Below are 115,343 nucleotides of genomic sequence, written 5' to 3'. Positions count from 1 at the left end.
CTTCCCCTCCATCTCCATCAGCACGGAGCGGTTGGTGCTGCGCCCCCTCGACGAGGACGACGTTCCGTCCCTGGCCGCGATGATGAACGACGAGCAGATAGTGGCCTGGACCGACGTCCCCCAGCCCTTCACCGAGACCGCGGCCCGCACCTGGATCACCCGGTACGCCCCCGCCGAGCGCACCGCCGGCCGCGGCCTCGACCTCGCCGTCACCGAGTTCCTGACCCAGCGGCTCGTCGGCATCATCCAGCTCACCAAGACCAACTGGCACGTGCGCGCCACCGAACTGTCGTACATCGTCGCCCCCTGGGCCCGCGGCGAGGGCTACGCCTCCGAGGCGTCGCTGGCCACCGCCCAATGGCTGTTCACCGACCAGCGGTTCGAGCGCATCGAGCTGCGCACGGCCGCCGACAATACCGCCTCCCAGCAGGTCGCGCAGAAGATCGGCTGTATCAGCGAGGGCGTCCTGCGCAACGCCTGCATAGCCCGGGCCCGCACCGAGGAGGGCTCCTGGACCGAGATGCGCACCGACTTCATCGTGTGGAGCCTGCTGCCGGAGGACCTCGAAGGCTCGGGGGAGCAGTTCGCGGAGAGCGGCGGCTTCACCTCGTACGCAGACTGGAACTGATCCCGGCTCCCGGCCGGAACCGGTCCTGCGTCGTTGGCCGGAACCGATCCACCCTGATCACGGGCCCGCCGCCACCCCGCCCGGCCCCGCGCGACCAGGTACCCTCACGGGACCGCTGCCTGCGCAAACCCCGGGAGACTGAGGACGATGGCCGACCGCGTCACGGTGATCGGCTGGGACGGTTCGCCGCTGACCGCCGCGGCCCGCTCCGCCCTGAGCGCCGCCACGCTGGTGGCGGGCGCCGCGCACCATCTGGCGCTGCCGGAAGTGCCTCCCGCCGCCGAGCGCCTGCGCCTCGGCAGCGTCGCCCTCGCCGCCCGCCGCATCGCCGGCCACCGCGGCACCGCCGTCGTCATCGCCGACGGCGACCCCGGCTTCTTCGGCGTCGTCCGCACCCTGCGCGCACCCGAGTTCGGCCTGGAGGTCGAGGTCGTCCCCGCCGTCTCCTCCGTCGCCGCCGCCTTCGCCCGCGCCGGCATGCCCTGGGACGACGCCCAAGTGGTCGTCGCCCACCGGCGCACGCTGCGACGCGCGGTGAATGTATGCCGCGCCCACACCAAAGTCGCCGTACTCACCTCACCCGGCGCCGGCCCCGCCGAACTCGGCCTGCTGATGGAGGGCGTCCACCGCACCTTCGTCGTGTGCGAGGAACTCGGCACCGACCGCGAGCACATCAGCGTCGTCACCTCCGACAAGGCCGCCGACCACACCTGGCGCGACCCCAACGTCGTCATCGTCATCGGGGGAACGGCGGCCGCGGCGCCCCAGGCCGACAGCGGCTGGATCACCGGCCGCGCCCCCGACTCGGGCCCACGCGGCTGGGCGCTGCCCGCCGAGGCGTACGGCGGCGAACTCGGCGAAGGGGAGACTGAACTCCTGCGCACCGCCCAACTGTCCCGGCTCGGCCCGCGCGTGGGCGACCTCGTCTGGGACATCGGCTGCGGCAGCGGCGCCTTCGCCACCGAGGCCGCGCGGGCCGGCGCCGCCGTGATCGCCGTGGACCGGGCGCTCGAGGCATGCGCCCGCACCGACGCCGCCGCCCGCCGCTTCGGCGTACAGCTCCAGATCGTCCGCGGCGCCGCCCCGCACGTCCTGGAGAATCTGCCCGAGCCGGACGTCGTCCGCGTCGGCGGCGGGGGAGCGGCCGTCGTCTCCGCGGTCGCCGACCGCCGCCCGCAGCGCATCGTCACCCACGCCATGACCCGCGACGCCGCCGAACTCATCGGCCGGGACCTCACCGAACACGGCTACCGCGTGGAGTGCGCCCTCCTCCAGTCCGTCGAACTCGACACGCGGGCCTGGACGGAGAGGGAACGGAGCGTCGCGTTCCTGCTCAGCGGCGTGTGGCCCGAGCGTTCCGCGTAGACCGTTTTGCCCTCCCGGTGATCCGGTTGTCGTACCGCGCGCGGTAGGCTGGCCGATCGTCGTACCGCATCCGGCCGCCCGGCCTTTCGTCGGTCAATGTCCGGAAAACCCATCCGTTTTGGGGCGGGCGTGGTACGTCGAAACCTGTGGGCGCGCAACGTGGCGCAGTCCACAGCGGAGCGTCTCGGATCAAGCTGTCGCGAGGCGACGACGACCGCGACAATGCCACTGAATGGCTTTGTCGTCTTTTTCGGGCGGGTCGTTCGTGCCGCTGGGCGTGGACGCTCGTTCTTCACTGCGGGGCGGTCGGTGCGCCGTTCCGGGTGAGCTGGTCGTAGGAGCACTAACCGATGGGCGAGGGGTACGCATGACCGACACCGGCCAGGTCCCGGGCGAGGGACTGCCGGAGAGCGCAGACACGGCGGAGCAGCCGGGCGTCTCCACGTCCGGCGCGTACGCCTACCTCTCCGAGACCACCGCCGAGGACGAAGACCTGTTGCTGCTGCCGGGCGCCCAGAGCGCATGGGGCAACGAGGTGGCGCCGCCCGCGCCCGAGCCGGTGGTCGAGACCGTGCACGAGCCCGGCCCGCACGAGATGTCCGGCCGCGACACCGGCTCGGTCGACCTCGGTGCCGTCCGCCTCCCGGGCCCGACGCCCGCCCCGGCCGCGCCGCGCCGTCCCCTGCACCTCGGCCCGCCCATCCCTGACGCCTTCGCCGGCCCGGTCCGCTCGCTGGCCGACCGCGGCCCCGCCGGCGCACCCGTACGCCAGCCGGCCACGCCCGTGCCCGGCCCCGAGTACCTCGACGCCGCTCCCCAGTACGCGACGCCCCCGCAGGGCGCGGCGCCCTGGGGCGCGCAGGTCGCGGCGCAGGCCGTCGCCCAGGCGCCGGCCGCTTCCGGGGCGGCCCCCGCCGAGGCGGCCGCGTCTCCCGCGCAGCCCGAACCGGCGGGCGTGGCCCAGGCGGTCGTGGCCCGGGTGGCCACGGAGGCGATCGCGGCGACCGGCGCTCCGCAGGAGGCGGAGGCCGGGCAGACCGCCGAGCAGACCGTGCCCGCGGGTGCTCCGCAGGAGGCCGATCCGGTGCATGCCGGTGTCGCCGCGACCGGTGCCACGGAGGACGTGCAGGTCCCGGCCGGCGCGGAGCAGTTCGGCGGCGCGGAGGCCACCACGGCCGTCCCGGTCCCGGTTCCCGCGCCGGCTCCCGTCGAGGTGCCGGCGTCGGAGGCCGCTCCGGAGGCGGTGTCGGAGCCCGTGGCCGAGACCGAGCCCGAGTCCGTGCCCGTTGCCCAGCCCGCGCCGGAGATCGAGCTCGCGGCGGCGGTGCCGGCGGTGGACGTGGTCGACGCGGCGGCCGCGCAGGCTGTCGAGGCCTCCGAGAGCGCGCCCGTGGAGGAGCCCGTCGCCGAGGCGGAGGTGGCGCAGGAGGTCGAGCCGGTGGCGGCCGCATCTGTGGAGGCCGCTGAGGCCCCGGAGGCGGACGTAGCGGTCGCTCCCGAGGCTCCGGAAGCCGTCGAGGTTCCGGCGGTCCCGGTCCCCCCGGTGGCCGAGGAGCCCGAGGCGGTCGTCGACACGCCTGCGACGGACGCCGTCGAGGAGGCTCCCGCGGCCGCCGCCGAAAGCGCCCCCGAGCCTGTCGTCGCCGCACCGGAGGCAGGTCGGACGCCTGCCGTGCCGGCGCCCGGCGTGCCCCAGGCGTCCGACGCCCCGGCGGTTCCCGTCGAGCCCGCGCCGCAGACCTCGGAGCCCGCGCGCGAGCCGGCCCAGGTTCCCGAGGTCGTCCAGGAAGCCCAAGAAGCCGAGCCGGTCGCCGTTTCCGAGGCGGTCGAGCCCGTTGCCGAACCTGTCGTACCTGAGCGGGAAGCGGTGGTCCCCGTACCCGAAGCGGTCCCTCCCGCATCCGAAGCAGTCGTCGAGGCGCAGACCGAGGCCCCCGTCGCAGCGCCTTCGGCGCTCGACACGCTCTACCCGAAGCCCGTCGCGGCAGCGGAGCCGACGCATCCCGAGGTCCAGGACGACGCGGAGCACCCGGAGCCGACGCCTGCCCCCGCCGACCAGATCGCGGACCATGCGTCTCGCGTCGTGGACGCTGTGGAGCCCCAACCGGTCCGGCCCCAGGACGACTTCACGTCCGCCGAGGGCGAAGCCGAGGCCGACACCCCCCATGTACCGGAGCCGCTGGTGGAGCAGACGCCCCACCCCGTCGCCGAGCCCCCCGCAGTGATGGTCCCCGCCCCCCGCGCGGCCGAGGCCGCCCCCGCCCCGGTCACTCCGGAGGCGGAGCCGCAGATGGACCAAGAGCAGCCCGACCCGAACGTCGCACAGAACCCGGACGACCTGGACACCATGGCCGCCGACCACGACGAGCCGACCGAGCCGCAGGAGCTGTACGCACTCCACGCGCCGGCCGGACCGAACGCGCCGGCCGGACCGAACGAGCAGGCCGAGCCGAGCGCGCAGGCCGAGCCGAGCGAGCGGGAGCACGAGGGTGCTCAGGCGGAGGCCGTCGAAGCTCCCCGTCGGCCCGTCGGCCCCCCCGCGCCCGCGTACGGCGACGCCGAGCGCGAGGCCGTGCTGAAGGTCATCCGCGAACGCCGTGACATCCGCAACGGCTTCCGCAGCGACCCCATCCCGCACGAGGTGCTGCTACGCGTCCTGGAGGCCGCGCACACCGCGCCGTCCGTCGGGCACTCGCAGCCCTGGGACTTCGTCGTCATCCGCTCCGCCGAAACGCGCAGGGCCATGCACGAACTGGCCCAGCGGCAGCGTGAGGCGTACGCGAAGTCGCTGCCCAAGGGCCGGGCGAAGCAGTTCAAGGAACTGAAGATCGAGGCCATCCTCGACACCCCGGTGAACATCGTCGTCACCGCCGACCCGACCCGCGGCGGCCGGCACACCCTGGGCCGCCACACCCAGCCGCAGATGGCCCCGTACTCCTCCGCGCTCGCGGTGGAGAACCTCTGGCTCGCCGCCCGCGCCGAGGGCCTCGGCGTCGGCTGGGTCAGCTTCTTCGACGAGCGCGAGATGGTCCGCGCGCTGGACCTGCCCGAACACCTGGAAGTCGTCGCGTACCTGTGCGTGGGATACGTCGACGAGTTCCCGGAGGAGCCCGAGCTGATGCAGGCCGGCTGGGCCAAGCGCCGCCCGCTGTCGTGGGTCGTCCACGAGGAGACGTACGGCCGTCGCGCGCTGCCCGGCGCGGACCCGCACGACCTGCTCGCGGAGACCGTCGCCAGCGTCCGCCCGCTGGACGCCAAGGCGCTCGGCGAGGCGTGGGAGCGGCAGAAGCGGATGACCAAGCCGGCCGGCGCGCTCGGCATGCTGGAGATCATCTCCGCCCAGCTGTCCGGTCTGTCCCGCCAGTGCCCGCCGCCCATCCCCGAGCCCGCGGCCGTCGCGATCTTCGCCGGCGACCACGGTGTGCACGCGCAGGGCGTCACCCCCTGGCCGCAGGAGGTGACGGCCCAGATGGTCGCCAACTTCCTGGGCGGCGGCGCGGTCTGCAACGCCTTCGCGACCCAGGTGGGCGCCGAGGTGTGCGTCGTGGACGTCGGCGTGGCGACCGACCTGCCCGCCACGCCCGGTCTGCTGCCCCGCAAGATCCGTGCGGGCACCTCCGACATGACCACAGGCCCCGCGATGACCCGCGAGGAGGCCAAGCAGGCCATCGAGGTGGGCATCGAGACGGCCCGCGACCTGGTCGCGGCCGGCAACAAGGCGCTGCTCACCGGTGAGATGGGCATCGCCAACACCACCGCGTCCGCCGCGCTCATCTCCGTCTTCACCGGTGCCGACCCGGCCGAGGTCACCGGTCGCGGCACCGGCATCAACGACGAGACCCTCGCCCGCAAGACCGAGGTCGTCCGCCGCGCCCTGGAACTCCACCAGCCGGACCCCGCCGACCCCGTCGGCGTCCTCGCGGCGATCGGCGGCTTCGAGCACGCGGCGATGGTCGGCCTCCTGCTGGGCGGCGCCTCCCTGCGCACGCCGGTGATCCTGGACGGCGTCAGCGCCGGCGCCGCCGCGCTGGTCGCCCGGGCCATCGCCCCCGAGGTCCTCGCGGCCTGCATCGCCGGCCATCGCAGCGCCGAACCGGGGCATGTCGCCGCTCTCAACAAGCTCGGCCTACGGCCCCTGGTCGACCTCGACCTCCGCCTCGGCGAGGGCACCGGCGCCCTCCTCGCACTCCCGCTGGTCCAGAGCACGGCCAGGGCGATGCACGAGGTGGCGACGTTCGACTCGGCAGGGGTGACCGAGAAGTAGTCCACCCACCGGGGCCCGGGGGCAGAGCCCGGGCCGCGGTCAGGGGCGGGACAGGGGGAGAAACACCCCACCCGCCCCTGCCCACCCTCCGGACGTGCGCTTAAAATCCGCACGTCAGGGCCGCTCCGAAGCTGCAGTGCGCCCACTGAACAACCGCCTGTTCGAGGAGCCGCACCTCATGGCCCAAAGCCCCGCCTACCCCGTAGGCCTCCGCCTCGCCGGCCGCAGGGTCGTCGTCCTCGGCGGCGGCCAGGTGGCCCAGCGCCGCCTCCCCGCCCTCATCGCGGCCGGCGCGGACATCCACCTCGTCTCACCGTCCGCCACCCCCTCCGTCGAAGCCATGGCGGACGCGGGCGAGCTCACCTGGCACCGCCGGCGCTACGCCGAAGGCGACCTCACCGACGCCTGGTACGCCCTGATCGCCACCAGCGACCCGCAGGCCAACACCCAGGCCTCCGCCGAAGGGGAGGCGCACCGCGTGTGGTGCGTGCGCTCCGACGACGCCGACGCGGCGACCGCATGGACCCCCGCCACCGGCCACAGCGCGGGCGTCACCGTCGCCGTCCTCACCACGGACGCACGCGACCGCGACCCGCGCCGCACCGCGGCCATCCGCGACGCGATCGTCGAGGGCCTGCACGACGGCACCCTGGTCGCCCCCCACCACCGCACCCGCACCGCCGGCGTCTCCCTCGTCGGCGGCGGCCCCGGAGACCCGGACCTGATCACCGTCCGCGGCCGCCGCCTCCTCGCCGAGGCGGACGTCGTCATCGCCGACCGACTGGGCCCGCGCGACCTCCTCGCCGAACTCCCCTCCCACGTCGAGGTGATCGACGCGGCGAAGATCCCCTACGGCCGTTTCATGGCCCAGGAGGCGATCAACAACGCGCTGATCGAGCACGCCAAGCAGGGCAAGACGGTCGTACGGCTCAAGGGCGGCGACCCCTATGTCTTCGGCCGTGGCATGGAGGAACTCCAGGCGCTCGCCGAGGCGGGCATCCCCTGCACGGTCGTCCCCGGCATCTCCAGCTCCATCTCGGTGCCCGGCGCGGCCGGCATCCCAGTCACCCACCGCGGCGTCGCCCACGAGTTCACCGTCGTCAGCGGCCATGTCGCCCCCGACGACGAGCGCTCCCTCGTCGACTGGGCCTCCCTCGCCAAGCTGACCGGCACGCTCGTGATCCTCATGGGCGTCGACAAGATCGGGAAGATCGCCGAGGCGCTCGTCGCCCACGGCAAGCCGGCCGACACCCCCGTCGCCCTCGTCCAGGAGGGCACCACGGCGGCCCAGCGCCGCGTCGACGCGACCCTTGCGACGGTCGCCGAACGGGTCCGCGCCGAGGACGTGAAGCCGCCGGCCGTCATCGTGATCGGCCCGGTCGTCACCGTCGGCCCGCAGCCGGACGCCACCAGGGCGTAACACGGGAGCCGGACGCCACCCGGGCGTAACCCCGGGTAACAGAACCTGTGCCGAGCCGTTGGCACCACACCCAGGACAAGGCAGTATCACCCCTGTGGCCGATCTCATCACCGTCGAGGACCCCGCCGACCCGCGCCTGCGCGACTACACCGGCCTGACCGACGTCGAACTGCGCCGCAGGCGCGAGCCGGCCGAGGGCCTGTTCATCGCCGAGGGCGAGAAGGTCATCAGACGGGCCAAGGAAGCCGGCTACGAGATGCGCTCGATGCTGCTCTCCGCCAAGTGGGTCGACGTCATGCGCGACGTCATCGACGAACTGCCCGCCCCCGTGTACGCCGTCAGCCCCGAACTCGCCGAGCGCGTCACCGGCTACCACGTCCACCGCGGCGCGCTCGCCTCCATGCAGCGCAAGCCACTGCCCACGGCGGCCGAACTGCTGCGGACCGCCCGCCGGGTCGTGATCATGGAATCGGTGAACGACCACACCAACATCGGCGCCATCTTCCGCTCGGCGGCGGCCCTCGGCATGGACGCGGTGCTGCTCTCCCCGGACTGCGCCGACCCGCTCTACCGCCGCAGCGTCAAGGTGTCCATGGGCGCGGTGTTCTCCGTGCCGTACGCCCGTCTCGACACCTGGCCCAAGGGCCTGGACTCGGTCCGCGAGGCCGGCTTCACCCTGCTCGCCCTCACCCCGGACGAGAAGGCCCGCAGCCTCGACGAGGCGGCGCCGCACACCATGGACCGCGTCGCCCTCATGCTCGGCGCGGAGGGCGACGGCCTGTCCACCCAGGCCCTGGTCGCCGCCGACGAATGGGTCCGCATCCCCATGTCCCACGGAGTCGACTCCCTCAACGTGGGCGCGGCGGCGGCGGTCGCCTTCTACGCTGTGGCCACGGGCCGTCCGCTCGGGTAGAGCTCCGGTCTTCGTCTTCGCGCCCTCTCGCGAGCCGGTCTACGAGCCGTCCTCGACGCGCTCGCCGGCCTCGGTGCCCGTCGGCGGCTGGCGCGTGTGCGTCTGCGTCTGCGTGGTCTGGGAGCCGGCGCCGCCGAGTCCTCGGGCCGATCCCTGGCAGCCCTGGACGAGGGCGATGCCGAGGGCCACCAGCAGCGTCACGACGACGAACACGAACAACCGCTGCCGCAGCAACCGGGGGTTGGCCGGCCGCCGCCCGGTCCCCGTGGTTCTCGCCCCGGGCCGGCCGTTGCGCGGCGCGGGCCGACTGCCGGTACCGGGCCTGCTGTTGCGCTTCGCCGGCGTGTTCCGGGGAGCCGGGGTGGGGCGGGCGCCCGGCCGCGAGTGCGAGACGCCGCCGCGCGAACCGTTCCCGCCTCGCGAGGACGTCCCCCCACGCGACGGCGTCCCCCCGCGTGACGGCACCGGGCCGCGCAAGGACGGGGCCCCGCCCCGCGGCGCGGCGGTGCCCGGCTGCCGTCCCGTACGGTCCGGATAGCTGCTGTCCGTCAGCCGCCCCGTCGGACGGTCGGCCTCGGCGGCGCGGGGCGCCGGGGGCCGTGCGTCGGCCATGCCCTGCGCCTCCCGCGCCGCGATCTCCTTCAGCCGCAGGGAGAGGTCCAGCGTGCTCGGCCGCTCCTCGGGGTCCTTGGCGAGACAGGCGCGGATCAGCGGGGCCAGGGCGTCGGGAACGCCGTTCAGATGGGGCTCCTCGTGCACCACCCGGTACAGCATCACCTCGGAACTGCCGTGCCCGAAAGGGGAGTCGGCGGTCGAGGCGTACGCGAGCGTGGCGCCCAGCGAGAACACGTCGGTCGCCGGCGTGACCATCGCGCCCCGCACCTGCTCGGGCGCGAGGAAGCCGGGGGAGCCGACCGCGGTGCCCACGTGCGTCAGCGTCGAGGCGCCCGTCGCCCAGGCGATGCCGAAGTCGATGATCCGCGGACCCTTGGGGGAGAGCAGGATGTTCGAGGGCTTCAGGTCCCGGTGCACGACCCCGGCCTCGTGGACCGCGACGAGGCCCTCCGACAGCGAGGCCCCGATCGCCGCGAGTTCGGCGGCCCCGAGCGGCCCGTCGTCGTTGACCTTGTCATGGAGGGAGGGGCCGGGCACGTACTGCGTGGCGAACCACGGCCGGTCGGCGTCCAGATCCGCCGCGACCAGCCGGGCCGTGCAGCCGCCCCGGATCCGCCGCGCCGCCGACACCTCGCGCGCGAAGCGCGACCGGAACTCCTGGTCCTCCGCGAGGTCCGGCCGGATGACCTTCAGCGCGACCCGCTGCCCCTTCTTGTCGGAGCCCAGGTAGACGACGCCCATCCCGCCCGCGCCGAGTCGTCGGTGAAGCTTGAACGAGCCGACGACGCGCGGGTCCTCGCGCCTCAGGCGCATCATCGCCATGTTCATCCCCGCTGCCCGGTCCGTGTGACGTGGCACAGCTTACGTTTCCACGGCCGTCCGCGCGCAGAGGCCGCGCCCTCTCGCTCCGATCGATTGTCAGTGCCGGATGGGACACTTGAGAGGTGCTCAGGGGGCCTGCGAACAAGGGCGCGTTGTCGCCCCTCTGGCCCCAACCACCTGTCACAGAAGGGGGATTGAACCCGTGAAGGGTGATCGAGTGGAGATAGTCGTCGACGCCGGCGACACGACACGGACGTATGAGGTGGTGGCGAGCAGAGCGGGCCGCCGGGTGGAGACGGCGGTGCGCCGAGGGGTGGTGGAAGTGAGCGAAGTCACCCGAAACGGCGCTGTCGTCCGTACCGCCCGCTTCATGGCGAACCGGGTCCTCGCCCTGGTCGAACAGCCCGTTCCCCGCGAGGACGGCTCGGAAATACCGGCGCGAAGTGGGCAGCCCCTCCGGGAAGACCCCGAGTCGTAGGCCCGCGTCTCCACCCAGGGGAGTACGCCGCAGGTCATGGGTCATCCTCCGGGAGGCCCGTCAATCGGTACGAGGGCATGACGTGCGATGCCCTCCGCGCGCCTAGATTTGAGGTCAAGCGGCGGGTGCAGCACTCGTCCCCCGAGGTCAGACGCCCGCCGCTGCCAACCACAACGGAGAACGGTTCAGGAGAGGGACCATGGCCCACACGGCACCGCGGACGCATCTGCGCACCCGACCCCGCCGTACGGGCCGCCGCCACCCACTGGTGGCGACGCTCATGGCCCTCCCCTTGGCCGCACTGCTCCTGGTCGTCTTCGACGGCTGGGAGACGGTGGCCGCACAGGCGTCGTCCGTGGGCGTGATGCTGGGGCGCTGAGCGGCGACCCCAGGCCCGGAAGAGCGGTCCGGGCGGGGACATCCACCCATGAAACCCCGTGGGGACGGGGGTATGGCGGACGGCAAATGATGCCGGCGCAGCTGGGGAGCTGCGCCGGCATTGCTTTTGCCTCTGCCTCCGGCGGTTGGGCGGTTGTCGGGTGCGGGTTCGGTGGGGGCTGGGGTTTTGCGCAGTTCCCCGCGCCCCTGAGTGCCTGCGGCGGCCCGTTTCGGTTCGGTGGGGGCGGGTGTAGCGCGTTCGGTTCGGTGGGTGGGTCGGGGACGGGGTGGGGGTGTCCGTCCTCGGTCCGGCGGTAGCTTCTTTTTCATCGGCGCCCGGCGACTGACGCCGGCCGCTGCGGGCGGACACCCCCACCCCGCCCCCTCAGCGCCGCGCGCGTCCGCACGAGCGTTCATCCGGCGACCGGCCCAGGGGCGTCCCTTGTGGGTCGTGTGCGGCTGCGTGAGCGTTCGTCCGGCTGCCCGGCCCAGGGGTGCCCCCGGCGGCTTGTGTGCGGCTGCGTGAGCGTTCGTCCGGCTGCCCAGGGCGTGCTCTGTGCGCCGGGCGCGGTTTTACTGGCGTTCATCCGGCCTGCTCAGGGGCGCGGGGAACTGCGCGATCAGCCATAGCGGACCCGCAGTCGCCTGTGGCCGGGCCCGGCAGATACTGGGGCGTTGGACCTCCGTCGTTCAGGGAGCCCCGTGGCCGTCACCCCGTTGCGCAGTGCGCTCACTCGACTCGCCGCCGTCGAAGCACACTCCCGCAGCTCAAGTCGTTGCCCTTGCGGCGCAGACATCCTCGCGGAGCGGGCCGATGCCACTGTGGTGCGCCACGCCGGCGTCGTCGCCAAAGCTCATGCCCCCGGCGTCTCCGTCGCCGACCTCGCCCCCCGTCTGGCCGCCGCGGCCTGCCTTCCGCATCTTCTTCTTCCGCCGCTCACCCCCGCTCCCGCTTCCCTGCATGACCGCCTGGTTACGTTCTGGTCCTACGGCGCTCCCGTGGATCCGGACATTCCGGACGCTGCCCCGTGGGAGGAGGCCGGCACACTTCTCGCCCAGCTTCACCGCACGCCCGCGCCGCACTCCCTTCCGCCGATGCGTGGCCCGGTGAAGGCCGCCCGGGCCGTTCTCCGACTTCGCGAGGTGAGAGGGGAGCATCCTGCCGTCGCTCCCGTCCTGCGGGCCTGGGCCGGCCTCCCTGGTTGGGCCCGTGGGGTGGCGCCCATGCCTGACACCACGACTCTGTGCCACGGCGACCTCCACTTGGGGCAGCTCGTCCGGCATCCGGTGCCCGACGGCCCCTGGCGGCTCATCGACGTCGACGACCTCGGCACCGGCGTTCCCGCCTGGGACCTCGCCCGGCCTGCCGCCTGGTACGCCTGCGGTCTGCTCCCGCCGGAGGAGTGGGCCCGCTTCCTGGCGGCCTATCGCACGGCCCGCGGGCCCGCGGTTCCCGCCGACGGCGATCCCTGGCCCGCGCTCGACGTGCCGGCTCGCGCCCTCACCGTCCAGACCGCCGCCCGAGCGGTGACCAAGGCCATCGCACGCGACAGCCCCCTCGACGAGGTCGAGGAGTCCCTTGTCGACGCCTGCGCCCGGATGGTTTCCGTGCCGCACCGGTCGGTCGACCTGCCTGGCGGATCCGGTTCCGTACCTGAGCAGTTGCCGTCAAGTTCGGCGAAGTAGGGTGCAATCGACCGCAGCCGGACAGAGTCTGTCCTGGCGATAGGCGAAGCAGGACCGACCGGCGAGGAGTTGAGCCGACCATGCAGTGTCCGAAGTGTCACGCCCCGATGCACACGTACAACCGCAACGGCGTCCAGATCGAGCAGTGCGCGAACTGCCGCGGGATCTTCCTGGACTACGGCGAGCTGGAGGCGCTCACCCGGCTGGAGTCCCAGTGGTCCCAGCCGGCGCCGCCGCCCCCGGCCGCTCCCCAGGCCTACCCGGCGCAGGCCCCGCACGCCCCCGCCTGGGGTGCCCCGCACGGCGGTCACGGCGGTCACTACGGCCACCAGCGCCACAAGAGCTTCGGCCGCATGCTCTTCTCCAGCTGAGCGACCCGCACACGAGGAAACCCCCGGCCGAGGAGACGGCCGGGGGTTTCCGGGGGTGTGGACGATACTGGGATTGAACCAGTGACCTCTTCCGTGTCAGGGAAGCGCTCTCCCGCTGAGCTAATCGTCCTCGGGAACACGACCCGAGGGGCCGTGACACTGCGTGCGCGATACTGGGATTGAACCAGTGACCTCTTCCGTGTCAGGGAAGCGCTCTCCCGCTGAGCTAATCGCGCGGGGATCCGAAGATCCAGTGGACGATACTGGGATTGAACCAGTGACCTCTTCCGTGTCAGGGAAGCGCTCTCCCGCTGAGCTAATCGTCCTTGGAGGTGGAGACGGGATTTGAACCCGTGTAGACGGCTTTGCAGGCCGTTGCCTCGCCTCTCGGCCACTCCACCAGGAGTGTAGGGGACCGGGAAGATCCCTACTGTCCTTCGAGCGGACGACGAGGTTCGAACTCGCGACCTCAACCTTGGCAAGGTTGCGCTCTACCAACTGAGCTACGTCCGCCTGTCGTTTCGGTGCGCTCTCGCGTCCCGGCGACGTGTTGAACTCTAGCGGATTCCCGGGCCAGCACAAAAACGCGTTTGTGCAGCGTGCTGCGCTGTGTCCCACCGAACACCTGCTCAGGCCCCGTCGGCGCGTCCCGGAGCGCGCGCCCCCGCCGCCGACGACGACCTGCCGGACACCCGCCCTAGACTCGACACCGTGCCCGAACTGCCACCCCTCGCCCGATTCGGCGACCGCGTCGCCACCGGCCTCCTCGACGTCACCGACGACCCGGCGGCCCTGGACTCCGCCGGTTTCTGGGCCGTCTGCGCCGACTTCGAAGGCCGTCTGACCTGCGCCCGCTTCGCGGACGTGCGGGTGGCACCGGTGCCGACGCCGACACCGGGGGAGTGGCGCGGCCCCGCCGCCGGGGACTGGACCTCGTCCCTCGACCGCGCCGCGTACACCGCCGGAGTGCGCCGGATACGCGAGCACATCGCAGCCGGGGACGTATACCAGGCCAACCTCTGCCGCGTCCTGTCCGCCCCCGTCCCGCCCGGCGCCGACGTGGACGCGCTGACCGCGTTGCTCGCCCGCGGCAACCCCGCGCCGTACGCGGGGACGATCCGCCTCCCCGGGCACGGCGTGGAGATCGCCACCGCATCGCCCGAGCTCTTCCTGCGCCGCGAGGGGCGGACCGTGGAGTCCGGGCCGATCAAGGGCACCGGGCGCACCGAGGCCGACCTCCTCGACAAGGACCACGCCGAGAACGTGATGATCGTGGACCTCGTCCGCAACGACATCGGCCGTGTCTGCGCCACCGGCAGCGTCACCGTCCCCGATCTGTGCGCCGTGGAGAAGCACCCCGGCCTCGTCCACCTCGTCTCGACGGTCCGCGGCGAACTGTGCGAAGGGGCAGGCTGGAGCGAACTGCTCGGCGCGGCCTTCCCGCCCGGCTCCGTCACCGGCGCCCCCAAGTCCAGCGCCCTGCGCATCATCGACGCGCTGGAGACCGCGCCCCGCGGCCCCTACTGCGGCGGCATCGGCTGGGTCGACGCCGACCGGGGCACGGGCGAACTGGCCGTGGGAATCCGCACCTTCTGGATCGACCGCGCCGAGGGGACGCTCCGCTTCGGCACCGGCGCCGGCATCACCTGGGGCTCCGACCCCGAGAGGGAGTGGGCGGAGACCGAACTGAAGGGGTCCCGGCTGCTCGCGATAGCGTCGGGGACGTACACGGCGGACGCGGGGGTTCCGGCGTGCGACGCCCCCGGTACGAACATGGTGAGGTAGAGCAGTGAAGCTTTGGCTGGACGGCGGTCTGCAGGAGTTCGAGTCCGCCCGTGTCTCCGTTCTCGACCACGGACTGACCGTGGGCGACGGCGTCTTCGAGACGGTGAAGGCGAGCAACGGCACCACGTTCGCGTTGACCAGGCACCTCGACCGGCTGACCCGCTCCGCGCGCGGCCTCGGCCTGCCCGATCCCGACCTCGACGAGGTCCGCCGCGCCTGCGCCGCCGTCCTCGAAGCCAACCCGATGCCGCTCGGCCGCCTGCGCATCACCTACACCGGCGGGCAGGGCCCCCTCGGCTCCGACCGCGGCGACCACGGCCCGACCCTCGTCGTCGCCCTCGGTGAGACCACCCGCCGCCCCGACTCCACGGCCGTGATCACCGTCCCGTGGACCCGCAACGAGCGCGGCGCGCTCACCGGCCTGAAGACCACCTCGTACGCCGAGAACGTCGTCGCCCTGGCCCACGCGCACCGGGACGGCGCCTCCGAGGCCCTGTTCGGCAACACCGCCGGCCGGCTCTGCGAGGGCACCGGGTCGAACGTGTTCGTCGTCCTGGACGGCGAGATCCACACCCCGCCGCTCGCCTCGGGCTGCCTCGCCGGCATCACCCGCGCGCTGGCCGTCGAGTGGACCGGCGCGCGGGAGACCGACCTGCCGCTGGACGTCCTGGAGCGCGCCGACGAGGTCTTCCTGACCTCCACCCTGCGCGACGTCCAGGCCGTGCACCGCGTCGACGGCCGTGAACTGCCGGGCGCGCCGGGGCCGGTGACCGCCAAGGCCATGCGCGTCTTCGACGAACGAGCGGCCGACGACCTCGACCCGTGAGGCCCCCCTCAAGGGCTGCCCCCAGGGGCCGGAAAGCCGTAAGAGCTGGGAAAAACAGGCTGACTTCGGCCCGTACGGCGGGTAGAAACCCCCTGATGACCACGACCCTGCGGCCGACCGAGCCGCTCCAGCGCGCCGCCGACGGGGCGTTGTCCCGCCACTACCAGGTGTGCGTGAACGGCCGCCCGGTCGGCGCGGTCCACCTGTCCACCCACCCCGACTTCGGGCCGGCCGTCGCCCGCGTCGACGACCTGCACGTCGACGAGGCCGATCGCGGGCGCGGCCGGGGCACGGTCGCCGCGCTCGCCGCCGAGGAGGTCGCGCGCGGCTGGGGCTGTCGGGGGATCGAGATCCGGGTGCCGGCCGGGGCCGAGGCCGCCTTGCGCCTGGCCACCGCCCTCGGATACGTCCACCGCAACCGCGGACTGGCCAAGCCACTCGACGCCGTGGCCCCCCGACTGCCCCCGGGCAGCGAGGTCAGGCCGCTGACCGAGGCCGAGTTCGGGCCGTGGCGCGCGCACGGCGTCGACGGGTACGCCGCGGACTGGATCAACCGCGGCGTCCCGCCGGACGAGGCCCGCGCCAGGTCGGAGCGCGACACCGATCGTCTCCTGCCGGACGGCCGGGACACCGAGAACATGCGGATCAGCGTCCTGGAACACGACGGCGTCCGCGTCGGTGTGCTCTGGCTCGGCCTCCACGAGGACCGCGCCTACGTGTACGACGTCGAGACCGACGAGGCCTTCCGCGGCCGGGGCCACGGCCGCTCGCTGATGCTGCTGGCCGAGGCGCAGGCGATCAACGCCGGCAAGCGGGTCATCGGCCTCAACGTCTTCGCGGGCAACACGCCCGCCGAAGGGCTCTACGAGTCACTGGGATACGTCCCGGTCGGCTACTCGATGTTCAAGAGCCTGCTCTGAGGGGGGATGGGGCGCGGGGGCCGGGGAGCGAGCCTTACTCCTGCTCGGCGAGCAGCCGGTCCGCGATCTCCTCGACCCGCTCGCGCAGCCCCTCCTGGCTCTTGCCGCCGTCGAGGCGCTCTCCGCCGATGACGTACGTGGGGGTGCCCGTGACGCCGATCGCCTTGCCCTCGGCCTGGTCGGCGTCGACGATCAGGATGTGCCGGCCGTCGATGAGCGCGGTGTCGAACTCCTCTGCATCCAGGCCCAGTTGGCGGGCGGTGTCGATCAGGAAGGGCTCGCCCTCACGGTCCAGCTTCTCGACCCGGCCGAGGACCGCCTCGACGTACTCCCACCCCTTGCCCTGCTCCACGGCCTCCTCGGCGGCCTGCGCGGCGGCGAAGGAGTGCTTGTGCTTCTCCAGCGGGAAGTGCCGCAGCCGCAGCTCCAGCCGGTCGCCGTAGCGCTCGCGCAGGCGGCGGAGGTCGTCGAGGGCGCTGCGGCAGTCCGGGCACTGCAACTCGCACCACACGTCGAGAACGACGGCGGGACGGGCGGAGGGGGACGTCGACGCGTCGGCGGACGCCGACGCGGCGGGGGAGGAGTCGCTCATGGCCCCAGTCTCCCAGCCTGCTCCGCGCCACCCCAATCCGGACCACCCCGTACCTGCCCCCTTACCCGGGTCGCAGACACCCCGTAGTACCTGAGGGTCACCCGCCCCGGACCGGCACCTGTGGAGGAGGTGACCCGGAGATGTCCCTGATGTCCGGCCGAGGCATGGCCCGGCGCCCTCACGCAGGTGCAGGATGGAAGGACGAAGCGCCGCGCTGCCCGCGACGCCCAGCCGATTCGACCTTGCCCCCTTGTGCCGTGTCTGGAGGACCGGATGATCGCCGAAACCGTCTGTTCCGCCGTCGCCGCGGCCGGTCTGGGCATCGCCGCGGTCACGGCGTACCGGAAGCGTTACCTGACGGCCGCCCGCATGGCGGCCTACGCCCTCGTGCCGCTGGGTCTCGTGCTGACCGGAGTCGTCGAGTGGGTGGCCGACACCGCCTTCAGCCCCACCGCCTGGCTGGGATTCGGTCTGCTCGGCGGGGCATGGGCCCTGTTGCTGACGACGCGGGCCGTCGAGCGGCGGCGGGGAGGCACCCGCAAGGAGCGCAGGGCGGCGGCGCGCGCCGCGCGGGGCGAGGCCGTGGCCCCGGCCGCCTCGGCGGCCTCCCTGGGCCAGGCCCGTCCGACCGCCCGGCCCTCCGCCGCACCCCGCGCGACCGCCACGGACGACTTCAGCGACATCGAGGCCATCCTCAAGAAGCACGGCATATGAAGCGGTCGCCGGCGGCGGGTCACCGAAGCGGCGGCCCGACGCGACGGCGGCCGAAGAGACACAGTCGGACCGCACACGCGCGTAAGTGATCACGCCCGGAAGCGGAGATCACGGAATCCGGCGCACACCCGCTCAGTTCGGGCGTGTTGATCGCGCCCGCGGCAGGGCCTGCGTCATCATCGCCCGCGAGATGCTGGACACGACACAGAGCGACGCCGCGCCACGTCAGGACGAGCCGCGCGGATGCCTCTTCGCCCTTTCCCAGCCACCGCTGATGATCTTCCTTGCGGTGATCGGGTGTCTGCTGCTCATGGCTTCGCTGCACGACCTGCTGCTGCTGTGAGCCGTACCCGCGGTCCCCGGCGCCACCCGCCGGGGCCGCGTCGGCATCGACGGCGGACAAGCGCGCCCTGAGCCCCTGGGGGTCAGCCGGCCGCTTCTTTGCGGCGCGCGCGGTAGGCGGCGACGTGGAGACGGTTGCCGCAGGTGCGGCTGTCGCAGTACCGCCGGGAGCGGTTGCGGGAGAGGTCCACGAAGGCGCGCCGGCAGTCGGGGGCTTCGCAGCGGCGCAGGCGTTCCTGCTCGCCGGCCACCACGAAGAACGCCAGCGCCATCCCGCAGTCGGCGGCCAGGTGGTCGGCGATCGAGGCGCCCGGCGCGAAGTAGTGCACGTGCCAGTCGTAGCCGTCGTGGTCGGTGAGGCGCGGGGTGGTGCCCGCGGCGGCGACGAGTTCGTTGATCAGTCCTGCGGCGGCGCGGGCGTCCGGGGCCGCGAACACCTTCGCGAACCGCCCCCGGACCTTGCGCACCGCGGAGAGGTCGAACTCGGACAGCACGCCCACGTCGCTGATCTCGTGCTTTCGCACGAAGTCCGTGAGGGCGGCCAGGTTCGGCAGCCCGTCCGGGACGGCGTCGTCCTCCGGCGCGGTGTTCACCAGATCCACCACGGCGTCGAGGGCGCACCGGGTGTCGTGGGTGATCAGCACGTTTCGCTCCCTGGCCTGGGGGACGGGCGGGCGCCCGCCGATGCTGGCCGATGGTAGCCGCTCGGCCCGGCGGGGTGGCCTCTGTCGCCCGGCGGGGTGGCGCCGCGCACGTCGGCGCCGCACCACGGGAAACCCGAGGCGCGGCGTCGGCGCTTGTCCTGTGCGGTTGTCCTGACCCGAGCCGTCTCCCCGAGTGGACGGCGTCGGGCAGCTCTGAGGGAGCCCCGTCCTAGCTTTCCGCCAGGATGTGCGAGAGCTCCTGGTCGAGGTCGAAGTGACGGTGCTCCGTGCCGGGAGGCACGGCCGCGTCGGTTCGCTTCAGGAAGGATTCCAGGGCCCGCGCCGGGGCCTCGAGCAGGGCCTCCCCCTCAGGGGAGCTCAGGGCGATGCAGACGACGCCCTGACCGTGGCTGCGCGACGGCCAGACGCGGACGTCGCCGGTGCCCGTGGGCCGGTGCAGGCCCTCCGCGAGGAGGTCGCGGGCGAACACCCACTCGACGGTTTCCTCGGCTCCGGTGTGGAAGGTGGCGTGCACGGCGTAGGGGTCGGCCGTGTCGTACCGCAGGCCTGCGGGGACAGGCAGGGAGGACTCGCTCGACACAACGAGGCGCAGGTGCAGCTCGCAGCTGACCGTGGTGTTCATAAGCGCCAGGGCCTTTCGCTCAGTGTGCGCTCGGGGATTCGCACGTCGGCGAAATCGACATGCCACCTACGGTGCCGTTGTAAACCCCTCTGAGTGTTTTGCGTGTGTTTACGTAACTCTTCCGGCCGAGGGAACGTTCGCGAAGTACCACCATTACGGTGACCGGAATCTCTCGGGTAGGGTTTGGTCGTATGAATACGGGGAGTGGCGGGCCGAGTGAGGTCGCCATGACGGCGGACGACGCGAGGACGGGCGAGGAGCGGACCGAGGCCGAGCAGGGCCTGGGGTCCCGGGCGCCCGAGTTCGTCAAGGCCCGCCGTGTGCTGCACCTCAGCTGGCAGGTAGGGATCTTCATCGTCGGCCTGGCGGTCGTGATCGCCGGCATCATCATGCTCCCGCTGCCCGGACCGGGCTGGGTCGTGATCTTCGGCGGCATGGCGATCTGGGCGACCGAGTTCGTCTGGGCCCAGCTGGTCCTGCGCTGGACCAAGCGCAAGGTCACCGAGGCGGCCCAGCGTGCCCTGGATCCCAAGGTCCGCAAGCGCAACATCATCCTGACCTCGATCGGCCTCGTGGTCATCGGCGCCATCCTGGGCTTCTACGTGTGGAAGTTCGGTTTCGAGATGCCCTGGAAGATCAAGGACCAGTGACCCGCCGACCGCTCCGCCCGAGCGGCGAGCGGTCACGGCCACCCTCTGACTTGGGGTAATGTTCTCCATGCGCCCGGGCGATTAGCTCAGTGGGAGAGCGCTTCGTTCACACCGAAGAGGTCACTGGTTCGAACCCAGTATCGCCCACCCGGCACGACGGCCCGTCTGCGACGACACATCGCGGACGGGCCGTCGTCGTGTCCGGGGGCGGGTGGGTGGCAGGAGCTGTTGGCGCGCGACGGCGGGTTCCGGATGGGCGGCCGGTGGCGGTGGCGGTGGCGGTGGCGACGCGGTGTCCGGCCCGCAGGCCCGCGATGCCGGGCGGTCCTGCCGTGGCGACGCGGTGTCCGTCCTGGCAGGTTCCCGATGCCGGGCGCGCCCCGGAAGGCAGCGGACCCCAGAGGCCGGCCCCCGGCGGGCACCCGGGGGCGGGACTGCAGGCAGGGCAGGTCGAGCATCCGACCCCGACCCGCCCCACCGGTCGGCCGGACGGCCGCCGCCCCGGCTGCCGGGAACACGAAGGGCTCGACGCCTCGGGCACGCAGCCGCCGCCGGCATGGACCAGAGCGACGAACGGCCGCCCGCCCGCGATCACTCCGAGGGGGTGCCCGCCGGGGGCCGACGTGACCACGAGCCGCCGTCGCGCTCCCGCCGTTCGCCCTGCCACCGACACCCGTCCCCCACGCACGCTTCACCCGGCCTCCCACGCCCGCGGCTCCGGCCGCCCGCCCACGCCGACGGCCCCGGGCTGCCGTCCCTGTGGGCGGCTGTGTCGCCAGCTCCCGGCCGCACTCGCACCCGGGCGGCCTCCCCGACGTTCGGCTGTGCGGACGGCTCCTGGCCAGGCTCGTTCTCGGCGGCCGTCCGTGTGTGCGGCTGTGTCGGCGGCACACGGTCACGCTTGCCTTCCCGGCCGGCGTCCCTGCGTTCGGCTGCGTGCCGCGGGCCCCGGCCGCATCTCTCGGCCGCCTCTCTGCCGTTCGGCTGTACCGGCAGCCCCCGGCACGCTCGCTCCCGGCGCCGTCCTTGCGTTCGGCTGCCCAGCGGCCCCTGGCCGCACATCTCGGCGGCCGTCCCGACATTCGGCCGCGCCGACGGCCCCGGTCACGCTCGCCCCCCGGCCACCGCCGCCGTGCTCGGTTGCGCCGGCGGCTTCCGGTCACGCTTGCTCCGGCGGCTGTCCCTGCGCTGGCTGTGCTGACGGCTCCCGGTCGCGCTTGCTTCGTGCGGCCGTCCCGGGGTTCGGCTGCGCCAACGGCCTCCCGGCGCCGCCCCTCGAGGTTTCGGCTGTACCGGCGGCCCGGGGCCGCACTCGCTTCCCGCGGCCGTCCCGGCGCTCGGCTGTGCCGACGGCTCCCGGTCACGTTTGCTTCCGGTGGCCGTCCCTGTGTTCGGCTGCGTCAACGGCCCCGGTCGCGCTCGCTCCCGCCCGCCTGCTGACAGGCGCATTCCGGTACGGCCGCTACGCGTGGCTCCTGCGCGCCTCCCTCCGCGCGCCCCCATGCGGCTTTTCCGCGGCAGCCCGCCGTGCGGCCTGCGGGGATCGCACGTGCCAGCCGGGCGGGGGCGCGCCCCCGCGCCGTCTACGCCAGCCCCCCGCGCCGTCTACGCCAGCCCCCCGCGCCGTCTACGCCAGCCCGCCGCGCGGCCTACGCCAGCCCGCCGCGCGGCCTGGGGCGGCCCCGCCGCGCGGCAGACCGCAGCTGACACGTGCGCCCCCGCCCCTCGCCGCCCACCCCGCCCGCCCCACCCACCCCCCGCCCGTGAGGAAATTCTGTCCGAATCATTGACGCTCTCTCAGCTCCCTCGTACCTTGTGCCAGCAAGCGCTTTCTTGAAACGATTCATGGATGGCGACGACGCCGCGGGGAGGTCCCGACTGTGGGAACCGGCACGGATGTTGGCAGACGAACGATCCTCAAGGCCGCAGGGGCGACGGCGGCCACACTGGGCCTGGCGGCGACCACGGGGTGCGGCGGTGACGGCGGGACCTCCGCGGATGGGACGGTGACGATCCGTTATGCGTGGTGGGGCTCGGAGGACCGGGCTCAGCGCATCAACAAGACCATCGCGCTCTTCGAGAAGAAGTATCCGAAGATCAAGGTGAAAACGGACTTCCAGCCGTACACCGACTTCTGGAAGAAGTTCAACACCCAGGCCTCCGGCGGGAATCCGCCCGACGTTTTCCAGAACGCCATTGGTTTCCTGCGGAAATACGACGCCAAGAACGTACTGCTCGATCTCAGCGAGCAGGTCAAGGCCGGCAATCTCGCCATGGACGGCTTCCGGGCCGGCCTGGAGAAGTTCGGCGAGATAGACGGCAGGCTCCTCGGTGTCCCGGTCGGCTCCAACTCGATGGCGCTGGTGATCGACAAGCACGTCTACACCAAGGCGGGCGTGAAGCCGGAGCGGGGCTGGACCTGGAACGACTTCGACGCGGCGATGAAGAAGATCCGCGACAAGGCGGGCCGCGCCGGCGACAGCGGCATGTACGGCGTGATGTACCTCTACGACCTGTACCTCCGCCAGAACGGCAAGGCGTTCTTCGGCGACGGCGGACTCGGCTTCACCGAGGCGGATCTGAAGGCCTGGTGGGCGAAGGCCGAGAAGAGCGTCGAGGACGGGAGCTACGCCGACCCCAAGAAGGTCGCCCAGATCAAGCCCAAGTCGGCGGTCGCCGGTGAACTCGCCGCCGGTGAGTTCACCTGGGACAACTTCACCGTCCGCTACACCTCCGAGGGCAAGAGCGAGTACGGACTGGCGCCCATCCCCACCACCGACGGCAAGAAGACCGGCCAGTACCTCGGCTCCCTCATGCTCAGCGCCTCCAAGCGCACCAAGCACCCCAAGGAAGTGGCCCAGTTCATCTCCTTCATGGTGCACGACCCCGAGGTCGCCAAGATCATGGGTTACGACCGCGGTGTGCCGGCGACCCAGGCCCAGTTCGACGCGTTCAAGCCGACCGACGAGGTCAACAAGGCGATCGCCGCCTACGAGACGTCCCTCGTCGAGACGGGCGTCCTGGAGCCCATCACCCCGCACCCGAACGGCGCCGACATCTGCGAGTCCGCCTTCCTGCGCATCGCCGAGGAGATGGCCCTCGGGAAGCGGTCGGTGGACGACGCCGTCAAGCAGTTCTTCACCGAGTCGAAGACGGCTCTCGCCGGCTGATGGGAACCACCGTGACACACGCCCCTGCGATGGCAGGCCTGTCCGAGGACAAGCCTTCCGAGCCGCGGCACGGTCCGGTGAAGCCCGAGCGCCCCGCCGCCCTCAAGCGGCGGCGGCGCCGGGAGAACCTGGCCGGCTATCTCTTCATGTCCCCCTGGATCGCCGGGTTCCTGCTGCTCACGGCAGGGCCGATGGTCGCCTCGCTCTACTTCGCCTTCACCGACTACAACCTGTTCGACGCGCCCCGCTGGATCGGCCTCGACAACTTCACCACCATGTTCGAGGACCCGCGCTGGCGCCACTCGGTGCAGGTGACGCTCTGGTACGTCGTCGTCGGCACACCGCTGAAGCTGCTCGCCGCGCTGGGCGTGGCGCTGCTCCTCGCCCAGAAGCGGCGGGGGCAGGCCTTCTACCGGGCCGCCTTCTACGCGCCCTCGCTGATCGGGGCCAGCGTCTCGGTGGCGATCGTCTGGAAGGCGATCTTCTCGGACGACGCGATCGTCGACCGTACGCAGAAGCTCTTCGGGGTGGACGTCGGCGGCTGGGCCGGCGACCCGGACATGGTCATCTACAGCCTGGTGGCGCTCACCGTCTGGCAGTTCGGCGCCCCCATGGTCATCTTCCTCGCCGGCCTCAAGCAGGTCCCGCGCGAGCTGTACGAAGCCGCCGAGGTGGACGGGGCCGGCTCATGGCGGCGGTTCTGGAACATCACCCTGCCGATGATCTCCCCGGTCCTCTTCTTCAACGTCCTGCTGGAGACGATCCACTCCTTCCAGATCTTCAGCTCGGCGTACATCGTCGGCGGCGGCGCCGGAGGCAACGCCTGCGGGCCCGCGGACGGTTCGATGGTCTACACCTGTTATCTGTACGTCCAGGGCTTCGAGAACAGCCGGATGGGCCTGGCCTCCGCCATGGCCTGGATGCTGCTCGTCGCGGTCGCCCTGGTGACGGCGGTGCTGTTCTGGTCCCAGAAGCGCTGGGTGCACTACGAGGAGGGCGCCCGATGAGCTCCCCCGATCTCTCGACTCCGCTCGACCCGGGGGCACCCCCACCGGTCACGGAGGTCTCCCCGGGCCGGTCCACCGAGGCGGGCGCGCTGCGGCGCAGGCTGCCCGGCTCGCTCGCCTGGCATCTGGGCGCCCTCGCCGTCCTCGCGGTGATCCTGTATCCCGTGCTCTGGGTGGTCGGCGGCTCGTTCAAGAAGAGCGAGGACATCGTCGGCAGCCTGGATCTCTTCCCGGGCTCCCCGATCACCTCGAACTACACGCGGCTCACCGAGGGCATCGCGGACATCTCGATCTCCACGTTCTTCCTCAACTCGCTCACCCTCGCCGTGGGCTCGGTGGCCGGCATCCTGCTCTCGTGCTCGTTGACGGCGTACGCCTTCTCGCGGATCAGGTTCGCCGGCCGCAACGTGCTGTTCACGCTGATGATCGGCACGCTCCTGCTGCCCTACCACGTGCTGCTGATCCCGCAGTACGTGCTGTTCCGCAACATGGAGATGATCAACTCGTACACCCCGCTGCTGCTGGGGAAGTACCTGGCCACGGACGCGTTCTTCGTCTTCCTGATGATGCAGTTCATGCGCAACCTGCCCAAGGAGCTCGACGAGGCGGCCCGCCTCGACGGCTGCGGACACCTGCGCATCTACTGGTCGATCGTGCTCCCGCTGTGCCGGCCGGCCCTGATCACCAGCGCGATCTTCACCTTCATCAACGCCTGGAACGACTTCATGGGCCCGCTGATCTACCTCAACGAGCCCGACAAGTACACCGTCTCCCTGGGCCTGAAGATGTTCGTGGACCAGGAGGGCGTGGCCGACTACGGCGGCATGATCGCCATGTCGCTGGTCGCCCTGCTGCCCGTGCTGGCCTTCTTCCTGGCCTTCCAGCGCTACCTCATCGACGGCATGGCGACGTCCGGGCTGAAGGGCTGAGACGATCACGATGGCCGAGGCGCATGTGAAGGCGCGCAAGGAGTCGGTCCTCGCCGAGCGGTTCGCCGTGTTCGCCGAGTGCCTGCTCACCGGGGTGTGGATCGCGGTGGCCTCGCTGGGCGTGGTCACCCTTCCGGCGGCCTTCGCGGCCGGGGCGCGGCACCTGCACCGCCGCACCGCGCACGAGGGGGGCGGCTGGCGGGAGTTCGCCGCCGACTTCCGCGGCGCGCTGCGCGGCGGATGGCTCGTCGGACTCGCGGGATGGGCCGCGGCGGTCGTGGTCCGGGTGGACGTCCAGGCCGTGCGCGCGGGGCTGCCGGGCGGGCCGCTCGTCGGGGTCGCCGGGGTGCTCGCGCTGATCGGGTTCGTGGTGGCCGTGCTGCGCGCCGCGGCGGTGTGGTCGCCGGGAGCGAGCTGGCGGACCCTGCTGGCGTCGGCCGGCCGCCGTACCCTCCTGGACCCGGCCGGGTCCTTCCTGATCATCGCCGGGCTGGCCGTGGTGGCGCTGTCCGCCTGGTTCGTCGCAGCGCTCGCGGTCCCCGTGCTGGGGGCCGTGGCGGCCGCCGCCCTCGCCGTGGAGGAGCGGTACCGGCGCCGCTGACGGGCGGCGCCCTCACAGCAGGGCCGGCGCACGGGCGCCGCGCCTTCATCTGTCATGCCCCTGACCAGTTGCGCGGACAAGCCTCCCGCACGCAGAAGGACCTCCCGCACGCAGAAGGACCTCCCACACACAGAAGGAAAGGCCGCATCTCATGTCTCCGATCCCCCGCAGGTCCCTGCTCAAGGCGGCCGCCGTCGCCGGCGCCGCCGCCCAGTTCAGCTGGGCTCTGGGGACCAAGAACGCGCAGGCCGCTCCGCAGGCCGCAGCCGCCGCGCCGGCCGACACCGGCCCGGTCACCCTGGACTGGCTGGAGGACGGCGGCCTCGGCGTCGCCCCCGGCTCCACCTTCGGCGTGCCCTGGCCGATGGGCGCCTACCAGGAGGACCAGACCTTCGCCCTGACCGACGCCGGCGGCAAGGCCGTCCCCGTCCAGTCCTGGCCGATCGCCTATTGGCCCGACGGGTCCCTCAAGTGGACTGCTCACGCGGTCAGTTCGGGCTCCGGAAAGCTCACCCTCGCCGCCGGCGCGCCCGCCGCCCCCGCGCGGAAGGTCACCGTCACCGCGAACACCGGCCTCGTCACCGTCTCCACCGGTGTCATCACCGCGAAGATCGGCAAGTCCGGCCCCACGCTGGTCAAGTCCGTCACCCGCGGCTCCACCGAGATCGCCAGGAACGGCCGGCTGGTCATGATCCGGCAGCCCGAGATCGACGACGACGAACAGGGCAAGGTCAGGACCGAGCAGTTCGAGGGCGCGATCGACGCGGTCGCCGTGGAACAGGACGGCCCTGTCCGCGCGGTGGTCCGTGTCGACGGCAAACACCGCCGGGGCAGCCGGAGTTGGCTGCCGTTCTCCATCCGCCTCTACTTCTACGCCGGCGCCGACTCCTTCCGCATGGTGCACACGGTCACCTACGACGGGAAGCAGGAACCCGGCAAGGCCGAGGGCGACTTCATCCGTGGGCTCGGCGTCCGCTTCACCGTCCCGATGCGCGACCAGTCCTACGACCGCCACATCCGCATCGGCGGCGAGGGGACCGGCCTGCTGCGCGAAGCCGTCAAGGGCATCACCGGCCTGCGCCGCGACCCCGGCGCGGCGGTCCAGGCGGCCCAGTACGCCGGCCAGAAGCTCCCCGACCCCGCCACCTGGGACCAACGCGTCACCACCCGGCTGCAGTACATCCCCGAATGGGGCGACTACACCCTCTCCCAGCTCTCCGCCGACGGCTTCACCCTGCGCAAGCGCACCAAGAAGGGCCACGGCTGGATCGCCGCCGGAGGCGGCAGGCGCGCCTCCGGCTTCGGATACGTCGGCGGAGTCAGCGGCGGCCTGTCGTTCGGCCTCAGGGACTTCTGGGAGAGCCACCCCTCCCAGCTCGACATCCGCGACGCCCACACCGACGAGGCCGAGGTCACCCTCTGGCTCTGGTCCCCCGAGGCCCAGCCCATGGACCTGCGCTTCTACCACGACGGCATGGGCCAGGACACCTTCCCCGAACAGCTCGAAGGCCTCAACATCACCTACGAGGACTACGAGCCCGGCTTCGGCACCCCCTACGGGATCGCCCGTACCTCCGAACTCCTCTTCTGGGCCAACGAGTCCACCCCCGCCCCCGAGACGCTCGCCGCCCAGGTCGAGTCGGTCCGCGTGCCGCCGCAGCTCGCCGCCCCGCCCAAGCAGCTCATCAAGGCCAAGGTCTTCGGCCCCGGTCTCTACTCCGAGCCGGACCGCTCCACCCCGGCCAAGGCGAAGATCGAGGACCACCTCGACTTCCTCTTCACGTACTACAAGGACCAGGTGGAGCAGCGCCGCTGGTACGGCTTCTGGGACCACGGCGACATCATGCACACCTACGACACCGTCAGGCACCAGTGGCGGTACGACATCGGCGGCTACGCGTGGGACAACTCCGAGCTCTCACCCGACCTGTGGCTCTGGTACGCGTACCTGCGCAGCGGCCGCGCCGACATCTTCCGCTTCGCCGAGGCGATGACCCGGCACACCGGCGAGGTCGACGTCTACCACCTCGGCAAGTGGGCGGGCCTCGGCACCCGGCACGGCGTGCAGCACTACGCCGACAGCGCCAAGCAGCAGCGCATCGCCAACACCACCTACCGCCGCTACTACTACTTCCTCACCGCCGACGAACGCGTCGGCGACCTCATGCACGCCAACGTCGACTCCGACGAGACCTTCCTCGTCCTCGACCCCATCCGCAAGATCCGCACCGAGCCCTACACGCCCGACCGGCACGCCCTGTCGATCGGCTTCGGCACCGACTGGAGCGGCCTGGTCTCGGCCTGGCTCACCGAGTGGGAGCGCAAGGGCCCCAAGTGGGAGAAGGCCAAGGCGCGCGTCCTGTCGACGATGGAGACCATCGCCGCCCAGCCCAACGGATTCGTGCAGGGCAGCGGACTGTACGACCTCGACACGGGCCGGTTCGCCATCGCCGACAAGCCGGTCGTCGGCGTCTCCCACCTCTCCGCCGTCTTCGGCCTCAACGAACTGTGCGCCGAACTCATCCACCTCGTCGACATGCCGAAGTTCGACGAGGCCTACTACGACTACTGCCGCTACTTCAACGCCACCAAGGCCGAACAGGCCGCACGCTACGGCACCGACTTCGGCAGCCTGCTGCTCTTCCAGGGCCACTCGCGCCTCGACGCCTACGCCGCCGTCCGGACCGGCGACAAGAAACTCGCCGCACGCGCGTGGGACAAGTTCTACAACTCCGACGGCTACAAGGAGTCCGCGCCCTGGCGGACGGAGCCGCTCAGCGGCCCCGCCACCCTGGTGCCGGGCAGCGAGGCCGCCTGGGTGTCCACCAACGACACCGCGCTCTACGGCCTCGCCGCCATCGAGAACCTCGCCCTCCTCGGCGACCGCATGCCGTCGTGACCGGCACGGCCGTCAAGGGCACCAGGGCTGTGAGGCCGACAGGACTGGCCCTAGCCCATCCTCCCCAGGACATCCCGCACCCGTCGGACGTCCCGGAGCCGCCGCTCGTAGGTCGCGCCGACCGCGAGCAGCAGCAGTCCGGCGAGTGCGGGAGGCGCCCAGCGGGGGAGTGCGTCGGCCGCCTGCACCAGGAAGGGCGCCAGTTCGTGCAGGGCGTCCAGGACCAGCACCGAACCGCCGAGGACCAGCGGTGCCTTGAGGCGGTGCCGGGCGCCCAGCAGCGTCACCAGCACGGCCGCCGCGCCCAGCAGCAGCGGACGCGTCCACTGCGCGTCACTCCACGCCGCCGCGAGGCTCGGCGCCAGTGTGGCGGCCAGCCCGGGACCGTACGCCGTCCACGACGGCGTCCCCGGATCGCGGCGGCGGCGCCAGGCGCCGATCAGCAGCGCCGGCACGGTGACCGGCAGGGTGTAAGCCTCCGGGGCGGTGACGTCCCAGGCGGCGAACCTGACCCAGGCGGCCGCCACGGCCAGGGCGGCCGCCGCGTACCCCGCGGCGCGGCGGTCTTCGCGGACCGCCGTGCCCGCGGCGATCACCGAGCACAGCCCGAGCACCAGCGCCAGCATCGGCGGATCGGTCACGGCGAGCCCCACGGCGAGCAGCGCGGCGGCGGCGCCCGTCACCTCGACGGACACCCCCGCCGGGCTCCCGGCCAGCCGCGCGCCGAGCGCGGCCGCGACCACGGGCACCAGGAGGACCAGCACGGCGGTGTGCGCGGGCTGCCAGTGCGCCGCCGCCCCCGTCGCACCCGCCAGCGCGGTGGCGTACGCGAGCGCCGCCGGCGCCATGACCGGGGCGAAGCCCGGCCGGCGCGAGGCCACGGCGCACAGCACGGTCAGCGCCGACAGCACCGTCAGCGTCGCCGACTGCGCCGCGAGCGACAGGAAGGCGAGCGGGACGGAGGCGGCCAGAGCGAACCACGGCACGGACAGGAAGGCCGCCGCCACGGCCACGCACCCCACGATCACAAGGCCCACCGGGTACGGCAGCCGAAGCGTCGCCGGCAGCACCATCCCCACCGTCCAGGCCAGCCCCAGCGCACCGGTCCTCGCCCAGGCGCCCCAGGCCTCCCGCCGTGCGGCCACCACCAGGACGGCGGTGACGGCCGCCAGGACGACGACAGCCTGGACCGGGTACGGCGGCCACGGCACGTCCACAGTCACCGCGGCGCGCGCGTCGGACGGCGCACCCGACCACGGCCGCGCCACCCAGCCCAGCGGACCCAGCAGCGTGACCACGACCAGCGGCGCCGCCCACAGCAGCGCCAACGCGTGCACGACGGCGCCCGCGCGCACCAGACCCTCCCGCACCGGCTCCGCGAACCGGCCCCGGACCGCCGCCACCAGCGCGACGGCGCACGCCAGATGAGCCGGAACCGCCCAACCGGCGGGCAGCGACACCCGCAGCACGGCGCCGGCCGCCGCCACCAGCAGCAGACCGCCGGTCATCGCGAGCCCCCGCGCCGCCTCGGGCTTCGGCAGCGACCGCGCCACGACCAGCGCGACAACCGCCGCGAGGACGAGGAGCGCCGCCGCACGGGCGGCGGCGCCCGGACCGGCAGCCGTCCACGCCAGCGAGCCGGCCGTCAGAACGCCCCCGGCGCCCAGGGCGAGCGCGCCGGTGACGGCCGTGACACGGACCGCGCGGACGGCCGCACGCGGTGCCACCGCCGCGTCCAGAGCGGACGTCGCCAACAACGCCGCCGAGACCGCGTGAAGATCCGCGCCCGACGCAACCGCCCACAGCGGCAGGGGCAGTTGAGCCACGGCCAGTGCCGCCGGAACCGGCAGTCGCAGCGCGCCGAGACCCCGGCCGTACGCCGCCCACAACCCCGCCAGCGCAGCCGACGCCCCTGCCGTGTACGCCGTCCCGTCCACGCCGCCCAGGGCGACCTCGTACAGCGCGTAGGCGTCCAGCACCGTCAGCGCCAGCCCCAGACCGGCCACCGACTCCGCCGTCGAACGCAGCCCGCGCTTCAGCAGCGGCAGCGGCGCGGCCAGCACGGCCACCGTGACCGAGCCCAGCACCGCGGCCCGCCCCGCGATCCCCATGTGGCCCCAGCTGACCAGGGTGAACGCCACCGCGGCGATCGTGAGCAGGACACCGCCGAGCATCAGCAGGACGTTCTGCACCCGCGGAGCGCTCGTCTCGGGCGCCACCGCCGCACCGGCCGGACCCGCCGGGGGACTCACCGCCGCACGGGCCGCGACGGGCGGTAGGGACGGCTGCGCCTGCAACACGGCCAGCAGCCAGGCGCGGCGCGTCAGCAACTGCGCCCGGCGGGCGTCGAGTTGCCACAACTCGGTGTCGAGGAGTCGCAGTTCCTCGGCCGGAGGCGGTATGTGCGTCATGCTTCGGAGTGTCGCCGCCGTCACGGCGCACGGCATGAGCACGGCTACTCAGAAGGTACTCAGAGTCCCCGCACGGAGCCGCCGGCGCTCGCGCACGGCACACTCGCCCCATGGACTGGACCCACTACCGCTTCCGCAGCCTCTGGTTCCTGCCCGCACCCCCCGAAGCGGTGTACGGCGCCCTGGAACGCCCCGAGGACTACCCGCGCTGGTGGCCCCAGGTCCGCGAGGTCACCCGGATCGACGACACCACGGGAGTCATCCGCGTCCGCTCCCTCCTGCCGTACGACATCACCTTCACTGCGCGTGAGACGCGCCGCGACCCGGCTGCCGGGGTCCTCGAGATCGCGATGACCGGCGACCTCGACGGCTGGGCCCGCTGGACGGTCACCCCGCGCGGCACGGGCGCCCTCGCCCGCTACGACCAGGTCGTCGACGTGGCGAAGCCGATGCTCAGGAGGTTCGCCGTGCCGGGGCGGCCCCTCTTCCGCGCCAACCACCGGCTGATGATGCGCGCCGGACGGCGCGGGCTCAACGGGTACCTGCGAGCGGTTTGAAGGACACCCCGGGGGACCTGTATTGTTCAGTGCGTTCCCGGGCGATTAGCTCAGTGGGAGAGCGCTTCGTTCACACCGAAGAGGTCACTGGTTCGAACCCAGTATCGCCCACCGGGAAAGGCCGGTCCGCACACGCGGGCCGGCTTTCTTCATGCCGTCCCACCCGTCGATGCCGTCCCACCCGTCGATGCCGTCCCACCCGTCGATGCCGGCCCACCCGTCGATGCCGGCCCACCCGCCGGGCACATGCCCGCCTCACGCTCACGCCGCCGCCGGCAGCGCCGGGCGCAACGGCCACGACGTGTCCACGGTCTCCGGGGAGCCGCTGCGCGCGAACCACGCCTGGAGCCCTCGCGCCTGCGCCGCGTGCCACGCCGTCTGCAACGCGTGCAACTCGGCCGGGGACAGCCGCTCCAGCCGCGCCGCGAACCGCCGGCCCAGCGCCCGCACGAGCTCCAGCGCGGCCGTCGCGTCCGCCGCCGCGTCATGCGCGTCGGCCAACGCCACCTCGTAGTGCGCGCACAGGTCGGTCAGCGTGCGGCGCCCCTTGCGGTAGCGGTCCAGATGCTTGTCCAGGACCCGCGGGTCCAGCACCCTGAGCGGCGCCGGCTCCAGCCAGTGCCCCAGCGAGGAGGCCCGGTGCCGGCGCAGCTCACGGTCCAGCAGCGTCAGGTCGAACGGCGCGTTCATCACCACCAACGGCCGCCCCGCCGCCGCCTGTTCGGCGAGCAGCTCGGCTATCTCGTACATCACCGGCGCCGGCCAGCGGCCGTTGCGGTGCAGATGGTCCTCCGTCAGCCCGTGCACCGCCGTCGCCTCGGCGGGCACCGGCACCCCCGGATTCACCAGCCAGCGGCTCACCCGCGGCCGGACGCCGGGCGCGTCCTGCACGACGAGCGCGGCCGACACGATCCGGTCGGACTCGACGTCGACGCCCGTCGTCTCCGTGTCGAAGGCGGCCAGAGGGCCCTCGTACCAGCACGTCATACCAACTCAACCCCTCGTTCACCAACGGCAGCTGACAGTCCGTCTTCTACCGCTTGGGTGATACCCGTGCTGTTTGCGCCGTACGCCGGTAGGACACAACAGAGGTACGGGTCTTTGCAGTTCAGAGGCTCGACAAGGACCTTCACCCGGATCCCCCAGCCGGATCCGCTGTGCACGAGAGGCTGTTGTCCATGGCGATAGCGCAGCCCGAACGGGGCGGGCTGCTGCCCGAACTCACGGGCCCCCAGCGCGGCACACTCGCCACCACCGCCTGCATGGAGACACTGCAGGTGGCCTATCTGCACGCGGTCGCAGCGGCCGCGGGCTGCTCGCTCTCCCAGCCCTTTCCCGACAACGGCATCGACTGGCACGTCAGCCACAGCGCCCCCGGGCACACCGTCGACGACGAGGTGACCATCAAGGTGCAGCTGAAAGCCACATACCAGGTCGCGCCGAACCCGCCCGGCCGCACCTTCTCCTTCACGCTCGACAACGACCACCTCAGGAAGCTCGCCCGGACCCCGGTGTCCGTGCACAAGATCCTCGTCGTGATGCTCGTGCCCCGGCTCCAGGCCGACTGGCTGCGGGCCGGTCACGACCGTCTCGACCTCAGGCACTGTTGTTATTGGGTCAACCTGGCCGGCCACCCGGTCACCGGCCGCACCCGGACCACCGTGCGGATACCGACCGCCCGCGTCTTCGACGACCGGGCCCTGTGCGAGATCATGACCAGGGTCGGGACGGGAGGCAGACCATGACCCACCGTCCGATCGAAGAAGCACCGCGGCCGGCACGACCGCACCCCGCCGATCCAGGCCGCGCCCGCCGCCCGGAGCCCGGCTGGAGCCGTCCGCCCGACCCCGCCGACGTCGATCCCGCCGTCCTCGGCGCGCTGCTGCGCCGGCACGGCTGGCAGCGGCGCGGCGGCGCCGCCGGACGCTACGGCCGCTGGACCCCGCCCGGCCCGGGCGGCGCCGCCACCAGCCTGCTCGTACCGGAGAGCCGTGCCTTCCCCGACAGCGACGACCTGCTCGGCGAGGCACTCCAGGCGCTGGCCCGCAGTCAGACGCCCGCCGCCCGCGAGGTCCTCGTCGCCCTGGCCGTCCCCAGCGACGAGATCCGCTGGTGGCGCGACGCACCGGCAGGACCCACCGGGACAGCCGGGGCGGCCGGCACCGCAGGGACCGCGGGGGCGGCCTCCTGGGCCGCCGACGAGCAACTGCGCGGCGCCGCCCGGCAGATCCTCCTTGCCGGCGCGCTCGCCACGCACGCGCGTGCCGGCTACTACGGCGCGCGGCACCGGCGCACCGCCGCCGCCACGCTGGACAGTGTCCTCGTGGGCGCCGCCGTTGAGGGACGCCGGCTGACCGCCTTCGTGCCGGTGGCCACGGGGCGCCCTCTCGCCGTCCGCCTCCACCAGGCTCTGTACGCCGTGCGCGAGGCCATCGACTACCAGCGCGCCGCCGGCGGCATGGACGCCTTCGAGGGCGCCGTGGAGGCCGGCGCCAGCCGGGAGCTGACCGAGGCGCTGATCGCCCTCGTCCGCGGCACCGAGGGCGCCCGCGTCGCTGTCGCCTGGGCACCCGCGGCAGGCGTCCCCGAGGGGTGCGCCGCGGACGCCGAGCCGATCGAGTTCTCGCCCGGCGACCTGCCCGTCCTGCGCGAGGCCGGCGCCCGCTACCTGCGCGAGGAACCCTCCGTGCCCGTGCGGATCACCGGCACCGTGGTGCGGATGCGCAGGGCCGGTCCGCGCGGCGAGGGCAGCGTACGGCTGCGGGTCCTCGCCGGAGCGGAGATCCCGCACGTCCGCCTCAGCCTCGACGAGGAGGACTACCGCATCGCCGGGCAGGCCCATCTCGTCGGGCTGCCGGTGCGGGTGCAGGGCCGGCTGGAGAGCCGGGGCGGCTTCCGCAGGATCACCGGCGCCCAGGACGTCGTCCCCGTCCAGGTGGACGAGGCGGAGCGGGACCGGCTGATGAAGTCACTGCAGGAGACCGCCGAGATCACCGCCTTCTTCGAGGAAGCGTGCGGCGGGGACTGAGAGGATTCCCGGGGGTGTTCCTTCCCGCGGGCGGGGTCGCGGAGATATCCGTTTCGCGATCGGGTGGCCCGGCTCGGTACGATCCGTCTCATGCGCGCGCTCCCGGTATGGCGTCGCAGTCCATCTTCAGTCAGGAGAGACCGGTGTCAGACGTCCGTGTGATCATCCAACGCGATTCCGAGCGGGAAGAGCGCACGGTGACGACGGGCACCACGGCCGCCGACCTCTTCGCCGGCGAGCGCTCCGTCATCGCCGCGCGTGTGGCCGGCGAGCTCAGGGACCTCACCCACGAGCTGCGGGACGGCGACACCGTCGAGGGCGTCGAGATCACCTCCGAGGACGGCCTGAACATCCTGCGCCACTCCACCGCGCACGTCATGGCTCAGGCCGTGCAGGAGCTCTTCCCCGAGGCCAAGCTGGGCATCGGCCCGCCCGTCAAGGACGGCTTCTACTACGACTTCGACGTGGAGAAGCCGTTCACGCCCGAGGACCTCAAGGCCGTCGAGAAGAAGATGCAGGAGATCCAGAAGCGGGGCCAGAAGTTCGCCCGCCGCGTGGTCACCGACGAGGCCGCCCGTGAGGAGCTCGCCGACGAGCCGTACAAGCTGGAGCTGATCGGCCTCAAGGGGTCCGCTTCGAGCGACGACGGCGCGGACGTCGAGGTCGGCGGTGGCGAGCTCACCATCTACGACAACCTCGACGCCAAGACCGGCGAGCTGTGCTGGAAGGACCTCTGCCGCGGTCCCCACCTGCCCTCGACCCGGCTGATCCCGGCGTTCAAGCTGATGCGCAACGCGGCCGCCTACTGGCGCGGCAGCGAGAAGAACCCGATGCTCCAGCGCATCTACGGCACCGCCTGGCCCTCCAAGGACGAGCTGAAGGCGTACCTGGACTTCCTCGCCGAGGCCGAGAAGCGCGACCACCGCAAGCTGGGCAGCGAACTCGACCTGTTCTCCGTCCCGGAGCAGATCGGCTCCGGCCTCGCGGTCTTCCACCCCAAGGGCGGCATCGTCCGCCGTGTCATGGAGGACTACTCGCGTCGCCGGCACGAGGAGGAGGGCTACGAGTTCGTCTACACCCCGCACGCGACGAAGGGGAAGCTCTTCGAGACCTCGGGCCACCTGGACTGGTACGCCGACGGCATGTACCCGCCCATGCAGCTCGACGAGGGCGTGGACTACTACCTCAAGCCCATGAACTGCCCGATGCACAACCTGATCTTCGACGCGCGCGGGCGTTCCTACCGTGAACTGCCGCTGCGCCTGTTCGAGTTCGGGACCGTGTACCGGTACGAGAAGTCCGGCGTGGTGCACGGCCTCACGCGTGCGCGTGGCTTCACCCAGGACGACGCGCACATCTACTGCACCCGTGAGCAGATGTCGGCCGAGCTCGACAAGACGCTCACCTTCGTCCTCGGGCTGCTGCGCGACTACGGCCTGGAGGACTTCTACCTGGAGCTGTCCACCAAGGACCCGGAGAAGTTCGTCGGCTCGGACGAGGCCTGGGAGGAGGCGACCGAGACGCTGCGCGAGGTCGCCGAGAAGCAGGGGCTGCCGCTGGTCCCGGACCCGGGCGGCGCCGCGTTCTACGGTCCGAAGATCTCCGTCCAGGCGCGCGACGCCATCGGCCGGACCTGGCAGATGTCGACCATCCAGCTCGACTTCAACCTGCCGGAGCGCTTCAACCTGGAGTACACCGGCGCGGACGGCGCCAAGCAGCAGCCGGTCATGATCCACCGCGCGCTGTTCGGCTCCATCGAGCGGTTCTTCGCGGTGCTCCTGGAGCACTACGCGGGCGCGTTCCCCGCCTGGCTGGCGCCGGTGCAGGCGATCGGCATCCCGGTCGGCGACGCGCACGTGGAGTACCTGGAGAAGTTCGCCGCCGCGGCCAAGAAGAAGGGGCTGCGGGTCGACGTCGACTCCTCCTCGGACCGCATGCAGAAGAAGATCCGGACCGCGCAGAAGCAGAAGGTGCCGTTCATGGTCATCGTCGGCGACGACGACATGAACGCGGGCACGGTCTCCTTCCGCTACCGCGACGGCTCGCAGGAGAACGGCATCGCCTTCGACGAGGCCATCGCCAAGATCGCGAAGGTGGTCGAGGAGCGGACGCAGGTCTGATCCCCCGCCACGCCGGCGAAGGCCCTCGGGAGCTCAGTCTCCCGGGGGCCTTCGCTCGTCGCCCTCGCGGGTGAAGGTCTGCATCACCCAGGACGAGAACGAGCCCGTGACCGCGCCGAGGAGTGCCAGTCCGCCGGCCATCATCCCCGTCGCGATGGTCCGGCCGAGCGTGGTCACCGGCGTGATGTCGCCGTAGCCGACGGTGGTCAGGGTGGCCGCGGCCCACCACACGGCGTCCCCGAAGGTCCGCATGGTCGCCCCGGGAGCCCCGCGTTCCTGCTGGTAGACCGCGAGCGCCCCGGCGAAGCCGAGCAGCACGGTGGACAGCGAGGCGTAGGCGATCACGCGCGCGTACAGGGACAGCCGGGGCTGTCCGCGCCGGCGCTGGATCACGTCGTACAGCGGGACGATTCGCACCGGGCGCAGCAGCGGCAGGAGGACCACGACCGTGTGCAGCAGATGCGTGGTGACGAAGCGCAGCCCTTGCCCGCTGAGCCGCCAGCGCACGGCGTAGTCCGCGGCGAACAGCGCGTACAGGGCGATGAGGGTGAAGCCGCACAGATCCCGCCACGCGGGGGCCAGGTCCACGGCGAGGACGCGGGTGGCGTAGGCCGCGAGGAAGAGCAGCGAGGCCAGGAAGAGCGGGATCTCGGTGCGCTGCTCCCAACGCGCCGCGAGGCTGTCGTCGTCCACCGGGCCAGCTTGGCCGGTGACCGGGCTCCCGCCGCCCCGGCGACACGCCGCGATCGGGCGAAGCCATATGCTGCCTTGCATGACGAGTGAGCCGGAGCAGCAGATCGGAGTGGGGACGCGGGACGCGTTCCAGCGCCTGTGGACGCCCCACCGGATGGCGTACATCCAGGGTGAGAACAAGCCGAGCGGTCCGGGGGCGGACGACGGCTGTCCCTTCTGCTCGATTCCGGCGAAGTCCGACGAGGACGGGCTGGTCGTACGGCGCGGCGAGCATGTGTACGCGGTGCTGAACCTGTACCCGTACAACGGCGGTCACCTGATGACGGTGCCTTACCGGCATGTCGCCGACTACACGGATCTGACCGCGCCGGAGACGGCGGAGCTGGGCGAGCTGACGAAGCAGGCGATGACGGCGCTGCGCACCGCGTCGGGCGCGCAGGGCTTCAACATCGGCATGAACCAGGGCGCGGTGGCGGGCGCGGGCATCGCGGCCCATCTGCACCAGCACATCGTGCCCCGCTGGGGCGGGGACACGAACTTCATGCCGGTGGTCGGGCACACGCGTGTGCTGCCGCAGTTGCTGGCGGACACCCGCAAGATGCTCGCGGAGGCCTGGCCGACGGTGTGACGCTCCTCGCCGTGCCGTCGGGGTTCACGCGTCGTAGGTGTCGGCCTTGCGGGGGGAGATGTCCTGGACGGCGCCGCTCAGCACCGAGGAGCGGGTGCTGAACTTCTCGATGTCGACGTCGTGTTCCTTGAGGACCTTGAGCGCGGCCGTGTGCACCACCCGCAGCACCGGGGCGGCCGCGCGCAGGGCGTCGTCGGCCATGAAACGGTGCCGCCACGGCTGGTCGGCCCAGGCGTGCCGCAGGCCGAAGGGTTCGGGCAGGCCGATGGAGCCGCCGAGCCACTTGAGCAGCGGCGGGTACCAGCTGACGGTGGCGCGCGCGGCAAGGCGTACGACTTCGTCGGGGGTGACGAGCGGCAGGGTGACCGTGCGGGTCTCCCAGAAGCGGACGGTCTTGGCGACCTCCTTGCTGGGGGCTTCGGGCTTGGTGGTGAACAGGCCGTTGACGGGGCCGAGGGCGTGGCCGGTGACCTCGATGCGCAGCGTCTCGTGGAGCACGGTCACGGTGATCAGCATGGTGATGATCAACTGGCCGTCCCACAGGGGCCATTGGACGCCGAGGTAGTGGCGGTCGCCGCCGCCGAACTGCTGCTGGTCGCAGATCTTCTCGATGGCTTTGGGCTTGACCTGGTAGGCCTCGACGTCCGTGCCGTCGGGCCGGGCCACCGCCGTGGCCTTCTCGCCGACGGGGGTGACGATCCAGTGCCGGACCGAGGGCGGGGGGAAGCCGCCGGTCTTCAGGCTCTGCCGGTTGAGCACGGTGAGCTGGTCGTGGATGGCCCTGATGACGGTCCAGCTGCGGAACTCGTGGATGCCCTTGTTGGGGTCGGTGGGGACGAGTTCCTCCGCGAGGTGCCAGGCGCCCCAGCGGGTTCCCATGCCGAGTATGCCCTTGGGGCCCGCGTAGAACACGGAGTTGGACTGCTGTTCGGCGCTGAGCCGGGCCAGGGACTGGCGCAGTTGCTCGGCGGCGGTGTGGTTGGGGCTGGTGGGCACGGCTTCGGGGACCTTGGCGCCGATGCTGCTGCCGGCGAGGAGGCCGGCCCAGCGGTCGCGCAGGTCGGCGGCGGTGCGTTCGCAGATGCGCTTGGCCAGGAACCAGCCGACGACGGGTGCGACGACCGCCCCGCGCGCGTACCAGCCCCAGAAGCCGGTGAACGGCATACGGAGCAGGAAGATCACGGCGAGTGCGCCGACGGCGACGAGCAGGCCGGTGGCGAGGCCGGAGACGCGTCGGCCGCCCGCCTTCTCCATGGTGGTGCGCAGTTGGAAGACCAGCAGCCAGACGAGCAGGCCGGGCAGGAACAGCAGGCCGAACACGGCCATGATGCCGGTGAGTTGCCGGTCGCGGCGGCGGCGGATGCCGTTGGCGGCGAGGCAGTGCTCGACCACGACCTGGGGTTCGGCGCCGAAGGACTGGATGAGCGGTTCGCGGCCGACTCCGAGCATGCGGTCGATCACCGCCTGGGAGAACGCCTCGCCGAGGTTGGGCCGGAAGATGCGGGCCCAGCTGCGGCCGGGGTTGACCTTCGACTGGTGCCATTCGTTGTCGGCGTTCTTGATGGCCTCGACGGGGTCGTCCCGGTAGGCCGCCGAGGCCAGGGCGAAGGTCGGCGTCTGCCCTCCGTCGCCCGTCTGCGGCACCTGCGGCCCGAAGATGTCCGCGTAGCTGCTGTCAACGGTCATTCCCGCCCCCATCGCCGCTGTTCCCGCTTCTGCGGCCTTCCCGACTTCCGTGCTCCGCACACCTGTTGATCAGGTCATCAGCGTATCCGCCGGCGCCGGCGGCCGTCGGCGGACGGCCGAAGCCGCCCGCCGAAACGGAAGGGGAAGTTCCTTACGCGTCCTGCGTCTGCTGCCTCAGCCGCTCGGCGACCTGGGCCGGCATCGGCTCGTGCCGGGCGTAGGAGCGGCGGAAGCGGGCCGTACCGTGCGACAGGGACCGCAGGTCGACCGCGTACCGGCCGATCTCGATCTCGGGCACCTCGGCCCGGACCAGGGTGCGGCCGCCGCTCGTCTGTTCGGTGCCGAGCACCCGGCCGCGCCGGCCGGACAGATCGCTCATCACCGGGCCCACGTACTCGTCGCCGACCAGCACGCTCACCTCGGCCACCGGCTCCAGCAGATGGATCTTCGCGTCGGCCGCGGCCTCCCGCAGCGCGAGCGCGCCGGCCGTCTGGAAGGCGGCGTCGGAGGAGTCCACCGAGTGCGCCTTGCCGTCGAGGAGGGTCACCCGGACGTCGATCAGCGGATGCCCCGCGGCGACGCCCTTGGCGGCCTGCGCCCGTACGCCCTTCTCGACGGACGGGATGAACTGGCGCGGCACCGCCCCGCCGACGACCTTGTCCACGAACTCGATGCCCGAGCCGCCCGGCAGCGGCTCCACCTCGATCTCGCAGATGGCGTACTGCCCGTGCCCGCCGGACTGCTTGACGTGCCGGCCCCGCCCGGCGGACTTCCCGGCGAACGTCTCCCGCAGGGAGACCTGGTGCGGGACGACGTCGACCTGCACGCCGTAGCGGCTGCGCAGTCGTTCCAGCGCGACGTCCGCATGGGCCTCGCCCAGGCACCACAGGACCACCTGGTGGGTGTCCTGGTTCTGTTCGAGCCGCATCGTCGGGTCCTCGGCGACCAGCCGGGACAGGCCCTGGGAGAGTTTGTCCTCGTCGGCCTTGCTGTGCGCGCGGATGGCCAGCGGCAGCAGCGGGTCCGGCATCTGCCAGGGCTCCATCAGCAGCGGGTCGTCCTTGGCCGAGAGGGTGTCGCCGGTCTCCGCGCGGCTCAGCTTCGCCACGCACGCGAGGTCGCCCGCGATGCAGTGCGTCAGCGTCCGCTGCTGCTTGCCGAAGGGCGCGGAGAGGGCGCCGACGCGTTCGTCGGCTTCGTGCAGGGGGCGGCCCTCCTGGCCGTCGTCGGACAGGCCGTGCCCGCAGACGTGCACGGTCTCGTCGGGGCGCAGGGTGCCGGAGAAGACGCGGACGAGGGAGACACGGCCGACGTAGGGGTCGGAGGAGGTCTTCACGACCTCCGCGACCAGCGGCCCGTCCGGGTCGCACGGACCCAGTGCGCGCCGCTCGCCGCCGCGGGTGGTGACGAGGGGCGCCTCGCGCTCCAGGGGCGTCGGGAAGCCCCGGGTGACCAGTTCGAGGAGCTCGACCGTGCCGAGGCCCTGGCGGGCGCCCTCGGCGGCGGGGGCGGCGGCCAGCACCGGGAAGAAGGCCCCGCGCGCGACGGCCCGCTCCAGGTCCTCGATCAGCGTCTTGACGTCGATCTTCTCGCCGCCGAGGTAGCGGTCCATGAGGGTCTCGTCCTCACTCTCGGCGATGATGCCCTCGATCAGCCGGTTGCGGGCCTCCTCGATCAGCGGGAGCTGGTCCTCACCCGGCTCGGACTCCACGCGCTCCCCGGTGGAATAGTCGAACAGCTTCTGCGACAGCAGCCCGATCAGGCCGGTCACGGGCGCGTGCCCGTCCGGCGCCTTCGGTCCGTGCAGCGGCAGGTAGAGGGGGAGCACGGCGTCGGGGTCGTCGCCGCCGAAGGTCTCCGCGCAGATCCGCGTCATCTCCTCGAAGTCGGCGCGGGCCGCCTCCAGGTGCGTGACGACGATCGCGCGGGGCATGCCGACGGCCGCGCACTCCTCCCACACCATCCGCGTCGAGCCGTCCACGCCGTCCGAGGCCGAGACGACGAAAAGGGCCGCGTCCGCCGCGCGCAGACCGGCCCTGAGCTCCCCGACGAAGTCGGCGTAGCCGGGGGTGTCGAGGATGTTGACCTTGATGCCGTCCCAGGTGACCGGCACCAGGGAGAGCTGCACCGACCGTTGCTGGCGGTGCTCCATGTCGTCGTAGTCGGAGACGGTGCCGCCGTCCTCCACGCGGCCCGCCCGGTTCACCGCTCCCGCCGTCAGCGCGAGAGCCTCCACCAGGGTCGTCTTGCCCGATCCGCTGGGGCCGACCAGCACCACGTTCCGTACGGACGCGGGGTGGTCGGCCGCCGTAGCCCTGCCGGCGGCTCCGGGGTGTTCCTTCGCCTTGTCGCCCATTTCTTGCCTCCCGTGCACGGTGAGGTCATCGGGGGCGCGGACACGGCGGCTCCGCGCGCGGTGGCGGCTCCGGCGACGCCCGCGGTCCTTCGAGCTTTCCACTCCCGTCACCGCGCGTCCATACGAACGACGTGACGCCGCCGCCCGGCCGCCGCGCAGGGGGCGCGGCCGGCGGTCGTGAGGCCCGGCTGAGAGCGGCGCCCCCGGCCCGCGAGGGCGGGTGCCCGGCGGTCGCGTACGCGCGTGCGTGGCTACGATGGGCCAGCCGGTGGCCATCAGGGCCGCGCGGCCACACCGACCGTCGGGAAGGCCATGCTGAACAAGTACGCGCGTGCATTCTTCACGCGTGTCCTCACACCGTTCGCCGCGTTTCTCATCCGCCGGGGCGTGAGCCCCGACGCGGTGACGCTGGTCGGCACCGCCGGCGTGATCGCGGGCGCGCTGGTCTTCTACCCCCGGGGCGAGTTCTTCTGGGGCACGATCGTGATCACGCTGTTCGTCTTCTCCGACCTCGTCGACGGCAACATGGCCCGCCAGCTCGGCCGCTCCAGCCGCTGGGGCGCCTTCCTGGACTCCACCCTCGACCGGGTCGCCGACGGCGCGATCTTCGGCGGGTTCGCCCTCTGGTACGCGGGACAGGGCGACGACAACGCCCTGTGCGCGGTGTCGATCTTCTGCCTGGCCAGCGGCCAGGTGGTGTCCTACACCAAGGCGCGCGGCGAGTCGATCGGACTGCCGGTGGCCGTCAACGGACTCGTCGAGCGGGCCGAGCGGCTGGTCGTCTCCCTGGTCGCGGCCGGTCTCGCCGGCCTGCACAAGTTCGGCGTCCCCGGCATCCAGTACCTGCTGCCCGTCGCCCTGTGGATCGTCGCCGTCGGCAGCCTGGTCACGCTGATCCAGCGGGTCGTCACGGTCCGCCGCGAGTCGGCGGAAGCGGAGGCGGAGGCCGCGAAGGCGGAGGCGAACGCGGAAGCGGAGGCCGGGGAGAGCCGGCCGGTGGGAGCCGAGGAGAGCGGGACCCCGGCGGCCCGGCCGGAGGCCGAGGGGCACGAGGCGGCCAAGTGAACCCCCGCGACCAGGTCGCCGACGCGCTGTACGGCCTCGGCTGGAGCACCGTCAAGCAGCTCCCCGAGCCGGTCGCGGCGCGCCTCGGCCGTACCGTCGCCGACCTCACCTGGAAGCAGCGCGGCAAGGGCGTGCGGCGGCTGGAGAGCAACTACGCGCGCGTGGTGCCCGACGCGACCCCCGAGCGCCTGGCCGAACTGTCGCGCGCCGGGATGCGCTCCTACCTGCGGTACTGGATGGAGTCGTTCCGGCTGCCTGCCTGGAGCCCCGAGCGCGTAGCGGCCGGCTTCGAGCCGAAGGACCTCCACCACCTCACCGACGGGCTCGCGACCGGCCGGGGCGTCGTCCTCGCCCTGCCGCACCTGGCCAACTGGGACCTGGCCGGCGCCTGGGTCACCACCAAGCTGCGGACGCCTTTCACCACCGTCGCCGAGCGGCTCAAGCCCGAGACTCTCTACGACCGCTTCGTCGCCTACCGCGAGGGCCTCGGCATGGAGGTGCTGCCGCACAGCGGCGGCGCCGCCTTCGGCACCCTGGCCCGGCGACTGCGCGACGGCGGCCTGGTCTGCCTGGTCGCCGACCGGGACCTGTCCGCGTCCGGCGTCGAGGTCGACTTCTTCGGCGACAGGGCCCGCATGCCCGCGGGACCGGCGCTGCTCGCCCAGCAGACCGGCGCGCTCCTGCTCCCCGCCACGCTCTGGTACGACGACTCGCCCGTCATGAAGGGCCGCGTCCATCCCCCGATCGACGTACCCGGCTCGGGAACGCGGGCCGAGCGGACATCCCTCATGACACAGTCGCTGGCCGACGCCTTCGCCTCGGGCATCGCCGACCACCCGGAGGACTGGCACATGCTGCAGCGGCTTTGGCTCGCGGACCTGGAACCGCGTCCGTCGGACGGAGAGCGGCCTTGAGGATCGGCATCGTCTGCCCGTACTCCTGGGACGTGCCGGGCGGAGTGCAGTTCCACGTCCGCGACCTCGCCGACTACTTCATCCGGCTCGGCCACGAGGTCTCCGTCCTCGCCCCCGCCGACGACGACACCCCGCTGCCGCCGTACGTCGTCTCGGCCGGACGCGCGGTCCCGGTGCCGTACAACGGCTCGGTGGCCCGGCTGAACTTCGGCTTCCTGAGCGCCGCACGCGTCCGCAGATGGCTGCACGACGGCGCCTTCGACGTGATCCACATCCATGAGCCGACCTCGCCCTCACTGGGCCTGCTGACCTGCTGGGCCGCGCAGGGGCCCATCGTGGCGACCTTCCACACGTCCAACCCGCGCTCCCGCGCGATGATCGCCGCGTACTCCATCCTCCAGGCCGCCCTGGAGAAGATCAGCGCCCGGATCGCCGTCAGCGAGTACGCCCGCCGCACCCTCGTCGAACACCTCGGCGGGGACGCGGTCGTCATCCCCAACGGCGTGGACGTCGACTTCTTCGCCGAGGCCGAGCCCAGACCCGAGTGGCAGGGCGGCACCATCGGCTTCGTCGGCCGTATCGACGAGCCGCGCAAGGGCCTGCCGGTGCTGATGCGCGCCCTGCCGAAGATCCTCGCCGAGCGGCCGCACACCCGGCTCCTGGTCGCCGGACGCGGCGACGAGAAGGAAGCGGTGGAGAGCCTCCCGAAGGACCTGCGGGCACGGGTGGAGTTCCTCGGCATGGTCAGCGACGAGGACAAGGCCCGCTTCCTGCGCAGCGTCGACCTGTACATCGCCCCCAACACCGGCGGCGAGAGCTTCGGCATCATCCTGGTCGAGGCCATGTCGGCCGGGGCCCCGGTCCTCGCCTCCGACCTCGACGCGTTCGCCCAGGTCCTGGACCAGGGAGCGGCGGGCGAACTGTTCGCCAACGAGGACGCCGACGCGCTGGCCGATGCCGCGGTGCGCCTCCTGGGCGACCCCGCGCGGCGCGCCGAACTGCGCGCACGGGGCAGCGCCCACGTACGGCGCTTCGACTGGTCGACGGTCGGCGCGGACATCCTGTCGGTGTACGAGACGGTGACGGCGGGAGCGGCCGCGGTGGCCACGGACGACAAGGGCTCACCCGGGCTGATGGCCCGCTTCGGCCTGGCGAGGGACTGAACCTGTGACCATCACCGTCGTCTGGATCGTCGTCGTCCTCCTGGCCGTCGGCCTTTACCTGAGCTGGACCGCGGGACGCCTGGACCGGCTGCACGCGCGCATCGACGCCGCCCGCGCCGCACTGGACGCGCAACTGCTGCGCCGCGCCTCCGTGACACAGGAGCTGGCCACCTCGGGGGTGCTCGACCCGGCCGCCTCCATCGTGCTCTACGAGGCCGCGCACGCCGCCCGGCAGGCCGAGGAGGAACTGCGGGAGGTCGCCGAGAGCGAACTGAGCCAGGCGCTGCGCGCGGTCTTCGCGGAGACGCAGCAGGTCGAGGTCGTGCGCGAGGCGCCCGGGGGAGAGGAGGCGGCCCGCGAGCTCACCGAGGCCGTCCGCAGGGTCCCCATGGCCCGCCGCTTCCACAACGACGCCGTCGGCGCGGCCCGCAGGCTGCGAGAGCACCGCAAGGTGCGCTGGTTCCGGCTGGCCGGCCACGCGCCCTTCCCGATGGCCTTCGAGATGGACGACGAACCCCCGGCGGCCCTGGCCGACCGCGCCGCCTGATCCGACCCGGGGCCGACCTCGGCGTGGGGCGCGAAAAAAATCCACCGCCTTCCCATTGGCCCTTGCTGTGGACTGGTCGGCTGCCGTTTCCTCGGTGCTGCACCACACCCTCTTCCACCCCAGTGAGGTCAACCCGTGTCCAGCACCGAGAACCAGGCTCCCGAGACCGGCACCGCGCGCGTGAAGCGCGGCATGGCCGAGCAGCTCAAGGGCGGCGTGATCATGGACGTCGTCACGCCGGAGCAGGCCAAGATCGCGGAGGACGCGGGCGCCGTCGCCGTCATGGCGCTGGAGCGGGTCCCCGCCGACATCCGCAAGGACGGCGGCGTCGCCCGCATGTCCGACCCGGACATGATCGAGGGCATCATCGAGGCCGTCTCCATCCCGGTCATGGCCAAGTCGCGCATCGGCCACTTCGTGGAGGCCCAGGTCCTGCAGTCCCTCGGCGTCGACTACATCGACGAGTCCGAGGTCCTCACCCCGGCCGACGAGGTCAACCACTCCGACAAGTTCGCGTTCACCACCCCGTTCGTGTGCGGCGCCACCAACCTGGGCGAGGCCCTGCGCCGTATCGCCGAGGGCGCCGCGATGATCCGCTCCAAGGGTGAGGCCGGCACCGGCAACGTCGTCGAGGCCGTCCGCCACCTGCGCCAGATCAAGAACGAGATCGCCCGCCTGCGCGGCTTCGACAACCACGAGCTGTACGCCGCCGCCAAGGAGCTGCGCGCCCCCTACGAGCTGGTCAAGGAGGTCGCCGAGCTGGGCAAGCTGCCCGTCGTGCTGTTCTCCGCGGGCGGTGTCGCCACCCCGGCCGACGCCGCGCTGATGCGCCAGCTCGGCGCCGAGGGCGTCTTCGTCGGCTCCGGCATCTTCAAGTCCGGCGACCCGGCCAAGCGCGCCGCAGCCATCGTCAAGGCGACCACCTTCTACGACGACCCGAAGATCATCGCGGACGCGTCCCGCAACCTCGGCGAGGCCATGGTCGGCATCAACTGCGACACCCTCCCCGAGACCGAGCGCTACGCCAACCGCGGCTGGTAGTCGGCCCATGTCCCACGAAGCCCCTGTCATCGGCGTCCTGGCCCTCCAGGGCGACGTACGGGAGCACCTCGTCGCCCTGGCCGCGGCCGACGCCGTGGCCAGGCCGGTGCGGCACCCCGAGGAACTCGCCGAGGTGGACGGCCTCGTCCTGCCCGGCGGCGAATCGACCACCATCTCCAAGCTGGCCGTCCTGTTCGGCGTGATGGAACCCCTGCGCGCGCGGGTGCGCGACGGCATGCCCGTCTACGGCACCTGCGCCGGCATGATCCTGCTCGCCGACAAGATCCTCGACCCGCGCTCCGGCCAGGAGACCGTCGGCGGGATCGACATGATCGTGCGCCGCAACGCCTTCGGGCGGCAGAACGAGTCGTTCGAAGCCGCTCTCGACGTCAAGGGCGTCGCGGGCGACCCCGTCGAGGGCGTCTTCATCCGCGCCCCCTGGGTCGAGTCCGTCGGCGCCGGCGCCGAGGTGCTCGCCGAGCACGACGGCCACATCGTCGCCGTCCGCCAGGGCAACGCGCTCGCCACGTCGTTCCACCCGGAACTCACCGGCGACCACCGGGTGCACGCCCTCTTCGCCGACATGGTCCGCGCGAACGGGGCCACGGAGTCCTTGTAGGATTCCTGGCGTTCGTATCTGGATGGGTTACGCGAAGGAGACAGGCAGATGTCCGGCCACTCTAAATGGGCCACGACGAAGCACAAGAAGGCCGTGATCGACGCCAAGCGCGGCAAGCTCTTCGCGAAGCTCATCAAGAACATCGAGGTCGCGGCGCGCATGGGCGGTGTCGACCTGGAGGGCAACCCGACGCTCTACGACGCCGTCCAGAAGGCGAAGAAGCAGTCGGTCCCCAACAAGAACATCGACTCCGCCATCAAGCGCGGCGGCGGTCTCGAGGCCGGCGGCGCCGACTACGAGACGATCATGTACGAGGGTTACGGTCCCAACGGCGTCGCGGTGCTCATCGAGTGCCTCACCGACAACCGCAACCGCGCCGCCTCCGAGGTCCGCGTCGCCATGACCCGCAACGGCGGCTCCATGGCCGACCCGGGCTCCGTGTCGTACCTGTTCAACCGCAAGGGCGTCATCATCGTCCCCAAGGGCGAGCTGAGCGAGGACGACGTGCTGGGCGCGGTCCTCGACGCCGGCGCCGAGGAGGTCAACGACCTCGGCGAGTCGTTCGAGGTCCTCAGCGAGGCCACCGACCTGGTCGCGGTCCGCACCGCCCTCCAGGAGGCCGGCATCGACTACGACTCCGCCGAGGCCAACTTCGTCCCGACCATGCAGGTCGAGCTGGACGAGGAGGGCGCCAAGAAGATCTTCAAGCTGATCGACGCGCTCGAGGACAGCGACGACGTCCAGAACGTCTTCGCCAACTTCGACGTCAGCGACGAGGTCATGGAGAAGGTCGACGCGTAACGCTGCCGCGAGCGGAGCGCTTCAGGGCGGGCCGGGGGACACGTCCCACCGGCCCGCCGCTGTTGTCAGTGGCAGCGACTAGCCTGGCGCCATCCGTGGATCACCGTCCGCGGACGGCGAAGAGGGGAGGGGCGCGGTGCGCGTACTGGGGGTGGACCCCGGGCTGACCCGGTGCGGTGTCGGCGTCGTCGAGGGGATCGCGGGGCGCCCGCTCACCATGCTGGGCGTCGGCGTCGTACGGACGCCCGCGGACGCCGAGCTGGGACACCGCCTCGTCGCCGTCGAACAGGGCATAGAGCAGTGGCTGGACGAGCACCGGCCCGAACTCGTGGCCGTGGAGCGGGTGTTCAGCCAGCACAACGTACGGACCGTCATGGGCACCGCCCAGGCCAGCGCCGTCGCCATGCTCTGCGCCGCCCGCCGCGGCATCCCCGTCGCCCTGCACACCCCCAGCGAGGTCAAGGCAGCCGTCACCGGCAGCGGACGCGCCGACAAGGCCCAGGTCGGCGCCATGGTCACCCGCCTGCTGCGGCTCGACGCGCCGCCCAGGCCCGCCGACGCCGCCGACGCCCTCGCCCTCGCCATCTGCCACATCTGGCGCGCCCCCGCGCAGAACCGGCTCCAGCAGGCCGTCGCCCTGCACGCAGCCAAAGCACCGACACTGAAAGGCCGTACGGGATGATCGCCTTCGTGAGCGGACCGGTCGCCGCCCTCGCCCCCGACTCCGCCGTGGTCGAGGTGGGCGGCATCGGCATCGCCGTCCAGTGCAGCCCCAACACCCTGTCGGGGCTACGGATGGGCCAGCAGGCCAAACTGGCCACCTCCCTGGTCGTCCGCGAGGACTCCCTCACCCTGTACGGCTTCGCCGACGACGACGAGCGCCAGGTCTTCGAGCTGCTCCAGACCGCCAGCGGCGTCGGGCCGAGACTCGCCCAGGCGATGCTGGCCGTGCACACACCGGACGCGCTGCGCCGGGCCGTCGCCACCGCCGACGAGAAGGCCCTCGTCGCCGTCCCCGGCATCGGCAAGAAGGGCGCCCAGAAGCTGCTGCTGGAGCTGAAGGACCGCCTCGGCGAACCGACCGGCGCCCCCGCGGTGGGCACACCCGTCACCCAGGGCTGGCGCGACCAGCTGCACGCGGCCCTCATCGGCCTCGGGTACGCCACCCGGGAGGCCGACGAGGCGGTCACCGCCGTGGCGCCGCAGGCCGAGGCCGCGGGCGGCACGCCCCAGGTGGGCCAGCTGCTCAAGGCCGCCCTGCAGACCCTCAACCGCGCCCGCTGACCGACCCCACCACCCTGAGGCACACCACATGAACTGGGACGACACGACCGACACCTCCGCCTCCGAGCGGCTGGTGGGATCTGTCGCCGACCGTGAGGACCAGGCCGTCGAGGCCGCGCTGCGCCCCAAGGATCTGGGCGAGTTCATCGGCCAGGAGAAGGTCCGCGAACAGCTCGACCTCGTCCTGCGCGCCGCACGCGCGCGCGGCGCGACCGCCGACCACGTCCTGCTCTCCGGCGCCCCCGGCCTCGGCAAGACCACCCTCTCCATGATCATCGCCGCCGAGATGGGCGCCCCCATCCGCATCACCAGCGGCCCCGCCATCCAGCACGCCGGCGACCTCGCCGCGATCCTCTCCTCGCTCCAGGAAGGAGAGGTCCTCTTCCTCGACGAGATCCACCGCATGTCCCGGCCCGCCGAGGAGATGCTCTACATGGCCATGGAGGACTTCCGCGTCGACGTCATCGTCGGCAAGGGCCCCGGCGCCACGGCCATCCCGCTGGAACTGCCTCCCTTCACCCTCGTCGGCGCCACCACACGCGCGGGTCTCCTCCCCCCGCCGCTGCGCGACCGCTTCGGCTTCACCGCTCACATGGAGTTCTACGAACCGGCCGAACTCCAGCGCGTCGTCCACCGCTCGGCGAACCTCCTCGACGTGGAGATCGACACCGACGGCGCCGCCGAGATCTCCGGCCGCTCCCGGGGCACGCCCCGCATCGCCAACCGCCTGCTGCGCCGCGTCCGCGACTACGCGCAGGTCAAAGCCGACGGTGTCATCAACCGTGAGATCGCCGCCGCGGCCCTCGCCGTCTACGAGGTGGACGCCCGCGGCCTCGACCGCCTCGACCGCGCGGTCCTCGAAGCCCTGCTCAAGCTGTTCGGCGGCGGCCCGGTCGGCCTGTCCACGCTCGCCGTGGCGGTGGGCGAGGAGCGCGAGACCGTCGAAGAGGTCGCCGAACCCTTCCTGGTCCGGGAGGGCCTGCTCGCCCGCACCCCGCGCGGCCGCGTCGCCACGCCCGCAGCCTGGACCCACCTCGGCCTCACCCCGCCCCGCCCCGCCGGCACGGGTAACGGGCAGCAGGACCTGTTCGGGGGATGAGGGCGCCCGTGGCGAGACCTGTCCGGGCGGCGGCGACGCACGCGGGCGCCGGCGATCGGCCAGGACATTGGCCGGGTCAGGAACCCAAGTGCCATGCTGAGCGTTGTTCCTTGCGCGCGGACTCGCTTAGACTCCGCCGATGCCGCCGTTGCCGGCAGCACGCATACCCCCCAACCATCAGGCCGCTCAGCACCGCGGTCGTGTGAAGGAAGTACCGACCCGTGAGTCTCGTGACCATCCTTCCGTTCATCGTGCTCATCGGGGCCATGTTCCTGATGACCCGGTCGGCGAAGAAGAAGCAGCAGCAGGCCGTGGACATGCGCAACGCCATGCAGCCCGGCAGCGGTGTCCGCACCATCGGGGGGTTGTACGGAACGGTGAAGGAGGTCGACGAGGACACCGTCCTCCTCGACGCCGGCCCGGGAGTGGAGCTGCTCTTCGCGAAGAACGCGATCGGCGCCGTCCTGACCGACGACGAGTACAACCGCATCGTCCACGGCATCGAGCACGACCTGAAGTCCGACTCCGACGTCGTCCCCGCCGACGCCTCCTCCCTCTCCGACACCGACGGCTCCGCCGACGCTGCCGCCGCCTCCGACGACAAGCCCGTCGACTTCGGCAAGAAGGACGAGACGTCCGGGACCGAGGAGCCGGCCGCCGAGGCCGACGCCGACGCGACACCGAAGCAGGCCGACGAAGAGCCGAAGAAGACCGACGGCGACTCCGACGCGAAGAAGTAGCCACGTCCCCGGGGCGCGCGGGCAGGACCCGCGCGTCCCGGGTGCGCGCATCTCGCACATAGGGGATCCCGACACCATGTCATGGCCGCCGCCGCGCTGACCCGGCGCGAGACGGCCCGAGAGGGAGTACGAGAAGGTGGCAGCACCTAAGAAGGGCCGGAGCGCGAATGCCCAGAGCAAGCCGGGGCGCTCGCTGGCCCTGATCCTGATCGCCATCGTGGCGCTCACCGGGGGGATGTTCCTCTCCGGGCACACGAAGCCGAGGCTGGGCATCGACCTGGCCGGCGGCACCAGCATCACGCTGGCGGCGAAGGCCGACCAGGGGTCCGCGATCAACAAGGCCAACATGGACACCGCGGTCGAGATCATGAACCGTCGTGTCAACGGCCTGGGCGTCACCGAGGCGGAGGTGCAGACCCAGGGCGACAGCAACATCATCGTGAACATCCCCAAGGGCACCGACTCCGAGGAAGCCCGGGAGCAGGTCGGCACCACCGCCAAGCTGTACTTCCGCCCGGTCCTGGCCGCCGAGCCCACCGGCCCGGCCGCCGGCGGCTCGCCCAGCCCGTCCGCGAGCGGTTCCGCCGGCGCTTCGCCGAGCCCTTCCGCGAGCGGTTCCGCCGGCGCCTCCGGGGGCGAGAAGGCCTCCTCTCCCGCGTCGCCGTCGGCCTCGTCGGGTGCCTCCTCCTCCGCGAGCCCGCAGGGCCGCGCCCTCACCGACGGCCTGAAGGCCGACGCCACGCCGTCCGCCTCCGCCAAGGCGAGCACCGGCGCCTCCGCCAGCCCCTCCGCCCCCGCGAGCGCCGCCACCGGTGACGCGGCGGCGCAGGCGCAGTACGCGAAACTCGACTGCTCAAAGCCGGACGCCCGCGCCAAGGCCGGCGACAACGCCAAGCCCGACGCCGCCGCCGTGGGCTGCGGCGAGATCAAGGGCGTCTGGTACAAGTACCTGCTCGGCCCGGCCGCCGTGGACGGCACCGAGGTCAAGAAGGCCCAGGCCGTCTACGACACCCAGACCGCCGCCGGCTGGCAGGTCACCATGGAGTTCAACTCCAAGGGCGCGAAGAAGTTCGCCGACATCACCGGCACGCTGGCGCAGAACCAGGACCCGCAGAACCAGTTCGGCATCGTCCTGGACGGCGAGGTCGTCTCCAGCCCGTTCGTGAGCTCCTCCATCACCGGCGGCCAGGCCCAGATCTCCGGCAGCTTCAGCCAGGACGAGGCCCAGAGCCTCGCCAACATGCTGTCCTACGGCGCCCTCCCGCTCTCCTTCCAGGAGCAGAGCGTGACCACGGTGACCGCGGCGCTCGGCGGCGACCAGCTGCACGCAGGTCTCCTCGCCGGTGCCATCGGCCTCGCCCTCGTGGTGATCTACCTGGTGCTCTACTACCGCGGGCTGTCCGTGATCGCGATCGCGTCGCTGCTGGTCTCCGCGGCCCTGACCTACGTCCTGATGTCGCTGCTCGGCCCGGCCATCGGCTTCGCGCTGAACCTGCCGGCCGTCTGCGGCGCCATCGTCGCCATCGGCATCACCGCGGACTCCTTCATCGTCTACTTCGAACGGATCCGGGACGAGATCCGCGAGGGCCGCTCGCTGCGCCCCGCGGTCGAGCGGGCCTGGCCGCGCGCCCGGCGCACCATCCTGGTCTCCGACTTCGTGTCGTTCCTCGCCGCCGCCGTGCTGTTCGTCGTCACCGTCGGCAAGGTCCAGGGCTTCGCGTTCACGCTGGGTCTGACCACCGTGCTCGACGTCGTCGTGGTGTTCTTCTTCACCAAGCCGCTCATGACGCTGGCCGCGCGCCGCAAGTTCTTCGCGGGCGGCCACAAGTGGTCCGGCCTCGACCCGAAGAGCCTGGGTGCCCAGCCGCCGCTGCGCCGCACCCGCCGTCCCGCCGGTCCCGCAGCCGGCCCCGTCGAGACGAAGGAGGCCTGAGCGATGTCGAAACTCGGCAACCTCGGCGCCCGACTGCACCGTGGCGAGGTCAGCTACGACTTCATCGGCCACCGCAAGCTCTGGTACGGCATCTCGATCCTGATCACCATCACGGCCATCGTCGGCCTGGCGGTGCGCGGCCTGAACATGGGCATCGACTTCCAGGGCGGCGCCGTCTTCACCACGGCGAAGAACATCTCGGTCTCCGTCTCCGAGGCGGAGCGCGCCGCCGAGGAGGCGGCCGGCCACGAGGCGGTCGTGCAGAAGCTCGGTGACGGCTCGCTGCGCATCCAGATCGCCGGCATGGACACCAAGGAGTCCGACAAGGTCAAGAAGGCCCTCGCCGAGGACTTCGACGTCGACTCCGAGGCCATCGCCGCCGATCTGGTCGGCCCCAGCTGGGGCGACCAGATCGCCGCCAAGGCCTGGCAGGGCCTGGCGATCTTCATGGTGCTGGTCGTGATCTACCTGGCGATCGCGTTCGAGTGGCGCATGGCCATCGCCGCGCTCGTCGCCCTGATCCACGACATCACCATCACCGTCGGCATCTACGCCCTTGTCGGCTTCGAGGTCACCCCGGGCACCGTGATCGGTCTGCTGACCATCCTCGGTTACTCGCTGTACGACACGGTCGTCGTCTTCGACTCCCTCAAGGAGCAGACGAAGGACCTCACGAAGCAGACCCGCTTCACCTACAGCGAGGTCGCCAACCGGTCGATCAACGGCACCCTGGTCCGCTCCATCAACACCACGGTGGTCGCCCTGCTGCCGGTGGCCGGCCTGCTGTTCATCGGCGGCGGCTTCCTCGGCGCGGGCACGCTCAACGACATCTCGCTGTCGCTGTTCGTCGGCCTCGCGGCCGGCGCCTACTCGTCGATCTTCATCGCCACGCCGCTCGTCGCCGACCTCAAGGAGCGCGAGCCGCAGCTGAAGGCCCTGAAGAAGCGGGTCCTGGCCAAGCGTGCCCAGGCGTCCGCCGGCGAGGAGTTCACCCAGTCCCACGACGGTGAGGCGCACGGCGCCGAGCCGGAGGACGCGGCCGCCGTCGTCGGTCCGCGTTCCCAGCCCGCGTCCCGCAGCCGGGGCCGCGGCCGACCCTCGGGGAAGCGCCGATGACCGACGTGAAGGAACTCCTGCTCAGCCGCATCCGGGACGTGGCCGACTACCCCGAGCCGGGCGTGATGTTCAAGGACATCACCCCGCTGCTCGCGGACCCGGCGGCGTTCACCGCGCTCACCGACGCGTTCGCCGAGATCGCCGTGCGCACCCGCGCCACGAAGATCGTCGGCCTGGAGGCCCGGGGCTTCATCCTGGGCGCCCCGGTCGCCGTCCGGGCCGGGATCGGCTTCATACCGGTCCGCAAGGCGGGCAAGCTCCCCGGAGCGACCCTCGCCCAGGCCTACGACCTGGAGTACGGCTCGGCGGAGATCGAGATCCACGCCGAGGACCTCACCGCCGACGACCGTGTCCTGATCGTCGACGACGTCCTCGCCACCGGAGGCACCGCCGAGGCGTCGATCCAGCTCATCCACCGAGCGGGCGCCCAGGTGGCCGGTGTCGCCGTCCTGATGGAGCTCGGCTTCCTCGCCGGCCGGCCCCGCCTGGAGCCGGCCCTGGGGGCCGCGCCCCTGGAGGCGCTGCTCACCATCTGAGACAGCGTCCGGGACGCCGTCCGAGGCGAAACACGACGCGAACGCGATACGAACAGGGGGCGGGCGCCGGAGGAATCCGGCGCCCGCCCCTCGTGTTGCACGGGTAGACCGCTCTCACACCGGACTGGAGGCGATCCGGAGGCCCGGCATGGCTACGATGGGTGCTCCGGAGCCTGACCGGGGACCCGGATCGCGCACGAGGAGTCCTCTTGCCAGACGAGGCCCAGCACCTGACCGCCGCCAAGCCCGAGTCCGCCTCGGCGCCCGCGGCCACGCCCGCGTCGCACGCGCACGACGACGCCCGCGGGCCGGTCGAGCACGACCGCTCCGCGCCCGTCGACAAGCCCGCCGGGGAGTCCCGCCCCAAGCCGGCCCCGCCCGAGCGGCCCGAGTCCGCGCCCGTCTCCCGGCAGGCCGCCGCGCAGCCGCCCGCCCGCTCCGGCTCCTCCAACCGCGTCCGCGCCCGCCTCGCCCGGCTCGGCGTCCAGCGCGCCAACCCCTACAACCCGGTCCTGGAACCGCTGCTGCGGATCGTCCGCAGCAACGACCCGAAGATCGAGACGGCCACGCTCCGCCAGATCGAGAAGGCCTACCAGGTCGCCGAGCGCTGGCACCGCGGCCAGAAGCGCAAGAGCGGCGACCCCTACATCACCCACCCCCTCGCGGTGACCACCATCCTCGCCGAACTCGGCATGGACCCGGCCACCCTCATGGCGGGCCTCCTCCACGACACCGTGGAGGACACCGAGTACGGCCTGGACCAGCTGCGCCGCGACTTCGGCGACACCGTCGCCCTCCTCGTCGACGGCGTCACCAAACTGGACAAGGTCAAGTTCGGTGAGGCCGCGCAGGCGGAGACCGTGCGCAAGATGGTCGTCGCCATGGCCAAGGACCCCCGCGTCCTGGTCATCAAGCTCGCCGACCGCCTGCACAACATGCGCACCATGCGCTACCTCAAGCGCGAGAAGCAGGAGAAGAAGGCGCGCGAGACCCTGGAGATCTACGCGCCGCTCGCCCACCGCCTGGGCATGAACACCATCAAGTGGGAACTGGAGGACCTCGCCTTCGCGATCCTCTACCCCAAGATGTACGACGAGATCGTCCGCCTCGTCGCCGAACGCGCCCCCAAGCGCGACGAGTACCTGGCCATAGTGACCGACGAGGTCCAGGCCGACCTGCGCGCCGCCCGCATCAAGGCCACCGTCACCGGCCGCCCCAAGCACTACTACAGCGTCTACCAGAAGATGATCGTCCGCGGCCGCGACTTCGCGGAGATCTACGACCTAGTGGGCATCCGCGTCCTCGTGGACACCGTCCGCGACTGCTACGCGGCCCTCGGCACCGTGCACGCGCGATGGAACCCGGTCCCCGGCCGGTTCAAGGACTACATCGCGATGCCCAAGTTCAACATGTACCAGTCGCTGCACACGACGGTCATCGGCCCCAACGGCAAGCCCGTCGAACTGCAGATCCGCACCTTCGACATGCACCGCCGCGCCGAGTACGGCATCGCCGCGCACTGGAAGTACAAGCAGGAAGCCGTCGCCGGCGCCTCCAAGGTGCGCACCGACGCGCCCAAGTCGTCCGGCAAGGGCAAGGACGACCACCTCAACGACATGGCGTGGCTGCGCCAGTTGCTCGACTGGCAGAAGGAGACCGAGGACCCCGGCGAGTTCCTGGAGTCCCTGCGCTTCGACCTGTCCCGCAACGAGGTCTTCGTCTTCACGCCCAAGGGCGACGTCATAGCGCTTCCGGCCGGGGCCACGCCGGTGGACTTCTCCTACGCGGTCCACACAGAGGTGGGCCACCGCACGATAGGGGCCCGGGTCAACGGGCGTCTGGTGCCCCTGGAGTCGACCCTCGACAACGGCGACCTGGTGGAGGTCTTCACCTCCAAGGCGGCCGGCGCCGGACCGTCCCGGGACTGGCTGAACTTCGTCAAGTCGCCGCGGGCCCGCAACAAGATCCGGGCCTGGTTCTCCAAGGAGCGCCGCGACGAGGCGATCGAGCAGGGCAAGGACGCCATCGTCCGCGCGATGCGCAAGCAGAACCTGCCGATCCAGCGCATCCTCACCGGCGACTCGCTGGTGACGCTCGCGCACGAGATGCGGTACTCGGACATCTCCGCGCTGTACGCGGCGATCGGCGAAGGCCACGTCTCCGCGCAGAACATCGTGCAGAAGCTGGTGCAGGCCCTCGGCGGCGAGGAGGCGGCCACCGAGGAGATCGACGAGGCGGTCCCGCCGTCGCGCACCCGCAGCCGCAAGCGGCGCAGCAACAACGACCCCGGCGTCGTGGTCAAGGGCGTCGATGACGTGTGGGTCAAGCTCGCCCGCTGCTGTACGCCCGTCCCGGGCGACCCGATCATCGGGTTCGTCACGCGCGGCAGTGGAGTATCGGTTCACCGCAGCGACTGCGTCAACGTGGAGTCACTGTCCCGCGAGCCCGAACGCATCCTCGACGTGGAGTGGGCGCCGACGCAGTCCTCGGTCTTCCTGGTCGCCATCCAGGTCGAGGCCCTCGACCGCTCCCGGCTCCTGTCGGACGTCACCCGCGTCCTGTCCGACCAGCACGTCAACATCCTCTCCGCCGCCGTCCAGACCTCCCGCGACCGGGTCGCCACCTCCCGCTTCACCTTCGAGATGGGCGACCCCAAGCACCTGGGACACGTCCTGAAGGCCGTACGCGGCGTCGAGGGCGTCTACGACGTCTACCGGGTCACCTCGGCCCGCCGGCCGTCCGACTAGCCCGCAGAGCGCGCGAAGAGGCCCCCGCACCTCGGGTGCGGGGGCCTCTTCGCGCGCGTGTCAGCCGCCGAACTCCTGCAGGCCCTTCAGCGCCTGGTCCAGCAGCGCCTGGCGGCCCTCCAGCTCGCGCTCCAGCTTCTCCGCCTTCGCGGAGTTGCCCTGGGCGCGCGCCTGCTCGATCTGGCCCTTCAGCTTGTCGACGGCGGCCTGGAGCTGACCGGTCAGACCCGCGGCACGCGCACGCGCCTCCGGGTTCGTCCGACGCCACTCGGCCTCCTCGGCCTCCTGGATCGCCCGCTCCACCGCGTGCATCCGGCCCTCGACCTTCGGCCGGGCGTCACGCGGCACATGGCCGATGGCCTCCCACCGCTCGTTGACCGAACGGAACGCGGCCCGCGCCGCCTTCAGATCCGTCACCGGGAGGATCTTCTCGGCCTCACCGGCCAGCTCCTCCTTCAGCTTCAGGTTCTCCGACTGCTCGGCGTCCCGCTCCGCGAAGACCGAGCTGCGGGCGGCGAAGAACACGTCCTGGGCGCCGCGGAAGCGGTTCCACAGGTCGTCCTCGTGCTCGCGCTGGGCGCGGCCCGCCGCCTTCCACTCCGCCATCAGCTCGCGGTAACGCGCCGCCGTCGGACCCCAGTCCGTCGAACCGGACAGCGCCTCGGCCTCGGAGACCAGCCGCTCCTTGGTCCGGCGGGCCTCCTCGCGCTGCGCGTCCAGCTGCGCGAAGTGGGCCTTGCGCCGCTTGGAGAACGCCGAGCGGGCGTGCGAGAACCGGTGCCACAGCTCGTCGTCCGACTTGCGGTCGAGCCTCGGCAGGCCCTTCCAGGTGTCCACCAGGGCCCGCAGCCGCTCACCGGCCGCCCGCCACTGGTCGGACTGCGCCAGCTGCTCCGCCTCCGCGACCAGGTCCTCCTTGGCCTTGCGGGCCTCGTCGGACTGCTTGGCGCGCTGCTGCTTGCGCTCCTCACGGCGCGCCTCCACCGTCGCCACGAGCTTGTCCAGCCGCGTCCGCAGCGCGTCCAGGTCGCCGACCGCGTGATGCGCGTCGACCTGCTCGCGGATGTGGTCGATGGCGACCTGGGCGTCCTTCGCCGACAGGTCGGTGGTCCGGACTCGCTTCTCGAGGAGGCCGATCTCGACAACCAGGCCCTCGTACTTGCGCTCGAAGTAGGCAAGCGCCTCCTCGGGGGAGCCCGCCTGCCAGGAACCGACGACCTGCTCGCCGTCGGCCGTACGCACGTACACGGTCCCCGTCTCGTCGACGCGGCCCCACGGGTCGCTGCTCACAGCGCCTCCTCCACATGATGCCGACGAGGGGCTTTCGAGCCCCCGGGCATCGTCCACAGTTTCGTCACGGCCAACATAGGCGACCGGCGGGCCGCCTGTCCGCATCCAGCGCCACCGAAATTGCCCGGTCGGCCGCCTTGACGTCAGGACTTCGAGACCGTCGCCTTGTCGATCACGACCGTCGCGTTCGGGGCGCCGTCACCGGCTCCCGTGTTCTCACCCGCGGCGGCGATCTTCTTCAGCACCGCCATGCCCGATTCGGACACCGTACCGAACGGTGTGTAGCTGGGCGGCAGCGGACTGTCCTGGTAGACGAGGAAGAACTGGCTGCCGCCCGTGTGGGGCTGCGAGGTGTTCGCCATGGCGACCGTGCCCGCCGGGTAGACGTTGCCCTTCAGGCTCGCGTCCTTGAGGTTCTCGTCCGGGATGGTGTAGCCCGGACCGCCGCTGCCGCTGCCCGTCGGATCGCCGCACTGCAGCACGTAGATCCCCTCGGCGGTCAGCCGGTGGCACTTGGTGTGGTCGAAGTATCCCTTGGAGGCCAGGAAGTCGAAGGAGTTCACGGTGTGCGGGGCCGCCGACGCCTTCAGCGCGATGTCTATCGCGCCGCAGGTCGTGTCCAGCTTCATCGTGTACTTGGCCGACTTGTCGATGGTGACCGCCGGCTCCTTCTTCCAGGTCTCCTTCTTGACGGAGCCCGCGGCCGGCTTCGCGCACGGGTCGGCGGCCTTGCTGGGCGAGGGGGCCGGGCTGGCCTCGGAGCTCGCCTTCGCCTTGTCGTCGTCCTTGAGGGCGCCCGTGGTGTAGAGCGTCAGGCTGCCCACCACGATCACGCCGAGCACGGACGCGATCACCGAGTTGCGCACACGCGCCTTGCGCCGCGCGGCCGTGCGGCGCTGCTGCTGCCGCAAGAACTTCTCCCGGGCGAGCTGCCGCTTGCGCTGTTCCTGGGTGACCACCGGGTTCTCTCCTCATGCGTCTCGTGCAACGACGGGTACGCGTGCGTCTGATGAGCCGTCCGCCTGCGTGTGCCCCGTACCGTATATGGGTTCGCTGAGGAAACGGCAGCGCCGGTAGGCTCTGACGACGGGCGCAGTCGCTCGCAAGCCCACCCGTACCGATACAAACGAAGGACGATCGTGCTCATTGCCGGGTTCCCCGCCGGGGCCTGGGGGACGAACTGTTATCTCGTCGCCCCCGCCGCCGGTGAGGAGTGCGTGATCATCGACCCGGGCCATCAGGCGGCCCCCGGAGTCGAGGAAGCGATCAGAAAGCATCGGCTCAAGCCCGTCGCCGTCGTCCTCACCCACGGCCACATCGACCATGTGGCCTCGGTCGTCCCCGTGTGCGGCGCGCACGACGTGCCCGCCTGGATCCACCCCGAGGACCGGTTCATGATGAGCGACCCCGAGAAGGCGCTCGGGCGGTCCATCGGAATGCCGCTGATGGGCGAGCTGACGGTCGGGGAGCCGGACGACGTCCGGGAGCTGTCCGACGGCGCGAAGCTGGAGCTGGCGGGCCTGGAGCTGTCCGTCGCGCACGCGCCGGGGCATACCAAGGGGTCGGTGACCTTCCGGATGCCCGAGACCGCGGACATCCCGTCCGTGTTCTTCTCGGGCGACCTGCTGTTCGCCGGCTCCATCGGACGCACCGACCTGCCCGGCGGCGACATGGCCGAGATGCTCGACTCGCTGGCACGCGTGTGCCTGCCGCTCGACGACTCGACCGTGGTGCTGTCCGGCCACGGCCCCCAGACGACCATCGGCCAGGAGCGCGCCGCCAACCCGTATCTGCGGCAGGTGGCGGCCGACGGCCAGGGAGCACCCCGGGCTCCCCGACGAGGAATGTGACGAGACCTTCCGTGAGTACCTTTCAGGCCCCCAAGGGCACGTACGACCTTCTGCCGCCCGACTCCGCCCAGTACCTCGCCGTCCGTGAGGCGATCGCCGCGCCGCTGCGCAACTCCGGCTACGGCTACATCGAGACGCCCGGCTTCGAGAACGTGGAACTCTTCGCGCGCGGTGTAGGCGAGTCCACCGACATCGTGACCAAGGAGATGTACGCCTTCGAGACCAAGGGCGGCGACCAGCTCGCCCTGCGCCCCGAGGGCACCGCCTCCGTGCTGCGCGCCGCGCTGGAGGCCAACCTCCACAAGGCGGGCAACCTCCCCGTCAAGCTCTGGTACTCCGGCTCGTACTACCGCTACGAGCGCCCGCAGAAGGGGCGTTACCGCCACTTCTCCCAGGTCGGCGCCGAGGCGATCGGCGCGGAGGACCCCGCCCTGGACGCCGAGTTGATCATCCTGGCCGACCAGGCCTACCGCTCGCTGGGGCTGCGCGACTTCCGCATCCTGCTCAACAGCCTGGGCGACAAGGAGTGCCGGCCGGTGTACCGGGCCGCGCTCCAGGACTTCCTGCGCGGACTGGACCTCGACGAGGACACGCTGCGCCGGGCCGACATCAACCCGCTGCGCGTCCTCGACGACAAGCGCGAGTCGGTGCAGAAGCAGCTCGGGGACGCCCCGCTGCTTCGCGACTACCTGTGCGACGCGTGCAAGGCCTACCACGAGGAGGTCCGCGAGCTGATCACCGCGGCGGGCGTCTCCTTCGAGGACGACCCCAAGCTGGTCCGCGGCCTGGACTACTACACCCGTACGACCTTCGAGTTCGTCCACGACGGCCTGGGCTCCCAGTCCGCGGTGGGCGGCGGCGGCCGCTACGACGGGCTGTCGGAGATGATCGGCGGCCCCGCGCTGCCGTCCGTGGGCTGGGCGCTCGGCGTCGACCGCACGGTCCTCGCCCTGGAGGCGGAGGGCGTCAAGCTCGAACTCCCCGCGTCCACCAGCGTGTTCGCGGTGCCGCTCGGGGAGGAGGCCCGCCGGGTGCTGTTCGCCAAGGTCACCGAACTGCGCAAGCTCGGTGTCGCCGCCGACTTCTCCTACGGCGCGAAGGGGCTCAAGGGGGCGATGAAGAACGCCAACCGGAGCGGGGCGCGGTACGCGATCGTCGCCGGTGAGCGGGATCTCGCCGAGGGCGTCGTGCAGTTGAAGGACATGGAGTCCGGGGAGCAGACGGCGGTCGGCGTGAACGAGATCGTGGCCGAGCTGGAGTCGAGGCTGGGCTGAGAGGCGGGCGCGCGGGGGAGTCCTCGCCTCCGCGCGCCCCTTCCACGTCAACTCGGCGGGCGCGAATTCGTCCCGTCGGACGATCCCTCTTTATGTCCACCGAACGGTGGACTCACGCCCCGGTGCGGCACAATGAGCCCTGTCAGAGGAACGTCCAACTCTCAAGTGACGGAATCGGCGTGATGAGCAAGACGACAGTGAAAGCCGTGGACACCGAACCCGAGCCGGAGCGCGACGAGGCGACCGCGCCGGGCACGGCCGGCGGCAGCCGCGCGTTCGCCCTGCTGCTGATGATCACCGGCGCGGCCGGTCTGCTCGCCGCTTGGGTCATCACGATCGACAAGTTCAAGCTGCTCGAGGCGAAGGTCGCCGGCAAGTCGTACACGCCGGGCTGCAGCCTGAACCCCGTGGTCTCCTGCGGCAGCGTCATGGAGAGCAAGCAGGCCGCCGTCTTCGGCTTCCCCAACCCGATGCTCGGCCTCGTCGCCTACGGCATCGTCGTCTGCGTCGGCATCAGCCTGCTCGGCCGGGCCCGCTTCCCCCGCTGGTACTGGCTGACCTTCAACGCGGGCACCCTGTTCGGCGTCTCCTTCTGCGCCTGGCTGATGTTCCAGTCGCTGTACCGGATCAACGCGCTGTGCCTGTGGTGCTCGCTGGCCTGGGTCGCGACGATCATCATGTTCTGGTACGTGACCTCGTTCAACATCCGCAACGACTTCCTCCCGGCCCCGCGCTGGCTGAAGAGCTTCTTCGGCGAGTTCACCTGGGTCCTGCCGGTACTGCACATCGGCATCATCGGCATGCTGGTCCTCACCCGCTGGTGGGACTTCTGGACCAGCTGACCGTCCCGGAGGGATTGTCAGTGCGGTGTTTTAGGGTTTCAGCGTGGAGCCCGACCTGTTCACCGCCGCAGCAGAAGACCGCCAGGAGAAGGAGCCCGCCGGCAGCCCCCTGGCGGTGCGGATGCGTCCGCGCACCCTCGACGAGGTCGTGGGCCAGCAGCACCTGCTCAAACCCGGCTCACCCCTGCGCCGCCTCGTCGGCGAGGGCGCGGGCGGCCCCGCCGGACCCTCCTCGGTGATCCTCTGGGGCCCGCCGGGCACCGGCAAGACCACCTTGGCGTACGTCGTCTCCAAGGCCACCGACAAGCGCTTCGTCGAGCTCTCCGCGATCACCGCCGGCGTCAAGGAGGTCCGCGCGGTCATCGACGGCGCCCGCCGCGCCACCGGGGCCTACGGCAAGGAGACCGTCCTCTTCCTCGACGAGATCCACCGCTTCAGCAAGGCCCAGCAGGACTCCCTGCTGCCCGCGGTCGAGAACCGCTGGGTGACGCTCATCGCGGCGACCACCGAGAACCCGTACTTCTCGGTCATCTCCCCCCTGCTCTCCCGCTCACTGCTGCTCACCCTGGAACCCCTCACCGACGACGACGTGCGCGGTCTGCTGCGGCGCGCCCTCACCGACGAACGCGGCCTCGGGGGCGCCGTCACCCTCCCCGAGGACACCGAGGAGCACCTGCTGCGGATCGCCGGCGGCGACGCCCGGCGCGCCCTCACCGCTCTGGAAGCGGCGGCCGGGGCCGCCCTCGACAAGGGCGAGACAGGGATCGCCCTCGCCACGCTGGAGGAGACGGTCGACCGGGCCGCGGTGAAGTACGACCGCGCCGGCGACCAGCACTACGACGTCGCCAGTGCCCTCATCAAGGCCATCCGCGGCTCCGACGTCGACGCCGCCCTGCACTACCTCGCCCGCATGATCGAGGCCGGCGAGGACCCCCGGTTCATCGCCCGCCGCCTGATGATCTCCGCCAGCGAGGACATCGGCCTCGCCGACCCGAACGCCCTGCCCATCGCCGTGGCCGCCGCCCAGGCCGTCGCCCTGATCGGCTTCCCCGAGGCCGCGCTCACCCTCAGCCACGCCACCATCGCGCTCGCCCTGGCCCCCAAGTCGAACTCCGCGACCACCGCGATCGGCGCCGCCCTGGACGACGTACGCAAGGGCCTGGCCGGTCCCGTGCCGCCGCATCTGCGGGACGGGCACTACAAGGGCGCCGCCAAACTGGGGCACGCCCAGGGCTACGTCTACCCGCACGACCTGCCCGAGGGGATCGCCGCGCAGCAGTACGCGCCGGAGGAGATCAAGGACCGCGAGTACTACACGCCGACCCGGCACGGCTCGGAGGCCCGGTACGCGGACGCCGTGGAGTGGACCAGGAAGCACCTCGGTCGGAAGCGGTCCTGAGCACCCTGTAAACTCTCCCGAAGTGCTGTGTCCCGTGCTGTCAGAACGGGACGGCCGGCCGGAACCCCAGCGGGTTCCAGGAGCGTCGCGCACCGTTCGAATGGTGTCGCGGGCAGCCCACCACCTTCACGGTAGGTGGGCCACTCGCGTGCTGCACGTATGTGCCCAGACCAGGGAGCGGCTGCCCATCGCGTCCACCAGGGCGCGAAGGGTTTCCCCGGCTGCGGATGCGACCTCCCTCAACCCTGACGAGCCGAACACTGAGAAATGAGAGATCGTGGCGAACCAGTCCCGCCCCAAGGTCAAGAAGTCGCGTGCGCTCGGCATCGCGCTGACCCCGAAGGCCGTCAAGTACTTCGAGGCCCGTCCCTACCCGCCGGGTGAGCACGGCCGCGGCCGCAAGCAGAACTCGGACTACAAGGTCCGTCTGCTCGAGAAGCAGCGTCTGCGCGCGCAGTACGACGTGTCCGAGCGCCAGCTCGTCCGCGCCTACGAGCGTGCCTCCAAGGTCCAGGGCAAGACCGGTGAGGCCCTGATCATCGAGCTGGAGCGTCGTCTCGACGCCCTGGTCCTGCGTTCGGGCATCGCCCGCACGATCTACCAGGCCCGCCAGATGGTCGTGCACGGCCACATCGAGGTCAACGGCCAGAAGGTCGACAAGCCCTCGTTCCGCGTCCGTCCCGACGACGTCGTGATGGTCCGCGAGCGCAGCCGCGAGAAGACCCTCTTCTCCATCGCCCGTGAGGGCGGCTTCGCCCCCGAGGGTGAGACCCCGCGCTACCTCCAGGTGAACCTCAAGGCCCTGGCGTTCCGCCTGGACCGCGAGCCGAACCGCAAGGAGATCCCGGTCATCTGCGACGAGCAGCTCGTCGTCGAGTACTACGCCCGCTGATCACCAGCCGGCCGTAGGACCTCCGCGCCCTGGCCCGTCGTCTCCCTGCCCCTCGGGGCGGGCGAGGCGGCGGGCCTTCGCGCACCCCCCCTCACGGGCAGACCGCGTGGGCCCCTTATCCAGTACGGAACGGCGGCGTCGGCGCGATAGGCTCGGAACCCTGATCGATGTCGTTGATTGTCGCCGAGAGCGGAAGCAGGTGCGCGGTGTCCGGTGGAGAGGTGGCCGGGATCCTGGTGGCCGTGTTCTGGGCGATTCTGGTCTCCTTCCTGGCGCTCGCGCTGGCGAGGCTGGCCCAGACGCTCAGGGCTACCACCAAACTGGTCGCCGACGTGACCGACCAGGCCGTCCCGCTGCTCGCGGAGGCCTCCTCGGCGGTGCGCTCCGCGCAGACCCAGATCGACCGGGTCGACGCGATCGCCTCCGACGTCCAGGAAGTCACGTCGAACGCCCACGCCCTGTCCACCACGGTCGCCTCCACCTTCGGCGGCCCCCTGGTGAAGGTCGCCGCCTTCGGCTACGGCGTGCGCCGTGCACTCGGCGGCCGCAAGGACGACGTGCCCGCCAAGGAGTCCCGCCGGACCGTGATCGTGGGCCGGACCGTCCCGGCGTCGCGGCGCGGCCGGTGGAACCTCCGTGGAAAGTAGGGACTGAGACCCCGCGATGTTCCGTCGTACGTTCTGGTTCACCTCCGGCGTCGCCGCCGGCGTGTGGGCCACCACCAAGGTCAACCGCAAGCTGAGGCAGCTGACCCCCGAGAGTCTCGCCGCGACCGCGGCGAACAAGGCACTCGAGACGGGAGCGCGCCTCAAGGACCGCGCGGTGGGCTTCGCGCTCGACGTCCGCGACAACATGGCCCGGCGGGAGGCCGAGCTGGAGGAGGCCCTCGGCATCCACGAGGATCCCGAACTCCCCGCGCCCCGGCGGTTCGCCGCCATTGAGCACGACCGCAGCCACCCGAAGCACGTCGAGGCCCCGACGTCTTCGCCAACGAAGCACTCGTACAACCGGAATGAGGACCACTGATGGAGTCGGCCGAGATTCGCCGCCGCTGGCTGAGCTTCTTCGAGGAGCGCGGGCACACCGTCGTCCCTTCGGCGTCGCTCATCGCGGACGACCCGACTCTGCTCCTCGTCCCGGCCGGCATGGTGCCCTTCAAGCCCTACTTCCTGGGTGAGGTCAAGCCGCCCTTCACGCGTGCCACCAGCGTGCAGAAGTGCGTGCGCACGCCCGACATCGAAGAGGTCGGCAAGACCACCCGCCACGGCACCTTCTTCCAGATGTGCGGCAACTTCTCCTTCGGCGACTACTTCAAGCAGGGCGCCATCGAGTACGCCTGGGAGCTGCTCACCACGCCCCAGAACAAGGGCGGTTACGGGCTCGACCCCGAGCGTCTGTGGATCACCGTCTACAAGGACGACGACGAGGCCGAGCGCATCTGGCACGAGGTCGTCGGCGTGCCGAAGGAGCGCATCCAGCGCCTCGGCATGAAGGACAACTTCTGGTCCATGGGGGTCCCCGGCCCCTGCGGTCCGTGTTCCGAGATCAACTACGACCGCGGCCCCGAGTTCGGGGTCGAGGGCGGCCCCGCCGTCAACGACGAGCGGTACGTGGAGATCTGGAACCTCGTCTTCATGCAGTACGTGCGGGGCGAGGGCACCGGCAAGGACAGTTTCGAGATCCTCGGCGAACTGCCCAGCAAGAACATCGACACCGGCCTCGGCCTCGAGCGCCTCGCCATGATTCTGCAGGGCGTGCAGAACATGTACGAGATCGACACCTCGATGGCCGTCATCAACAAGGCCACCGAGCTGACCGGCGTCCGCTACGGCGACGCCCACGACTCGGACGTCTCCCTGCGCGTGGTCACCGACCACATGCGCACCTCCGTGATGCTCATCGGTGACGGCGTCACCCCCGGCAACGAGGGCCGCGGCTATGTGCTGCGCCGCATCATGCGCCGCGCCATCCGCAACATGCGTCTCCTCGGCGCCACCGGTCCGGTCGTCAAGGACCTCGTCGAGACCGTCATCGCGATGATGGGGCAGCAGTACCCGGAGCTCATCACCGACCGTGAGCGCATCGAGAAGGTGGCCCTCGCCGAGGAGAACGCCTTCCTCAAGACGCTGAAGGCCGGCACCAACATCCTCGACACCGCCGTCACCGAGACCAAGCAGTCCGGCGGCACCGTCCTCGCCGGCGACAAGGCGTTCCTGCTCCACGACACCTGGGGCTTCCCGATCGACCTCACCCTGGAGATGGCCGCCGAGCAGGGCCTCTCCGTGGACGAGGAAGGCTTCCGCCGCCTGATGAAGGAGCAGCGGGAGCGCGCCAAGGCCGACGCCCAGGCCAAGAAGACCGGCCACGCCGGCGCCGGCGCCTACCGTGAGATCGCCGACAAGGCCGGCGAGACCGACTTCATCGGCTACACCGACACCGAGGGCGAGTCGACGATCGTCGGCATCCTCGTGGACGGCGTCTCCTCGCCGGCCGCCACCGAGGGCGACCAGGTGGAGATCGTCCTGGACCGCACCCCGTTCTACGCCGAGGGCGGCGGCCAGATCGGCGACACCGGCCGGATCAAGGTGGACTCCGGCGCGGTCGTCGAGATCCGCGACTGCCAGAAGCCGGTTCCCGGCGTGTACGTCCACAAGGGCGTCGTGCAGTTCGGCGAGGTGACCGTCGGCGCCAAGGCCCTGGCCTCGATCGACGGCCGCCGTCGTAAGGCCATCGCCCGCGCCCACTCGGCCACGCACCTCACCCACCAGGCCCTGCGCGACGCGCTCGGCCCGACGGCCGCCCAGGCCGGTTCGGAGAACCAGCCCGGCCGCTTCCGCTTCGACTTCGGCTCGCCGTCCGCCGTTCCGACGGCCGTGATGACCGACGTCGAGCAGAAGATCAACGAGGTGCTCGCCCGCGACCTGGACGTCCAGGCCGAGGTCATGGGCATCGACGAGGCCAAGAAGCAGGGCGCCATCGCCGAGTTCGGCGAGAAGTACGGCGAGCGGGTCCGCGTCGTCACCATCGGCGACTTCTCCAAGGAGCTGTGCGGCGGCACGCACGTCCACAACACCGCCCAGCTGGGCCTGGTGAAGCTGCTCGGCGAGTCGTCGATCGGCTCGGGTGTGCGCCGTATCGAGGCTCTCGTCGGCGTCGACGCCTACAACTTCCTGGCCCGTGAGCACACCGTCGTGGCCCAGCTCCAGGAGCTGATCAAGGGCCGCCCGGAGGAGCTCCCGGAGAAGGTCTCCGCCATGCTCGGCAAGTTGAAGGACGCCGAGAAGGAGATCGAGAAGTTCCGCGCCGAGAAGGTGCTCCAGGCCGCCGCCGGACTCGCCGGTTCCGCCAAGGACGTACGCGGTGTCGCGCTGGTGGCCGGTCAGGTGCCCGACGGCACGACCGCCGACGACCTGCGCAAGCTGGTCCTGGACGTGCGCGGTCGCATCCAGGGCGGTCGGGCCGCCGTGGTGGCCCTGTTCACCGTCGCCGGCGGCAAGCCGCTCACGGTCATCGCCACCAACGAGGCCGCCCGCGAGCGCGGTCTGAAGGCCGGCGATCTCGTGCGGGCCGCCGCCAAGACCCTCGGCGGCGGCGGTGGCGGAAAGCCGGACGTCGCCCAGGGCGGCGGCCAGAACCCGTCGGCCGTCGGCGACGCCGTCGACGCCGTCGAGCGCCTCGTGGCGGAAACGGCCAAGTGAGCGACGACACGATGACGAGCGGGGACGGCCGGGGCATGCGCCGCGGCCGTCGCCTCGCGATCGACGTCGGGGACGCCCGGATCGGGGTCGCCTCCTGCGACCCCGACGGGATCCTCGCCACCCCGGTCGAGACGGTCCCCGGCCGGGACGTGCCGGCCGCTCACCGGCGGCTGGGGCAGCTGGTCGAGGAGTACGAGCCGATCGAGGTCGTCGTCGGTCTGCCCCGCTCCCTCAAGGGGGGCGAGGGCCCGGCCGCGGTCAAGGTCCGTGCGTTCGCACAGGAGTTGGCGAAGGGCATCGCACCGGTGCCGGTCCGGCTCGTCGACGAGCGGATGACGACCGTGACGGCCAGTCAGGGACTGCGCGCGGCCGGGGTGAAGTCCAAGAAGGGACGCTCCGTCGTCGACCAGGCAGCCGCTGTGATCATCCTCCAACAGGCGCTGGAATCCGAACGGGTGTCAGGTACAGCACCGGGTGAGGGCGTCGAAGTGGTCATCTGATCGCGATACGGTAACGTTCCGCGCGATGCGGCGGTGTTCGAACAGCTGCCGCACAAAGAGAGACGGAACGGCTGCTCGGTCCACAAGCCGCGCGACCGCCGCCTCGCGGCTCTAGGGGATCGATGACTGAGTATGGCCGGGGCCCTGGCTCCGAACCGTGGCATCCCGAGGACCCGTTGTACGGGGACGGCGGATGGGAAGGGCAGCAGGCCCACGCCGGCCATCAGCCTGCCTACGGCGGCCAGCCGCAGCACCACCCGCAGCAGCCGCAGCAGCCGGGATACGGCGACTGGGGCGACGGACAGGCTCAGCAGTACGACCCGCATGCGTACGGTCAGCAGCACCAGCAGTCCTACGACCCGCAGCACTACGCCGGTCAGGGCCAGCCGCAGTACCCCGGGCCGGGCCAATACCCGGACGAGAACCAGCAGTTCGCCCAGCAGGGCGTACCGCAGGCGTACCAGGAGGGCGGCTGGGACGGCACCGGCACGCACGCGCACGTGCCGTACGCAGCCGACCCGGGGGACCCGTACGGCCAGCAGGCAACCGCTTACGGCGCCGAGCAGCCCGACCTCTACGGCACGCCCGACGCCTATCCGCCGCCGGAGCCGCCCGCACGCCGGCGCGCCGAGCCCGGCCCTGAGGAGCAGTCGGAGTTCACCTCAGGTCCGGAGGAGGACGAGCACCCCTTCTTCGCGGGCGACGGGCCGGACACGGCGCAGACGGCCGGCAACCCCGGCCGCGGCGCGCAGGGCGACCTTGGCGGCGACGCCGAGGAGGACGAGGACGAGCCGGGCGGGCGCGGGCGGGGCCGCGGCGGTGCGGCGGGCAAGGGCAGAGATCCGAAGGGCAAGAAGCGCCGCAACGGATTCGCCTGCCTGTTCGTCGTGCTCGTCTTCGGCGGCGGCATCGGCGGGGTCGGCTACTTCGGCTACCAGTTCTACCAGAATCGTTACGGCACGGCTCCGGACTACGCGGGCGAGGGCACCGGCCAGACCGTGAGCGTCGAGATCCCCAAGGGCGCGGGCGGCGCCGACATCGGCCGCCGGCTGAAGGACGCGGGCGTCGTCAAGAGCGTGGACGCGTTCGTCTCGGCGATGACGCAGAACCCCGACGGCGGGAACATCCAGGCCGGTGCGTACATCCTGAAGAAGCAGATGTCCGCGAAGAGCGCCGTGGAAATGATGCTCGACCCGAAGAGCCAGGCCAATATGATCGTCGCGCCCGGCCAGCGCAACATCCAGGTCTACAAGGTGATCGACCAGAAACTCGGTCTCGCCTCCGGCACCACGCGAAACGTGGCGGAGAAGGAGTACAAGAATCTGGGGCTGCCCGAGTGGGCGAACAGCGACAAGGACATCAAGGACCCGCTGGAGGGCTTCCTCTGCCCGGGCACCTATCCCGCGGCGAAGGGCATGAAGCCCGCGGTGGTGCTCAAGGAGATGATCCGCCGGGCCGACGCCGCCTACGGCAAGTTCGACCTCCAGGCCAAGGCCGCGGCGCTCGACCTGGAGAGCCCGCTGCAGGTCATCACGGTCGCCAGCCTCGTCCAGGCCGAGGGCAAGACCGACGACGACTTCCGCAAGATGGCCGAGGTCGTCTACAACCGCCTCAAGCCCACGAACACCGAGACCAACCAGAAGCTGCAGTTCGACTCGACCTTCAACTACCTGAAGAACGAGAGCAACATCCACATCAGCGAGTCCGAGATCAACAGCAACCAGGACGCGTACAACACGTACACGCAGCGGGGCCTGCCGCCGGGACCGATCGGCAATCCGGGGGCGGACGCACTCGCGGCGACGCTGAATCCGACGAGCGACGGCTGGATCTACTTCGTGGCCACCGACGGCCAGAACAAAACCGAATTCGCCAAGACCTACGCGGAATTCGAGCGGCTGAAGGACAAGTTCAACGAAAGCGCCAAGAAGAACTGAGGCCATGAGCGAGACAGCCACGACGCAGCACGCCCGCCGGCACCGGGCCGCGGTGCTGGGCAGCCCCATCGCCCACTCCCTGTCCCCGGTGCTGCACCGCGCCGCCTACCGGGCGCTGGAGCTCACGGACTGGACGTACGAGCGCTTCGAGGTCGACGAGGCGGCGCTGCCCGCCTTCCTCGACGGACTCGGCGCCGAGTGGGCCGGGCTGTCGCTGACCATGCCGCTCAAGCGGGCGGTCATCCCGCTGCTCGACGAGGTGAGCGAGACCGCGGCCGCCGTCGAGGCGGTCAACACCCTGGTGTTCACCGAGGACGGCCGCCGTGTCGGCGACAACACCGACATCCCCGGCATGGTCGCCGCGCTGCGCGAGCACGGTGTCGAGCAGGTCGACTCGGCCGCGGTCCTCGGCGCCGGCGCCACCGCCTCCTCCGCGCTGGCCGCCCTGTCCCGCGTCTGCTCCGGCGAGGTCGTCGCCTATGTGCGCAGCGAGGCCCGGGCCGCCGAGATGCGCGAGTGGGGCGAGCGCCTCGACGTCGAGGTCCGTACCGCCGACTGGGCGGACGCGGCCGAGGCGCTCGCCTTCCCGCTCGTCGTCGCCACCACCCCGGCGGGGGCCACGGACGCGCTCGCCGCCTCGGTGCCGGAGCGGCCCGCCACCCTGTTCGACGTGCTGTACGAGCCGTGGCCCACCGAACTGGCCGCCCGCTGGTCGATGTTCGGCGGCGCGGTCGTCAGCGGGCTGGACCTGCTCGTGCACCAGGCGGTGCTCCAGGTGGAGCAGATGACCGGGCGGGCGCCGGCTCCGCTGGACGCGATGCGAAAAGCGGGGGAGCAGGCGCTCTCCACCCGCTAGGATCCGCTGAGTTCCGCAGGGGGCGGAGTACGGCCTAGGGGGAGTCAGGTACATGACGAACGTGTCCGACGGGGTGCCGCTGGCGTCCGGCAAGAGCGAGATCTTCGAGTTCTTCCTGCGGTTCCTGCCCGAGTGGGCGCAGATCACCGTGATCGGACTCATCCTGCTCCTCGTGGTCGCCTCGTGGATCCTGAAGCTGAAGCGCAAGATCGACCACCGGCGCGCGGTGCGGTCCGGCGTCGCCGCGCACGTCGCCGCCCAGCAGGGTCAGCGCCGAGGCGCGGACTACCTGGGCGCGTACGCCCCGCAGAACCAGCAGGCTCCCGCCCCGCAGCCGGCGGCCACGAACGGCCCGAGTGGCGCGGACTTCCTGGGCGCGTACGCCCCGCAGAACCAGCAGGCTCCCGCCCCGCAGCCGGCGGCCCCCGCCTCGCAGCCCGCTCCCGCGAACGGCCCGAGCGGCGCGGACTTCCTCGGCGCGTACGCCCCGCAGAACCGGCGCGACGACGCGCGGTGACCCCGGCCCGTCCGGGCCGCCGTCCGCCTGATGGACCGGCGGCCGGGACGGGGCCGTGGACGTGGGAGGATCGTAGGTGGCGGACCAGGGTCGCGCACCCGGTCCCGCCGTTGCCGTACGCGAGGACCCGCGTACGCAGGGCAGTACCAGGCGCGAGCACTGAGGAGCACCGTTGAGCAGGTTGCGCTGGCTGACCGCGGGGGAGTCCCACGGTCCCGCACTCGTGGCGACGCTGGAGGGTCTTCCCGCCGGCGTGCCGATCACCACGGAGATGGTCGCCGACCATCTGGCGAGGCGCCGGCTCGGCTACGGGCGCGGTGCGCGGATGAAGTTCGAGCAGGACGAGATCACCTTCCTCGGCGGCGTCCGGCACGGCCTCTCCCTCGGCTCCCCGGTCGCGATCATGGTGGGCAACACCGAGTGGCCCAAGTGGGAGCAGGTCATGGCGGCCGACCCGGTCGACCCCGAGGTGCTCGCCGGACTCGCCCGCAACGCACCGCTGACCCGCCCCCGCCCCGGCCACGCCGACCTGGCCGGCATGCAGAAGTACGGCTTCGACGAGGCCCGCCCGATCCTGGAGCGCGCCTCCGCGCGCGAGACCGCCGCCCGTGTCGCGCTCGGCGCCGTCGCCCGGTCGTACCTGAAGGAGACGGCCGGCATCGAGATCGTCTCCCACGTCGTCGAGCTGGCCGCGGCCAAGGCGCCCTACGGCGTCTACCCGACCCCCGCTGACGTCGAGAGGCTCGACGCCGACCCGGTGCGCTGCCTGGACGCCGACGCCTCGAAGGCGATGGTCGCGGAGATCGACCAGGCGCACAAGGACGGCGACACCCTCGGCGGAGTCGTCGAGGTCCTCGCCTACGACGTGCCCGTGGGCCTCGGCTCGCACGTGCACTGGGACCGCAGGCTCGACGCCCGGCTCGCCGCCGCGCTCATGGGCATCCAGGCCATCAAGGGCGTCGAGGTCGGCGACGGCTTCGACCTCGCGCGCGTGCCCGGTTCGAAGGCCCACGACGAGATCGTCACCACGGATGAGGGCATCAAGCGCGCCACCGGCCGCTCCGGTGGCACCGAGGGCGGCCTGACCACCGGCGAGCTGCTGCGGGTGCGCGCCGCGATGAAGCCCATCGCCACGGTGCCGCGGGCCCTGCGCACCGTCGACGTGTCCACCGGCGAGGCCTCCCAGGCCCACCACCAGCGCTCCGACGTGTGCGCGGTGCCGGCCGCCGGCATCGTCGCCGAGGCCATGGTCGCGCTGGTCCTCGCGGACGCCGTCGCCGAGAAGTTCGGCGGCGACAGCGTGCCCGAGACCCGCCGCAACGTGCGCTCGTACCTCGACAACCTGCACATCCGATGAGCGGGCCGCTGGTCGTCCTGGTCGGGCCGATGGGCGTCGGCAAGTCCACCGTCGGGCAGATGCTCGCCGAACGGCTCGGGGTCGGTTACCGGGACACCGACGCCGACATCGTCGCGGAGCAGGGCCGCGCCATCGCCGACATCTTCGTCGAGGACGGCGAGGCCGCCTTCCGCGCCGCCGAGAAGCGGGCCGTGCGCCGCGCCCTCGACGAGCACGACGGCGTCCTCTCGCTCGGCGGCGGCGCGATCCTCGACGAGGACACGCGCGGCCTGCTGGCCGGACAGCGCGTCCTGTACCTGTCGATGGACGTCGAGGAGGCCGTCAAGCGCACCGGCCTCAACACGGCCCGCCCGCTGCTCGCCGTCAACCCGCGCAAGCAGTGGCGCGAGCTGATGGAGGCACGGCGGCACCTGTACGAGGAGGTCGCCACGGCCGTCCTGCCGACCGACGGCCGCACCCCCCAAGAGGTCACGCAAGCCGCCCTGGACGCACTGGAGTTGAAGACTGCAACTCCCGGGGGAGAACCCCCGGACCCCCGGCCGGAGGAAGTCATGGCTCAGCAGGTGACGAGGATCAGGGTAGGCGGCAGCGCGGGCTCCGAGGCGTACGACGTCCTGGTCGGCCGTCAGCTGCTCGGCGAACTCGCCGGGCTGATCGGCGAGAGGGCCAGGCGGGTCGCCGTCATCCACCCCGAGGCCCTCGCCGAGACCGGTGACGCGCTCCGCGCCGATCTGGCGGAGCAGGGCTACGAGGCCGTCGCCATCCAGGTGCCCAACGCCGAGGAGGCCAAGACCGCCGAGGTCGCCGCCTACTGCTGGAAGGCCCTCGGCCAGTCCGGGTTCACCCGCACCGACGTCGTCGTGGGCGTCGGCGGCGGCGCCACCACCGACCTCGCCGGGTTCGTCGCCGCGACCTGGCTGCGCGGGGTGCGCTGGATCGCCGTCCCGACCACCGTGCTCGCCATGGTCGACGCGGCCGTCGGCGGCAAGACCGGCATCAACACCGCCGAGGGCAAGAACCTCGTCGGCGCCTTCCACCCGCCGGCCGGCGTGCTGTGCGACCTGGCCGCGCTGGACTCCCTCCCGGTCAACGACTACGTCTCCGGGCTCGCGGAGGTCATCAAGGCCGGCTTCATCGCCGACCCCGTGATCCTCGACCTCGTCGAGTCCGACCCCGAGGCCGCCCGCACCCCGGCCGGCCCGCACACCGCCGAGCTGATCGAACGCTCCATCAGGGTCAAGGCGGAGGTCGTCTCCTCCGACCTGAAGGAGTCGGGCCTGCGGGAGATCCTCAACTACGGGCACACGCTCGGCCACGCCATCGAGAAGAACGAGCGCTACAAGTGGCGGCACGGCGCGGCCGTCTCCGTCGGCATGCACTTCGCCGCCGAACTGGGCCGTCTCGCGGGCCGGTTGGACGACGCCACGGCGGACCGGCACCGCACGGTGCTGGAGTCGGTGGGCCTCCCGCTGCACTACCGGTACGACCAGTGGCCGAAGTTGCTCGAGGCGATGAAGGTCGACAAGAAGTCGCGCGGCAACCTGCTGCGGTTCATCGTCCTCGACGGCCTCGCCAAGCCGACCGTCCTGGAGGGCCCCGACCCGGCGATCCTCCTCGCCGCCTACGGCGAAGTGGGCGAGTAGTCCCGGCGATCCCCTTAAGGGGTCCTTTCACCATGCCCGTCCGGGTCGCGTGGTCCAAGGACCCCTAAGCCCGATTCGCTTTTCCCGACGGGCACTTCTGACCGCCCCCGGCCGTTCACCAAACGACGGCCGGGGGCGGTACCGTTCGGAGCGACGCGGGGCTCCCGCGCCCCCGAGGGGTCCTCGCCCCACGCCAGCGCCCATTGCCTGTACGAGACGGAGTGGCACCGGATGCAGCACGCAGTGGGTTCTCCGCTGCCGCCGCCCCACCAGCCGGGGCACGGACCGGCCTCCACCTGGCCCCCACCCACGCCGCCCCCACCGGCCGCCCCGCCCGTCGAGGGACACCAGCCGGGTGCGACCGGATCCCAGCCCGGCGCCTTCGCGCCGCCGCCGGTTCCGGCCGGCCCCGGGTTCGCCGGGGGGCCGGCCTTCGGAGGCTTCCCCTCCACGGCGCAGGCCTCCGTGCCGCCGATGCCTCAGCCGCAGCCCTCCGTGCCGCCCGTGCCGCAGCCCTCCGTGCCGCCCGCGCCGCAGCCGGCTCCCGCACAGCCGTCCGTGCCGCCGCACGTGACCGTCGCCCAGGGCGGTGACGTCACCGGGCATGTGCCCCTGCCACCGGGCGGGCCCGTGCCCATGCCCAGCGTGCCGCCCGCCGCGTCCGCCCCCGACCCGGCGGCGACCACCCTCGCGGTGCTGCTCATCGGGCCCGCCGGGGCGGGGAAGACCAGCGTCGCCAAGTACTGGGCCGACCACCGTCGGGTGCCCACCGCCCACATCAGCCTCGACGACGTCCGCGAATGGGTCCGCTCGGGCTTCGCCGACCCCCAGTCGGGCTGGAACGACCACTCCGAGGCCCAGTACCGCCTGGCCCGCCGCACCTGCGGCTTCGCCGCGCGCAACTTCCTCGCCAACGGGATCTCCTGCGTCCTCGACGACGCGATCTTCCCTGACCGCCCCGCGGTCGGCCTCGGCGGCTGGAAGCGGCACGTCGGTCCCGGGCTGCTGCCGGTCGTCCTCCTCCCGGGCCTGGAGGTGGTCCTGGAGCGCAACGCCGAACGCTCCGGCAACCGCCGCCTCACCGACGAGGAGGTGGCCCGCATCCACGGCCGGATGGCCGGCTGGTACGGCTCCGGCCTGCCGATCATCGACAACTCCCAGCTCGACGTGCCCACCACGGCGAGGGTCCTGGACGAGGTGCTGGCGAGGGCGATCGCCAGTCCTCCGAAGTGGTAGGACCCTGACGCCGGTCCCCGCTCGGCGCAGCCCGACCGGCGGTTTCCGGCCACCGCTCCTACGCTCGACACATGTCAGAGGTGTACGCGACCCGTCGCACACGACTGAAAGAACGCTGTCACGCTTCCGGCAACGCGGCAGCGCTGATCTCCCGGCCCGCCAACGTGAGGTACCTCGCCGGCGCGGCCCCGCAGGGTGCCGTCCTGCTGCTGGGCGACGAGGACCTCCTGGTGTGCGCGGGCCCGCCGGAGGACCGCCCCGCCGAGGCCCGCCCGGACGACAGCCTGAAGGTGCACACCCTCCCCGGCGCCGGCGGCGACCCCGCCGTGGCCGCCGTGGGCCTCCTCGTGGCCGGCGGCGCCGGTGGCGACTGCCTCGCCGTCGAGGAGCACCACCTCACGGTCACCCGGCACCGCGCCCTGCGCTCCGTCGCCCCCCGGATCCGTCTCGCCGACCTGGGCGGCGCGGTCGAACAGCTCAGGGTGGTGAAGGACGAGGAGGAGATCTCCTGCCTGCGCATCGGCGCCGAGATCGCCGACCAGGCCCTGGGGGAGCTGCTGGAGTCCATCCTCGTCGGCCGCACCGAACGCCACCTCGCCCTCGAACTGGAGCGCCGTCTCGTCGACCACGGCGCCGACGGGCCCGCCTTCCCCACGTCCGTGGGCACCGGCCCGAACTCCGGGCGGCGCGGGCACCGGCCCACCGACCGGCGGGTGGAGGAGGGCGACTTCCTCTCCGTCTGCCTCGGCGCCTCCTACCGCGGTTACCGCTGCGAGATCGGCCGCACGTTCGTCATCGGCACCTCACCGGCGGACTGGCAGATCGAGCTGTACGACCTGGTGTTCGCCGCCCAGCGGGCCGGCCGTGAGAGCCTGGTGCCGGGCACCGCGCACCGGGACGTGGACCGCGCCGCACGCCAGGTCCTGGACTGCGCGGGCTATTCGGAACGCCTCCCGGCGCTCACCGGGCACGGGGTCGGACTCGAAATCGACGAGGACCCGCAGTTGGCTCCCGCGGCCATGGGTAAACTGGACGCTTGCGTGCCGGTCACCGTCGAACCCGGGGTACACCTCCCGGGGCGGGGCGGCGTCCGGATCGATGACACGCTCGTCGTGCGCCCCGAGGCGGACGGCGGACCCGAGCTACTCACCATCACGACCAAGGAGCTGCTCGCGCTCTAGCTCATCGGCTGGACGCGTGGCCCGGGGTCGTCCACGTCAGTCCAGGAGATTCCGCAACCGTGGCTTCCACGAACGACCTCAAGAACGGCCTGGTGCTCAAGCTCGAAGGCGGCCAGCTCTGGTCCGTCGTCGAGTTCCAGCACGTCAAGCCCGGCAAGGGCCCGGCCTTCGTGCGCACCAAGCTCAAGAACGTGCTCTCCGGCAAGGTCGTCGACAAGACGTTCAACGCCGGCGTCAAGGTCGAGACGGCCACTGTCGACAAGCGCGACATGCAGTTCTCGTACATGGACGGCGAGTACTTCGTCTTCATGGACATGGAGACCTACGACCAGCTGATGGTCGACCGCAAGGCCGTCGGCGACGCCGCCAACTTCCTGATCGAGGGCTTCACCGCCACCGTCGCCCAGCACGAGGGCGAGGTGCTCTTCGTCGAGCTGCCCGCCGCCGTCGAGCTGGTCGTCCAGGAGACCGAGCCGGGCGTCCAGGGCGACCGCTCCACCGGCGGCACCAAGCCCGCCACCCTGGAGACCGGCCACCAGATCCAGGTCCCGCTCTTCATCACCACCGGTGAGAAGATCAAGGTCGACACCCGCACGAGCGACTACCTCGGCCGGGTGAACAGCTAACCGTGGCCGCCCGCAACACGGCCCGCAAGCGCGCCTTCCAGATCCTCTTCGAGGGCGACCAGCGTGGCGTCGACGTCCTGACCGTCCTCGCGGACTGGATCCGGCTCTCCCGGGCCGACACCCGGCAGCCACCGGTGAGCGAGTACACGATGCAGCTGGTCGAGGGCTACGCCGAGCAGGCCAAGCGCATCGACGAGCTGATCGCCCAGTACTCGGTCGGCTGGACGCTGGACCGGATGCCGGTCGTCGACCGCAACATCCTGCGGCTCGGCGCCTACGAGCTGGTCTGGGTCGACGAGACGCCGGACGCCGTCGTCCTCGACGAGATGGTGCAGCTGGCGAAGGAGTTCTCCACGGACGAGTCGCCCTCGTTCGTCAACGGCCTCCTCGGCCGTCTGAAGGAGCTCAAGCCGACCCTCCGCAGAGGCTAGTGCTGCGACCGGAAAGGTTCACCGGCTCGCGACGCCCGGCACGGCTCCCCTCCCGCTCGGCTTCGCTCGCGCGGGAGGGGCCCCCACCGCCGCGTTGTCGCATCACCCGAGTACGTCCAGTGCGCGGGCGATGCTCCGCCTCGCGATGCTCCCCCACTGCCTGAAAGGCGTGGGAGGTACCCCCGGCACCGGACGCCGCGAGCTTCCCGGTAAACCTTTCCGGTCACAGGACTGGACACGGGGGCGCGGAGGACCGCGCCCGGCCGCAGCTCATGCGAGAAGCGTGCGACCGTCACACGAAAACCGCCGGGGTGGCCGGAACCATCAGGTTCCGGCCACCCCGGCGGTACGTTTCTGCTGGGCCCCCTGGGGCTCAGCCCTCCTCGTGGGCGACGGCGCGACGCGCGTCCGCGTCCAGGACGCCCCAGCTGATCAGCTGCTCGGTGAGGACCGAGGGCGACTGGTCGTAGATGACGGCGAGCGTGCGCAGGTCGTCCTGGCGGATCGAGAGCACCTTGCCGTTGTAGTCACCGCGCTGGGACTGGATCGTCGCCGCGTACCGCTGAAGGGGGCCGGCCTTCTCCACCGGCACGTGGGCCAGCCGCTCCAGGTCCAGGACCAGCTTCGGCGGGGGCTCCGCCGCGCCGCCCGGGGTGGTGCCGGGAAGGAGCTCCTGCACGGGGACGCCGTAGAAATCGGCCAGCTCCGCGAGCCGCTGCACGGTCACGGCGCGGTCGCCGCGCTCGTAGGACCCGACCACGACCGCCTTCCAGCGTCCCTGGGACTTCTCCTCGACACCGTGGAGGGAAAGGCCCTGCTGGGTGCGGATCGCCCGGAGCTTGGCCCCGAGCTGTTTGGCGTATTCGCTGGACATATGGCTCCCGGCACTGGGTCGACGCGACTGGAGCTTGGTTTCCATGCCGCGCGGTTGGTAACTCACTGTGAGGTTACGCAGCGTGATTCTTCTGCGTCAAGCCGAATGGTCCACCCCGACGCTTCCGTGGTATCGATGGCCGATTACGCCAAGGGGGTGATCGGGGGCGTCCCCGGGGCCTGGTACGGTGGATGGCGCAAATCCGACGTCCTTTAAGGTCCGTCCCGTGAGGCGGAGAAGGGGGTCCGTTTCGTATGGACAAGCAGCAGGACACGCAAGCGTCAGAGGCGAGGCCCGTCCTCGAAGGCCCTGACATCGCACGGGTGCTGACCCGTATCGCCCACGAGATCGTCGAACGCGCCAAGGGCGCCGACGACGTGGTGCTCCTCGGCATCCCGACCCGGGGCGTCTTCCTCGGCCGCCGGCTCGCCGCCAAGCTGGAGCAGATCACCGAGCGGAAGATCCCGGTCGGCTCGCTCGACATCACCATGTACCGGGACGACCTGCGCATGCATCCGCCGCGCGCGCTGGCCCGCACCGAGATCCCCGGTGACGGCATCGACGGCAAGCTGGTCGTCCTCGTCGACGACGTGCTCTTCTCCGGCCGCACCATCCGCGCCGCCCTCGACGCCCTGAACGACATCGGGCGCCCGCGCGCGGTGCAGCTCGCGGTCCTGGTCGACCGCGGCCACCGCGAACTGCCCATCCGCGCCGACTACGTCGGCAAGAACCTCCCCACGTCGCTGCGGGAGACGGTCAAGGTCCAGCTCGCCGAGGAGGACGGTCGCGACACCGTGCTGCTCGGTGCGAAGCAGACCGCCCCGGGCGCGCAGCAGTAGCTGTCCGGCGTACGGCATCCCGTGCGCGCCTCCGCGCGCTCGCATGCCCGAAAACTCCCCCCTGTCTCATTTGTCCTCACTTGTCTTCAACGGAGCCTGACAGATGCAGCGTCATCTCATCTCGGCCGCCGACCTCACCCGCGACGACGCCGTCCACATCCTCGACACCGCCGAGGAGATGGCCCGGGTCGCCGACCGGCCCATCAAGAAGCTGCCGACCCTGCGCGGCCGCACCGTGGTCAACCTCTTCTTCGAGGACTCCACCCGCACCCGGATCTCCTTCGAGGCCGCCGAGAAGCGCCTCTCCGCCGACGTCATCAACTTCACCGCCAAAGGCTCCAGCGTCTCCAAGGGTGAATCCCTGAAGGACACCGCCCAGACGCTGGAGGCCATGGGCGTCGACGCCGTCGTCATCCGGCACGGCGCGTCCGGGGCCCCCTACCGCCTGGCCAACTCCGGCTGGATCGACGCGGCCGTCATCAACGCCGGCGACGGCACCCACCAGCACCCCACCCAGGCCCTGCTGGACGCTTTCACCATGCGCCGCCGGCTCGTCGGACGGGACGCCGGCCTCGGCCAGGACCTGTCCGGCCGGCGCATCACCCTCGTCGGCGACGTCCTGCACAGCCGGGTCGCCCGCTCCAACGTCGACCTGCTGCACACCCTCGGCGCCGAGGTCACCCTCGTCGCCCCGCCCACCCTGGTGCCCGTCGGCGTCGAGACCTGGCCCTGCGAGGTGTCGTACGACCTCGACAGCACGCTGTCCAAGTCCGACGCGGTGATGATGCTGCGCGTCCAGCGCGAGCGGATGAACGCGGCGTTCTTCCCGACCGAGCGCGAGTACTCCCGCCGCTACGGCCTCGACGGCGACCGCATGGCGCGGATGCCCGAGCACGCGATCGTGATGCACCCCGGTCCGATGGTCCGGGGCATGGAGATCACCGCCGAGGTCGCCGACTCCGACCGGTGCACCGTCGTCGAACAGGTCGCCAACGGGGTGTCCATCCGCATGGCCGTCCTGTACCTGCTCCTGGGCGGCAACGAACCCGCCGTCAGCCACGCCCGTACCACCGCTTCCACCGAGGAGAAGTAAGCGACCATGAGCAAGATCCTGATCCGTGGTGCGAAGGTGCTCGGCGGCGAGCCGCAGGACGTCCTGATCGACGGCGAGGTCGTCGCGGCCGTCGGGACCGGCTTGTCCGACGAGGGCGCGGAAGTCGTCGAGGCAGCGGGCAAGGTGCTGCTGCCGGGCCTGGTCGACCTGCACACCCATCTGCGCGAGCCCGGCCGCGAGGACTCCGAGACCGTCCTCACCGGCACCCGCGCCGCCGCCTCCGGCGGCTACACCGCCGTGTTCGCCATGGCCAACACCTTCCCCGTCGCCGACACCGCCGGCGTGGTCGAGCAGGTCTACCGGCTCGGCAAGGAGCACGGCTACTGCGACGTACAGCCCATCGGCGCCGTCACCGTCGGCCTGGAGGGCCGCAAACTCGCCGAGCTCGGCGCCATGCACGAGTCGGCCGCCGGGGTCACCGTCTTCTCCGACGACGGCAAGTGCGTCGATGACGCCGTGATCATGCGCCGCGCGCTGGAGTACGTGAAGGCCTTCGGCGGCGTCGTCGCCCAGCACGCGCAGGAGCCGCGGCTGACCGAGGGCGCCCAGATGAACGAGGGCGTCGTCTCCGCCGAACTCGGACTCGGGGGCTGGCCCGCGGTCGCCGAGGAGTCGATCATCGCCCGGGACGTGCTGCTCGCCGAGCACGTCGGCTCCCGCGTCCACATCTGCCACCTGTCCACCGCCGGCTCGGTCGAGATCGTCCGCTGGGCCAAGTCCCGCGGCATCGACGTCACCGCCGAGGTCACCCCGCACCACCTCCTCCTCACGGATGAGCTGGTGCGCTCCTACAACCCCGTCTACAAGGTCAACCCGCCGCTGCGCACCGAGCGTGACGTGCACGCCCTGCGCGAGGCGCTCGCCGACGGCACCATCGACATCGTCGCCACCGACCACGCCCCGCACCCGCACGAGGACAAGGACTGCGAGTGGGCCGCGGCCGCCATGGGCATGGTCGGCCTGGAGACCGCGCTGTCGGTGGTCCAGGAGACGATGGTCGACACGGGCCTGCTGGACTGGGCCCAGGTCGCCGACCGCATGTCCTTCGCGCCCGCGCGCATCGGCCGGGCCGACGGCCACGGGCGTCCCGTCTCGGCAGGTGAGCCCGCCAACCTCACGCTCGTCGACTCGGCATACCGTGGACAGGTGGACCCCGCGGGCTTCGCCTCGCGCAGCCGCAACACCCCCTACGAGGGGCGCGAGCTGCCGGGCCGTGTCACGCACACCTGGCTGCGGGGCAAGGCCACCCTCGTCGACGGGAAGCTCACGTGACACCTGTGATCCTGCTGGCGGCCGACAAGGAGTCGGCCGAAGTGACCGACTGGGCCGCCCGCGCCGGCTGGGTCGTCGGCCTCGCCCTGTTCGTCGCGCTCGTCTACTGGCTGATGCGCGAGGGCTGGAAGTGGCGCGGCACGCTCCAGGGCGACCTGCCCGAGCTGCCGGCCGCGCCGGACGACCCGGCTCCGGCGCGGCTGACGATGAGCGGCCGCTACCACGGCTCCACCACCGCGGGGCAGTGGCTCGACCGCATCGTGGCGCACGGCCTCGGCACCCGCAGCCGCGCCGAGCTCACCCTGACGGACGCGGGCCTGGACGTCGTCCGCCCCGGCGCGACCGACTTCTTCATCCCGGCCGCCGCGCTGCGCGAGGCCGTCCTCGGCAAGGGCATCGCCGGCAAGGTCCTCACCGAGGGCGGACTGCTCGTGGTGACCTGGGCGCACGGCGACCGGCTGATCGACTCCGGCTTCCGGTCCGACCACGCGGCCGAGCACCGCACATGGGTCGACGCCATCAACTCAATGACCAAGAACAACACGACGGAAGGCGCACGATGACGACCTCCACCAGGGGGACCTCGAAGGTCCCCGCCGTACTCGTCCTGGAGGACGGCCGGATCTTCCGCGGCCGCGCCTACGGGGCCGTGGGGGAGACCTTCGGCGAGGCGGTGTTCTCCACCGGCATGACCGGCTACCAGGAGACCCTGACCGACCCGTCGTACGACCGGCAGATCGTCGTCGCCACCGCCCCGCAGATCGGCAACACCGGCTGGAACGACGAGGACGACGAGTCCCGCCGCATCTGGGTCTCCGGCTACGTCGTGCGCGACCCCGCGCGCGTGCCGTCCAACTGGCGGGCCAAGCGGTCCCTCGACGACGAGCTGGTCGCACAGAACGTGGTCGGCATCTCCGGCATCGACACCCGCGCCCTCACCCGCCACCTGCGCGAGCGCGGCTCCATGCGCGCCGGGATCTTCTCCGGCGAGGCGATCGCCGCCGAGGCCGACCTCGTCGCACGCGTGCAGGCCCAGCCGCAGATGAAGGGCGCGAGCCTCTACGAGGAGGTCGCCACCCAGGAGGCGTACGTCGTCCCCGCGGTCGGCGAGAAGCGGTTCACGGTCGCCGCCATCGACCTGGGCATCAAGGGCATGACCCCGCACCGCATGGCCGAGCGCGGCATCGAGGTGCACGTGCTGCCCGCCACGGCCACCGCGGACGAGGTGTACGCCGTGCGCCCCGACGGCGTGTTCTTCTCCAACGGCCCCGGCGACCCGGCCACCGCGGACGGCCCCGTAGCGCTGATGACCGAGGTGCTGGAGCGCAGGACGCCCCTGTTCGGCATCTGCTTCGGCAACCAGATCCTCGGCCGCGCCCTCGGCTTCGGCACCTACAAGCTGAAGTACGGCCACCGCGGCATCAACCAGCCGGTGCAGGACCGTACGACCGGCAAGGTCGAGGTCACCGCCCACAACCACGGCTTCGCCGTGGACGCGCCGCTCGACCAGGTCAGCGAGACGAAGTTCGGCCGCGCCGAGGTCTCCCACGTCTGCCTGAACGACGACGTGGTGGAGGGCCTTCAGCTCCTCGACCAGCCGGCCTTCTCCGTCCAGTACCACCCCGAAGCCGCCGCCGGCCCGCACGACGCCGCCTACCTGTTCGACCGCTTCGTTTCCCTGATGGAGGGCCAGCGTGCCTAAGCGCACCGATATCCAGTCCGTCCTGGTCATCGGCTCCGGCCCGATCGTCATCGGCCAGGCCGCCGAGTTCGACTACTCCGGAACCCAGGCGTGCCGGGTGCTGAAGTCCGAGGGCCTCAGGGTCATCCTCGTGAACTCCAACCCGGCGACGATCATGACCGACCCGGAGATCGCCGACGCCACCTACGTCGAGCCGATCACCCCCGAGTTCGTCGAGAAGATCATCGCCAAGGAGCGCCCCGACGCCCTGCTGCCCACCCTGGGCGGCCAGACGGCCCTCAACACGGCGATCTCCCTCGCCGAGAGCGGCGTCCTGGACAAGCACGGCGTCGAGTTGATCGGCGCCAACGTCGAGGCCATCAACAAGGGCGAGGACCGCGACCTGTTCAAGGAGGTCGTCGAGGAGGTCCGCCGCAAGATCGGCCACGGCGAGTCCGCCCGCTCGGTCATCTGCCACACCATGGACGAGGTCATCGCCGGCGTCGACACGCTCGGCGGCTACCCGGTCGTCGTGCGCCCCTCCTTCACCATGGGCGGCGCCGGCTCCGGCTTCGCCCACGACGAGGAGGAGCTGCGCCGCATCGCCGGCCAGGGCCTCACGCTCTCCCCGACCACCGAGGTGCTCCTGGAGGAGTCCATCCTCGGCTGGAAGGAGTACGAGCTGGAGCTGATGCGCGACAAGAACGACAACGTCGTAGTCGTCTGCTCCATCGAGAACTTCGACCCGATGGGCGTGCACACCGGCGACTCGATCACCGTCGCCCCGGCGATGACGCTCACCGACCGCGAGTACCAGATCCTGCGCGACGTCGGCATCGCCGTGATCCGCGAGGTCGGCGTCGACACCGGCGGCTGCAACATCCAGTTCGCGGTGAACCCCGAGGACGGCCGGGTCATCGTCATCGAGATGAACCCGCGCGTCTCGCGTTCCTCGGCCCTGGCCTCCAAGGCGACCGGCTTCCCGATCGCCAAGATCGCCGCCAAGCTCGCCGTCGGCTACACCCTCGACGAGATCCCCAATGACATCACCCAGGAGACCCCGGCCTCCTTCGAGCCCACGCTCGACTACGTGGTCGTCAAGGCCCCCCGGTTCGCCTTCGAGAAGTTCCCCTCCGCCGACTCCACGCTGACCACCACCATGAAGTCGGTCGGCGAGGCCATGGCCATCGGCCGCAACTTCACCGAGGCCTTCCAGAAGGCGCTGCGCTCGCTGGAGAAGAAGGGCAGCCAGTTCACCTTCGTGGGCGAGCCCGGCGACAAGACCGCGCTGCTCGAAGAGGCGGTCCGCCCCACCGACGGCCGCATCAACACCGTCATGCAGGCCATCCGTGCCGGGGCCACGTCCGAGGAGGTCTTCGAGTACACGAAGATCGACCCCTGGTTCGTCGACCAGCTCTTCCTGATCAAGGAGATCGCCGACGAGCTGGCCGCCGCCGACCGCCTCGACGCCGACCTGCTCGGCGAGGCCAAGCGGCACGGCTTCTCCGACCAGCAGATCGCCGAGATCCGCGGGCTGCGCGAGGACGTCGTGCGCGAGGTGCGGCACGCCCTGGGCGTCCGCCCCGTCTACAAGACGGTCGACACCTGTGCCGCCGAGTTCGCCGCGAAGACCCCGTACTTCTACTCCTCCTACGACGAGGAGAGCGAGGTCGCCCCGCGCGAGAAGCCGGCCGTCATCATCCTGGGCTCCGGCCCCAACCGCATCGGCCAGGGCATCGAGTTCGACTACTCCTGCGTCCACGCCTCCTTCGCGCTGTCCGACGCCGGGTACGAGACCGTGATGGTCAACTGCAACCCGGAGACCGTCTCCACCGACTACGACACCTCCGACCGCCTGTACTTCGAGCCGCTGACGCTCGAAGACGTGCTGGAGATCGTGCACGCGGAGGCGCAGGCCGGCCCGATCGCCGGCGTCGTCGTCCAGCTCGGCGGCCAGACCCCGCTGGGCCTGGCGCAGGCGCTCAAGGACAACGGCGTGCCGATCGTCGGCACCTCGCCCGAGGCGATCCACGCCGCCGAGGACCGCGGTGCCTTCGGCCGGGTCCTCGCCGAGGCGGGCCTGCCGGCCCCCAAGCACGGCACGGCCACCACCTTCGCCGAGGCCAAGGCCATCGCCGACGAGATCGGCTACCCGGTCCTGGTGCGGCCCTCGTACGTCCTCGGCGGACGCGGCATGGAGATCGTCTACGACGAGACCCGGCTCTCGTCCTACATCGCCGAGTCGACCGAGATCAGCCCCTCCCGCCCGGTCCTCGTCGACCGCTTCCTCGACGACGCCATCGAGATCGACGTCGACGCGCTCTACGACGGCGATGAGCTCTACCTCGGCGGCGTCATGGAGCACATCGAGGAGGCCGGCATCCACTCCGGCGACTCGGCGTGCGCCCTGCCCCCCATCACCCTCGGCGGCTTCGACATCAAGCGCCTGCGCGCCTCCACCGAGGCCATCGCCCACGGCGTCGGCGTGCGCGGCCTGATCAACATCCAGTTCGCGATGGCCGGTGACATCCTCTACGTCCTGGAGGCCAACCCGCGCGCGTCCCGCACGGTTCCCTTCACCTCCAAGGCGACCGCGGTGCCGCTCGCCAAGGCCGCCGCCCGGATCTCGCTCGGCGCGACCATCGCCGAACTGCGCTCCGAGGGGCTCCTCCCGGCGACCGGCGACGGCGGCGAACTGCCGCTGGACGCGCCGATCTCCGTCAAGGAGGCCGTGATGCCGTGGACCCGCTTCCGGGACACCTCCGGGCGCGGCGTCGACACCGTCCTCGGCCCCGAGATGCGCTCCACCGGCGAGGTCATGGGCATCGACTCCGTCTTCGGCACGGCGTACGCCAAGTCGCAGGCGGGCGCCTACGGACCGCTGCCCACCAAGGGCCGCGCGTTCATCTCGGTCGCCAACCGCGACAAGCGCTCGATGATCTTCCCGGCGCGCGAACTGGTCGCCCACGGCTTCGAGCTGCTCGCCACCTCCGGCACCGCCGAGGTCCTCAAGCGCAACGGCATCAAGGCCACCGTCGTGCGCAAGCAGTACGAGGGCACCGGCCCGAACGGCGAGAAGACCATCGTGCAGCTCATCCACGACGGCGAGGTCGACCTCATCGTCAACACCCCCTACGGCACCGGCGGCCGTCTCGACGGCTACGAGATCCGCACGGCGGCCGTGGCCCGCTCCGTGCCGTGCCTGACGACGGTGCAGGCGCTCGCCGCCGCCGTCCAGGGCATCGACGCCCTCAACCACGGCGACGTGGGCGTCCGTTCGCTCCAGGAACACGCGGAACACCTGACCGCGGCCCGCGACTAGCAGCCCACAGGGGGACACCGGAAACGGTGTCCCCCTCGTCATGAGGGCTCTTCATGAGGGAATCATGTACAAGATCTTCTTCACTCTCGTCTTCGCGCGGATGGACCCCGAGCGGGCCCACCACCTCGCCTTCCGCTGGATCGGCCTCGCCGCCCGCGTCCCCGTCCTGCGCACCTTCGTCGCCGCCGCGCTCGCGCCCCGCCACCGGGAGCTGCGCACCGAGGCCTTCGGACTGCGCATGCACGGCCCCTTCGGGCTCGCCGCCGGCTTCGACAAGAACGCGGTCGCGATCGACGGCATGGCGATGCTCGGCTTCGACCACGTCGAGATCGGCACGGTCACCGGTGAGGCGCAGCCGGGCAACCCCAGGAAGCGGCTGTTCCGGCTGGTGTCCGACCGTGCGCTGATCAACCGCATGGGCTTCAACAACGAGGGCTCGCTGGCCGTCGCCGCCCGCCTCGCCTCCCGCGAGCCGGTCTTCAAGACGGTCGTGGGCGTCAACATCGGCAAGACCAAGGTCGTCCCCGAGGAGGAGGCCGTCGGGGACTACGTGAAGTCGACCGAGCGTCTCGCGCCGTACGCCGACTACCTGGTCGTCAACGTCTCCTCGCCCAACACCCCCGGACTGCGCAACCTCCAGGCCACCGAGGCCCTGCGCCCCCTGCTGAGCGCCGTGCGCGAGGCCGCCGACCGCACGGTGACCACCCGCCGGGTGCCGCTGCTGGTGAAGATCGCCCCGGACCTCGCCGACGAGGACGTCGACGCGGTCGCCGACCTCGCCGTGGAACTCGGCCTGGACGGCATCATCGCCACCAACACCACCATCGCGCGCGAGGGCCTGGGACTGACCTCAGCTCCCGCGCTGGTCAAGGAGACCGGCGGCCTGTCCGGCGCTCCGCTCAAGGCACGCTCCCTGGAGGTGCTGCGCCGCCTCTACGCGCGCGTGGGCGACCGGATCACTCTGGTGGGCGTCGGGGGCGTCGAGAACGCCGAGGACGCCTGGCAGCGCATCCTCGCCGGCGCCACGCTCGTCCAGGGCTACAGCGCCTTCGTCTACGAGGGGCCCTTCTGGGGCCGCGCGATCCACAAGGGGCTCGCGGCCCGGCTGCGCACCAGCCCCTACGCCACGCTGGCCGACGCGGTCGGCGCCGACGTCAGGAGGACGGTATGACCCTGGAGCCCTTCGGCGCGCGGCTGCGCCGGGCCATGGACGAGCGCGGCCCGCTGTGCGTCGGCATCGACCCGCACGCCTCCCTGCTCGCCGAGTGGGGCCTGAACGACGACGTCGCCGGGCTGGAGCGGTTCAGCCGGACGGTGGTCGAGGCGCTGGCCGGCCGGGTCGCCGTCCTGAAGCCGCAGGCCGCCTTCTTCGAACGTTTCGGCTCGCGCGGCGTCGCCGTGCTGGAGAAGTCGGTGGAGGAGGCGCGGGCGGCCGGCGCGCTGGTCGTGATGGACGCCAAGCGCGGCGACATCGGCTCGACCATGGCCGCCTACGCCGAGGCCTTCCTGCACAAGGACGCGCCGCTGTTCTCCGACGCCCTCACCGTCTCGCCGTACCTCGGCTACGGCTCGCTCTCGCCGGCGGTGGCGATGGCGCGGGAGAGCGGCGCCGGACTGTTCGTGCTGGCGCTGACCTCCAACCCGGAGGGCCGGGAGGTGCAGCACGCGGTGCGTGTGGAGGACCACGCCGGCCGGAACGTGGGTGCGACGATGCTGGCGCACCTGGCCGCCGAGAACGCGGGGGAGGAGCCCCTCGGCTCCTTCGGCGCGGTCGTCGGCGCCACGCTGGGCGACCTGTCCGCGTACGACCTCGATGTCAACGGCCCGCTGCTCGCGCCCGGCATCGGGGCGCAGGGGGCGACGCCGGCCGATCTGCCGCGGGTCTTCCGCGGGGCGGTGCGCAACGTCGTCCCGAACGTCAGCCGCGGTGTGCTGCGCCACGGGCCCGACGTGGTCGCGCTGCGTGACGTCGCGGAACGGTTCGCACAGGAGATCCGCGCCGCCGTGACGGCCGTCTGAGCCTCCTCGGCCGTCCGACCGGGGGCTCGGTCGGACGGCCCGCCGGGGCCGTGAGTCTGAATACAGCCCCGAATCCGGGACATTATGTCCCGAATGTCCGTCCTGGCGGAGGCTGACCAGGACTTTTCCTTGGTTCTCGCTGACTCCGGCGGAGTTGGCCGCTAGTCTCCGACGGAGAGTGAACGGGCGAGCGTGTTGCTCGTCGCTCACCAGGTGTGGGGCGACTAGGTTCCTCACCGGTCCGTATCCGACAGTTCGACATCCGAGGTGACGTAGGCGTGGCTCTTCCGCCCCTTACCCCCGAACAGCGCGCAGCCGCGCTCGAAAAGGCCGCCGCGGCTCGCCGGGAGCGGGCCGAGGTCAAGAATCGACTCAAGCACTCCGGCGCCTCCCTTCACGAGGTCATCAAGCAGGGCCAGGAGAACGACGTCATCGGCAAGATGAAGGTCTCCGCCCTGCTCGAGTCGCTCCCCGGCGTGGGCAAGGTCCGCGCCAAGCAGATCATGGAGCGTCTCGGCATCTCCGAGAGCCGCCGCGTGCGCGGTCTCGGCTCCAACCAGATCGCCTCCCTGGAGCGCGAGTTCGGCGAGACCGCCAAGTGAGTCCCGGGTGCTTCGGGAGGACCGTCCCGGGCACCGCGTGACAACTGGAATAATCGCTGCATGGCTGCAACACCCCGGGGGACGTCCCCCGTACCCCCGGACGCACGTCCGCGGCTGACCGTGCTCTCCGGCCCCTCCGGGGTCGGCAAGAGCACGGTCGTCGCGCATATGCGCAAGGAGCACCCCGAGCTCTGGCTCTCGGTGTCGGCGACGACCCGCAAGCCGCGCCCCGGCGAGCGGCACGGCGTCCACTACTTCTTCGTCACCGAAGACGAGATGGACAAGCTGATCGCCAACGGCGAGCTGCTGGAGTGGGCCGAGTTCGCCGGCAACCGCTACGGCACCCCCCGGGCCGCCGTGCTGGAGCGGCTGGAGGCAGGCGAGCCCGTGCTCCTGGAGATCGACCTCCAGGGCGCCCGGCAGGTCCGCGAGTCCATGCCCGAGGCCCAGCTGGTCTTCCTGGCCCCTCCCTCCTGGGAGGAGCTGGTCCGCCGGCTCACCGGCCGGGGCACCGAGCCGCCCGAGGTGATCGCACGCCGGCTGGACGCGGCGAAGATCGAACTCGCGGCCGAACCCGAGTTCGACGAGACCCTGGTCAACACCTCCGTCGAGGATGTGGCGCGTGAGCTGCTAGCCTTGACGGATGGCGTGTGATCGCGAATGTGATCACCGTTCCTCGTTTCCCATCCATCGGAAGGTAGAGCGTGTCCTCTTCCATCTCCGCGCCCGAGGGCATCATCAACCCGCCGATCGACGAGCTCCTCGAGGCCACCGACTCGAAGTACAGCCTCGTGATCTACGCGGCCAAGCGGGCCCGCCAGATCAACGCGTACTACTCGCAGCTCGGCGAGGGCCTCCTCGAGTACGTCGGTCCGCTCGTCGACACCCACGTCCACGAGAAGCCGCTCTCGATCGCCCTTCGCGAGATCAACGCGGGCCTGCTGACCTCCGAGGCCATCGAAGGCCCGGCTCAGTAGTATTTTCAGCTCGCAGTAGGTTTTTCCACAGGCCCGGCAGTCGTCTCTGCCGGGCCTGTGGTCTGCTCGGGGGAGGCGGGGGTCAGCCCCCGCCGTGATGGCAGCATGGACCCGCACGCCGGAGCCACGGCGTGCGGGCGCCGAGTCCGGGGAGAGACGGTGGACAAGCCGAAGGTCGTACTGGGAGTCAGTGGTGGCATCGCCGCCTACAAGGCGTGTGAGCTGCTGCGCAGACTGACGGAGTCCGGCCATGACGTCCGGGTCGTGCCCACCGCCTCCGCGCTGCACTTCGTGGGCGCCGCCACCTGGTCCGCCCTCTCGGGCAACCCCGTCTCCACCGAGGTCTGGGACGACGTCCACGAGGTCCCGCACGTCCGCATCGGCCAGCACGCCGACCTGGTCGTCGTCGCCCCCGCCACCGCGGACACACTCGCCAGGGCCGCCCACGGCCTCGCCGACGACCTGCTGACCAACACCCTGCTCACGGCCCGCTGCCCGGTCGTCTTCGCGCCCGCTATGCACACCGAGATGTGGGAGCACCCGGCCACCCAGGAGAACGTGGCGACGCTGCGCCGCCGCGGCGCCGTCGTCGTCGAACCGGCCGTCGGCCGCCTCACCGGCGTCGACACCGGCAAGGGGCGGCTGCCCGACCCGGCCGAGATCTTCGAGGTCTGCCGGCGCGTCCTCGCCCGGGGGGTGCGGGAGCCCGACCTCGCCGGACGGCACGTCGTCGTCAGCGCCGGCGGCACCCGCGAGCCCCTCGATCCCGTGCGCTTCCTCGGCAACCGCTCTTCCGGCAAGCAGGGCTACGCCCTCGCCCGCACCGCCGCTGCCCGTGGCGCCCGGGTCACCCTGGTCGCGGCGAACACCGCCCTGCCCGACCCGGCGGGCGTCGACGTCGTGCACGTCGACACGGCCGTGCACCTGCGCGAGGCCGTCCTGAAGGCCGCCGCGGACGCCGACGCGGTCGTCATGGCGGCGGCCGTCGCCGACTTCCGCCCGGCGGCCTACCGGGCCGGCAAGATCAAGAAGAAGGACGGCCAGGAACCCGACCCGATCGTCCTGGTGCGCAACCCCGACGTCCTCGCGGAGGTCTCCGCCGAGCGCGCCCGCCCCGGCCAGGTCGTCGTCGGCTTCGCCGCCGAGACGGACGACGTCCTGGCCAACGGCCGGGCCAAGCTGCGCCGCAAGGGGTGCGATCTGCTCGTGGTGAACGAGGTGGGGGAGCGCAAGACCTTCGGCGCCGAGGAGAACGAGGCGGTCGTGCTGGGCGCCGACGGCAGCGAGACGCCCGTGCCGCACGGCCCGAAGGAAGCCCTCGCCGACACGGTGTGGGACCTGGTGGCGCGACGCCTCGGGTGAATCCCCAAGTGAATCTTCCCGCCGCCGCCGCATGGCCCCACCGTCGGTGGGAACCTTCGTGATCGGGGCGTGCCCCCCTGGCCAAGGGCGTACCGCATTGTGCAGAATGCGCGTGCCGCAGGTCACAGTGCTCCCGAGAGGCGAGACACCAGGACCGACGGACGAGCCAGACCGATAAACTGATTCTCGGACGACGCCGGGCGCAGCCCCCGACGTGTCCGCCTATGATCAGCCAGCAGCCGCTGCAACCCCAGGGAGCGTTGTGTCCCGTCGCCTGTTCACCTCGGAGTCCGTGACCGAGGGTCACCCCGACAAGATCGCTGACCAGATCAGCGACACCATTCTCGACGCGCTTCTGCGCGAGGACCCGACCTCCCGGGTCGCGGTCGAGACCCTGATCACGACCGGTCTGGTACACGTGGCCGGTGAGGTCACCACCCAGGCCTACGCGCCGATCCCCCAGCTCGTCCGGGAGAAGATCCTCGAGATCGGCTACGACTCCTCCAAGAAGGGCTTCGACGGCGCCTCCTGCGGCGTCTCGGTGTCCATCGGTGCGCAGTCCCCCGACATCGCCCAGGGCGTCGACACGGCGTACGAGTCCCGCGTCGAGGGCGACGAGGACGAGCTGGACCGTCAGGGCGCCGGCGACCAGGGCCTGATGTTCGGCTACGCGTCCGACGAGACGCCCACGCTGATGCCGCTGCCGATCTTCCTGGCGCACCGCCTGTCCAAGCGCCTGTCGGACGTCCGCAAGAACGGGACCATCCCCTACCTGCGCCCCGACGGCAAGACCCAGGTCACCATCGAGTACGACGGCGACAAGGCGGTCCGCCTGGACACGGTCGTCGTCTCCTCGCAGCACGCGTCCGACATCGACCTGGACTCGCTGCTCACGCCGGACATCCGCGAGTTCGTCGTGGAGCCGGAGCTGCAGGCGCTCCTCGGTGAGGGCATCAAGCTCGACACCGAGAACTACCGTCTGCTGGTCAACCCCACCGGCCGCTTCGAGATCGGCGGCCCGATGGGCGACGCCGGCCTGACCGGCCGCAAGATCATCATCGACACCTACGGCGGCTTCGCCCGGCACGGCGGCGGCGCCTTCTCCGGCAAGGACCCGTCCAAGGTCGACCGCTCGGCCGCCTACGCGATGCGCTGGGTCGCCAAGAACGTGGTCGCCGCCGGTCTCGCCTCGCGCTGCGAGGTCCAGGTCGCCTACGCGATCGGCAAGGCCGAGCCGGTCGGTCTCTTCGTCGAGACCTTCGGCACGCACACCATCGAGCCCGAGAAGATCGAGAAGGCCATCGACGAGGTCTTCGACCTCCGCCCGGCCGCGATCATCCGCGACCTCGACCTGCTGCGCCCGATCTACGCCCAGACCGCCGCGTACGGCCACTTCGGCCGTGAGCTTCCCGAGTTCACCTGGGAGCGCACGGACCGCGTGGACGCGCTGCGCGAGGCCGCGGGTCTGTAACACGGGAGGCGGGGCCCTCGGGTCCTGGCCGCTTCCGACCGACGCACGAGGCCCGGTCCCCTTCGAGGGGGCCGGGCCTCGACGCGTGCAGGGGCCGTGGTTGTCGGTGCCGTTTGGTAAGAATGCAAGCGTGAGCAGCGACAACGGGCAGGGGGGCGGCGGGGCCGGGGAGGCCGCGGCGCCGGAGCAGCTCGCGCTGATCCGGGAGAGCGTGCGCAAGGCGAAGGCGCCCCGGGCGAAGCCGCGGACCTGGCGGGGGGCCGCGCTGGCGGGGGAGTTGCCGGTCGCGCGGGTCCTCGTCGACAAGGGTGTGCTGCATCTCGACCGCTACTTCGACTATGCGGTGCCGGCCGAGCTGGACGCCGAGGCGCAGCCGGGGGTGCGGGTGCGGGTGCGGTTCGGCGCCGGGCGGGGGCGGGTGCGCGAGGGGCGGCGCGAGGGCGGTGGGCTCATCGACGGTTTCCTCGTCGAGCGGCTGGCCGCGTCCGACTACTCCGGCCCGCTGGCGGCCCTCGCCCAGGTGGTGTCGCCCGAGCCGGTGCTGAGCCCGGAACTGCTCGGGCTGGCGCGGGCCGTCGCCGACCGGTACGCGGGGAGCCTCGCCGACGTGCTGCAGCTCGCGGTGCCCCCGCGCAGCGCCAAGGCGGAACAGCAGCCCTCGCCCGCGCCGCTGCCGCCGCCGAGGAGCCCCGGGACGGGCACCTGGGCGCGCTACGAGCACGGGCCCGCGTTCCTGGAGGCGCTCGCCTCGGGCGCGTCCCCACGGGCCGTGTGGAACGCCCTGCCCGGACCCGAGTGGGGCGAGGAGCTCGCGCGGGCCGTCGCCGCGACGCTGGCCTCCGGGCGCGGCGCCCTCGTCGTCGTGCCGGACGGGCGTGCCGCCGCGCGGGTGGACGCCGCGCTCACCGCCCTGCTGGGCGAGGGGCGGCACGCGCTGCTGACCGCCGACGCCGGGCCGCAGAAGCGGTACCGGGAGTGGCTCGCCGTGCGACGCGGGGCCGTACGGGCCGTCGTCGGGACGCGGGCCGCCATGTTCGCCCCCGTGCGCGATCTCGGGCTGGTGGCCGTCTGGGACGACGGCGACGACAGCCACAGCGAGCAGCACGCTCCGCAGCCGCACGCCCGCGATGTGCTGATGCTGCGCGCCGCGCAGGACAAGTGCGGTTTCCTGATGGGGGGTTGGAGCTGCACCGTGGAGGGAGCCCAGCTCGTCGAGAGCGGGTGGGCGCGGCCCCTGGCTGCGGGGCGGGAGCAGGTGCGGAGTGCGGCTCCGCTGGTGCGGACGGTGGGCGATCAGGACCTCGCCCGGGACGAGGCCGCGCGCGCCGCCCGGCTGCCGACGCTCGCCTGGCAGGCCGTGCGGGAGGGGTTGCGGCACGGGCCGGTGCTGGTGCAGGTGCCGCGCCGGGGGTATGTGCCGCGGCTGGCGTGCGCGGACTGCCGGGCACCGGCGCGCTGCGGGCACTGTTCGGGGCCGCTCGAGGCGCGGGACGGCGGCACCGCCCTGGCGTGCGGCTGGTGCGGGCGTGAGGAGGGTGCGTGGCACTGCCCGGAGTGCGGGGGGTTCCGGATGCGGGCCCAGGTCGTGGGGGCGCGGCGGACCGCCGAGGAGCTGGGGCGGGCGTTCCCGGCGGTGCCGGTGCGCACCTCGGGGCGGGAGCATGTGCTGGACACCGTGCCGGGGGCGCCGGCGCTCGTGGTGAGCACGCCGGGCGCGGAACCCGTCGCCGAGGGCGGGTACGCGGCCGCGCTGCTGTTGGACGGCTGGGCCATGCTGGGGCGGCCCGACCTGCGGGCCGGGGAGGACGCGCTGCGGCGCTGGATCGCGGCGGCCTCGCTGGTGCGGCCGCAGGGGGACGGGGGGACGGTGGTCGTCGTCGCCGAGCCGACGCTGCGGCCCGTGCAGGCGCTGGTGCGGTGGGACCCGGTCGGCCACGCCGTGCGGGAGCTGGCCGAGCGGGCCGAGCTGGGCTTCCCGCCGGTGTCGCGGATGGCGTCGGTGACGGGGGCGGGTGAGGCGGTCGCGGCGTTCCTGGGCGCGGTGGAGCTGCCGCGGGAGGCGGAGGTGCTGGGGCCCGTTCCCGTGCCGCCCACTCCGGCGGGCCGACCGCGCCGCCCCGGCGCGCCGCCGCCGGGCGAACACTGGGAACGGGCGCTGATCCGTGTCCCACCCGGTCGCGGAGCCGCACTGGCCGCAGCGCTGAAGACCGCCCAGGCGGCCCGCATGGCCCGCAGCGGGGGCACGGGCGGCCCGACCGCGGGAAGCGGCGCGGGCACCCCCGTGTGGGTGCGGATCGACCCGCCGGACATCGGGTGAGGGGCGGGTTCCCGGCGGCCGGGATGCCCCGCGTTGTCGGCGGGCGGCGTGGGCTACGCGGGCCCGGGAAGCCGCTGCCCGGTCGGTCACGTCGGTCACGTCGGCCCTGCGGCCGCGGGCACTTCGCTGGGGGGTGCGGATCGACCCGCCGGACATCGGCTGAGGGGCGGGTTCCCGGCGGCCGGGATGCCCCGCGTTGTCGGCCGGGTGGCCTCGGTCGAGCGGGCCGGACGTTCATGCTTCGTCGGGCGGTCACTTCGGCCGCGGGCGTCCCGGGGTGGGGTGCGGATCGACCCGCCGGACATGGGCGAGGACGCGTGACGGCGTCGGGGCCATCCGGTGGCCGCCGGGGCCGAGTGGCTCCGAGCGGGGAGACGGGCTGCCCTCTCGCAGGGCGAGAGGGCAGGGGGTGGCGGGGTGGGGCGTCAGCCGTTGCGGGGGCCGGGGAAGGCCGTCGGGCGGACCTCCTCGCGCAGGGACGGGCTGCCCGCCGTCGGCTGGGTCGGCATGGACCGGGCCGCCGGCACGGTCGGGACCGCGGCGATCCCGGCGCCCACGTTCACCGTGCGGCCGCCCGTGGGCTCCGGCGCCCGCTCGGGCTCCGCGGCGGCGGTCTGGGCGGCGGCACGGCGTGCGCCGTAGCGGCGGTGGACCGCCTGCTTCGTGACGCCGAGCGCGGAGCCCACCGCGTCCCACGAGAAGCCGAGCGAACGGTCGAAGTCCACCGCCGCGGTCACCAGCGTCTCCACGCTGTCCCGCAGCTCCTGGGCGAGGCGGACCGTGGGGGCGGGGGCGCGTCCGTAGACGACGAAGCCCGTGGAGGGGCCGGAGCGGCGCGGTCGGTAGACGTTGCCCAGCTGGGCGGTGAGGGTGCGGAGCGCGTCCACCTGTCGGCGGACCCGCTCGATGTCCCGTACCAGCAAGTGCAGGCTGGCCCGGGCCTGGGCGTCGTGGGTTGCGTGGTCGGCCATGAACAAGCCTCTCGAACCGGCGATGAGGAGAAAGGGGCGGGCCGCGGTGGGGCGCGGTCCGGTGTGGTCAACTCTTTCTTGACCAACGCGGGTTCGCTCCGCTGGTCACGGTGTGGGGGCGTATGGGCATATGCGTACGCCCCCTGCGCGGGGTGCGCGCGACCGATGGCGGGCAGGCGTACCTCTCCTGCCTCCGGGCGGTCGCCGGCGGAAGCAAGGCCTCCGGCACACGGCATCCCGTACTCGCCTTCCGGCTGTGCGCCCGAGCCCCAATAAACTTGGGCGTTGCCCGCCGTCCGACCCGTCCGAGAGGCCCGTCCCACCCATGAAGCTCGTCTTCGCCGGCACCCCCGAGGTCGCCGTCCCCGCCCTGGACGCCCTGATCGCCTCCGGGCGGCACGAGGTGGCCGCCGTCGTCACGCGGCCCGACGCCCCGGCCGGGCGGGGACGGCGGCTGGTCGCCTCCCCGGTGGCCCAGCGGGCCGAGGAGGCCGGCATCGAGGTGCTCAAGCCGGCCAGGCCGAAGGAGCCGGAGTTCCTGGAGCGGCTCAGGGCGATCGCGCCGGACTGCTGTCCCGTCGTCGCCTACGGCGCGCTGCTGCCCAAGGCGGCCCTCGACATCCCGGCGCACGGCTGGGTCAACCTGCACTTCTCGCTGCTGCCGGCGTGGCGGGGGGCCGCGCCCGTGCAGCACGCCGTCATGGCGGGGGACGAGATCACCGGCGCCTCCACGTTCCTCATCGAGGAGGGGCTGGACTCGGGGCCCGTCTACGGGACGGTGACGGAGGAGGTCCGCGCCACCGACACCAGCGGGGACCTGCTGACCCGGCTCGCCTACGCGGGCGCCGGTCTCCTCGCGGCGACGATGGACGGAATCGAGGACGCCACCCTGAAGGCCGTGCCGCAGCCGCAGGACGGCGTCACCCTCGCCCCGAAGATCACCGTGGAGGACGCGCGGGTCGACTGGGCCGCGCCAGCGCTGCGCGTCGACCGGGTCGTGCGGGGCTGCACGCCCGCTCCGGGCGCCTGGACGACGTTCCGGGGCGAGCGGCTGAAGCTGATCCAGGTGCGTCCGGTCCCGGGCCGCGACGACATCGCCCCCGGCGCGCTCGCCGTAGGCAAGAACAGCGTCCACGTCGGCACCGGCTCGTACGCCGTCGAGCTGCTGTGGGTCCAGGCCCAGGGCAAGAAGCCGATGAGCGCGGCGGACTGGGCCCGCGGAGCCCGCATCACGGAGGGCGAGCACGTAGGCGGCTGAGGCCCGGGCCCGACGGGCAGGGGCGCCGCCCCGGCTTCTGCGGGCCCCGGCCCGCGGTCCGGGCCCGACGGGTGCCGCGTACGCTGAGGGAGTCTGGTTCACCTTCACCCGGAGCACCTTTTTCGTGAGCGATCAGCCCCGCCGTTCCCGGCCCCGTACCACCGGCAAGCCCTACCGCCGGCCTCAGAAGGACCCCGTCCGCATCCTCGCGTTCGAGGCGCTGCGGGCCGTGGACGAGCGGGACGCGTACGCCAACCTCGTGCTGCCGCCGCTGCTGCGCAAGGCGCGCGAGAGCGGGGACTTCGACGGGCGGGACGCCGCGCTGGCCACCGAGCTGGTGTACGGGACGCTGCGGCGGCAGGGGACGTACGACGCCGTGATCGCCGCGTGCGTCGACCGGCCGCTCAGGGAGGTCGACCCGCCGGTGCTGGACGTGCTCAGCCTCGGCGCGCACCAGCTGCTCGGCACCCGCATCCCGACCCACGCCGCGGTCTCCGCCTCCGTCGAGCTCGCGCGGGTCGTGCTCGGGGACGGGCGGGCCAAGTTCGTCAACGCCGTGCTCCGCAAGGTGGCGCAGCACGACCTCGACACGTGGCTGGAGCAGGTCGCCCCGTCCTACGACGACGACCCCGAGGACCATCTCGCCGTCGTCCACTCGCACCCGAGGTGGGTCGTCTCCGCGCTGTGGGACTCCCTCGGCGGCGGCCGCAACGGCATCGAGGACCTGCTGGAGGCCGACAACGAGCGGCCCGAGGTGACGCTGGTCGCCCGGCCCGGCCGGTCCACCGTGGACGAGCTGCTGCGCGAGGAGGCTGCGGTGCCGGGCCGCTGGTCGCCGTACGCCGTGCGGCTCACCGAGGGCGGCGAGCCGGGGGCCGTCGACGCCGTGCGGGAGGGGCGGGCCGGCGTGCAGGACGAGGGCAGCCAGCTCGTCGCCCTCGCGCTCGCCGCCGCCCCGCTGGAGGGACGCGACGAGCGCTGGCTCGACGGTTGCGCCGGACCCGGCGGCAAGGCCGCGCTGCTGGCGGCCCTCGCGGCCGAGCGCGGCGCGCTGCTCCTCGCCTCCGAGAAGCAGCCGCACCGGGCGGGCCTGGTGGCGAAGGCCCTGGACGGCAACCCGGGCCCGTACCAGGTCATCGCGGCCGACGGGACCCGCCCGCCGTGGCGGCCCGGCTCCTTCGACCGGGTGCTGATGGACGTGCCCTGCACCGGGCTCGGTGCCCTGCGCCGCCGGCCCGAGGCGCGGTGGCGGCGCCGGCCGGAAGACCTGGAGGGCTTCGCGCCCCTCCAGCGGGGGCTGCTGCGCTCCGCGCTGGAGTCCGTGCGCGTCGGCGGCGTCGTCGGCTACGCCACCTGCTCGCCGCACCTCGCCGAAACCCGCGCAGTCGTCGCCGACATCCTCAAGCAGCACCCCGGGGCCGAGCTGATCGACGCCCGTCCCCTGCTCCCGGACGTACCGGCCCTCGGCGACGGCCCCGACGTCCAGCTCTGGCCCCACATGCACGGCACGGACGCCATGTACCTGGCGATCCTCCGCCGCACCGCCTGACGCCGGACGGGGACCTGCCCGGGGCCCGCGACCGGCCCCACGGGGACCAGCCACCGGACCGGTGCCACCGACCGCCGGAGGGCATGGCAGGCTTGGAGGCATGGCCGCGCAGATCAACCCCAGCATCCTGTCCGCCGACTTCGCCCGCCTCGCGGACGAGGCGAAGGCGGCGGAGGGAGCCGACTGGCTCCACGTCGACGTCATGGACAACCATTTCGTCCCGAACCTCACGCTCGGCGTGCCCGTGGTGGAGTCCCTGGCCCGGGCGACGGACACCCCGCTGGACTGCCACCTCATGATCGAGGACCCCGACCGCTGGGCCCCGCAGTACGTCGAGGCGGGCGCCTCGTCGGTCACCTTCCACGTGGAGGCGGCCGCCGCACCCGTCCGCCTGGCCCGCGAGATCAGGGCGAAGGGCGCCCGCGCGTCCATGGCGCTCAAGCCTGCCACGCCCATCGAGCCGTACGAGGACCTGCTGCCCGAGCTGGACATGCTGCTGGTCATGACGGTGGAGCCGGGCTTCGGGGGGCAGGCGTTCCTCGACATCATGCTGCCCAAGATCCGCCGCACCCGGGAGCTGATCGGCAAGCACGGCCTGCAGCTGTGGCTCCAGGTGGACGGCGGTGTCTCGGCCTCGACGATCGAGCGGTGCGCGGAAGCCGGCGCCGACGTGTTCGTGGCCGGGTCGGCGGTCTACGGCGCCGAGGACCCGGCCGAGGCGGTACGTGCATTGCGCACGCAGGCGGAAGCGGCCACCGCCAAGGCCTCCTGGGCGTGCGACCACTGAGCCACAGGTACGTGAACGGCTTTCATCGGGACTGATCGAGTGCGCCGGATCTGCAAGGATGAACGGCGAATCCAAGTGTGAACAGCAGTGAGGAGATCGCCGTGTCGGGTATGTCGGCGGGCCGGTCAGCCATGCGGATGGGACCCGCTGAGCTGGTTCAGGCGGCGGCCATGGCCCGCCGCTTCTACCTCGAGGGCAAGTCCAAGATCCAGATTGCGGAGGAGTTCGGCGTCAGCCGCTTCAAGGTGGCCCGGGTCCTGGAAACCGCTCTCGAACGGGATCTCGTACGCATCGAGATCCGTGTGCCGGCCGAACTGGACGCCGAGCGCTCCGACGCGCTCCGCGCCCGCTACGGCCTCAGGCACGCCGTCGTGGTCGAGTCCCCGGCGGACGTCGAGGAGTCGCCCGACCCGGAGAACCTGGGAGAAGTGGCCGCCGACCTGCTCGGCGAACTCGTCAACGAGGGGGACGTCCTGGGCCTGGCCTGGGGCCGCTCCACGATCCACATGGCGGCGGCGCTGGACCGGCTGCCCCCGTGCACGGTGGTGCAGCTGACGGGCGTGTACGACGCCGGGACCGCCGAGCGCGGCTCGGTCGAGGCCGTCCGCCGCGCGGCCCAGGTGTCCGGCGGCGACGCGCACCCCATCTACGCGCCGATGCTGCTGCCGGACGCCGCCACCGCCGCCGCGTTGCGCCACCAGACCGGGATCGCCCGGGCCTTCGAGTACTTCGACAAGGTCACGGTCGCCTGCGTCTCCATCGGCTCCTGGGAGCCGGGCATCTCCACGGTGCACGACATGCTCAGCGACGAGGAACGCGGCCACTACGCCTCGCTCGGCGTCGCCGCCGAGATGTCCGCGCACCTCTTCGACGCGGAGGGCCGCCGGGTCGGGCGCGATCTGGGCGAGCGGTGCATCACCGTCAAGGCCGACCAGCTCCGCCGCGTCCCCGAGGTCGTCGCGATCGCGGGCGGGCAGCGCAAGGCGGCCGCGATCGACGCGGTGCTGAGGTCCGGGCTCGTCACCAGCCTGGTGACGGACACCTCGGCCGCGGACTACCTGATGACGGCCGGACCGATGCCGAAACCGGCCCTCAACCGCACAGATCCCGACGGTTCCTGACGTAACGTCAGACACGGGGGCGGCCGCCCGGCCGTCCCCGGAACCGGAGACCCCGACTCGCGCAGGGCGGTGCCTGGATGACGGATCACGTGCTCACGCTGGACCTCGACGGCGTCGAGGACAAGGCCGACCTGATGGACCGCTGCGTCCGCGACCTTGAGCTGCCCGACCGGTTCGGGCGCAACTGGGACGCCCTCGCCGACAGCCTCAGCGACCTGACCGCCCGCCCCGACACCGAGGGCATGCTCGTGGTCGTACGGAACTGGATGCCGTACGCGAAGGCGCGGCCGGAGGAGTGGGAGATCGCGCAGGCGGTGTTCTCCTCGGCGGTGGACCGGGCCCCCGCCCTCTCCGTGGTGCTGGCCCTCGGACGATCCTCCTAACGGCGGCGCGGCTCCCCTGGACGATCCGACCGGGCGGCGCGCCGCGGGCCCCGTGGGAGAATGAAGTACGTGCTTCTCCCCCCTGGCTACCTGCCCGGGGGTCACCTCTGATCGACCGGGATGTGCAGCACGTGCGTTTCCTCAACGACATCCAGCCCGCCCACGACCTGACCTACGACGACGTCTTCATGGTGCCGAGCCGCAGCGCCGTGGGCTCGCGGCAGGGCGTGGACCTCAGCTCACCGGACGGCACGGGCACCACGATCCCGCTGGTCGTGGCCAACATGACCGCCGTCGCCGGCCGCCGCATGGCCGAGACCGTGGCCCGGCGAGGCGGACTCGTCGTCATACCGCAGGACATCCCCCTCGACGTCGTCACCGACGTCATCTCCTGGGTCAAGGGCCGCCACCTGGTCCTGGACACCCCCATCGTGCTCGCGCCCCACCAGACCGTCGCCGACGCGCTGGCCCTGCTGCCCAAGCGCGCCCACAACGCGGGCGTCGTCGTCGACGCGGACGGCCGCCCCGTCGGCGTCGTCACCGACGCGGACCTCACCGGCGTGGACCGCTTCACGCAGCTCAGCGAGGTCATGTCCAAGGACCTGCTGCTGCTCGACGCGGACATCGACCCGCGCGAGGCCTTCAACACCCTCGACCGCCGCAACCGGCGCTACGCCCCCGCCGTGGACTCCGAGGGCCGGCTCGCCGGCATCCTCACCCGCAAGGGCGCCCTGCGCGCCACGCTGTACACGCCGGCCACCGACGCCGAGGGCAGGCTGCGGATCGCCGCCGCCGTCGGGATCAACGGCGACTTCGCCGAGAAGGCCAAGCTGCTGCTCGACGCGGGCGTGGACACGCTCGTCATCGACACCGCCCACGGCCACCAGGAGTCGATGATCAACGCCGTCCGGCTGGTGCGCGACCTGGACCCCCAAGTCCCGATCGCCGCGGGCAACATCGTCTCCGCCGAGGGCGTCAGGGACCTGATCGAGGCGGGTGCCGACATCGTCAAGGTGGGTGTCGGACCCGGCGCCATGTGCACCACCCGCATGATGACCGGCGTCGGCCGGCCGCAGTTCTCCGCCGTCCTGGAGTGCGCCGCCGAGGCGCGCCGGCACGGCAAGCACGTGTGGGCCGACGGCGGCGTCCGCCACCCGCGCGACGTGGCGATGGCCCTCGCGGCCGGCGCGTCCAACGTGATGGTCGGCTCCTGGTTCGCCGGCACCTACGAGTCCCCCGGCGACCTCCAGCACGACGCGGACGGCCGCGCCTACAAGGAGTCCTTCGGCATGGCCTCCGCGCGCGCGGTCCGCAACCGCACCGCCGAGGAGTCGGCCTACGACCGCGCCCGCAAGGCGCTGTTCGAGGAGGGCATCTCCACCTCCCGCATGTTCCTCGACCCGGCCCGCCCGGGCGTCGAGGACCTGATCGACTCCATCATCGCGGGCGTCCGCTCCTCCTGCACCTACGCCGGCGCGGGCTCCCTGGCGGAGTTCGCCGAGAACGCCGTCGTCGGCGTCCAGAGCGCGGCGGGCTACGCGGAGGGCAAGCCGCTGCACGCCAGCTGGTAGCTCCCCGGCCGGCTCCGCAGGTGGGGCCGGGTTCTGTGGGTGCGGGGCGGTCGTGGCCGGTCGCGCGGCTCCCCGCACCCCCATCGGGGCGCTCACCGCAACGAATGTGCACCCTGCCGCCGTGAACGCAACGAACTTGCGTGTGTGCGCATCGTTGCTGCATTACACCTGCGACGTCCCTGGTCATAGTGTCGTGCGCTGTACGTGGCGTGGCGGGGACCCCGCTCGGTGGGTTCCTGCCCGGTGCAGGTGTGCCCGCCGGGGCCCCTTCGCGTCGAGAGGCAGCGACGAAGGAGTCAGAGCGTGCTCGACCATGGCGCACCCCCCGACCACCGCACCCAGGCCGCCCCGCCGTCCCCGGGTCCGGTCGCCAGTCTGATGCGGCGCAAGCCCGTGGAACGCCTGGTGGCCGAGGGCGGTCAGGGCGAGGGAGGGGCCCTGCGGCGCTCCCTCGGCCTCTGGCAGCTGACCATGATCAGCATCGGCGCCACGCTGGGCACCGGCATCTTCGTCGTCCTCGGCGAGGCCGTCCCCAAGGCCGGCCCCGCCGTCACCCTCTCCTTCGTGATCGCCGGCCTCACCGCCCTGTTCTCGGCCCTGTCCTACGCCGAGCTCGCGGGCGCCATCCCGGTCGCCGGCTCCTCGTACTCGTACGCGTACGCAACGATGGGCGAACTCGTCGCCTGGGTCTGCGGCTGGTGCCTCGTCCTGGAGTACGGCGTGTCGGTGGCCGCCGTCGCCGTCGGCTGGGGCGAGTACCTCAACGAACTGCTCGACGGCACACTCGGCGTCACCATCCCGGCCGCGCTGTCCGCCCCGCCGGGCGACGGAGGCGTGTTCAACCTGCCCGCCCTCGTCGTCGTCCTGCTGGCCATGGCGTTCCTGCTCGGCGGGGCCCGGGAGTCCGCCCGCGCCAACACCGTCATGGTCGTCGTGAAGATCGCCGCGCTGGTGCTGTTCTGCGCGATCGGCGTCCAGGGCCTGCGTTCGGGCAACTACGAGAACTTCATGCCGCTCGGCATGACGGGCGTCAGCGCGGCGGCGGCGACGCTGTTCTTCTCGTACATCGGCTTCGACGCGGCCTCCACCGCCGGCGAGGAGGCGAAGAACGCCCAGCGCGACCTGCCCCGCGCGATCATGCTCTCCCTGGTCATCGTGACGGTGCTGTACGTCCTCGTCGCCGCCGTCGCCGTCGGCGCCCGGCCCTGGCGGAGCTTCACCGACTCCGAGGCCGCGCTCGCCCAGATCATGCGCGACGTCACCGGGCAGACCTTCTGGGGCACCCTGCTGGCGTTCTGCGCCGTCGTCGCCATCGCCAGCGTCGTCCTGACCGTGCTCTACGGCCAGACACGGGTCCTCTTCGCGATGTCCCGCGACGGACTCGTGCCCAAGGTGTTCTCCCGCGTCCACCCGAGGACCGGCACACCCCGCGCCAACACGCTGATCGTCTCCCTGTTCTGCGGCGTCCTCGCCGCCGCCGTCCCGCTCGGGCAGCTCGCCGACGCCACCAGCATCGGCACCCTGTTCGCCTTCGCGCTGGTCAACGTCGCCGTCGTCGTCCTGCGCCGGACGCGCCCGCACATGTCCCGCACCTTCCGCGTCCCGCTGTCGCCGCTTCTGCCCGTTCTGGGCTTCGCCTTCTGCGTCTGGATGATGGGCAGCCTGTCCGCGATCACCTGGATGGTCTTCGGCGTCTGGATGGCCGTCGGGCTCGTGTTCTACTTCCTTTACGGCTACCGCCGCTCCCGTCTCGCACCGCCAGCAGCGTCAGCTGCGTCAGAAGTGAAGTGAACGAACCGCCGTGCTGAACGATCTCGACGAACGCATCGTGCACGCCCTCGCCGAGGACGCCCGCCGCTCCTACGCGGACATCGGCCAGCTGGTCGGCCTCTCCGCCCCCGCCGTGAAACGGCGCGTGGACCGGCTGCGCGCCACCGGGGCCATCACCGGCTTCACCGTCCGCGTCGACCCGGCTGCGCTCGGCTGGGAGACCGAGGGGTTCGTCGAGATCTACTGCCGGCGCAACACCTCCCCGGAGACCATCCAGCGGGGCCTGGAGCGCTACCAGGAGGTCGTCGCCGCCTCCACCGTCACCGGGGACGCGGACGCGGTTGCCCAGGTCTTCGCGGCCGACATGCGCCACTTCGAACGCGTGCTGGAACGCATCGCGGGCGAGCCCTTCGTGGAGCGCACCAAGTCGGTGCTGGTCCTGTCCCCGCTCCTGAGACGCTTCTCGTCGGGCTCCCCGACGTGACGCCGGCCGCTGGGCCGGGCTGAGCCGTGGGGCGGGGCCGCCGGGTGGGCTCAGCGGCGGCCTGGCACAGCGCCGAGGGCGCCCTCGGACCACTCGTCCCGCATGAGCCGGAACCGCTTCCGGCCCGGTGGGCCGAGCAGGTTCAGGGGCTGCTGGGTGGGGCGTCAGGCAGGCCACCGGGTCGACTGTCGGGCTGAGGTGCCGGGGCTGGGCCGCTGGACGAGCTGCTGGCGGGACCCCTGGGGTGGGGCTCCGGGGGAAGCCGGTACCCGGCCGCGCTGGTCGAGGCGCCGGGGTTGTGCCGTCAGGGCGGGGCCGGCCCCCGGGGGGTCGGGCTGCGGGTCGGGAAAATTCCGGTGGCCGGTGGGGCGGTCGGGGCTAGCATCGGGTTCATGACCTGGCGACATTGATCCACCGCTCATGCCTCCCGAGGGCCGCCTCGGATGTCGTGTCCACGACGTTCGAACCGCCCCCTCGGGAAGGCCCCATGTCACCCACCCCCGGTCGTCTCACGGCCACGCTGTACGTTTACGCGTTCCTCGACGAGTTCGTCCTGCTCTACCCGGTGTACGCGCTGCTGTTCGCCGACACCGGGCTGTCCGTCTGGCAGATGTCCTCGCTGTTCGTCCTGTGGTCGGCGACCGGCGTGCTGCTGGAGGTGCCCTCCGGCGCCTGGGCGGACGCCGTCTCCCGCCGGACCCTGCTGTGGCTCGGCCCGCTGCTCGGCGGGGCCGGGTTCGCCCTGTGGGTGCTCTTCCCCTCGTACTGGGCCTTCGCGCTCGGCTTCGTCCTGTGGGGCGCGCGCGGCGCGCTGGGCTCCGGGGCCCTGGAGGCCCTGGTCTACGAGGAGCTGGAGCGGCTCGGCGCGGCGGACACGTACGCCCGGGTCATGGGCCGGGCCCACGCGGCCGGACAGGCCGCCGCGATGACGGCCATGGCGGCGGCCGGCCCGGTCTTCGCGGCCCACGGCTACCCGGCCGTCGGCGCGGCCAGCGTCCTGGCCTGCCTGCTCTGCGCCGCGACGGCGACCCGCTTCCCCGAACACCGCCACCCGGCCGCCGGTCCCGCTTCCGGAGCGGACGAGGGGGCCGCCGCCGGCTGGGCCGCCGCCCTGCGGTCCGGGCTCGGCGAGGTGCGCCGTGACCGCTCCGTGCGCGGCGCGCTGCTGCTCGTCCCGGCCGTCGGGGCGGTCTGGGGCGCGCTCGACGAGTACACCTCCCTGCTGGCCAGGGAGACGGGCGTGGCGGACGCGACCGTCCCCTACCTGCTCGTGGTGATCTGGGCGGGCGTCACGGCGGGCAGCCTGCTCGCCGGTCCGGCTGAACGCCTCGGCAGCGCGCCCAAGGGGCTCGCCGCGCTGCTCGCGGTCTCCGCGCTCGCCCTCGCCGTCGGCGCGGCCGCCGGGACACCGGCCGGGATCGCGCTGGTGGCCGCGGCCTTCGGCGGCTTCCAGCTGGCGACGGTGCTCGCCGACGCCCGCCTCCAGCAGCGCATCGAGGGCACCGGCCGGGCCACCGTCACCTCGCTGGCGGGCCTGGCCACCGAGCTGAACACCATCGCCGTCTACGCCACGTACGCGACCGCCCTCAGCTCCACCGGCGCCCACACCACGACGTTCGCGCTGTTCGCGGCGCCGTACCTGCTGGTGGCGGCGGTGCTCACGGCACGGGCGGTGAGACCGGCGCGAGCGCACTGCCGTTGAAGCCCATCCCAGTGCGCGCAACGAATCGCCGCCCCGCCCGGAATCTACGCAACAAGCCGCTGGTCGGCGCGCAACGGGTGCTTCTTGTTCCGCCGAGGGCCACGCCCGTACCGTCTACGTGGCCCCCACAATCACCCCTGTCCCCGGTGAGGATCACGCATGCGCACCGCCCTGCTCCAGAGCTCCGGCCGGCCCGGCTCGGTCGCCGAGAACCTCAAGGTCCTCGACGAGGCCGCCGGCCGGGCCGCCGACGCGGGCGCGGGGCTGCTCGTCACACCGGAGATGTTCCTCACCGGGTACGCGATCGGCGACGACATCGCCCGTCTCGCCGAGCCCGCCGACGGCGACTCGGCCGACGCGGTCGCCGAGATCGCCGGCCGGCACGGGCTCGCCGTGGCGTACGGCTACCCGGAGCGCGAGGGCGCGACGGTGCACAACTCCGTCCAGCTGATCTCCGCCGACGGCGCCCGCCTCGCCGGCTACCGCAAGACCCACCTCTTCGGTTGCTTCGAGCGCGACCACTTCGCCCCCGGCGGGCAGCAGGTCGTCCAGGCCGAGCTGAACGGCCTCACCGTCGGCCTCCTCGTCTGCTACGACGTCGAGTTCCCGGAGAACGTCCGCGCCCACGCCCTGGCCGGCACCGACCTCCTGGTGGTGCCGACGGCGCAGATGCACCCCTTCCAGTTCGTCGCCGAGTCGATGATCCCGGTGCGCGCCTTCGAGAACCAGATGTACGTCGCGTACGTCAACCGGGTCGGTGTGGAAGGGGAGTTCGAGTTCGTCGGGCTGTCCACGCTGGCCGGCCCCGACGGCGTCGCCCGCACCCGCGCCGGACGCGAGGAGCAACTGGTGTTCGCCGACGTGGACCCCGCCTTCCTCGCCGCCTCCCGCGAGGCGAACCCCTACCTGCAGGACCGCCGGCCCGGCCTCTACGGCTCCCTGGTCTGACCGGCCCCCGGCCGCCCCCGCCCCCACCCCCGCTCTTCCTCGCCGCAAGGAGTCCGCACCCCATGACGTCCACGGTGCCCAACGCCGTCGAGCACACCGACGCGCAGCAGCCGCCGATCACCATGTTCGGCCCGGACTTCCCGTACGCCTACGACGATTTCCTCGCCCATCCGGCGGGGCTCGGCCAGATCCCGGCGACCGAGCACGGCGCCGAGGTCGCGGTCATCGGCGGCGGACTGTCCGGCATCGTGGCCGCGTACGAGCTGATGAAGATGGGCCTCAAGCCCGTCGTCTACGAGGCGGACCGCATCGGCGGCCGGCTGCGCACCGTCGGCTTCGAGGGCTGCGACCCCTCGCTCACCGCCGAGATGGGCGCGATGCGCTTCCCGCCGTCCTCCACGGCGCTCCAGCACTACATCGACCTGGTGGGTCTGGAGACCCGCCCGTTCCCCAACCCCCTCTCGGAGGCGACGCCTTCGACCGTCGTCGACCTCAAGGGCGAGTCCCACTACGCCGAGACGATCGACGACCTCCCGCACGTCTACCGGGACGTGGCGGAGGCCTGGGCGAAGTGCCTCGAAGAGGGCGCCGACTTCAGCGACATGAACCGCGCCCTGCGCGAGCGGGACGTGCCGCGCATCCGCGAGATCTGGTCCAAGCTCGTCGAGAAGCTCGACAACCAGACCTTCTACGGCTTCCTCTGCGACTCCGAGGCGTTCAAGTCCTTCCGCCACCGCGAGATCTTCGGCCAGGTCGGCTTCGGCACCGGCGGCTGGGACACCGACTTCCCCAACTCCATCCTGGAGATCCTACGCGTCGTCTACACCGAGGCCGACGACTACCACCGGGGCATCGTCGGCGGCAGCCAGCAGTTGCCGCTGCGCCTGTGGGAGCGTGAGCCGGAGAAGATCGTCCACTGGGCCCAGGGGACCTCGCTCGCGACCCTGCACGAGGGCGGCGAGCCCCGCCCGGCCGTGACCAGGCTGCACCGCACCGCCGGCAACCGCATCACCGTGACGGACGCGCACGGCGACATCCGCACCTACCGGGCGGCGATCTTCACCGCCCAGTCCTGGATGCTGCTGTCGAAGATCGCCTGCGACGACTCGCTCTTCCCGATCGACCACTGGACCGCCATCGAGCGCACTCACTACATGGAGTCCTCGAAGCTGTTCGTGCCGGTGGACCGCCCCTTCTGGCTGGACAAGGACGAGGAGACCGGCCGGGACGTCATGTCGATGACGCTCACCGACCGTATGACGCGCGGGACCTACCTCCTCGACGACGGCCCCGACAAGCCCGCCGTCATCTGCCTCTCCTACACCTGGTGCGACGACAGCCTGAAGTGGCTGCCGCTGTCCGCGAACGAGCGGATGGAGGTCATGCTGAAGTCGCTCGGCGAGATCTATCCCAAGGTCGACATCCGGAAGCACATCATCGGCAACCCGGTGACGGTCTCCTGGGAGAACGAGCCCTACTTCATGGGCGCGTTCAAGGCCAACCTGCCCGGCCACTACCGCTACCAGCGGCGCCTGTTCACCCACTTCATGCAGGACCGGCTTCCCGAGGACAAGCGGGGCATCTTCCTCGCCGGCGACGACATCTCCTGGACCGCGGGCTGGGCCGAGGGCGCCGTGCAGACCGCGCTGAACGCGGTCTGGGGAGTGATGCACCACTTCGGCGGGGAGACCGACGCGACCAACCCGGGCCCCGGCGACCTGTACGACGAGATCGCCCCGGTGGAACTCCCGGAGGACTGAGCAGTGGTGAGGGCCGGGCTCACAGCGGGGTGAGCAGCATCCGGCCGGCGAAGCCGACCGCCGCGTCGAGGCGGTCGGTCGACTCCCGGGCGAGGTCCGGGAGTCGGCGCAGGGCCCACAGGGCGCGGGCCGTGGACCAGGCGGCGTCCCGGGCGCGCTCCAGGCTCCACGAGCCCAGGAGATGGGTGAGCGGATCGGTGATCCGCAGAAGATCGGGGCCCGGCGTCAGCTCCTCGCGGATGCGCTCCTCCAGCGTGACGAGGAGATCGCCCACACGGTCGAACTCGTCCTCCATGTCCGCCGGTTCGCAGCCGAGGCTACGACAGGCGTCCACGACGGCGAGCGCGAGGTCGTGGCCGACGTGCGCGTTCATGCCCGCGAGCGCGAACTGCACGGGCCGTACGCCGGGATGGCGGCGGAGCTGCGACAGCGGGCGCCAGCAGGCCGGCGGACGGCGGCCGCGGGCGTCCGCGTCGACCGCCATGAGGTAGCGCTGGGCGAGCCGAACGTCCAGCGTGCCGGCGGTGCCGGGGGCCGCGAACAGGCCAGTGCTGACGTGCCGTTGGGACTCCCGTCTGACGGTCAGGCAGATCCGGTTGAAGACCGCGATCCCGTCCTGCGGTGGCAGGGCCGCGTCAAGGCCGCGCATCCGGGCGAGCACCCCGTCGAGAGCGGCGGCGGCCGGGGTGACGGGTGGGGCGGACTGTTCCGAGTGCGGCATGGGGGAAGGGTCGCAGCCCTAGGCTGACTCGCGCGCCGGCGGGCCCGGGGCTTCCCCGGAACGGGGGACGTGCCCGTCGCGCGGGAGGGGGAGCAGCACCGTGCGAGTACCGCGTCAGCGACGGGCCGTCCGGCGGCGCGTCGTGGTCGCCGTCGCCTCGGGGGCCGTCGCCCTGGCCGCGGCGGCCGCCATGGTGGCGTCGTCCGGCGACGGCGACGACACCGGCGACGGACGCCGGGGCAGGGCGAGCGAGCCGTTGCGGCCGGAGACCAGCGGCCCCCGGGCCCTTGCACCCGTCTCCCCGTCCCCGGCCGCGTCGCCTTCTCCGTCAGCCTCCGGAAGGACGCCCGCGGCCGGCCGGAGCGCCTCACCCGCGCCCACCGCCGGGGCCCGCCGGAAGGGACACGGGGCGGCCGCGCCGGGCCGGCTCTACCGCCACCCCGAGTCCCAGGTCGCGGACTGGGTCCGGGCCAACCCGGGTGACGCGCGCCGCGCGGTCATCGAGTCGCGCATCGCGAGCCGGCCGGCCGCGGTGTGGTTCGCCGACCACACGCCGGACACGATCACCTCCCGGGTCCGCGCCGTCACCGCGGGCGCCGCCGCGCAGGGCCGGGTTCCGGTCCTCGTGCCCTACCTCATCCCCGAACGGGACTGCGGCGGGGCGTCCGGGGGCGGCGCCCCCGACCTCGACGCCTACGACGCCTGGATCGACCGGTTCGCCGCCGGCCTCGGCTCGGGGGAGGTTGTCGTCATCCTGGAGCCCGACGCGATCGCCTACGCCGACTGCCTCCCGGCGGAGCGGCGTGCCGCCCGTTTCGCCTCGCTGGCCCGCGCGGGCCGGGTGCTCACGGCGGCCGACCCCAAGGCGCGCGTCTACTACGACGCCGGCCACTCCCACTGGAACGGGCCGGCGCGGCAGGCGGACCTGCTCAGGCAGGCGGGCGCGGCCTCCGCGGCGTCCGCCGGGATCTTCAGCAACGTCTCCAACTACCAGCGCACCGCCGACGAGGTCGCCTACGCCCGCCAGGTCCTCGCCGCGCTGGGCGGCCCCGCGGGCCTCGGCGCGGTCATCGACACCAGCCGCAACGGCAACGGCGCGCCCGCCGGCGGCGAGTGGTGCGACCCGGACGGCCGAGCGGTGGGCCGGGCCCCCACCCTCGACACCGGCGAGGCCCGCGTCGACGCCTACCTGTGGGTGAAACTGCCCGGCGAGTCCGACGGCTGCAAGGGCGAGGCGGGGTCGTTCAGCCCGTCGTACGCCTACGAGCTGGCGCGTTCGGGGTCGTCGTAGGAACTGGTGCCCTCGTCCAGCAGGGGCTGCTGGGTCTTGAGGTGGGCGGGGGCGAAGGCGCGCAGCGCGTGGTAGCCGACGATGACGACGAGGGTGCCGAGCGCGATGCCGCTGAGGGAGAAGGTGTCGGTGAACGTCAGGGTGACGTTGCCGACGCCGATGATGATGCCGGCGGCGGCCGGGACCAGGTTCAGCGGGTTGCGCAGGTCGACGCCCGCGTTGGTCCAGATCTGCGCGCCGAGCAGCCCGATCATGCCGTACAGGATGACGGTGATCCCGCCGAGGACGCCGCCCGGGACGGCGGCCACCACCGCGCCGAACTTGGGGCACAGGCCGAACAGCAGCGCGAAACCGGCGGCGGCCCAGTAGGCGGCGGTCGAGTAGACGCGGGTCGCGGCCATCACGCCGATGTTCTCGGAGTACGTGGTGTTCGGCGGGCCGCCGACGGCGGTGGACAGCACCGAACCGAGGCCGTCGGCCGCGATCGCCGTGCCGAGCTTGTCGTCGAGCGGGTCGCCGGTCATCTCGCCGACCGCCTTGACGTGCCCGGCGTTCTCCGCGACCAGCGCGATGACGACCGGCAGCGCGACCAGGATCGCCGACCACTGGAAGCTCGGTCCGTGGAAGGAGGGCAGGCCGATCCAGTCCGCCCGGCCGACCCCGGAGAGGTCCAGCCGCCAGTGGTCGGTGACCTTGCCGCTCGCGTCCGCCGAGTGGATCCGCCCGAAGATCCGGTCGAACGCCCAGGAGACCGCGTAGCCGAAGACCAGGCCCAGGAAGATCGCGACGCGGGACCAGAAGCCGCGCAGGCAGACCACGGCCAGCGCGGTGAACGCCATGACCAGCAGCGCGGTCCACTGGTCCTGCGGCCAGTAGGTGGAAGCGGTCACCGGGGCGAGGTTGAAGCCGATCAGCATCACGACCGCGCCGGTCACGATCGGCGGCATCGCGGCGTGGATGATCCGCGCGCCGAACCGCTGGACGGCCAGCCCCACCAGGAACAGCGCCACGCCCACGACGAGCACCGCCCCGGTGACCGTGGCGCTCGTGCCGCCCTGGGCGCGGATGACGGCCGCCACGCCCACGAAGGACAGCGAGCAGCCCAGGTAGCTGGGCACGCGGCCGCGGGTGGCGAGCAGGAAGATCACGGTCGCGACGCCCGACATCATGATCGCGAGGTTCGGGTCGAGCCCCATCAGGACGGGCGCGACGAAGGACGCGCCGAACATCGCGACCACGTGCTGCGCGCCCAGCCCCACCGTGCGGGGCCAGGAGAGCCGCTCGTCGGGGCGGACCACCGCGCCCGGCGCGGGGGTGCGTCCGTCGCCGTGCAGTTTCCAGCCGACGCCAAGATCCATGGTGCGGTTTCGCTTTCGTGGGAGTGCGGATGTCCGGCCCATTCTCACGCGAAAACCGGAATGCAATCGACCGCTTGCCCGTCCGCCCCTCGTCGAGCCCCTCAGGCGCGGGGCTCGGCCACCGTCTCGCTCCGTGCGGCGGCCCGCTCAGGCATCCGTTCGCCGCCGCCCAGCACCCCCGCGAACACCACCAGGCCGCAGGCCAGCAAGGTCACCACGCCGAACGACACCACCAGGCTCGTCATCTGCGCCACCCCGCCGATCAGGCTCGGCGCGATCAGGCCGGAGGTGTACGTGATGGTGGCGACGCCCGCGATGGCCTGGCTGGGGTTCGGCCCGCTGTGCCCGGCCGCCGCGAAGCAGAGCGGGACGACGACGGCGATGCCCAGGCCCATCAGCCCGAACCCGCCCGTGGCCACCGCCGGGTGACGTCCGAACACGATCAGCAGCCCGCCCAGCGCCGCCAGCACGCCGCCCACCCGTACCGTACGCACCGCGCCGAAACGATTCACCACCGCGTCGCCCGCGATCCGGGCCACCGCCA

At 72.1% G+C, this 115,343-nt stretch carries 100 protein-coding genes and 7 tRNA genes (2 of these 107 running past the window's edge); 86 read left to right on the top strand and 21 right to left on the bottom strand.

Features of this window, described 5'->3' with window-relative positions; all coding sequences use genetic code 11:
- The 5 genes from ACIOC0_RS23760 to ACIOC0_RS23740 form a co-directional block, all read left to right on the top strand.
- A protein-coding gene (locus ACIOC0_RS23760) for a GNAT family N-acetyltransferase (protein WP_402157351.1) crosses the window boundary here: on the top strand, positions 1-628 show its 3' portion. The gene continues 11 nt to the left of window position 1, outside the view; the window shows 628 of its 639 coding nt (coding positions 12-639); the start codon falls outside the window, past its left edge; it ends in the stop codon at positions 626-628.
- 147 nt (positions 629-775) lie between these two features.
- Entirely contained in the window at positions 776-1,993 is a 1,218-nt protein-coding gene (gene cbiE, locus ACIOC0_RS23755) for a precorrin-6y C5,15-methyltransferase (decarboxylating) subunit CbiE (protein WP_402157349.1), read from the top strand.
- A 367-nt stretch (positions 1,994-2,360) separates the two neighbouring features.
- On the top strand, positions 2,361-6,257 hold the full coding sequence (gene cobT / locus ACIOC0_RS23750) for a nicotinate-nucleotide--dimethylbenzimidazole phosphoribosyltransferase (protein WP_402157348.1): 3,897 nt from the start codon (positions 2,361-2,363) through the stop codon (positions 6,255-6,257).
- A gap of 178 nt (positions 6,258-6,435) precedes the next feature.
- Entirely contained in the window at positions 6,436-7,677 is a 1,242-nt protein-coding gene (cobA, locus tag ACIOC0_RS23745) for a uroporphyrinogen-III C-methyltransferase (protein ID WP_402157346.1), read from the top strand.
- Between the two features lie 94 nt (positions 7,678-7,771).
- The gene (locus ACIOC0_RS23740) at positions 7,772-8,590 is read left to right on the top strand and encodes an RNA methyltransferase (RefSeq protein ID WP_130444410.1); all 819 of its coding nucleotides are present in this window, start codon (positions 7,772-7,774) and stop codon (positions 8,588-8,590) included.
- A gap of 39 nt (positions 8,591-8,629) precedes the next feature.
- Here the strand turns inward: ACIOC0_RS23740 and ACIOC0_RS23735 are convergent, their stop codons facing one another.
- A complete protein-coding gene (locus ACIOC0_RS23735) occupies positions 8,630-10,033 on the bottom strand; it encodes a serine/threonine-protein kinase (protein ID WP_402157663.1) in 1,404 nt (467 codons plus the stop codon).
- A gap of 196 nt (positions 10,034-10,229) precedes the next feature.
- Here ACIOC0_RS23735 and ACIOC0_RS23730 point away from each other — a divergent pair, with 196 nt between their 5' ends.
- The 4 genes from ACIOC0_RS23730 (at position 10,230) to ACIOC0_RS23715 (ending at position 12,940) form a co-directional block, all read left to right on the top strand.
- Positions 10,230-10,505 carry a hypothetical protein gene (locus ACIOC0_RS23730; RefSeq protein WP_130444412.1) on the top strand — a complete coding sequence of 92 codons (276 nt, stop codon included), beginning with the start codon at positions 10,230-10,232 and terminating at the stop codon, positions 10,503-10,505.
- Between the two features lie 199 nt (positions 10,506-10,704).
- Positions 10,705-10,884: a hypothetical protein gene (locus ACIOC0_RS23725; protein ID WP_130444414.1), complete on the top strand. Its 180-nt coding sequence runs from the start codon at positions 10,705-10,707 to the stop codon at positions 10,882-10,884.
- 701 nt (positions 10,885-11,585) lie between these two features.
- A complete protein-coding gene (locus ACIOC0_RS23720) occupies positions 11,586-12,569 on the top strand; it encodes a phosphotransferase family protein (RefSeq protein WP_402157343.1) in 984 nt (327 codons plus the stop codon).
- A gap of 80 nt (positions 12,570-12,649) precedes the next feature.
- Positions 12,650-12,940, top strand: coding sequence for a zf-TFIIB domain-containing protein (locus ACIOC0_RS23715; protein WP_402157341.1), 291 nt, complete (start codon positions 12,650-12,652; stop codon positions 12,938-12,940).
- Between the two features lie 58 nt (positions 12,941-12,998).
- Here the strand turns inward: ACIOC0_RS23715 and ACIOC0_RS23710 are convergent.
- From ACIOC0_RS23710 to ACIOC0_RS23690, 5 genes are all read right to left on the bottom strand, one after another.
- Positions 12,999-13,070: transfer RNA gene (locus ACIOC0_RS23710), tRNA-Val, on the bottom strand.
- 34 nt (positions 13,071-13,104) lie between these two features.
- Positions 13,105-13,176 (bottom strand) — tRNA-Val (locus ACIOC0_RS23705).
- 18 nt (positions 13,177-13,194) lie between these two features.
- Positions 13,195-13,266: transfer RNA gene (locus ACIOC0_RS23700), tRNA-Val, on the bottom strand.
- 1 nt (position 13,267) lies between these two features.
- Positions 13,268-13,341 (bottom strand) — tRNA-Cys (locus ACIOC0_RS23695).
- 39 nt (positions 13,342-13,380) lie between these two features.
- Positions 13,381-13,453 (bottom strand) — tRNA-Gly (locus tag ACIOC0_RS23690).
- Positions 13,454-13,651: 198 nt separating this feature from the next.
- On the opposite strand from ACIOC0_RS23690, the gene ACIOC0_RS23685 reads away from it, so the two are divergent.
- From ACIOC0_RS23685 to ACIOC0_RS23675, 3 genes are all read left to right on the top strand, one after another.
- On the top strand, positions 13,652-14,725 hold the full coding sequence (locus ACIOC0_RS23685) for a chorismate-binding protein (RefSeq protein WP_402157340.1): 1,074 nt from the start codon (positions 13,652-13,654) through the stop codon (positions 14,723-14,725).
- Positions 14,726-14,729: 4 nt separating this feature from the next.
- Positions 14,730-15,551, top strand: a complete 822-nt coding sequence (locus tag ACIOC0_RS23680; RefSeq protein WP_402157338.1) for an aminotransferase class IV — start codon at positions 14,730-14,732, stop codon at positions 15,549-15,551.
- 95 nt (positions 15,552-15,646) lie between these two features.
- Positions 15,647-16,471 (top strand): GNAT family N-acetyltransferase, encoded by an 825-nt coding sequence (locus ACIOC0_RS23675; RefSeq protein ID WP_402157337.1) that lies wholly within the window; start codon positions 15,647-15,649, stop codon positions 16,469-16,471.
- Between the two features lie 34 nt (positions 16,472-16,505).
- Here the strand turns inward: ACIOC0_RS23675 and ACIOC0_RS23670 are convergent, their stop codons facing one another.
- Complete coding sequence (locus tag ACIOC0_RS23670; RefSeq protein WP_402157336.1) at positions 16,506-17,063, bottom strand: DsbA family protein; 558 nt, start codon at positions 17,061-17,063, stop codon at positions 16,506-16,508.
- Between the two features lie 273 nt (positions 17,064-17,336).
- On the opposite strand from ACIOC0_RS23670, the gene ACIOC0_RS23665 reads away from it, so the two are divergent.
- Entirely contained in the window at positions 17,337-17,777 is a 441-nt protein-coding gene (locus tag ACIOC0_RS23665) for a hypothetical protein (RefSeq protein WP_402157334.1), read from the top strand.
- Positions 17,778-17,967: 190 nt separating this feature from the next.
- Positions 17,968-18,120 (top strand): hypothetical protein, encoded by a 153-nt coding sequence (locus ACIOC0_RS23660; protein WP_402157333.1) that lies wholly within the window; start codon positions 17,968-17,970, stop codon positions 18,118-18,120.
- Positions 18,121-18,202: 82 nt separating this feature from the next.
- Here ACIOC0_RS23660 and ACIOC0_RS23655 read toward each other — a convergent pair whose 3' ends face one another.
- Both ACIOC0_RS23655 and ACIOC0_RS23650 read right to left on the bottom strand, forming a co-directional pair.
- Entirely contained in the window at positions 18,203-18,763 is a 561-nt protein-coding gene (locus ACIOC0_RS23655; RefSeq protein ID WP_130444428.1) for a CGNR zinc finger domain-containing protein, read from the bottom strand.
- A gap of 229 nt (positions 18,764-18,992) precedes the next feature.
- Positions 18,993-19,406, bottom strand: coding sequence for an SsgA family sporulation/cell division regulator (locus ACIOC0_RS23650; protein WP_004002642.1), 414 nt, complete (start codon positions 19,404-19,406; stop codon positions 18,993-18,995).
- A 191-nt stretch (positions 19,407-19,597) separates the two neighbouring features.
- Between ACIOC0_RS23650 and ACIOC0_RS23645 the strand changes: the two genes are divergently transcribed.
- The 7 genes from ACIOC0_RS23645 to ACIOC0_RS23615 all read left to right on the top strand — a co-directional run bounded on the left by ACIOC0_RS23645 (position 19,598) and on the right by ACIOC0_RS23615 (position 28,662).
- Entirely contained in the window at positions 19,598-20,056 is a 459-nt protein-coding gene (locus ACIOC0_RS23645; protein ID WP_402157332.1) for a TIGR02611 family protein, read from the top strand.
- 75 nt (positions 20,057-20,131) lie between these two features.
- A tRNA-Val gene (locus tag ACIOC0_RS23640) sits at positions 20,132-20,203 on the top strand.
- Positions 20,204-21,936: 1,733 nt separating this feature from the next.
- A complete protein-coding gene (locus ACIOC0_RS23635) occupies positions 21,937-23,226 on the top strand; it encodes an ABC transporter substrate-binding protein (protein ID WP_402157330.1) in 1,290 nt (429 codons plus the stop codon).
- Positions 23,226-24,233 (top strand): carbohydrate ABC transporter permease, encoded by a 1,008-nt coding sequence (locus ACIOC0_RS23630; protein ID WP_389039722.1) that lies wholly within the window; start codon positions 23,226-23,228, stop codon positions 24,231-24,233. Before ACIOC0_RS23635 ends, ACIOC0_RS23630 begins: the two co-directional genes overlap by 1 nt.
- Complete coding sequence (locus ACIOC0_RS23625) at positions 24,230-25,162, top strand: carbohydrate ABC transporter permease (protein WP_402157328.1); 933 nt, start codon at positions 24,230-24,232, stop codon at positions 25,160-25,162. The genes ACIOC0_RS23630 and ACIOC0_RS23625 overlap by 4 nt, the downstream gene beginning before the upstream one ends.
- A 10-nt stretch (positions 25,163-25,172) precedes the next feature.
- A complete protein-coding gene (locus tag ACIOC0_RS23620; RefSeq protein WP_402157327.1) occupies positions 25,173-25,763 on the top strand; it encodes a hypothetical protein in 591 nt (196 codons plus the stop codon).
- A gap of 151 nt (positions 25,764-25,914) precedes the next feature.
- Positions 25,915-28,662, top strand: a complete 2,748-nt coding sequence (locus tag ACIOC0_RS23615) for a Tat pathway signal sequence domain protein (protein ID WP_402157325.1) — start codon at positions 25,915-25,917, stop codon at positions 28,660-28,662.
- 50 nt (positions 28,663-28,712) lie between these two features.
- On the opposite strand, the gene ACIOC0_RS23610 is transcribed toward ACIOC0_RS23615, so the two are convergent.
- Positions 28,713-31,073: an SCO7613 C-terminal domain-containing membrane protein gene (locus ACIOC0_RS23610; RefSeq protein ID WP_402157324.1), complete on the bottom strand. Its 2,361-nt coding sequence runs from the start codon at positions 31,071-31,073 to the stop codon at positions 28,713-28,715.
- A 110-nt stretch (positions 31,074-31,183) separates the two neighbouring features.
- Between ACIOC0_RS23610 and ACIOC0_RS23605 the strand changes: the two genes are divergently transcribed.
- A complete protein-coding gene (locus tag ACIOC0_RS23605; RefSeq protein ID WP_402157323.1) occupies positions 31,184-31,630 on the top strand; it encodes an SRPBCC family protein in 447 nt (148 codons plus the stop codon).
- Positions 31,631-31,669: 39 nt separating this feature from the next.
- Positions 31,670-31,741: transfer RNA gene (locus ACIOC0_RS23600), tRNA-Val, on the top strand.
- A 150-nt stretch (positions 31,742-31,891) separates the two neighbouring features.
- On the opposite strand, the gene ACIOC0_RS23595 is transcribed toward ACIOC0_RS23600, so the two are convergent.
- Entirely contained in the window at positions 31,892-32,617 is a 726-nt protein-coding gene (locus ACIOC0_RS23595; RefSeq protein ID WP_130444444.1) for an exonuclease domain-containing protein, read from the bottom strand.
- 191 nt (positions 32,618-32,808) lie between these two features.
- On the opposite strand from ACIOC0_RS23595, the gene ACIOC0_RS23590 reads away from it, so the two are divergent.
- The 3 genes from ACIOC0_RS23590 (at position 32,809) to thrS (ending at position 36,778) form a co-directional block, all read left to right on the top strand.
- Positions 32,809-33,375, top strand: coding sequence for a DUF4365 domain-containing protein (locus ACIOC0_RS23590; protein WP_402157322.1), 567 nt, complete (start codon positions 32,809-32,811; stop codon positions 33,373-33,375).
- Positions 33,372-34,658, top strand: a complete 1,287-nt coding sequence (locus tag ACIOC0_RS23585) for a hypothetical protein (protein WP_402157321.1) — start codon at positions 33,372-33,374, stop codon at positions 34,656-34,658. Before ACIOC0_RS23590 ends, ACIOC0_RS23585 begins: the two co-directional genes overlap by 4 nt.
- A 143-nt stretch (positions 34,659-34,801) precedes the next feature.
- Positions 34,802-36,778 carry a threonine--tRNA ligase gene (gene thrS, locus ACIOC0_RS23580; protein WP_402157320.1) on the top strand — a complete coding sequence of 659 codons (1,977 nt, stop codon included), beginning with the start codon at positions 34,802-34,804 and terminating at the stop codon, positions 36,776-36,778.
- 33 nt (positions 36,779-36,811) lie between these two features.
- Here thrS and ACIOC0_RS23575 read toward each other — a convergent pair whose 3' ends face one another.
- A complete protein-coding gene (locus ACIOC0_RS23575; RefSeq protein ID WP_402157319.1) occupies positions 36,812-37,471 on the bottom strand; it encodes a potassium channel family protein in 660 nt (219 codons plus the stop codon).
- A 67-nt stretch (positions 37,472-37,538) separates the two neighbouring features.
- On the opposite strand from ACIOC0_RS23575, the gene ACIOC0_RS23570 reads away from it, so the two are divergent.
- Positions 37,539-38,099 (top strand): HIT family protein, encoded by a 561-nt coding sequence (locus ACIOC0_RS23570; protein ID WP_402157317.1) that lies wholly within the window; start codon positions 37,539-37,541, stop codon positions 38,097-38,099.
- 24 nt (positions 38,100-38,123) lie between these two features.
- Here ACIOC0_RS23570 and ACIOC0_RS23565 read toward each other — a convergent pair whose 3' ends face one another.
- Together ACIOC0_RS23565 and ACIOC0_RS23560 are read right to left on the bottom strand one after the other, a co-directional pair.
- Positions 38,124-39,785: a hypothetical protein gene (locus ACIOC0_RS23565; protein ID WP_402157316.1), complete on the bottom strand. Its 1,662-nt coding sequence runs from the start codon at positions 39,783-39,785 to the stop codon at positions 38,124-38,126.
- Positions 39,786-39,936: 151 nt separating this feature from the next.
- A complete protein-coding gene (locus tag ACIOC0_RS23560) occupies positions 39,937-42,141 on the bottom strand; it encodes an elongation factor G-like protein EF-G2 (protein ID WP_402157315.1) in 2,205 nt (734 codons plus the stop codon).
- Positions 42,142-42,453: 312 nt separating this feature from the next.
- Here ACIOC0_RS23560 and pgsA point away from each other — a divergent pair, with 312 nt between their 5' ends.
- The 15 genes from pgsA (at position 42,454) to ACIOC0_RS23485 (ending at position 57,746) form a co-directional block, all read left to right on the top strand.
- Positions 42,454-43,206, top strand: coding sequence for a phosphatidylinositol phosphate synthase (gene pgsA / locus ACIOC0_RS23555; protein ID WP_402157314.1), 753 nt, complete (start codon positions 42,454-42,456; stop codon positions 43,204-43,206).
- On the top strand, positions 43,203-44,120 hold the full coding sequence (locus ACIOC0_RS23550; protein ID WP_402157312.1) for a phosphatidylinositol mannoside acyltransferase: 918 nt from the start codon (positions 43,203-43,205) through the stop codon (positions 44,118-44,120). Before pgsA ends, ACIOC0_RS23550 begins: the two co-directional genes overlap by 4 nt.
- Entirely contained in the window at positions 44,117-45,283 is a 1,167-nt protein-coding gene (locus ACIOC0_RS23545; protein WP_402157311.1) for a glycosyltransferase family 4 protein, read from the top strand. Before ACIOC0_RS23550 ends, ACIOC0_RS23545 begins: the two co-directional genes overlap by 4 nt.
- A gap of 4 nt (positions 45,284-45,287) precedes the next feature.
- Positions 45,288-45,830, top strand: coding sequence for a hypothetical protein (locus ACIOC0_RS23540; protein WP_402157309.1), 543 nt, complete (start codon positions 45,288-45,290; stop codon positions 45,828-45,830).
- Between the two features lie 135 nt (positions 45,831-45,965).
- Positions 45,966-46,871, top strand: coding sequence for a pyridoxal 5'-phosphate synthase lyase subunit PdxS (pdxS, locus tag ACIOC0_RS23535; protein WP_351097265.1), 906 nt, complete (start codon positions 45,966-45,968; stop codon positions 46,869-46,871).
- A gap of 7 nt (positions 46,872-46,878) precedes the next feature.
- Entirely contained in the window at positions 46,879-47,490 is a 612-nt protein-coding gene (gene pdxT, locus ACIOC0_RS23530) for a pyridoxal 5'-phosphate synthase glutaminase subunit PdxT (protein WP_402157308.1), read from the top strand.
- 48 nt (positions 47,491-47,538) lie between these two features.
- Positions 47,539-48,291: a YebC/PmpR family DNA-binding transcriptional regulator gene (locus ACIOC0_RS23525; protein ID WP_356684397.1), complete on the top strand. Its 753-nt coding sequence runs from the start codon at positions 47,539-47,541 to the stop codon at positions 48,289-48,291.
- 136 nt (positions 48,292-48,427) lie between these two features.
- Entirely contained in the window at positions 48,428-48,973 is a 546-nt protein-coding gene (ruvC, locus tag ACIOC0_RS23520) for a crossover junction endodeoxyribonuclease RuvC (protein ID WP_402157307.1), read from the top strand.
- Entirely contained in the window at positions 48,970-49,575 is a 606-nt protein-coding gene (ruvA, locus tag ACIOC0_RS23515; protein ID WP_352247998.1) for a Holliday junction branch migration protein RuvA, read from the top strand. Before ruvC ends, ruvA begins: the two co-directional genes overlap by 4 nt.
- A gap of 28 nt (positions 49,576-49,603) precedes the next feature.
- Complete coding sequence (gene ruvB / locus ACIOC0_RS23510) at positions 49,604-50,674, top strand: Holliday junction branch migration DNA helicase RuvB (protein ID WP_402157306.1); 1,071 nt, start codon at positions 49,604-49,606, stop codon at positions 50,672-50,674.
- A gap of 221 nt (positions 50,675-50,895) precedes the next feature.
- Positions 50,896-51,414: a preprotein translocase subunit YajC gene (gene yajC, locus ACIOC0_RS23505; protein ID WP_351097277.1), complete on the top strand. Its 519-nt coding sequence runs from the start codon at positions 50,896-50,898 to the stop codon at positions 51,412-51,414.
- Positions 51,415-51,550: 136 nt separating this feature from the next.
- Entirely contained in the window at positions 51,551-53,347 is a 1,797-nt protein-coding gene (secD, locus tag ACIOC0_RS23500; RefSeq protein WP_402157305.1) for a protein translocase subunit SecD, read from the top strand.
- 3 nt (positions 53,348-53,350) lie between these two features.
- Positions 53,351-54,463 (top strand): protein translocase subunit SecF, encoded by a 1,113-nt coding sequence (gene secF, locus ACIOC0_RS23495; protein WP_402157303.1) that lies wholly within the window; start codon positions 53,351-53,353, stop codon positions 54,461-54,463.
- Entirely contained in the window at positions 54,460-54,999 is a 540-nt protein-coding gene (locus tag ACIOC0_RS23490; RefSeq protein ID WP_402157301.1) for an adenine phosphoribosyltransferase, read from the top strand. The genes secF and ACIOC0_RS23490 overlap by 4 nt, the downstream gene beginning before the upstream one ends.
- A 209-nt stretch (positions 55,000-55,208) precedes the next feature.
- On the top strand, positions 55,209-57,746 hold the full coding sequence (locus tag ACIOC0_RS23485; protein ID WP_402157299.1) for a RelA/SpoT family protein: 2,538 nt from the start codon (positions 55,209-55,211) through the stop codon (positions 57,744-57,746).
- Between the two features lie 60 nt (positions 57,747-57,806).
- Here the strand turns inward: ACIOC0_RS23485 and ACIOC0_RS23480 are convergent, their stop codons facing one another.
- Complete coding sequence (locus ACIOC0_RS23480; protein ID WP_402157298.1) at positions 57,807-59,036, bottom strand: DUF349 domain-containing protein; 1,230 nt, start codon at positions 59,034-59,036, stop codon at positions 57,807-57,809.
- A 143-nt stretch (positions 59,037-59,179) separates the two neighbouring features.
- Positions 59,180-59,995 carry a peptidylprolyl isomerase gene (locus tag ACIOC0_RS23475; protein WP_402157296.1) on the bottom strand — a complete coding sequence of 272 codons (816 nt, stop codon included), beginning with the start codon at positions 59,993-59,995 and terminating at the stop codon, positions 59,180-59,182.
- 180 nt (positions 59,996-60,175) lie between these two features.
- On the opposite strand from ACIOC0_RS23475, the gene ACIOC0_RS23470 reads away from it, so the two are divergent.
- From ACIOC0_RS23470 to nusB, 18 genes are all read left to right on the top strand, one after another.
- Positions 60,176-60,886, top strand: a complete 711-nt coding sequence (locus ACIOC0_RS23470) for an MBL fold metallo-hydrolase (protein WP_402157294.1) — start codon at positions 60,176-60,178, stop codon at positions 60,884-60,886.
- Positions 60,887-60,897: 11 nt separating this feature from the next.
- Complete coding sequence (gene hisS, locus ACIOC0_RS23465; RefSeq protein ID WP_402157293.1) at positions 60,898-62,160, top strand: histidine--tRNA ligase; 1,263 nt, start codon at positions 60,898-60,900, stop codon at positions 62,158-62,160.
- A gap of 182 nt (positions 62,161-62,342) precedes the next feature.
- Positions 62,343-63,002: a vitamin K epoxide reductase family protein gene (locus ACIOC0_RS23460; RefSeq protein WP_402157292.1), complete on the top strand. Its 660-nt coding sequence runs from the start codon at positions 62,343-62,345 to the stop codon at positions 63,000-63,002.
- A gap of 43 nt (positions 63,003-63,045) precedes the next feature.
- Complete coding sequence (locus ACIOC0_RS23455) at positions 63,046-64,401, top strand: replication-associated recombination protein A (protein WP_402157291.1); 1,356 nt, start codon at positions 63,046-63,048, stop codon at positions 64,399-64,401.
- Positions 64,402-64,678: 277 nt separating this feature from the next.
- Complete coding sequence (gene rpsD / locus ACIOC0_RS23450) at positions 64,679-65,293, top strand: 30S ribosomal protein S4 (protein ID WP_015661793.1); 615 nt, start codon at positions 64,679-64,681, stop codon at positions 65,291-65,293.
- 206 nt (positions 65,294-65,499) lie between these two features.
- The gene (locus ACIOC0_RS23445) at positions 65,500-65,940 is read left to right on the top strand and encodes a DUF948 domain-containing protein (protein ID WP_130444501.1); all 441 of its coding nucleotides are present in this window, start codon (positions 65,500-65,502) and stop codon (positions 65,938-65,940) included.
- A gap of 16 nt (positions 65,941-65,956) precedes the next feature.
- Positions 65,957-66,319 carry a hypothetical protein gene (locus ACIOC0_RS23440; RefSeq protein WP_402157289.1) on the top strand — a complete coding sequence of 121 codons (363 nt, stop codon included), beginning with the start codon at positions 65,957-65,959 and terminating at the stop codon, positions 66,317-66,319.
- Positions 66,319-68,991: an alanine--tRNA ligase gene (gene alaS / locus ACIOC0_RS23435; protein ID WP_402157287.1), complete on the top strand. Its 2,673-nt coding sequence runs from the start codon at positions 66,319-66,321 to the stop codon at positions 68,989-68,991. Before ACIOC0_RS23440 ends, alaS begins: the two co-directional genes overlap by 1 nt.
- 11 nt (positions 68,992-69,002) lie before the next feature.
- Positions 69,003-69,491 (top strand): Holliday junction resolvase RuvX, encoded by a 489-nt coding sequence (gene ruvX / locus ACIOC0_RS23430; RefSeq protein WP_402157661.1) that lies wholly within the window; start codon positions 69,003-69,005, stop codon positions 69,489-69,491.
- A 122-nt stretch (positions 69,492-69,613) separates the two neighbouring features.
- Positions 69,614-71,428, top strand: coding sequence for an endolytic transglycosylase MltG (gene mltG, locus ACIOC0_RS23425; protein WP_402157285.1), 1,815 nt, complete (start codon positions 69,614-69,616; stop codon positions 71,426-71,428).
- Between the two features lie 4 nt (positions 71,429-71,432).
- A complete protein-coding gene (locus tag ACIOC0_RS23420) occupies positions 71,433-72,284 on the top strand; it encodes a shikimate dehydrogenase (protein WP_402157284.1) in 852 nt (283 codons plus the stop codon).
- Positions 72,285-72,336: 52 nt separating this feature from the next.
- Positions 72,337-72,801: a hypothetical protein gene (locus ACIOC0_RS23415; RefSeq protein ID WP_402157283.1), complete on the top strand. Its 465-nt coding sequence runs from the start codon at positions 72,337-72,339 to the stop codon at positions 72,799-72,801.
- A 172-nt stretch (positions 72,802-72,973) separates the two neighbouring features.
- Entirely contained in the window at positions 72,974-74,158 is a 1,185-nt protein-coding gene (gene aroC / locus ACIOC0_RS23410) for a chorismate synthase (protein WP_352248027.1), read from the top strand.
- Positions 74,155-75,801: a 3-dehydroquinate synthase gene (gene aroB, locus ACIOC0_RS23405; protein WP_402157282.1), complete on the top strand. Its 1,647-nt coding sequence runs from the start codon at positions 74,155-74,157 to the stop codon at positions 75,799-75,801. Before aroC ends, aroB begins: the two co-directional genes overlap by 4 nt.
- Positions 75,802-76,032: 231 nt before the next feature.
- Positions 76,033-77,037 carry an AAA family ATPase gene (locus ACIOC0_RS23400; protein WP_402157281.1) on the top strand — a complete coding sequence of 335 codons (1,005 nt, stop codon included), beginning with the start codon at positions 76,033-76,035 and terminating at the stop codon, positions 77,035-77,037.
- Between the two features lie 71 nt (positions 77,038-77,108).
- The gene (locus ACIOC0_RS23395) at positions 77,109-78,218 is read left to right on the top strand and encodes an aminopeptidase P family protein (protein WP_402157279.1); all 1,110 of its coding nucleotides are present in this window, start codon (positions 77,109-77,111) and stop codon (positions 78,216-78,218) included.
- A 59-nt stretch (positions 78,219-78,277) separates the two neighbouring features.
- Positions 78,278-78,844 (top strand): elongation factor P, encoded by a 567-nt coding sequence (efp, locus tag ACIOC0_RS23390; protein ID WP_037742222.1) that lies wholly within the window; start codon positions 78,278-78,280, stop codon positions 78,842-78,844.
- A 2-nt stretch (positions 78,845-78,846) separates the two neighbouring features.
- A complete protein-coding gene (gene nusB / locus ACIOC0_RS23385; protein WP_130444519.1) occupies positions 78,847-79,275 on the top strand; it encodes a transcription antitermination factor NusB in 429 nt (142 codons plus the stop codon).
- 373 nt (positions 79,276-79,648) lie between these two features.
- On the opposite strand, the gene bldD is transcribed toward nusB, so the two are convergent.
- A complete protein-coding gene (bldD, locus tag ACIOC0_RS23380; RefSeq protein WP_187750771.1) occupies positions 79,649-80,149 on the bottom strand; it encodes a transcriptional regulator BldD in 501 nt (166 codons plus the stop codon).
- Positions 80,150-80,403: 254 nt separating this feature from the next.
- On the opposite strand from bldD, the gene pyrR reads away from it, so the two are divergent.
- The 14 genes from pyrR to ACIOC0_RS23310 all read left to right on the top strand — a co-directional run bounded on the left by pyrR (position 80,404) and on the right by ACIOC0_RS23310 (position 97,125).
- Positions 80,404-80,988, top strand: a complete 585-nt coding sequence (gene pyrR / locus ACIOC0_RS23375; protein WP_130444521.1) for a bifunctional pyr operon transcriptional regulator/uracil phosphoribosyltransferase PyrR — start codon at positions 80,404-80,406, stop codon at positions 80,986-80,988.
- A gap of 103 nt (positions 80,989-81,091) precedes the next feature.
- On the top strand, positions 81,092-82,081 hold the full coding sequence (locus tag ACIOC0_RS23370; protein ID WP_402157275.1) for an aspartate carbamoyltransferase catalytic subunit: 990 nt from the start codon (positions 81,092-81,094) through the stop codon (positions 82,079-82,081).
- A 6-nt stretch (positions 82,082-82,087) separates the two neighbouring features.
- Positions 82,088-83,374, top strand: a complete 1,287-nt coding sequence (locus ACIOC0_RS23365) for a dihydroorotase (protein WP_402157273.1) — start codon at positions 82,088-82,090, stop codon at positions 83,372-83,374.
- Entirely contained in the window at positions 83,371-83,937 is a 567-nt protein-coding gene (locus ACIOC0_RS23360) for a hypothetical protein (RefSeq protein WP_402157271.1), read from the top strand. Before ACIOC0_RS23365 ends, ACIOC0_RS23360 begins: the two co-directional genes overlap by 4 nt.
- Positions 83,934-85,076: a glutamine-hydrolyzing carbamoyl-phosphate synthase small subunit gene (carA, locus tag ACIOC0_RS23355; protein ID WP_130444529.1), complete on the top strand. Its 1,143-nt coding sequence runs from the start codon at positions 83,934-83,936 to the stop codon at positions 85,074-85,076. The genes ACIOC0_RS23360 and carA overlap by 4 nt, the downstream gene beginning before the upstream one ends.
- Positions 85,069-88,377 carry a carbamoyl-phosphate synthase large subunit gene (gene carB, locus ACIOC0_RS23350; RefSeq protein WP_402157270.1) on the top strand — a complete coding sequence of 1,103 codons (3,309 nt, stop codon included), beginning with the start codon at positions 85,069-85,071 and terminating at the stop codon, positions 88,375-88,377. The genes carA and carB overlap by 8 nt, the downstream gene beginning before the upstream one ends.
- A gap of 64 nt (positions 88,378-88,441) precedes the next feature.
- A complete protein-coding gene (locus tag ACIOC0_RS23345; protein ID WP_402157267.1) occupies positions 88,442-89,548 on the top strand; it encodes a quinone-dependent dihydroorotate dehydrogenase in 1,107 nt (368 codons plus the stop codon).
- Positions 89,545-90,396, top strand: coding sequence for an orotidine-5'-phosphate decarboxylase (gene pyrF / locus ACIOC0_RS23340; RefSeq protein ID WP_389039819.1), 852 nt, complete (start codon positions 89,545-89,547; stop codon positions 90,394-90,396). The genes ACIOC0_RS23345 and pyrF overlap by 4 nt, the downstream gene beginning before the upstream one ends.
- A 278-nt stretch (positions 90,397-90,674) precedes the next feature.
- On the top strand, positions 90,675-90,998 hold the full coding sequence (locus ACIOC0_RS23335) for an integration host factor (RefSeq protein ID WP_130444535.1): 324 nt from the start codon (positions 90,675-90,677) through the stop codon (positions 90,996-90,998).
- A 60-nt stretch (positions 90,999-91,058) separates the two neighbouring features.
- Positions 91,059-91,652: a guanylate kinase gene (gene gmk, locus ACIOC0_RS23330; RefSeq protein ID WP_402157265.1), complete on the top strand. Its 594-nt coding sequence runs from the start codon at positions 91,059-91,061 to the stop codon at positions 91,650-91,652.
- Between the two features lie 50 nt (positions 91,653-91,702).
- On the top strand, positions 91,703-91,975 hold the full coding sequence (gene rpoZ / locus ACIOC0_RS23325; protein WP_003977348.1) for a DNA-directed RNA polymerase subunit omega: 273 nt from the start codon (positions 91,703-91,705) through the stop codon (positions 91,973-91,975).
- 159 nt (positions 91,976-92,134) lie between these two features.
- Positions 92,135-93,337, top strand: coding sequence for a bifunctional phosphopantothenoylcysteine decarboxylase/phosphopantothenate--cysteine ligase CoaBC (gene coaBC / locus ACIOC0_RS23320; RefSeq protein ID WP_402157263.1), 1,203 nt, complete (start codon positions 92,135-92,137; stop codon positions 93,335-93,337).
- Between the two features lie 262 nt (positions 93,338-93,599).
- On the top strand, positions 93,600-94,808 hold the full coding sequence (gene metK, locus ACIOC0_RS23315) for a methionine adenosyltransferase (RefSeq protein ID WP_351097332.1): 1,209 nt from the start codon (positions 93,600-93,602) through the stop codon (positions 94,806-94,808).
- 130 nt (positions 94,809-94,938) lie between these two features.
- Positions 94,939-97,125: a primosomal protein N' gene (locus tag ACIOC0_RS23310; RefSeq protein ID WP_402157261.1), complete on the top strand. Its 2,187-nt coding sequence runs from the start codon at positions 94,939-94,941 to the stop codon at positions 97,123-97,125.
- A 425-nt stretch (positions 97,126-97,550) separates the two neighbouring features.
- Here ACIOC0_RS23310 and ACIOC0_RS23305 read toward each other — a convergent pair whose 3' ends face one another.
- Positions 97,551-98,096: a hypothetical protein gene (locus tag ACIOC0_RS23305; RefSeq protein ID WP_130444544.1), complete on the bottom strand. Its 546-nt coding sequence runs from the start codon at positions 98,094-98,096 to the stop codon at positions 97,551-97,553.
- A 325-nt stretch (positions 98,097-98,421) separates the two neighbouring features.
- On the opposite strand from ACIOC0_RS23305, the gene fmt reads away from it, so the two are divergent.
- The 11 genes from fmt to ACIOC0_RS23250 all read left to right on the top strand — a co-directional run bounded on the left by fmt (position 98,422) and on the right by ACIOC0_RS23250 (position 111,429).
- A complete protein-coding gene (gene fmt / locus ACIOC0_RS23300; protein WP_402157259.1) occupies positions 98,422-99,354 on the top strand; it encodes a methionyl-tRNA formyltransferase in 933 nt (310 codons plus the stop codon).
- Between the two features lie 124 nt (positions 99,355-99,478).
- Positions 99,479-100,903: an RsmB/NOP family class I SAM-dependent RNA methyltransferase gene (locus ACIOC0_RS23295; protein ID WP_402157258.1), complete on the top strand. Its 1,425-nt coding sequence runs from the start codon at positions 99,479-99,481 to the stop codon at positions 100,901-100,903.
- Between the two features lie 100 nt (positions 100,904-101,003).
- On the top strand, positions 101,004-101,690 hold the full coding sequence (gene rpe, locus ACIOC0_RS23290; protein WP_402157255.1) for a ribulose-phosphate 3-epimerase: 687 nt from the start codon (positions 101,004-101,006) through the stop codon (positions 101,688-101,690).
- A 77-nt stretch (positions 101,691-101,767) separates the two neighbouring features.
- Positions 101,768-102,811, top strand: a complete 1,044-nt coding sequence (locus tag ACIOC0_RS23285; RefSeq protein WP_402157253.1) for a sugar-binding transcriptional regulator — start codon at positions 101,768-101,770, stop codon at positions 102,809-102,811.
- A 77-nt stretch (positions 102,812-102,888) separates the two neighbouring features.
- A complete protein-coding gene (locus ACIOC0_RS23280) occupies positions 102,889-103,194 on the top strand; it encodes a barstar family protein (RefSeq protein WP_402157252.1) in 306 nt (101 codons plus the stop codon).
- Positions 103,195-103,325: 131 nt separating this feature from the next.
- Positions 103,326-104,765, top strand: coding sequence for a GuaB1 family IMP dehydrogenase-related protein (locus ACIOC0_RS23275; RefSeq protein WP_402157660.1), 1,440 nt, complete (start codon positions 103,326-103,328; stop codon positions 104,763-104,765).
- Positions 104,766-105,068: 303 nt separating this feature from the next.
- Positions 105,069-106,556: an amino acid permease gene (locus ACIOC0_RS23270; protein WP_402157250.1), complete on the top strand. Its 1,488-nt coding sequence runs from the start codon at positions 105,069-105,071 to the stop codon at positions 106,554-106,556.
- Between the two features lie 10 nt (positions 106,557-106,566).
- A complete protein-coding gene (locus ACIOC0_RS23265; protein WP_130444560.1) occupies positions 106,567-107,019 on the top strand; it encodes an Lrp/AsnC family transcriptional regulator in 453 nt (150 codons plus the stop codon).
- 487 nt (positions 107,020-107,506) lie between these two features.
- On the top strand, positions 107,507-108,721 hold the full coding sequence (locus ACIOC0_RS23260) for an MFS transporter (RefSeq protein ID WP_402157247.1): 1,215 nt from the start codon (positions 107,507-107,509) through the stop codon (positions 108,719-108,721).
- A gap of 159 nt (positions 108,722-108,880) precedes the next feature.
- Positions 108,881-109,669, top strand: a complete 789-nt coding sequence (locus tag ACIOC0_RS23255; protein WP_402157246.1) for a carbon-nitrogen hydrolase family protein — start codon at positions 108,881-108,883, stop codon at positions 109,667-109,669.
- 62 nt (positions 109,670-109,731) lie between these two features.
- On the top strand, positions 109,732-111,429 hold the full coding sequence (locus ACIOC0_RS23250; RefSeq protein ID WP_402157245.1) for a flavin monoamine oxidase family protein: 1,698 nt from the start codon (positions 109,732-109,734) through the stop codon (positions 111,427-111,429).
- A 19-nt stretch (positions 111,430-111,448) separates the two neighbouring features.
- On the opposite strand, the gene ACIOC0_RS23245 is transcribed toward ACIOC0_RS23250, so the two are convergent.
- Entirely contained in the window at positions 111,449-112,150 is a 702-nt protein-coding gene (locus ACIOC0_RS23245; RefSeq protein WP_402157244.1) for a DUF5995 family protein, read from the bottom strand.
- Positions 112,151-112,292: 142 nt separating this feature from the next.
- Between ACIOC0_RS23245 and ACIOC0_RS23240 the strand changes: the two genes are divergently transcribed.
- Positions 112,293-113,441 carry a glycoside hydrolase family 6 protein gene (locus ACIOC0_RS23240; RefSeq protein WP_402157659.1) on the top strand — a complete coding sequence of 383 codons (1,149 nt, stop codon included), beginning with the start codon at positions 112,293-112,295 and terminating at the stop codon, positions 113,439-113,441.
- Here the strand turns inward: ACIOC0_RS23240 and ACIOC0_RS23235 are convergent.
- Both ACIOC0_RS23235 and ACIOC0_RS23230 read right to left on the bottom strand, forming a co-directional pair.
- Positions 113,411-114,799 carry a uracil-xanthine permease family protein gene (locus tag ACIOC0_RS23235; protein WP_402157242.1) on the bottom strand — a complete coding sequence of 463 codons (1,389 nt, stop codon included), beginning with the start codon at positions 114,797-114,799 and terminating at the stop codon, positions 113,411-113,413. The genes ACIOC0_RS23240 and ACIOC0_RS23235 overlap by 31 nt on opposite strands.
- Before the next feature lie 101 nt (positions 114,800-114,900).
- Positions 114,901-115,343 carry the 3' portion of an MFS transporter gene (locus ACIOC0_RS23230; protein WP_402157240.1) on the bottom strand. Its footprint extends 769 nt past the window's final position, so only the last 443 of its 1,212 coding nucleotides appear in the window; the start codon falls outside the window, past its right edge — the gene reads right to left on this strand; it ends in the stop codon at positions 114,901-114,903.

The organism is Streptomyces sp. NPDC088254 (genome assembly GCF_044740925.1).
Taxonomy (GTDB): Bacteria; Actinomycetota; Actinomycetes; order Streptomycetales; family Streptomycetaceae; genus Streptomyces.
This window is presented reverse-complemented; position numbering and strand designations above follow the sequence as displayed.

Bases quoted from the DNA above. Each gene is read 5' to 3' on its own strand.
- cbiE (WP_402157349.1), top strand. From the start codon at position 776: ATGGCCGACCGCGTCACGGTGATCGGCTGGGACGGTTCGCCGCTGACC.
- cobT (WP_402157348.1), top strand. From the start codon at position 2,361: ATGACCGACACCGGCCAGGTCCCGGGCGAGGGACTGCCGGAGAGCGCA.
- cobA (WP_402157346.1), top strand. From the start codon at position 6,436: ATGGCCCAAAGCCCCGCCTACCCCGTAGGCCTCCGCCTCGCCGGCCGC.
- ACIOC0_RS23735 (WP_402157663.1), bottom strand. From the start codon at position 10,033: ATGAACATGGCGATGATGCGCCTGAGGCGCGAGGACCCGCGCGTCGTC.
- ACIOC0_RS23725 (WP_130444414.1), top strand. From the start codon at position 10,705: ATGGCCCACACGGCACCGCGGACGCATCTGCGCACCCGACCCCGCCGT.
- ACIOC0_RS23715 (WP_402157341.1), top strand. From the start codon at position 12,650: ATGCAGTGTCCGAAGTGTCACGCCCCGATGCACACGTACAACCGCAAC.
- ACIOC0_RS23675 (WP_402157337.1), top strand. From the start codon at position 15,647: ATGACCACGACCCTGCGGCCGACCGAGCCGCTCCAGCGCGCCGCCGAC.
- ACIOC0_RS23670 (WP_402157336.1), bottom strand. From the start codon at position 17,063: ATGAGCGACTCCTCCCCCGCCGCGTCGGCGTCCGCCGACGCGTCGACG.
- ACIOC0_RS23665 (WP_402157334.1), top strand. From the start codon at position 17,337: ATGATCGCCGAAACCGTCTGTTCCGCCGTCGCCGCGGCCGGTCTGGGC.
- ACIOC0_RS23660 (WP_402157333.1), top strand. From the start codon at position 17,968: ATGCTGGACACGACACAGAGCGACGCCGCGCCACGTCAGGACGAGCCG.
- ACIOC0_RS23650 (WP_004002642.1), bottom strand. From the start codon at position 19,406: ATGAACACCACGGTCAGCTGCGAGCTGCACCTGCGCCTCGTTGTGTCG.
- ACIOC0_RS23645 (WP_402157332.1), top strand. From the start codon at position 19,598: ATGAATACGGGGAGTGGCGGGCCGAGTGAGGTCGCCATGACGGCGGAC.
- ACIOC0_RS23630 (WP_389039722.1), top strand. From the start codon at position 23,226: ATGGGAACCACCGTGACACACGCCCCTGCGATGGCAGGCCTGTCCGAG.
- ACIOC0_RS23625 (WP_402157328.1), top strand. From the start codon at position 24,230: ATGAGCTCCCCCGATCTCTCGACTCCGCTCGACCCGGGGGCACCCCCA.
- ACIOC0_RS23620 (WP_402157327.1), top strand. From the start codon at position 25,173: ATGGCCGAGGCGCATGTGAAGGCGCGCAAGGAGTCGGTCCTCGCCGAG.
- ACIOC0_RS23615 (WP_402157325.1), top strand. From the start codon at position 25,915: ATGTCTCCGATCCCCCGCAGGTCCCTGCTCAAGGCGGCCGCCGTCGCC.
- ACIOC0_RS23610 (WP_402157324.1), bottom strand. From the start codon at position 31,073: ATGACGCACATACCGCCTCCGGCCGAGGAACTGCGACTCCTCGACACC.
- ACIOC0_RS23605 (WP_402157323.1), top strand. From the start codon at position 31,184: ATGGACTGGACCCACTACCGCTTCCGCAGCCTCTGGTTCCTGCCCGCA.
- ACIOC0_RS23595 (WP_130444444.1), bottom strand. From the start codon at position 32,617: ATGACGTGCTGGTACGAGGGCCCTCTGGCCGCCTTCGACACGGAGACG.
- ACIOC0_RS23590 (WP_402157322.1), top strand. From the start codon at position 32,809: ATGGCGATAGCGCAGCCCGAACGGGGCGGGCTGCTGCCCGAACTCACG.
- ACIOC0_RS23585 (WP_402157321.1), top strand. From the start codon at position 33,372: ATGACCCACCGTCCGATCGAAGAAGCACCGCGGCCGGCACGACCGCAC.
- ACIOC0_RS23570 (WP_402157317.1), top strand. From the start codon at position 37,539: ATGCTGCCTTGCATGACGAGTGAGCCGGAGCAGCAGATCGGAGTGGGG.
- ACIOC0_RS23565 (WP_402157316.1), bottom strand. From the start codon at position 39,785: ATGACCGTTGACAGCAGCTACGCGGACATCTTCGGGCCGCAGGTGCCG.
- ACIOC0_RS23560 (WP_402157315.1), bottom strand. From the start codon at position 42,141: ATGGGCGACAAGGCGAAGGAACACCCCGGAGCCGCCGGCAGGGCTACG.
- pgsA (WP_402157314.1), top strand. From the start codon at position 42,454: ATGCTGAACAAGTACGCGCGTGCATTCTTCACGCGTGTCCTCACACCG.
- pdxT (WP_402157308.1), top strand. From the start codon at position 46,879: ATGTCCCACGAAGCCCCTGTCATCGGCGTCCTGGCCCTCCAGGGCGAC.
- ACIOC0_RS23525 (WP_356684397.1), top strand. From the start codon at position 47,539: ATGTCCGGCCACTCTAAATGGGCCACGACGAAGCACAAGAAGGCCGTG.
- ruvA (WP_352247998.1), top strand. From the start codon at position 48,970: ATGATCGCCTTCGTGAGCGGACCGGTCGCCGCCCTCGCCCCCGACTCC.
- ruvB (WP_402157306.1), top strand. From the start codon at position 49,604: ATGAACTGGGACGACACGACCGACACCTCCGCCTCCGAGCGGCTGGTG.
- secF (WP_402157303.1), top strand. From the start codon at position 53,351: ATGTCGAAACTCGGCAACCTCGGCGCCCGACTGCACCGTGGCGAGGTC.
- ACIOC0_RS23490 (WP_402157301.1), top strand. From the start codon at position 54,460: ATGACCGACGTGAAGGAACTCCTGCTCAGCCGCATCCGGGACGTGGCC.
- ACIOC0_RS23460 (WP_402157292.1), top strand. From the start codon at position 62,343: ATGAGCAAGACGACAGTGAAAGCCGTGGACACCGAACCCGAGCCGGAG.
- ACIOC0_RS23440 (WP_402157289.1), top strand. From the start codon at position 65,957: ATGTTCCGTCGTACGTTCTGGTTCACCTCCGGCGTCGCCGCCGGCGTG.
- alaS (WP_402157287.1), top strand. From the start codon at position 66,319: ATGGAGTCGGCCGAGATTCGCCGCCGCTGGCTGAGCTTCTTCGAGGAG.
- ruvX (WP_402157661.1), top strand. From the start codon at position 69,003: ATGACGAGCGGGGACGGCCGGGGCATGCGCCGCGGCCGTCGCCTCGCG.
- mltG (WP_402157285.1), top strand. From the start codon at position 69,614: ATGACTGAGTATGGCCGGGGCCCTGGCTCCGAACCGTGGCATCCCGAG.
- ACIOC0_RS23420 (WP_402157284.1), top strand. From the start codon at position 71,433: ATGAGCGAGACAGCCACGACGCAGCACGCCCGCCGGCACCGGGCCGCG.
- ACIOC0_RS23415 (WP_402157283.1), top strand. From the start codon at position 72,337: ATGACGAACGTGTCCGACGGGGTGCCGCTGGCGTCCGGCAAGAGCGAG.
- aroB (WP_402157282.1), top strand. From the start codon at position 74,155: ATGAGCGGGCCGCTGGTCGTCCTGGTCGGGCCGATGGGCGTCGGCAAG.
- ACIOC0_RS23400 (WP_402157281.1), top strand. From the start codon at position 76,033: ATGCAGCACGCAGTGGGTTCTCCGCTGCCGCCGCCCCACCAGCCGGGG.
- ACIOC0_RS23395 (WP_402157279.1), top strand. From the start codon at position 77,109: ATGTCAGAGGTGTACGCGACCCGTCGCACACGACTGAAAGAACGCTGT.
- bldD (WP_187750771.1), bottom strand. From the start codon at position 80,149: ATGTCCAGCGAATACGCCAAACAGCTCGGGGCCAAGCTCCGGGCGATC.
- pyrR (WP_130444521.1), top strand. From the start codon at position 80,404: ATGGACAAGCAGCAGGACACGCAAGCGTCAGAGGCGAGGCCCGTCCTC.
- ACIOC0_RS23370 (WP_402157275.1), top strand. From the start codon at position 81,092: ATGCAGCGTCATCTCATCTCGGCCGCCGACCTCACCCGCGACGACGCC.
- ACIOC0_RS23365 (WP_402157273.1), top strand. From the start codon at position 82,088: ATGAGCAAGATCCTGATCCGTGGTGCGAAGGTGCTCGGCGGCGAGCCG.
- carA (WP_130444529.1), top strand. From the start codon at position 83,934: ATGACGACCTCCACCAGGGGGACCTCGAAGGTCCCCGCCGTACTCGTC.
- ACIOC0_RS23345 (WP_402157267.1), top strand. From the start codon at position 88,442: ATGTACAAGATCTTCTTCACTCTCGTCTTCGCGCGGATGGACCCCGAG.
- pyrF (WP_389039819.1), top strand. From the start codon at position 89,545: ATGACCCTGGAGCCCTTCGGCGCGCGGCTGCGCCGGGCCATGGACGAG.
- gmk (WP_402157265.1), top strand. From the start codon at position 91,059: ATGGCTGCAACACCCCGGGGGACGTCCCCCGTACCCCCGGACGCACGT.
- ACIOC0_RS23305 (WP_130444544.1), bottom strand. From the start codon at position 98,096: ATGGCCGACCACGCAACCCACGACGCCCAGGCCCGGGCCAGCCTGCAC.
- fmt (WP_402157259.1), top strand. From the start codon at position 98,422: ATGAAGCTCGTCTTCGCCGGCACCCCCGAGGTCGCCGTCCCCGCCCTG.
- rpe (WP_402157255.1), top strand. From the start codon at position 101,004: ATGGCCGCGCAGATCAACCCCAGCATCCTGTCCGCCGACTTCGCCCGC.
- ACIOC0_RS23280 (WP_402157252.1), top strand. From the start codon at position 102,889: ATGACGGATCACGTGCTCACGCTGGACCTCGACGGCGTCGAGGACAAG.
- ACIOC0_RS23260 (WP_402157247.1), top strand. From the start codon at position 107,507: ATGTCACCCACCCCCGGTCGTCTCACGGCCACGCTGTACGTTTACGCG.
- ACIOC0_RS23255 (WP_402157246.1), top strand. From the start codon at position 108,881: ATGCGCACCGCCCTGCTCCAGAGCTCCGGCCGGCCCGGCTCGGTCGCC.
- ACIOC0_RS23250 (WP_402157245.1), top strand. From the start codon at position 109,732: ATGACGTCCACGGTGCCCAACGCCGTCGAGCACACCGACGCGCAGCAG.
- ACIOC0_RS23245 (WP_402157244.1), bottom strand. From the start codon at position 112,150: ATGCCGCACTCGGAACAGTCCGCCCCACCCGTCACCCCGGCCGCCGCC.
- ACIOC0_RS23235 (WP_402157242.1), bottom strand. From the start codon at position 114,799: ATGGATCTTGGCGTCGGCTGGAAACTGCACGGCGACGGACGCACCCCC.